Source organism: Micromonospora sp. RB23 (assembly GCF_053585025.1).
Genome location: NZ_CM132111.1, coordinates 3,982,899 through 4,098,241, shown reverse-complemented (window position 1 = coordinate 4,098,241; position 115,343 = coordinate 3,982,899). Strand labels below are relative to the sequence as shown.

The 115,343-nt window shown below is 71.4% G+C and carries 91 protein-coding genes and 1 pseudogene (1 of these 92 only partly in view); 53 read left to right on the top strand and 39 right to left on the bottom strand.

Translation table 11 applies throughout. The features are described from left to right. Positions 1-96 precede the first annotated feature (96 nt). The 3 genes from ACTFTM_RS18925 to ACTFTM_RS18915 all read right to left on the bottom strand — a co-directional run bounded on the left by ACTFTM_RS18925 (position 97) and on the right by ACTFTM_RS18915 (position 1,957). Entirely contained in the window at positions 97-600 is a 504-nt protein-coding gene (locus ACTFTM_RS18925) for a hypothetical protein (protein ID WP_425852184.1), read from the bottom strand. Positions 601-873: 273 nt separating this feature from the next. After that, entirely contained in the window at positions 874-1,077 is a 204-nt protein-coding gene (locus ACTFTM_RS18920) for a DUF397 domain-containing protein (protein ID WP_449561799.1), read from the bottom strand. Beyond that, complete coding sequence (locus tag ACTFTM_RS18915) at positions 1,070-1,957, bottom strand: helix-turn-helix domain-containing protein (protein WP_449561798.1); 888 nt, start codon at positions 1,955-1,957, stop codon at positions 1,070-1,072. Before ACTFTM_RS18915 ends, ACTFTM_RS18920 begins: the two co-directional genes overlap by 8 nt. A gap of 179 nt (positions 1,958-2,136) precedes the next feature. Here ACTFTM_RS18915 and ACTFTM_RS18910 point away from each other — a divergent pair, with 179 nt between their 5' ends. Both ACTFTM_RS18910 and ACTFTM_RS18905 read left to right on the top strand, forming a co-directional pair. Beyond that, positions 2,137-2,418 (top strand): DivIVA domain-containing protein, encoded by a 282-nt coding sequence (locus tag ACTFTM_RS18910; RefSeq protein ID WP_449561797.1) that lies wholly within the window; start codon positions 2,137-2,139, stop codon positions 2,416-2,418. Next, positions 2,415-2,666 (top strand): hypothetical protein, encoded by a 252-nt coding sequence (locus tag ACTFTM_RS18905; RefSeq protein ID WP_449561796.1) that lies wholly within the window; start codon positions 2,415-2,417, stop codon positions 2,664-2,666. The genes ACTFTM_RS18910 and ACTFTM_RS18905 overlap by 4 nt, the downstream gene beginning before the upstream one ends. Positions 2,667-2,707: 41 nt before the next feature. Here the strand turns inward: ACTFTM_RS18905 and ACTFTM_RS18900 are convergent, their stop codons facing one another. The 5 genes from ACTFTM_RS18900 to ACTFTM_RS18880 all read right to left on the bottom strand — a co-directional run bounded on the left by ACTFTM_RS18900 (position 2,708) and on the right by ACTFTM_RS18880 (position 5,253). Next, positions 2,708-2,965, bottom strand: a complete 258-nt coding sequence (locus tag ACTFTM_RS18900; RefSeq protein ID WP_433534054.1) for a hypothetical protein — start codon at positions 2,963-2,965, stop codon at positions 2,708-2,710. A gap of 226 nt (positions 2,966-3,191) precedes the next feature. Continuing rightward, on the bottom strand, positions 3,192-3,389 hold the full coding sequence (locus ACTFTM_RS18895; RefSeq protein WP_449561795.1) for a DUF4926 domain-containing protein: 198 nt from the start codon (positions 3,387-3,389) through the stop codon (positions 3,192-3,194). Between the two features lies 1 nt (position 3,390). Beyond that, positions 3,391-4,551, bottom strand: a complete 1,161-nt coding sequence (locus ACTFTM_RS18890; RefSeq protein WP_449561794.1) for a WXG100 family type VII secretion target — start codon at positions 4,549-4,551, stop codon at positions 3,391-3,393. Further along, positions 4,548-4,868, bottom strand: a complete 321-nt coding sequence (locus ACTFTM_RS18885; RefSeq protein ID WP_449561793.1) for a type VII secretion target — start codon at positions 4,866-4,868, stop codon at positions 4,548-4,550. The genes ACTFTM_RS18890 and ACTFTM_RS18885 overlap by 4 nt, the downstream gene beginning before the upstream one ends. Next, entirely contained in the window at positions 4,855-5,253 is a 399-nt protein-coding gene (locus ACTFTM_RS18880; RefSeq protein WP_449561792.1) for a YbaB/EbfC family DNA-binding protein, read from the bottom strand. Before ACTFTM_RS18880 ends, ACTFTM_RS18885 begins: the two co-directional genes overlap by 14 nt. Positions 5,254-5,420: 167 nt before the next feature. Between ACTFTM_RS18880 and nhaA the strand changes: the two genes are divergently transcribed. The 4 genes from nhaA (at position 5,421) to ACTFTM_RS18860 (ending at position 12,177) form a co-directional block, all read left to right on the top strand. Then, positions 5,421-7,355: a Na+/H+ antiporter NhaA gene (gene nhaA, locus ACTFTM_RS18875; protein WP_449561791.1), complete on the top strand. Its 1,935-nt coding sequence runs from the start codon at positions 5,421-5,423 to the stop codon at positions 7,353-7,355. Between the two features lie 63 nt (positions 7,356-7,418). Beyond that, positions 7,419-8,405, top strand: coding sequence for a LuxR C-terminal-related transcriptional regulator (locus ACTFTM_RS18870; protein WP_449561790.1), 987 nt, complete (start codon positions 7,419-7,421; stop codon positions 8,403-8,405). Between the two features lie 112 nt (positions 8,406-8,517). Next, positions 8,518-10,302: an alpha/beta hydrolase gene (locus ACTFTM_RS18865; protein WP_449561789.1), complete on the top strand. Its 1,785-nt coding sequence runs from the start codon at positions 8,518-8,520 to the stop codon at positions 10,300-10,302. 84 nt (positions 10,303-10,386) lie between these two features. Then, on the top strand, positions 10,387-12,177 hold the full coding sequence (locus ACTFTM_RS18860; RefSeq protein ID WP_449561788.1) for a gamma-glutamyltransferase family protein: 1,791 nt from the start codon (positions 10,387-10,389) through the stop codon (positions 12,175-12,177). A 12-nt stretch (positions 12,178-12,189) separates the two neighbouring features. Here the strand turns inward: ACTFTM_RS18860 and ACTFTM_RS18855 are convergent, their stop codons facing one another. From ACTFTM_RS18855 to ACTFTM_RS18840, 4 genes are read right to left on the bottom strand one after another with little or no spacing between them, the layout of a single operon-like run. Beyond that, on the bottom strand, positions 12,190-12,816 hold the full coding sequence (locus tag ACTFTM_RS18855; protein ID WP_449561787.1) for a response regulator transcription factor: 627 nt from the start codon (positions 12,814-12,816) through the stop codon (positions 12,190-12,192). Beyond that, positions 12,813-14,057: a sensor histidine kinase gene (locus ACTFTM_RS18850; protein WP_449561786.1), complete on the bottom strand. Its 1,245-nt coding sequence runs from the start codon at positions 14,055-14,057 to the stop codon at positions 12,813-12,815. The genes ACTFTM_RS18855 and ACTFTM_RS18850 overlap by 4 nt, the downstream gene beginning before the upstream one ends. A gap of 5 nt (positions 14,058-14,062) precedes the next feature. Continuing rightward, the gene (locus ACTFTM_RS18845; protein ID WP_449561785.1) at positions 14,063-14,515 is read right to left on the bottom strand and encodes an ABA4-like family protein; all 453 of its coding nucleotides are present in this window, start codon (positions 14,513-14,515) and stop codon (positions 14,063-14,065) included. Continuing rightward, positions 14,512-15,435: a hypothetical protein gene (locus ACTFTM_RS18840; protein ID WP_449561784.1), complete on the bottom strand. Its 924-nt coding sequence runs from the start codon at positions 15,433-15,435 to the stop codon at positions 14,512-14,514. Before ACTFTM_RS18840 ends, ACTFTM_RS18845 begins: the two co-directional genes overlap by 4 nt. A gap of 163 nt (positions 15,436-15,598) precedes the next feature. On the opposite strand from ACTFTM_RS18840, the gene ACTFTM_RS18835 reads away from it, so the two are divergent. Continuing rightward, positions 15,599-16,348: a glyoxalase gene (locus ACTFTM_RS18835; RefSeq protein WP_449561783.1), complete on the top strand. Its 750-nt coding sequence runs from the start codon at positions 15,599-15,601 to the stop codon at positions 16,346-16,348. A 30-nt stretch (positions 16,349-16,378) separates the two neighbouring features. Here the strand turns inward: ACTFTM_RS18835 and ACTFTM_RS18830 are convergent, their stop codons facing one another. Continuing rightward, positions 16,379-17,626 carry an MFS transporter gene (locus ACTFTM_RS18830; protein ID WP_449561782.1) on the bottom strand — a complete coding sequence of 416 codons (1,248 nt, stop codon included), beginning with the start codon at positions 17,624-17,626 and terminating at the stop codon, positions 16,379-16,381. 82 nt (positions 17,627-17,708) lie between these two features. Here ACTFTM_RS18830 and ACTFTM_RS18825 point away from each other — a divergent pair, with 82 nt between their 5' ends. Next, positions 17,709-18,593 (top strand): LysR family transcriptional regulator, encoded by an 885-nt coding sequence (locus ACTFTM_RS18825; protein WP_449561781.1) that lies wholly within the window; start codon positions 17,709-17,711, stop codon positions 18,591-18,593. A 21-nt stretch (positions 18,594-18,614) separates the two neighbouring features. Here the strand turns inward: ACTFTM_RS18825 and ACTFTM_RS18820 are convergent, their stop codons facing one another. Then, a complete protein-coding gene (locus ACTFTM_RS18820; RefSeq protein WP_449561780.1) occupies positions 18,615-19,046 on the bottom strand; it encodes an NUDIX hydrolase in 432 nt (143 codons plus the stop codon). A gap of 69 nt (positions 19,047-19,115) precedes the next feature. Beyond that, positions 19,116-19,844, bottom strand: a complete 729-nt coding sequence (locus tag ACTFTM_RS18815) for a hypothetical protein (RefSeq protein ID WP_449561779.1) — start codon at positions 19,842-19,844, stop codon at positions 19,116-19,118. 158 nt (positions 19,845-20,002) lie between these two features. On the opposite strand from ACTFTM_RS18815, the gene ACTFTM_RS18810 reads away from it, so the two are divergent. The 4 genes from ACTFTM_RS18810 (at position 20,003) to nrfD (ending at position 26,333) form a co-directional block, all read left to right on the top strand. Then, positions 20,003-20,794 carry a PrsW family intramembrane metalloprotease gene (locus ACTFTM_RS18810; protein WP_449561778.1) on the top strand — a complete coding sequence of 264 codons (792 nt, stop codon included), beginning with the start codon at positions 20,003-20,005 and terminating at the stop codon, positions 20,792-20,794. 146 nt (positions 20,795-20,940) lie between these two features. Beyond that, positions 20,941-24,216 carry a formate dehydrogenase gene (fdh, locus tag ACTFTM_RS18805; RefSeq protein ID WP_449561777.1) on the top strand — a complete coding sequence of 1,092 codons (3,276 nt, stop codon included), beginning with the start codon at positions 20,941-20,943 and terminating at the stop codon, positions 24,214-24,216. 3 nt (positions 24,217-24,219) lie between these two features. Beyond that, complete coding sequence (locus tag ACTFTM_RS18800; protein ID WP_449561776.1) at positions 24,220-25,263, top strand: 4Fe-4S dicluster domain-containing protein; 1,044 nt, start codon at positions 24,220-24,222, stop codon at positions 25,261-25,263. Beyond that, positions 25,260-26,333 (top strand): NrfD/PsrC family molybdoenzyme membrane anchor subunit, encoded by a 1,074-nt coding sequence (gene nrfD / locus ACTFTM_RS18795; protein ID WP_449561775.1) that lies wholly within the window; start codon positions 25,260-25,262, stop codon positions 26,331-26,333. Before ACTFTM_RS18800 ends, nrfD begins: the two co-directional genes overlap by 4 nt. Positions 26,334-26,345: 12 nt before the next feature. Here the strand turns inward: nrfD and ACTFTM_RS18790 are convergent, their stop codons facing one another. Both ACTFTM_RS18790 and ACTFTM_RS18785 read right to left on the bottom strand, forming a co-directional pair. Further along, positions 26,346-27,902 (bottom strand): OFA family MFS transporter, encoded by a 1,557-nt coding sequence (locus tag ACTFTM_RS18790; RefSeq protein ID WP_449561774.1) that lies wholly within the window; start codon positions 27,900-27,902, stop codon positions 26,346-26,348. A 178-nt stretch (positions 27,903-28,080) separates the two neighbouring features. After that, positions 28,081-28,629, bottom strand: coding sequence for a winged helix-turn-helix domain-containing protein (locus ACTFTM_RS18785; RefSeq protein WP_449561773.1), 549 nt, complete (start codon positions 28,627-28,629; stop codon positions 28,081-28,083). A 289-nt stretch (positions 28,630-28,918) separates the two neighbouring features. Between ACTFTM_RS18785 and ACTFTM_RS18780 the strand changes: the two genes are divergently transcribed. After that, positions 28,919-33,325, top strand: a complete 4,407-nt coding sequence (locus ACTFTM_RS18780) for a S8 family serine peptidase (protein WP_449561772.1) — start codon at positions 28,919-28,921, stop codon at positions 33,323-33,325. An 81-nt stretch (positions 33,326-33,406) separates the two neighbouring features. Here ACTFTM_RS18780 and ACTFTM_RS18775 read toward each other — a convergent pair whose 3' ends face one another. Then, a complete protein-coding gene (locus ACTFTM_RS18775) occupies positions 33,407-33,910 on the bottom strand; it encodes a winged helix-turn-helix domain-containing protein (protein WP_449561771.1) in 504 nt (167 codons plus the stop codon). 287 nt (positions 33,911-34,197) lie between these two features. Between ACTFTM_RS18775 and ACTFTM_RS18770 the strand changes: the two genes are divergently transcribed. From ACTFTM_RS18770 to ACTFTM_RS18755, 4 genes are read left to right on the top strand one after another with little or no spacing between them, the layout of a single operon-like run. Beyond that, on the top strand, positions 34,198-35,199 hold the full coding sequence (locus tag ACTFTM_RS18770) for a phosphatase PAP2 family protein (RefSeq protein ID WP_449561770.1): 1,002 nt from the start codon (positions 34,198-34,200) through the stop codon (positions 35,197-35,199). A gap of 16 nt (positions 35,200-35,215) precedes the next feature. Continuing rightward, on the top strand, positions 35,216-35,911 hold the full coding sequence (locus ACTFTM_RS18765; protein WP_449561769.1) for a response regulator: 696 nt from the start codon (positions 35,216-35,218) through the stop codon (positions 35,909-35,911). Further along, complete coding sequence (locus tag ACTFTM_RS18760) at positions 35,908-37,374, top strand: ATP-binding protein (protein ID WP_449561768.1); 1,467 nt, start codon at positions 35,908-35,910, stop codon at positions 37,372-37,374. The genes ACTFTM_RS18765 and ACTFTM_RS18760 overlap by 4 nt, the downstream gene beginning before the upstream one ends. A 50-nt stretch (positions 37,375-37,424) precedes the next feature. Then, on the top strand, positions 37,425-37,916 hold the full coding sequence (locus ACTFTM_RS18755) for a hypothetical protein (protein ID WP_449561767.1): 492 nt from the start codon (positions 37,425-37,427) through the stop codon (positions 37,914-37,916). Between the two features lie 16 nt (positions 37,917-37,932). On the opposite strand, the gene ACTFTM_RS18750 is transcribed toward ACTFTM_RS18755, so the two are convergent. From ACTFTM_RS18750 to ACTFTM_RS18735, 4 genes are all read right to left on the bottom strand, one after another. After that, positions 37,933-38,952 carry a D-alanine--D-alanine ligase family protein gene (locus tag ACTFTM_RS18750; RefSeq protein WP_449561766.1) on the bottom strand — a complete coding sequence of 340 codons (1,020 nt, stop codon included), beginning with the start codon at positions 38,950-38,952 and terminating at the stop codon, positions 37,933-37,935. Then, positions 38,946-40,088, bottom strand: a complete 1,143-nt coding sequence (gene alr, locus ACTFTM_RS18745; RefSeq protein WP_449561765.1) for an alanine racemase — start codon at positions 40,086-40,088, stop codon at positions 38,946-38,948. The genes ACTFTM_RS18750 and alr overlap by 7 nt, the downstream gene beginning before the upstream one ends. Then, complete coding sequence (locus ACTFTM_RS18740; protein WP_449561764.1) at positions 40,085-41,233, bottom strand: acyltransferase family protein; 1,149 nt, start codon at positions 41,231-41,233, stop codon at positions 40,085-40,087. The genes alr and ACTFTM_RS18740 overlap by 4 nt, the downstream gene beginning before the upstream one ends. Positions 41,234-41,351: 118 nt before the next feature. After that, complete coding sequence (locus ACTFTM_RS18735; RefSeq protein ID WP_449561763.1) at positions 41,352-43,613, bottom strand: catalase; 2,262 nt, start codon at positions 43,611-43,613, stop codon at positions 41,352-41,354. Between the two features lie 171 nt (positions 43,614-43,784). Here ACTFTM_RS18735 and ACTFTM_RS18730 point away from each other — a divergent pair, with 171 nt between their 5' ends. The 12 genes from ACTFTM_RS18730 (at position 43,785) to ACTFTM_RS18675 (ending at position 56,551) form a co-directional block, all read left to right on the top strand. Continuing rightward, the gene (locus ACTFTM_RS18730; RefSeq protein WP_449561762.1) at positions 43,785-44,684 is read left to right on the top strand and encodes an alpha/beta hydrolase family protein; all 900 of its coding nucleotides are present in this window, start codon (positions 43,785-43,787) and stop codon (positions 44,682-44,684) included. Between the two features lie 135 nt (positions 44,685-44,819). Beyond that, on the top strand, positions 44,820-45,602 hold the full coding sequence (locus tag ACTFTM_RS18725) for an ABC transporter ATP-binding protein (protein WP_449561761.1): 783 nt from the start codon (positions 44,820-44,822) through the stop codon (positions 45,600-45,602). Between the two features lie 58 nt (positions 45,603-45,660). Next, entirely contained in the window at positions 45,661-46,392 is a 732-nt protein-coding gene (locus ACTFTM_RS18720; protein WP_449561760.1) for an ABC transporter ATP-binding protein, read from the top strand. A 32-nt stretch (positions 46,393-46,424) separates the two neighbouring features. After that, positions 46,425-47,303, top strand: a complete 879-nt coding sequence (locus ACTFTM_RS18715; RefSeq protein ID WP_449561759.1) for a branched-chain amino acid ABC transporter permease — start codon at positions 46,425-46,427, stop codon at positions 47,301-47,303. Next, positions 47,300-48,412, top strand: a complete 1,113-nt coding sequence (locus tag ACTFTM_RS18710) for a branched-chain amino acid ABC transporter permease (RefSeq protein WP_449561758.1) — start codon at positions 47,300-47,302, stop codon at positions 48,410-48,412. Before ACTFTM_RS18715 ends, ACTFTM_RS18710 begins: the two co-directional genes overlap by 4 nt. An 80-nt stretch (positions 48,413-48,492) precedes the next feature. Next, positions 48,493-49,779: an ABC transporter substrate-binding protein gene (locus ACTFTM_RS18705; protein WP_449561757.1), complete on the top strand. Its 1,287-nt coding sequence runs from the start codon at positions 48,493-48,495 to the stop codon at positions 49,777-49,779. A 220-nt stretch (positions 49,780-49,999) separates the two neighbouring features. Beyond that, positions 50,000-50,611, top strand: coding sequence for a TetR/AcrR family transcriptional regulator (locus ACTFTM_RS18700; protein WP_449561756.1), 612 nt, complete (start codon positions 50,000-50,002; stop codon positions 50,609-50,611). A gap of 69 nt (positions 50,612-50,680) precedes the next feature. Continuing rightward, entirely contained in the window at positions 50,681-53,449 is a 2,769-nt protein-coding gene (locus tag ACTFTM_RS18695) for an AAA family ATPase (RefSeq protein WP_449561755.1), read from the top strand. Between the two features lie 95 nt (positions 53,450-53,544). Continuing rightward, entirely contained in the window at positions 53,545-54,009 is a 465-nt protein-coding gene (locus tag ACTFTM_RS18690) for a MaoC family dehydratase (protein WP_449561754.1), read from the top strand. Between the two features lie 296 nt (positions 54,010-54,305). Continuing rightward, the gene (locus ACTFTM_RS18685; protein WP_449561753.1) at positions 54,306-55,481 is read left to right on the top strand and encodes a helix-turn-helix domain-containing protein; all 1,176 of its coding nucleotides are present in this window, start codon (positions 54,306-54,308) and stop codon (positions 55,479-55,481) included. A gap of 390 nt (positions 55,482-55,871) precedes the next feature. Next, positions 55,872-56,138 (top strand): hypothetical protein, encoded by a 267-nt coding sequence (locus tag ACTFTM_RS18680; RefSeq protein WP_449561752.1) that lies wholly within the window; start codon positions 55,872-55,874, stop codon positions 56,136-56,138. Positions 56,139-56,362: 224 nt separating this feature from the next. Then, positions 56,363-56,551 (top strand): DUF397 domain-containing protein, encoded by a 189-nt coding sequence (locus tag ACTFTM_RS18675; protein WP_449561751.1) that lies wholly within the window; start codon positions 56,363-56,365, stop codon positions 56,549-56,551. 494 nt (positions 56,552-57,045) lie between these two features. Here the strand turns inward: ACTFTM_RS18675 and ACTFTM_RS18670 are convergent, their stop codons facing one another. From ACTFTM_RS18670 to ACTFTM_RS18655, 4 genes are all read right to left on the bottom strand, one after another. Beyond that, a complete protein-coding gene (locus ACTFTM_RS18670) occupies positions 57,046-58,083 on the bottom strand; it encodes a RelA/SpoT domain-containing protein (protein ID WP_449561750.1) in 1,038 nt (345 codons plus the stop codon). Positions 58,084-58,568: 485 nt separating this feature from the next. After that, on the bottom strand, positions 58,569-59,771 hold the full coding sequence (locus ACTFTM_RS18665) for a cellulose binding domain-containing protein (protein ID WP_449561749.1): 1,203 nt from the start codon (positions 59,769-59,771) through the stop codon (positions 58,569-58,571). A gap of 131 nt (positions 59,772-59,902) precedes the next feature. Further along, entirely contained in the window at positions 59,903-60,892 is a 990-nt protein-coding gene (locus ACTFTM_RS18660; protein WP_449561748.1) for an acetylxylan esterase, read from the bottom strand. Between the two features lie 15 nt (positions 60,893-60,907). Next, a complete protein-coding gene (locus ACTFTM_RS18655) occupies positions 60,908-61,948 on the bottom strand; it encodes a LacI family DNA-binding transcriptional regulator (RefSeq protein ID WP_449561747.1) in 1,041 nt (346 codons plus the stop codon). Between the two features lie 248 nt (positions 61,949-62,196). On the opposite strand from ACTFTM_RS18655, the gene ACTFTM_RS18650 reads away from it, so the two are divergent. From ACTFTM_RS18650 to ACTFTM_RS18625, 6 genes are all read left to right on the top strand, one after another. Then, positions 62,197-64,578 (top strand): beta-xylosidase/alpha-l-arabinosidase, encoded by a 2,382-nt coding sequence (locus ACTFTM_RS18650; RefSeq protein ID WP_449561746.1) that lies wholly within the window; start codon positions 62,197-62,199, stop codon positions 64,576-64,578. A gap of 9 nt (positions 64,579-64,587) precedes the next feature. Further along, on the top strand, positions 64,588-65,580 hold the full coding sequence (locus ACTFTM_RS18645) for an ABC transporter permease (RefSeq protein ID WP_449561745.1): 993 nt from the start codon (positions 64,588-64,590) through the stop codon (positions 65,578-65,580). After that, positions 65,577-66,515, top strand: a complete 939-nt coding sequence (locus tag ACTFTM_RS18640) for a carbohydrate ABC transporter permease (RefSeq protein WP_449561744.1) — start codon at positions 65,577-65,579, stop codon at positions 66,513-66,515. The genes ACTFTM_RS18645 and ACTFTM_RS18640 overlap by 4 nt, the downstream gene beginning before the upstream one ends. Before the next feature lie 44 nt (positions 66,516-66,559). Further along, positions 66,560-68,200: an ABC transporter substrate-binding protein gene (locus ACTFTM_RS18635; RefSeq protein WP_449561743.1), complete on the top strand. Its 1,641-nt coding sequence runs from the start codon at positions 66,560-66,562 to the stop codon at positions 68,198-68,200. A 99-nt stretch (positions 68,201-68,299) separates the two neighbouring features. Beyond that, positions 68,300-68,989: a hypothetical protein gene (locus ACTFTM_RS18630; protein WP_449561742.1), complete on the top strand. Its 690-nt coding sequence runs from the start codon at positions 68,300-68,302 to the stop codon at positions 68,987-68,989. 43 nt (positions 68,990-69,032) lie between these two features. Further along, positions 69,033-71,153 (top strand): alpha-glucuronidase, encoded by a 2,121-nt coding sequence (locus ACTFTM_RS18625; protein WP_449561741.1) that lies wholly within the window; start codon positions 69,033-69,035, stop codon positions 71,151-71,153. Positions 71,154-71,162: 9 nt separating this feature from the next. Here the strand turns inward: ACTFTM_RS18625 and manD are convergent, their stop codons facing one another. Beyond that, positions 71,163-72,371, bottom strand: coding sequence for a D-mannonate dehydratase ManD (gene manD / locus ACTFTM_RS18620; protein WP_449561740.1), 1,209 nt, complete (start codon positions 72,369-72,371; stop codon positions 71,163-71,165). A 308-nt stretch (positions 72,372-72,679) separates the two neighbouring features. Here manD and ACTFTM_RS18615 point away from each other — a divergent pair, with 308 nt between their 5' ends. Continuing rightward, positions 72,680-74,050, top strand: coding sequence for an extracellular catalytic domain type 1 short-chain-length polyhydroxyalkanoate depolymerase (locus ACTFTM_RS18615; protein ID WP_449561739.1), 1,371 nt, complete (start codon positions 72,680-72,682; stop codon positions 74,048-74,050). A 35-nt stretch (positions 74,051-74,085) separates the two neighbouring features. Further along, positions 74,086-75,495 (top strand): endo-1,4-beta-xylanase, encoded by a 1,410-nt coding sequence (locus tag ACTFTM_RS18610; RefSeq protein ID WP_449561738.1) that lies wholly within the window; start codon positions 74,086-74,088, stop codon positions 75,493-75,495. A 130-nt stretch (positions 75,496-75,625) separates the two neighbouring features. Here the strand turns inward: ACTFTM_RS18610 and sthA are convergent, their stop codons facing one another. From sthA to ACTFTM_RS18590, 4 genes are all read right to left on the bottom strand, one after another. Next, on the bottom strand, positions 75,626-77,029 hold the full coding sequence (sthA, locus tag ACTFTM_RS18605; protein ID WP_449561737.1) for a Si-specific NAD(P)(+) transhydrogenase: 1,404 nt from the start codon (positions 77,027-77,029) through the stop codon (positions 75,626-75,628). Positions 77,030-77,082: 53 nt separating this feature from the next. Then, positions 77,083-78,105 carry a fibronectin type III domain-containing protein gene (locus ACTFTM_RS18600; protein WP_449561736.1) on the bottom strand — a complete coding sequence of 341 codons (1,023 nt, stop codon included), beginning with the start codon at positions 78,103-78,105 and terminating at the stop codon, positions 77,083-77,085. Positions 78,106-78,672: 567 nt separating this feature from the next. Next, a complete protein-coding gene (locus tag ACTFTM_RS18595; RefSeq protein ID WP_449561735.1) occupies positions 78,673-79,311 on the bottom strand; it encodes a response regulator in 639 nt (212 codons plus the stop codon). Next, positions 79,308-80,507 (bottom strand): sensor histidine kinase, encoded by a 1,200-nt coding sequence (locus ACTFTM_RS18590; protein ID WP_449561734.1) that lies wholly within the window; start codon positions 80,505-80,507, stop codon positions 79,308-79,310. Before ACTFTM_RS18590 ends, ACTFTM_RS18595 begins: the two co-directional genes overlap by 4 nt. A 148-nt stretch (positions 80,508-80,655) precedes the next feature. Here ACTFTM_RS18590 and ACTFTM_RS18585 point away from each other — a divergent pair, with 148 nt between their 5' ends. Continuing rightward, entirely contained in the window at positions 80,656-81,414 is a 759-nt protein-coding gene (locus ACTFTM_RS18585; RefSeq protein WP_449561733.1) for an ABC transporter ATP-binding protein, read from the top strand. After that, on the top strand, positions 81,411-83,951 hold the full coding sequence (locus ACTFTM_RS18580) for an FtsX-like permease family protein (protein ID WP_449561732.1): 2,541 nt from the start codon (positions 81,411-81,413) through the stop codon (positions 83,949-83,951). Before ACTFTM_RS18585 ends, ACTFTM_RS18580 begins: the two co-directional genes overlap by 4 nt. Positions 83,952-83,999: 48 nt before the next feature. Here ACTFTM_RS18580 and ACTFTM_RS18575 read toward each other — a convergent pair whose 3' ends face one another. After that, a complete protein-coding gene (locus ACTFTM_RS18575; protein WP_449561731.1) occupies positions 84,000-84,836 on the bottom strand; it encodes a helix-turn-helix transcriptional regulator in 837 nt (278 codons plus the stop codon). A gap of 321 nt (positions 84,837-85,157) precedes the next feature. On the opposite strand from ACTFTM_RS18575, the gene ACTFTM_RS18570 reads away from it, so the two are divergent. Continuing rightward, a complete protein-coding gene (locus tag ACTFTM_RS18570) occupies positions 85,158-86,741 on the top strand; it encodes a DHA2 family efflux MFS transporter permease subunit (protein WP_449561730.1) in 1,584 nt (527 codons plus the stop codon). 57 nt (positions 86,742-86,798) lie between these two features. On the opposite strand, the gene ACTFTM_RS18565 is transcribed toward ACTFTM_RS18570, so the two are convergent. The 3 genes from ACTFTM_RS18565 to ACTFTM_RS18555 form a co-directional block, all read right to left on the bottom strand. Then, a complete protein-coding gene (locus ACTFTM_RS18565; RefSeq protein WP_449561729.1) occupies positions 86,799-87,251 on the bottom strand; it encodes a DUF5709 domain-containing protein in 453 nt (150 codons plus the stop codon). A gap of 111 nt (positions 87,252-87,362) precedes the next feature. After that, a complete protein-coding gene (locus ACTFTM_RS18560) occupies positions 87,363-88,247 on the bottom strand; it encodes an alpha/beta fold hydrolase (RefSeq protein WP_449561728.1) in 885 nt (294 codons plus the stop codon). A 113-nt stretch (positions 88,248-88,360) separates the two neighbouring features. After that, the gene (locus ACTFTM_RS18555) at positions 88,361-89,329 is read right to left on the bottom strand and encodes an RNA polymerase sigma factor (protein WP_449561727.1); all 969 of its coding nucleotides are present in this window, start codon (positions 89,327-89,329) and stop codon (positions 88,361-88,363) included. Between the two features lie 139 nt (positions 89,330-89,468). Between ACTFTM_RS18555 and ACTFTM_RS18550 the strand changes: the two are divergent. Further along, a pseudogene (locus ACTFTM_RS18550) lies at positions 89,469-90,216 on the top strand (YqjF family protein). A gap of 18 nt (positions 90,217-90,234) precedes the next feature. On the opposite strand, the gene ACTFTM_RS18545 reads toward ACTFTM_RS18550, so the two are convergent. Further along, complete coding sequence (locus ACTFTM_RS18545; protein ID WP_449561726.1) at positions 90,235-91,212, bottom strand: aldo/keto reductase; 978 nt, start codon at positions 91,210-91,212, stop codon at positions 90,235-90,237. Positions 91,213-91,428: 216 nt separating this feature from the next. Here ACTFTM_RS18545 and ACTFTM_RS18540 point away from each other — a divergent pair, with 216 nt between their 5' ends. The 8 genes from ACTFTM_RS18540 (at position 91,429) to ACTFTM_RS18505 (ending at position 102,798) form a co-directional block, all read left to right on the top strand. After that, positions 91,429-92,292 carry a hypothetical protein gene (locus ACTFTM_RS18540; RefSeq protein WP_449561725.1) on the top strand — a complete coding sequence of 288 codons (864 nt, stop codon included), beginning with the start codon at positions 91,429-91,431 and terminating at the stop codon, positions 92,290-92,292. A 101-nt stretch (positions 92,293-92,393) separates the two neighbouring features. Next, positions 92,394-93,785, top strand: coding sequence for a cellulase family glycosylhydrolase (locus ACTFTM_RS18535; protein ID WP_449561724.1), 1,392 nt, complete (start codon positions 92,394-92,396; stop codon positions 93,783-93,785). A gap of 164 nt (positions 93,786-93,949) precedes the next feature. After that, entirely contained in the window at positions 93,950-94,939 is a 990-nt protein-coding gene (locus tag ACTFTM_RS18530; protein ID WP_449561723.1) for a phosphotransferase, read from the top strand. 254 nt (positions 94,940-95,193) lie between these two features. Further along, positions 95,194-97,863: a glutamate--cysteine ligase gene (locus ACTFTM_RS18525; RefSeq protein WP_449566672.1), complete on the top strand. Its 2,670-nt coding sequence runs from the start codon at positions 95,194-95,196 to the stop codon at positions 97,861-97,863. A gap of 96 nt (positions 97,864-97,959) precedes the next feature. Beyond that, entirely contained in the window at positions 97,960-99,738 is a 1,779-nt protein-coding gene (locus ACTFTM_RS18520) for an N-acetylglutaminylglutamine amidotransferase (protein WP_449561722.1), read from the top strand. Next, positions 99,739-101,574, top strand: coding sequence for a S9 family peptidase (locus ACTFTM_RS18515; RefSeq protein WP_449561721.1), 1,836 nt, complete (start codon positions 99,739-99,741; stop codon positions 101,572-101,574). Between the two features lie 17 nt (positions 101,575-101,591). Further along, positions 101,592-102,170, top strand: coding sequence for a hypothetical protein (locus tag ACTFTM_RS18510; protein ID WP_449561720.1), 579 nt, complete (start codon positions 101,592-101,594; stop codon positions 102,168-102,170). Between the two features lie 73 nt (positions 102,171-102,243). Then, complete coding sequence (locus tag ACTFTM_RS18505) at positions 102,244-102,798, top strand: dihydrofolate reductase family protein (protein ID WP_449561719.1); 555 nt, start codon at positions 102,244-102,246, stop codon at positions 102,796-102,798. A gap of 9 nt (positions 102,799-102,807) precedes the next feature. On the opposite strand, the gene ACTFTM_RS18500 is transcribed toward ACTFTM_RS18505, so the two are convergent. Beyond that, positions 102,808-105,852, bottom strand: a complete 3,045-nt coding sequence (locus ACTFTM_RS18500) for a BTAD domain-containing putative transcriptional regulator (RefSeq protein WP_449561718.1) — start codon at positions 105,850-105,852, stop codon at positions 102,808-102,810. Between the two features lie 110 nt (positions 105,853-105,962). On the opposite strand from ACTFTM_RS18500, the gene ACTFTM_RS18495 reads away from it, so the two are divergent. From ACTFTM_RS18495 to ACTFTM_RS18480, 4 genes are all read left to right on the top strand, one after another. After that, on the top strand, positions 105,963-106,766 hold the full coding sequence (locus tag ACTFTM_RS18495; protein WP_449561717.1) for an alpha/beta fold hydrolase: 804 nt from the start codon (positions 105,963-105,965) through the stop codon (positions 106,764-106,766). A gap of 74 nt (positions 106,767-106,840) precedes the next feature. Further along, positions 106,841-107,509, top strand: coding sequence for a maleylpyruvate isomerase N-terminal domain-containing protein (locus ACTFTM_RS18490; protein ID WP_449561716.1), 669 nt, complete (start codon positions 106,841-106,843; stop codon positions 107,507-107,509). A 229-nt stretch (positions 107,510-107,738) separates the two neighbouring features. Next, the gene (locus ACTFTM_RS18485; protein ID WP_449561715.1) at positions 107,739-109,592 is read left to right on the top strand and encodes an adenylyl cyclase; all 1,854 of its coding nucleotides are present in this window, start codon (positions 107,739-107,741) and stop codon (positions 109,590-109,592) included. A 184-nt stretch (positions 109,593-109,776) separates the two neighbouring features. Further along, entirely contained in the window at positions 109,777-112,155 is a 2,379-nt protein-coding gene (locus ACTFTM_RS18480; RefSeq protein ID WP_449561714.1) for a galactose-binding domain-containing protein, read from the top strand. A gap of 377 nt (positions 112,156-112,532) precedes the next feature. Here ACTFTM_RS18480 and ACTFTM_RS18475 read toward each other — a convergent pair whose 3' ends face one another. Next, a complete protein-coding gene (locus tag ACTFTM_RS18475) occupies positions 112,533-113,906 on the bottom strand; it encodes a hypothetical protein (RefSeq protein ID WP_449561713.1) in 1,374 nt (457 codons plus the stop codon). 318 nt (positions 113,907-114,224) lie between these two features. Next, positions 114,225-115,343, bottom strand: partial view of a hypothetical protein gene (locus ACTFTM_RS18470; protein WP_449561712.1) — the 3' portion only. 513 nt of this gene lie beyond the right edge of the window; the window shows 1,119 of its 1,632 coding nt (coding positions 514-1,632); the start codon falls outside the window, past its right edge; it ends in the stop codon at positions 114,225-114,227.

Below are 115,343 nucleotides of genomic sequence, written 5' to 3'. Positions count from 1 at the left end.
GAGTGCCAATGCCATACGAATGCGTCAGCTTGCTGCGCGGACACCCGAATGCTAAATGAGAGCGGCGTACGGGACGAATGGCGGTGCGGCCGCTGGTCACAATGAGACGACGACCGGTTGGACCTGGACGTTCTTGGTCAGCTGCTGCGGCGAGGGGACGGGCGTGCTGATGTTGACAGACAGGTTGTAGCCGTAGATGGCGACTCCGTCGAGGTGGTTCGCGCCCGGCCAGTTCGACTCCAGGCGGACCGCCATCTGGGTGGGGAAGTTGGTCACCTTCTCGGCGCACGAGCGGATCAGGACAACGCTCGGGGTTGCGGTCAGGTGGGTGGCCAGCATCCGGGCCAGCTTCTTGTAGGTCCAACCCCAGTCCTTGGCACCTGCCTCGGCGTCACCGATCTCCTCGTCGTTGCCGTGCGCGCGGATGCAAAGTGGCTCGCCTGCCTGCACCCCGGCCAGGTAGGTGGCCAACTGCCGGTCCGCCTCCGCCTGGGTGAGTCCGGCGTCGATGGGCAGGAGAGCACCCCATGCGGCCGCGCCCGATTCGGCTCCCTCGGATTGACGGCGGGTATTCGGATCCTGGGTCGCCACGATGAACATGCCATGCTCCTTGTGCTCGCTGCCTCATGTGGACGGACGAGAGCAGATTAGCCCGGTGGGCGAAGGAGTAGGCTGTCGTCTATCCGGCCCGAATTGCCGTGGTCGCATGTTGGACAACTATTCGCCCACTTTCTCGGACACGGCCGACTAATCCCGTTCCTCGATCCGCAATCCCCGCGGAAGTAATTGGCGTGGAACCCGGCGCCGATGGCGGCATTCAGCAGCTCTGGCCCACGACGGCGGCCATCAGCGTCCGCGCGTCCGCATTCGACCTCAGCGGGTCAGCGTGTCGGTCCGGGTGCCATCCACGAAGGCGGACCAAGCGGTTGGGCGGAAGGTGAGAGCCGGTCCGGTCTGATCCTTGGAGTCGCGTACGGCGACGACGCCGGGGAGATTGGCGGCGACCTCGACGCAGTTGCCGCCGTTGTCGCCGCTGCGGGTGCTCTTACGCCAGGCGGCGCCGGTCAGGTCAGTCATGCCGCATCTCCCCGATGATCTGCTTGATCATGTCCCTCGAGTCTGCCTGATCGAGTGCGAGTGCATCTAGTCCCTTCCAGACGTCTTCATAGGCCCGCAGCTCGTCCGGCTTATCGAGGTAGAGCGCCCCGGTCAGCGACTCGCTGTAGACAACTGACGGTTCCGGAACGGCCCGGCCGCCCTTCGTGGCCGGGAAGTCCAGGAGCACAAAGGAGCCGGCGACCGCCCCGGGATGTGGCCCTGCCGCGAGCGGCGCGACGCGAATCGAGACGTTCGACAGCTCCGATGCTTCCAGCAGGCGAGAAAGCTGCTCGGTCATCACGGTGGGGCCGCCCACGACACGGCGTAGCACCGCTTCGGATAGGATGCTGTCGAGGCGTGGCGGCTGTGGAAGCCGACGAGTGAGCAGACTCTGACGCATCATCCGCACCTCCACCGCCTGTTCGCGTTCCTCGATGCTCAGCCGGCTCGTGGGTCGAAAGAGACCGAGCGCATAGGCGCGAGTCTGGAGTAGTCCAGGGATGAGAGTTTCGCCGTACTCGCGTAGATGAGCGGCGGCGGATTCCAGGCCGACGTACAGCTCGAACCAGTTCGGTACCGCATCGCCGTACGCGTGCCACCAGCCCTTCGACTTCGTCTCGGCGGCCAGTCCGCGCATCGCCTCGGTCATCTCGGGCGACACCCTGTACAGCTCGCACATCGCCTTGACGTCGAGCACCCGGACCGAGCCCTGGCCGCACTCGAGACGCCAGATCTTCTGCCGGCTGTATTCGAGGGCTTCGGCGGCGGCGTCGAGTGTCACGCCGGCCTCGTTGCGGAACTGGCGCAGCAGCCGACCGAGTTGCCGGCGCGGCACGGTCGATCCAATGTCGTCGGGCATCCGCACACTCCCTGGTTCCATGGCGCAACGCTGTGTGACCTGCTCCTGCAACTCCTACGGGTTTCCGCAAAGAAAGTCAATGCATAACGGCGAAATCATGGCCTGGAACGTTGCGTTCTGACTGCGGAACGTCGCAGGCTGAACACAGTGCGGCGGTCCCGTCAGGAAGGCAGGCAGACATGAACGCCAAGGACGAGCGACCGAGGGCGGCGAGCGATGGTGGTGCCGATCGCTCCGGCGCGTACACCAGTTTGTTGCCGTGGCAGGTGCGTGAGCGCCGCTTCGCGCCGGCCGGGTTCGGACGTCGCGGTCTTGACCCCGACGACGTGTACGCCTTCCTCGACCGGGTCGCCGTCGACATGGCCGCCGTCTACGCGGCCCTCGCCGAGAGCCGTCGCGAGACCGCCCGGATCACGGGCGAGCTGAATCGGCGGCAGGCGGAGCAGGGGCGGCCGCGATGAGCCAGCGCTACGTCATCCACCTGCCCGTCGTCGCCGCCGACCTGCCTGCCGCGCAACGTCTGGCTCGGGTCATCGGCCGCTGGATGCTGGTGCTGCCGATGGCGGACCCGGGGGAGACCACCGTCTCCGAGGAGGACCAGCAGTACCTGCGCCACCGGGTCTTCTGCGACCTGCGACTGCCCGGCGGCCGGCGCTGCCTGCTGCGCGACGGCCACGACGGCGAGTGCTCCCGCCGGTTGCGCCGATGAGGCCGCCGCCGGCCGGGCGGGACCGGCGGCGGAACGACGCCTTAGTACGTGAAGCTCCAGAGGAAGTAGAACCCGGGTGCGTTGGGACCGTACTGGCGGTACTCGCAGTAGTACCAGCTCCACTGGCCGGTCTGGACACCCTCGCTGCCGTAGCTGTTGCAGAACTGCCCGTCGTAGTAGACGCCGCGCAGTGTCCCGCCCTGCGGGTCGGCTGCCGCCGGGGCAGCGCCGGTCCCGACCAGCCCACCGAGTGCGAGCGTCGCCGCCACCGCCAGCGTCGCCCATCTGCGTCCGCGCATGGAGTCTCCTTCCGCCACCGTCCACAGTGCACGTACTCCGCGCCGAGCCGAGACCGGGACATCGAAGTTGGTGAACGTAAGGCTATCCGTCGGCGCGGCCCCCGTAGTACGGGCCGAACGGGTGGGACGCAGCCAGTGCTCGAATCCGGACCGGGCGCGGCCAGGGTGGGTAGGATCGTCCCGGCGACGCGCGACAATCCGCATCGGGGACCGTCCGCCCGAACAGCTACTCGCCTCGATGAAATATTTGGTCGGCCCGGAGCGTGACCATGGCGACGGTACGGCCATCGGTATCGACGAACTCGACTTCGTAGGCAGTCGGGGGACCGCTGAAAATATGAACGATCGTTCCCACTGTCCCGGCGGGCAGTTCTTCCCCCGGAATGGCTTCTCGAAGCTCAACCACGTCGTACAGCTCCACCATGTCATCCTTCCTTCGGCGGGAACGAGATGGTCACCATCCGTGGCGTGGACGCCCCGTTCTCCAGTATCCAGGCCGTGCGGACGGTGATCGTGCCATCCGGCCCGGTCAGAGGAAGGTCCACCGACCACCGCTGGCCGAAATCGTCCGCCTTGCCGAGCAAAGGGTTGCCGGCGAGTACGCCTTCGCGGATCTGCTGCAGGATCACGTCGGCGTCGTCCGGACCCAGGCCCGTGGCCGAGTTGATGACGCGATACTTGTTCTTGCCGACCGGGTGCTCCGGGTTCATGACGTAGGCGGTGATTTTCCGTGAGTCGATCTCGGCCTTACTGAAGTCAGGTCGGCTGGGGTCGCCTGGAATTCTGGTTGTCTCGGGATTGTCGGGCCTCTGCGAGCCGGGCGACTGCTTCTGGAGTCGTCCGAGCGCCTGCTTGGGTTTGTCGATGAGATCGCCGAGCCGGCGTACCTCGGGGATCAGCCGTCGCAGGCTGGCCAGCAGTGCGCGCAGCAACCGTGCGATCCGCGCCCCCCACGACGCGACAAGCGTCGTGACCTGCTCCACGACCAGCGGTGTGGCCAGTCCGCCGGTGATGACGAGTTCGCCCGCGTACGTGATGAGGCGGGACACGCAGGTGGCGATGGCGTCGCGGACCAGGAGCCGGACGGCGGCCACCAGGCCGGCGGCGCCTTCGGTGATGGCGGCCATGGTGTCGGCGCCCTGGGCGAGGCCGGTGATGGCCTGGTGTTGTTCGGCGGCCCAGGCGCGGTAGGCGGGCCCGGCGCTGCCGCCCCAGCCGGCGATGTCGTCGCGGACGGCGCGGGTCAGCTCGGCCGCGTCCTCGCGGAGTGAGACGGCGACGTTGCGCCAGGTCTGGGCGTGTGCGGTGATCTGCGCGGGGTCGCCGGCGAGCCAGTCGAGCGCCTCGCTGAGCGGCTTGACATGTTCGATGAGCCAGGCGATCCCGTATTGCAGGAGGGCGCCGACCGGGTCGGAGACGAAGGCGAGGGCGTCGAGGCCGGCACTCACGACACCGAGGCTGCCGTCGATCCAACTGCCGCTACGGACGCCCTGCGCGATGAGTTCGATGTCCTCGCAGATCCACACGCCCGCCCAGGCGCTGGGCGGGGTGTCCGCTGCGGCGGCGACGAGCGGGTTGGACGTCACGGTCGCTGCCGCACCCCGTCGAGTAGGTGCTTGGCATGGGCGTCGGAGTGCCGGTAGCGGTCGGCGGTGGTCCGCAGCCTTCCGGCGGTGTCCCGCACCGACGCGGCGGCGGCGCCAACGCCGTCGACCAGGGTCCGCTGGAGGCCGTCGAGCAGTGTCGGCATCAGCGCGCAGAGCTGACCGTATGCCTCGGTGCCCAACCGGACGTGCTGGCCCGCCTGTTGGGCGGTGTCGAGGCTGCCGGCGCAGCGATCGAGGCGTGCGGCGTGGGCGGTCAGGTCGTCGGGGTCGACCTGGATGCCGTCACCGGCGGGCATCGTTCGGCCCCTGCTCGTGGCCCAGGCGATCGCGGTAGGAGTCGATGATGGCCCGGGCGCTCGCGTCGTCGCCGAGGGATTCCGCGGTCACCTCGGCGACCTGCCGCAGCAGGTCGCTGCGCGCGGCCCTGGTGGTGTCGACGATCTGCCGGGCGCTACGTGCCGCGGGTTGCTGCCGGGTGCGCTCGTCGAGCCACAGGTCGACCAGCAGGCCAGCCGAGTCGACGGTGACCAGGACCGTCCGATCGGGGTTGTGGGCGGTGCCGGTCAGCTCCTGTACCCGCGTCGACAGCGCCTTCGCCCGTTCCGCCCGTTCGGCGAGTGACGACTCCCACTCGTCGAGCCGGCGCCCCGCCGCGTCGAGCGCGGCGTCGTCCGCCCACATGCTGACCCTCCCCAGGGGACCACCGCCGCCACCGCCAGCGAGATCACCAGTACGCTACCAACCGGTGGCGTTCCGTGCATGCCCCGATGCTGAGCCGGCCGGAAGAGACGTTCGCCTCGTGCCCGAATCCGCGCCGGGAGACGATCAGGTCGAGGAAGATTGCCTCCGTGACGAGCAACAATCCGCTCCGGGGGTGGTCCGCCCGTACGGCGTGGCAGGGGCGGATCAACACCCCGCTGCGCGCGTTCCTGCGTACCGAGACGGGCGGCGCGCGGGTGGTGCTGCTCGCCGCCGTGGTGGCCCTGCTCTGGGCCAACCTGCACCCGTCGTCGTACGAGTCGGTGTGGCGTACCACCCTGTCGGTCCGGCTCGGCGACTGGCCCGTCTTGCACGACCTGCGTACCTGGGTCAACAGCGGCCTCATGACGTTCTTCTTCCTGGTCGCCGGCCTGGAGTTGCGCCGCGAGTTCGACATCGGTGAGCTGCGCGAGCGGCGGCGGCTGACGTTGCCGATGCTGGCCGGGTTCGGCGGCATGCTGCTGCCGATCGGGATCTACCTGGCGATCAACGCCGGGCGGTCCACGGCGGTGGGCTGGGGCGCGGTGATGGCCACGGACACGGCCCTCGCGCTCGGGGCGCTGGCCGTCTTCGGGCCGCGTTTCTCGGACCGGCTGCGGGCCTTCCTGCTGACGGTCGCGGTCGTCGACGACCTGGTGGCGATCGCGGTGCTGGCGATCGCCTACCCGGCGCACTTCTCGCCGACCGCGCTGCTCGTCGCGGTCCTGATCTTCGCCGTCGTGGTGCTCGTGCGGACGTGGGGGCTACGGCACGGCTGGTTCTACGCGCTGCTCGGCGTGGCGGCCTGGATCGCGGTGTCGGAGTCCGGCGTCGACCCGGTCGTGGTGGGCCTGGTGATGGGGCTGCTGACCTACGCGTACGACCCGGGCCGCAAGGACCTCCAGTGGGCGAGCGACCAGTTCCGCCTCTTCCGGGAGCAACCGACGCCCAGGCTCGCGCGGATGGCCCAGGCGGGGCTGACCGCCGCGCTGTCGCCGAACGATCGACTGCAGAGCCTCTACCACCCGTGGGCGAGCTACGTGATCGTGCCGCTGTTCGCGCTGGCGAACGCCGGGATCGTCATCGACGGCGAGCTGCTGGGTCGGGCCGTGACGTCTCCGGTCACGCTCGGCGTGGTGGCGGCGTACGTGGTCGGCAAGCCGGCCGGCATCGTGGTCACCTCGTGGTTGGTGACCCGGCTCAGCGGCGAGCGGTTCCGGCCGCCTGTCGGCTGGATCGCCGTCGTCGGGGTCGGCACGGTCTCCGGTATCGGGTTCACCGTCGCGCTCCTGATCGCCAACCACGCCCTGCACGGCCCCGCGCTGGACGAGGCGAAGCTCGGCATCCTCGTCGCGACGGTGGGCGCGTCCGTCCTCACCTGGCTGCTGTTCCGGATCGTCGCCCGGCTCTCGCCGACCCGCCGCGCGCGTGCGCTGCTCGGCATGGTCATGGGCATCGTCGATTTGAAACTCCCGGTCGACCCGGAGCGCGACCACATGCGCGGGTCGCTCGACGCGCCGGTGACGGTGGTGGAGTACGGCGACTTCGAGTGCCCCTACTGCGGGCAGGCCGAGCCGGTGGTCCGGGAACTGCTGGCCGACTTCGCGAACATCCGGTACGTCTGGCGGCACCTGCCGCTCACCGACGTGCACCCGCACGCGCAGCTCGCCGCCGAGGCCGCCGAGGCGGCGGGCGAACAGGGCGCGTTCTGGGAGATGCACGACCTGCTGCTCGCGCACCAGGACGCGCTCAACCCGGCCGACGTGCTGCGTTACGCCGAGCAGCTCGGCCTGGAGACCGACGCGTTCCGGGAGCACATGGCCACGCGCATGGGCGTCGACCGGATCGCCGAGGACGTCGAGTCGGCCGACCTCAGCGGCGTCACCGGCACGCCGACCTTCTTCATCAACGGCCAGCGCCACCACGGGGCGTACGACATCGCCGCGCTCAAGGCGGCGGTGAAGTCGGCGTTCACGAGCGCGCGGCTGCAACCCGAGTACCACCGTCGGGAGCCCGGCCCGGACGGCGGCGCGACCCCGGACTGATCGCGATAAATGCGCTCCGACCTGCGTGAACCGTCGTCGTCGACGCGTTCTACGATCGCCAACATGCGGATCGGTCCCCCCGCCGTGGCGCCCGCCCTCGACGTGGAATCGCTCCCGCTCACGGCGGACGCCGTGGACGTCTATGAGGATCTCCTGCGGGTGGGGCCGGTGGCCCACCGGACGTTCCTGACCACCGCGTCGCCACGGGCCACGCGCGCGCTCGCCGGCCTGCTGAGCAGCGGCGCCGTACACCGCGACGCCGCCGGCGTGCTGCACGTCCGGCCACCGCGTACCGCCCTGGAGAGCTGGGCCGCGCAGCGGGAGATGGAGGCCACCCGGGCGCGCGCCGCCGCCGAGAAGCTCTCCGGGCTCTACACCGCCGTGCACGGCGCCGGCGCCGCGTTCGTCGAGGTCATCGAGGGCAAGGACGCCGTCCGCGAGCTGTTCCGCCAGTTGCAGGCCGGCGCCCGCGCCGAGGTCCGCGGTCTGGAACGCGGGCCGTACCTGCGTGATACCACCCGGGTGCCGGAGGAGGTGCAGTACGACGCGCTGCGCCGCGGGCGGCGCTACCGCTGCGTGTACGAGGGCGAGCTGTTGCACGACGAGGTGATGCTGGCGGCCGTGCGCGCCACGGTCGCCGCCGGTGAGCAGGCGCGTGTCTTCCCGGAGCTGCCCCTGAAGATGATGCTCGCCGACGCCGACCGTGGCCTGGTCGTCCTTCCCCGGGACAGCGGCGACGAGGCCGACGCGGTGCTGGTGCACCGTTCCCGGCTGTTGGAGGGGCTGTCCGAGCTGTTCGAGGTGTTCTGGCGGCTGGGCGCGCCGATCCACGCCACCGCCGACACCGCCGAACCGGACGCCGAGCCGACGGTGGCCACCCAGCGGCTGCTCGCGCTGCTCACCGCGGGCCTGACCGACGAGGCGATCGCCCGTGACCTGGGCGTCAGCAACCGTACGGTGCACCGGCGGGTCAGCCGCCTCCAGGAGTTGCTGGGCGCGCGCAGCCGCTTCCAACTCGGCGTGCAGGCCACCCGGCGCGGCTGGTTGTAACTGGCCGGAACCCGCCATGGCGGGTCTTCGTCACGGCGGGACGGCCGCGGCGAAACACTCCTGGGCCAGGGTGAAGGCCGTTCGATCAAACGCTGTACGAGAGGACGGGACGATGCCCCATCCCACGACCGGGTCGCGCCACCCACGCCGCGTGCGCCGGCCGGCCGCCCTGCTCGCCGTGACCCTGGTCGCGGCGGCCCTGACCAGCGGCGCGGCCGGCACCCCGGCCAGCGCGGCCACGGCCACCGAGCCGGACACCGCCGCCCTGGCCGCGTCCCTCGCCACCCAGCAGCTCACCTGGGAGCCGTGCGGGCTGGCCGAGGTCAGCCCCGAGGACGAGGCGCAGCTCGGTCTGTCCTGCGCGACGGTCACCGTGCCCCGTGACTGGCACAACCCCCGTGACGGCAAGACGATCCAGGTCCGGATCAGTCGCACCGCCTCGTCCGGCAGCGACCGCGCGGGCGTCCTGCTGGTCAACCCGGGTGGCCCCGGCGGCAGCGGCCTGTCGCTGGCGCCGTACGTGGCGCGGTCCGCGCCCGCCCTCGCCGAACGGTACGACGTGATCGGCTTCGACCCGCGCGGGGTGGGACAGAGCACCCCGCTGCTGTGCACGGTCACCTACCGCGACACCGACAACACCAACGACCTGATCACCCAGGCCAACGTGCGCGGGTGCCGCAGCACCGAGCTGACGAAGTACATCACCACCGAGCAGACCACGTACGACATGGACTTCATCAGGGTGCTGCTGGGCGAGCGCAAGCTCAACTACCTCGGCTACTCGTACGGCACGTGGCTGGGCACCTGGTACGCGGCGACGTTCGGCAGCCGCACGGGTCGGATGGTGCTCGACTCGGTGGCGGCGGTCGGCTCGCCGACGCTTCAGGAGACCTGGGACCTGCAACCGTTCACGCGGGACCGGGCGTTCCAGGAGCAGTTGTTGCCGTACATGGCCCGCCACGACGACCTGTACGGCCGGGGCAGCGACCCGATGAAGATCCGGGAGATGTTCGAGCGCGCCGGCGGCACCCGCGTCGGCATGGGACCGTTCATGTTCGGCTGGTTCATCCTCGGCGCGCTCTACGACACGCAGAACTACCCGACGGCCGCGGCGGCGGTGAACACGGTCATCCAGTACTACGAGGAGTGGAACGGCTGGACGCCCGAGCAGGTCCTCAGCGCCGCGACCGCGAAGCTGCTCGCCGCGCCGGGCATCACGGCCGGCGACCGGGCGTACATCGAGCAGTCCCGCGTCGCCGCCCAGGCGGCGCTGAAGACCCAGCGTGACCGGTCCCTGCTGGCCCAGGGCACGGACGAGTACACGTACGACATCGACTACGTCTTCGAGGTGATCCGCTGCCAGGACGGGCAGTGGAACGACAGCATCGCGCACTGGAACGCGTTCAGTCGACGCCTCACCCGGGACGCGCCGCTGGTCGCCCCGTACCTGCAGAACCCGCCGGCCTGCGCGTACTGGCCGACCAGCAACCGGATGCCGAAGTTCGACCGCAGGACCTTCCCGAAGATCTTGATGCTTCAGGACGAACTCGACGTGGCGACCGCGTACGAGGGTGCGCTGGCGGCGTCGAAGAAGCTGCCGGGCGCGTCGATGATCAGCGTCGACAACGAGGGCAGCCACGGCGTCTTCCCGTACTACACGCCGTGCGTGGACGACCCGGTGTACGCCTACCTGCTGGACGGTCGGCTGCCCGCCGAGACGTACACGGGTTGCCAGGCGGTGCCGTTGCCGGGCGAGAGCGCGGTGTTCGAGGTGGGCGGCAAGCTGACCGGCAAGGGAACGGTGCGGACCCGCCTGATCACCGACGACATGCGGGCGGCGAACCGGATGCTCAAGCGGATGCTGCGCACCGAGCCGGGACCGTCGTACCCGGAATGATCGACAGGCCCTAGCATTGCGCGCTGGGAGGCGGCCGCCCACGGCGGCCTCCCAGCGCCACCCGGGCCCCAGTGAGGTGTTGCCATGTCGTTCACCACCCGACCGACCCTGCAGGGCACCTTCGGCATGGTGTCGTCGACGCACTGGCTCGCCAGCCAGTCGGCGATGGGGGTGCTCGAACGCGGCGGCAACGCCTTCGACGCCGCGGTCACCGCCGGGTTCGTCCTGCACGTCGTCGAACCCCACCTCAACGGTCCGGGCGGGGAGGTGCCGGCGATCGTGGCGACCGCCCGGGACCCGCGCCCGACGGTGCTGTGCGGGCAGGGTCCCGCGCCGGCCGGCGCGACGACCGCCCATTTCCGGTCCCTCGGCCTGGACCTCGTGCCGGGCGCCGGCCCGCTCGCGGCGGCCGTGCCCGGCGCGGTGGACGCGTGGCTCCTGCTGCTGCGCGACCACGGCACGCTCTCCCTCGCCGAGGTGCTGGAACCGGCGATCGGCTACGCCGCCGCCGGCCATCCCCTGGTGGGCGCGGTCGGTGCGACGGTGGCGGCCGTGCGGTCGCTGTTCGAGGAGCACTGGCCCACGTCCGCCCAGCTCTGGCTGCGCGGCGGCCGGCCGCCGGTCGCGGGGGAGCGGTTCGCCAACCCGGGGTACGCGCGCACCCTGCGCCGACTCGTCGAGGAGGGGGAGGCGGCCGGCCCCGACCGGGAGGCCCAGATCGAGGCGGCCCGACGAGCCTGGGGTACGGGCTTCGTGGCCGAGGCGATCGACGCGTTCAGCCGGCGTCCGTTCCGCGACTCCAGCGGACGCGCACACGCCGGGCTGGTCACCGGGAACGACCTGGCCGCGTTCAAGGCGACCTGGGAAGCGCCGGTCACTCTCGACTGGCAGGGCCACACGGTGGCCAAGACCGGGTTCTGGGGTCAGGGTCCGGTGCTGCTCCAGACGCTGGCGATTCTCGACGCGCTCGACGACGACGGCGCGTACGACACGGCGAGCGCCGCCGGCATCCACGCCCAGGCCGAGGCGCTGACGCTCGCGTTCGCCGACCGCGAGGCGTGGTACGGCGACAGCGCCGACGTGCCCGCCACCGCGCTGCTGGACCCGGCGTACGCGCGGGACCGGGCGGCCCTGATCGGTGACCGCGCGTCGGGCGAGCTGCGGCCCGGGAGCCCCGGTGGCGCGCAGCCGCGTCTGCCGGTGCACCTCCGGTCGGGCGTCACCCACCGGGCCGACGTACCGGACCCCACCACGGGCGAGCCGACCGTACGGTCCGACGGGGTGACCCGGGGCGACACCTGCCACGTGGACGTCGTCGACAGGTGGGGCAACATGATCTCCGCGACGCCGAGTGGTGGCTGGCTGCAGAGTTCGCCCACGATCCCCGAACTCGGGTTCCCGCTGGGCAGCCGGTTGCAGATGTGCTGGTTGCAGGAGGGACTGCCCGCGTCGCTCGTCCCGGGCCGCCGGCCACGGACCACGCTCAGCCCGACCATGGTGCTGCGGGACGGGCAACCCGTCCTGGCGTGCGGCACGCCCGGCGGCGACCAGCAGGACCAGTGGCAGCTCCCCTTCCTGCTGCGCCACCTCGTCGGCGGTCAGCATCTCCAGCAGGCCATCGACGCGCCCGCCTGGCACAGCCTCGGCGTGCCGTCGTCGTTCTATCCCCGCGAGTCCGAGCCCGGCGTGCTGCTGGTGGAGGACCGGCTCGACGCCGCCGTGGTGGCGGGCCTGCGGGCGTACGGGCACGAGGTGCGGCTCGCCGACGCGTGGAGCCTCGGTCGGCTCTGCGCCGTGTCCCGGGACCCGGCCACCGGCGTGCTGGCCGCCGGGGCGAACCCGAGGGGTATGCAGGGCTACGCCTGCGGCCGGTAGCGGACGCCGGTCTCAGGCGCCACGCGCGAACAGCGCGAGGCGTACCCGGTTGGGGCTGTCGGTCTTGGTCATGAGGCTCGTGATGTGGGTCTTGACGGTGGTCACGCCGATGTGGAGCCGCTCGGCGATCTCGGTGTTCGACAGGCCCTCGGCGACCAGTGTGAGCACGTCCTGCTCGCGGGCGGTCAGCCCGTCGAGCTGCCGGGGCGGCGTGACGCGGGCGCGCACCGCGCGCCGCACGAGGCGGTGCAGCACCTCCGGGCTGAACGGGCTGTCGCCCGCGGCGGCCCGCCGGATGCCGTCCAGCAGCTCGGCCGGGGGCGCGTCCTTGAGCAGGAAGCCGCACGCGCCGGCGCTCAGGGCGGGGTAGAGGTGGTCGTCGTCACCGAACGTGGTCAGCACCAGCACCCGGGTGGCGGGGCGTTCGGCGAGGATACGGCCGGTCGCGGTGATGCCGTCCACCCCCGGCATGCGCAGGTCCATCACGACGACGTCCGGGACGAGCCGCGCCGCGAGGGTGACCGCCTCGCGGCCGTTGTCGGCCTCGCCGACGACCTCGATGTCGGTCTGCGCGTCGCACAGCATGCGCAGGCCCGCGCGGATGAGGTGCTGGTCGTCGACCAGCAGGACACGGATCACGCCGGCCTCCGGGTGGGTGTTCCGGCGGGGGCCGCGCGGGCCCGGGGCGGCGAATCGGCGGGCAGGGTGTTCGGCAGGACGGTACGCACACGCCAACCCGTTCCGGTCGGACCCGCCTCCAGGCGCCCGCCGAGGACCTCGACGCGTTCGGTCATCCCGGTGACGCCGTGACCGCCGCCGGCCGGCACCGCCGTCGACGCGCGGTCACCATCGGGGCCACCCCCGTCGTCGGTGACCTCCCAGTGCACGGCCCCGTCGCGGACGGCCACCACCAGGCGCGCCCGCGCGGACGTCCCCGCGTGGCGTGCCACGTTGGTCAGCGCCTCCTGGGTCAGCCGCAGCACCGCCAGGCCCCGTACCGCGTCGAGTGAGCCGATCGCCGCGTCGACGTCGGCCTCCACGACGATGCCGGCCTGGCGGGCCCGGTCGACGGCGGCGCCGAGCGCCGAGGGGAGCGCCGAGGGCTCGATCGCGGTCAGCGCGGCGTCACCGCGTACCCCGTCGGGGTCGCGCAGCACCGCGACCAGCCGGCGCAGTTCCGACAGGGCCGCGGTGCCCGTGCCGTGCACGTCGTCGAACACCTCGCCCACCCGGGGGTCGAGGTCGGTCAGGACGTGCCGGGCCACACCGACCCGCAGCACCATCGACGCCACGTGGTGGGCGACGACGTCGTGCAGCTCACGGGCGATGGTCGCGCGCTCGTCGGCGCGCGCCGCGCGGCCCTCCGACTCGCGGCGTCGCTGCTCGGCCAGCGCCCGCTCCAACGCCTGGCGGCCCAACTCCCGGTTGCCCCGGATGACCAGGCCGAGCAGCACCGGGACGCCGACCTCCAGGCCCAGACCGACGACGCCGGAGGCGACCTGGCGCAGCGGGTCACCGATCGAGTCGGTCAGGTCGACCACGGTCAGCAGCCCGGCCGCCAGCCAGATCGTGCGGGCGCGACCCGCGAGCATGGTGACCTCGAGCAGGGCCCAGCTCGCGCCGACCTGGTTGATGGTGATGTCGTCGACGAGGCAGATCGCGACCGCCAGCAACGCCGTCTGCGCCACCAGGTTGACCACCGGCCGGCGGTACGCCACGACCGCCACGGCGAACGCGGCCACCGCGAGGGTCCACTGTGCCGGCGAGGGCACGGACGCGGAGTGGGGCACGAAGAGCAGGTAACCCAACCCGCTGAGGTCGAGCAGCGCCATCCGCACGCGCGCGTCCCGCGCGTCGAACAGCCGCCCCCACCACCCCACGATCGTCAGCCTAGGTGCTCGGTGTCGACGGTTACGACCGCCGGCCGTGGCCACCTGACCCGTACGGCCAGGTAGGCGGCCAGGCCGAGCGGCCCGAGCAGGATGGTCAGCAGCAGCACCGGTGCCATGACCAGCGCCGGCACCGCCCGTTCCCGGCTGTCCAACCAGGCCCAGCGGCCCACGAACAGGTCGAACGCGATCATGTGCGCCCAGCCGGCCGCCGCGCCGTCGGGCGTGCCGAGCAGCTCGCGTACCCCGTCGAGCGTCGGCGACGCGACGGCGGGCAGCACCGTGCCGAACGCCGGCACCACCAGCAGCGCGTAGATCACCACGACCGGCAGCACGATCAGCGGCGAGCCGACGACGCGGGCCGTCCAGGACCAGCGCGGCAGCAGGATCATCAGCGCCCAGAACGGCGCGGCCAACGCGAACGTCAGTGCGAACAGCGCCCCGGTCATGCCACGAGCGCCAGTTCCGGGCGGCGGCGCGCGAGCACCAGGCCGGTGGCGGTCGCGGTCGCGACCGCCAGAGCCGCGACGACGGCCAGGGTGAGGGCGTCCGGGCGTAGCAGCGGCTGCCCGCGCAGGGCCTGCCAGGTCAGCACCATCGTGAGTACGCCGTACGCGGTGCCCGCGACGACCAGCAGCCGGACGCGGGTACGCGCGTCGAGCCGGGACGCGTACCGGGTCAGCAGGATCGCCAGCAGCGGTAGGGCCTGGAGGGCGTGCAGCCCCACGAAGTGTCCGATCCGCAGGTCGCCGCCGGTGGTGCTCCAACCGACCACGGGCAGCCCCGGCCCACCGTCGGCCACGCCCACGCTGTGCGCCCCGGAGACGCCCTCGATCGCCGGGTCCGGCGTCTGACGCACCATCGGCACGGCCGCGAGCATACCGAGCAGGGACAGGCCGAGCCCCCACCCGACGGCGGTCGCGGCGACCCGGTCCGGGATCCGCCGGATCAGCAGCACGACCCCGAGGACGAGGTGCGCGACGAACAGCACCATGATCGCGGCGCCCATCACCGCGAAGAGGGCCGCGTTCAGCGGTGTGGTGTCGTTGAAGTGACTCGTCGTCCCCCGGATCACCTGCGCGACGATCACCACCATCTCCACCAGCGACAGCGCGACGATTGTCGCCGCCGCCCACTCCGCGACCCGGCTGCGACGTGGCAGCAGCGACAGCATCCACGCGAGCGTCGCTCCGTACAGGACGAAGGAGACCGCGAACTTGAACGGCTTGAGCCAGATCGGCGCCCCGGTGAGGACGCGCGGGTCGACGAGGATGCCGGCTGCGGCCGCGATGGCGAGCACCGCCATCGCGGCGACGAGGAAGGTCAGTGGGCGGTTCCAACGCGCCGCCCGGCGCAGAACGGTAGTCATGCCTGTAGATGCTCGTGGCCGCCTGTGCCGTACGCGTCCGACCTCGGGCCCCGGTCGCGGCCCCGGGTCGGAGCCCACCTCCTCCCTGGGTAGGAGGTGACATCGGGCGCGGTCCGCCGTCGATGCTGGCACAATGGCCGGCCTGCCGACCGGGGGAGTGACCATGACAACCAGCGAGGACCGGGTCCAGCCGAACGAGACCACCGTGCCGCTGCTGCCCTGCCCGGCGCCCGAGGAGACGCTGGCGTTCTGGCGTGCCCTCGGCTTCGAGGTGACCTACGAGCAGTTGCGGCCGTACGTGTATCTGGTCGTCCAGTGGAGCGGGTTCGCCCTGCACTACGGGCCTGCGCCGAAGGACCTCGACCCGGCGAAGGAGCAGTCCGGCGGATGCCTCGTGATGGTCGACGCGGTCGCGCCGTATCACGCCGCGTTCGCCGATGCGATGCGCCGAACGCACGGCAAGGTGCTGGCAAAGGGGGTGCCCCGATTGACCCGCTACCGTGCCGGGACATCACGGTTCAGCGTCGTCGACCCGTCGGGCAACACCATCGTCTTCATCCAGCGCGACGAGCCGCAGGATCTGGAATACGGCGGATCGAAGGAGCTTGAGGGTTTGGCCCGGGTGCTGGACAACGCGCGGATCCTGCGCGAGTTCAAGACCGACGACCGGGCCGCCTACCGGGCGCTCGACTCGGGGATGCGCCGCCGTGCCGAGGACGCCCCCGTGGTCGAGCAGGCGATGGCGCTCGCCGCCCTCGTCGAGTTGTCGGTGGCGCTGGGCAAGACCGACCGGGTGCCCGAGTGGGGCGCCCGGCTGCGCGCGCTGACGTTGACGGAGTCGGAGCGTACGCAGGTCGCGGCCTATGTCGCGGACCCGGCCCTGCTGGAACCCTTCTGGCCCGACCCAGCGTGACCGCGCTGACCGGGGCCGGTCCGGCCCCGGTCAGCGGTTGGCGGAGCTGCGGCGGAACAGCGCCGTCACGCCGGCGAGCAGAACGAGCAGCAGGCCGGTGAACCAGTTCATCGCGGTGGTCGTGCTGACGGCGCGGGTGGCGATACCGATGCCGAGGGCCGGCAGGCTCATCCCCAGGTAGGCGATGAGGAACAGCCCGGCCAGTGCCTCGCCCCGCCGGGCGGGCACGGCCATCGCCGCGACCGTGCCGACAGCGGCCTTGAACAGCACACCGGCGCCGACGCCGGCCACCACGCCGCCGAGCAGGAACGCGGTCAGGCTGGCGGTGTGCATCCCCACCAGCACGACGGGCACGCCGACAGCCTGCGCCAGCAACCCGAGCCGTACCTTCGCCGGGGCGGGAAGTCGGGAAGTGAGGCTCTGCGCCACGGCGGCGCCGCCGAACACGGCGAACACGACCGCGCCGGCCAGCGCCCGCGAGGGCAGGTGCAGCGTGCCGGCGACGAACCCGGGCGCGACGGAGGTGAACAGGCCGAACACGGCGAACGACGCGAAGCCGGCGGCGGTCGCGGCCACGTAGCCGACGGGGTCGCCGTGGTCGGCGCTGATCCGCTGCGGTCGGTAGGCGGGCCGGACCAGCCGCTCCCGTACGGTCTCCGGAGTCACCGCGACCGCCACGATGCTGGCGACCAGCAGCACGGCGAACACCAGGTACGGGGTGCGCAGCGGCGCATGCACGTACTGGGCGAGGACGCCCGCGACCAACGCGCCCAACCCCAGACCGCCGATGTTGGCGGCGGTGGAGACCACCTCGAAGCGCTGCCGGGACGCGTCCGGGCGGTGTGCCGCGTGCAACTCCTGGAGGTACGCGGTGGCGGTCGCGGTGATCATGCCGATGCCCAGCCCGCTCACCAGTCGGGCGAGCAGCAGGACCGGCAGCGACGTGTCGCCCAGGAACAGCGCGGCGGCCACCAGCTCCAACGCCAGCGCCGGAATGAGGATCTTCTTGCGGCCGACCCAGTCCGACACGTGCCCGGCGAGCACCAGGCTGATCACCACGCCCAGCGCGTACGCCGCGAACACGATCGTGACCGTGAACGTGGAGAAGCCGTCCCGCGCCTGGTAGAGCGGGTAGAGCGGGGACGGCACGGTGCAGAACGCCATCGCGGTGAGGAACGCCAGGGCGATCGCCCAGAAGCCACGGCCGTGGCGGGGCGATCCTTCGGTGCGGCCGGCCATGGCGAGAGGCTGGCCGGCGGGCATGGTCGTTGACGACATGACCCCACTTTCACCCCATTCGATCATCACGTCCAACGAAAGTTGACGCTAGCTGTCATCGCGATGCGTGATACTTGGCGGCGTGGAGCTGCGCCAACTCGAGTACTTCGTCGCGGTGGCCGAGGAGCAGAACTTCACCCGCGCCGCCGCCCGCCTGCACGTCGTCCAGTCCGCCGTCTCGGCAGCCGTGAAGACGCTCGAACGCGAGCTGGGCGCACCGCTGCTGGACCGCAACTCCAAACGCGTACTCCTGACCGACGCCGGCGCGGCGCTGCTGCCCCGCGCCCGCATCGCCCTGGACGCTGCCCGCGACGCGCGCGACGCCGTCGCCGAGGTACACGGCGGCCTCCGGGGCACCCTGCGCATCGGCACGATGACCTCGTTCCGGCTCCTGCGCCTACCGGCACTGCTCGGCGAGTTCCACCGCCGACACCCGGGGGTGCTGCTGCACACCGGCGTCGCGCCGTCCGGCTCCCAGGGGCTCATCGACGCGCTCATCGACCGCCGGCTCGACCTCGCGTTCGTCGCGCCACCCGGCGCGCCACCGGCGGGAATCCACCTCACCGAGGTGGCCCGCTCGGTCATCGACCTCGTCGTGCCGGACGATCATGCGCTCGCCGCGAGCGGGGCGGTGGCGCTGCGCGACCTGGCCGGCCTCGACTTCATCGACTCCCCGATCGGGTACGGCAACCGTGCCGTCACCGACCGGGCGTTCGCCACCGCCGGCCTGTCCCGGCGCGTCACCATCGAGATCCCCGACATCGCCACCGGCGTCGACTACGTCCGGCACGGTCTCGGCATCGCGCTGCTGCCCCGCTTCGTCGTCGCCGACGCCCCCGGCGTCCGCACCCTGACCGTCACCGACGTCGACCTGGACTGGATCGCCTCGCTGGCCACGCCGGTGGACCGCCCGCTCGGCGTCGCCGCCCGCGCCCTCATCGCCCTGACCGGCGAGTTCCTGCCGTAATCCACGCCGCGGGGTAGGCGGCTACCGCATCGCGGGCCCGTTCACCGTGCTGCCCAGGTGCGTCGACAACACCGCCGCGGTCGAGACCGCCAGCTCACGATCGAGCACCTCGGCGCGCGGAACGAAGACCATGGCCTGCCCCTCGCCGAGCACGATGTCCTCCTGTCGCGCCGTGGTGGTGCCACGGAAGACGTGCACCGTCACGGTGTGGGGGAAACCCGCCTCGTACGGACGCGGACCGCTCCACAACGGATGCAGGTCACCGGCTGTCAGGCCGGTCTCTTCGAGCAGTTCACGGCGAGCCGCCTGCTCGGGCGACTCGCCGGGCTCCACGTGGCCGCCGGGAAGGCTCCACTGGTTCGGCGAGACGGGCGCGTGCTCGTCACGATGCTGCATGAGCACGGCCCCGGACGGGTCGACGAGCAGCACGAGGGCGACGTCGTAGGTAGCCACCACGAGACCATCCCACCCTGCCCGGCTCCTGTCACGCGGGCGATCCGCGCCACCACTCCAAGGTCAGGATCAGTCGTCCCACCGGTTCTCGAAGGGCAGGGCCAGCCGTCGTACGTCGTCCTGTAGCTCGGCGGACGCGCCGTGCTCACGCAGTACGGGCGGCGCGGTCCGCAGCACCCACAGCGACAGGGTGGCGCACCAGTCGGCCGCGTCGTGCCGGCTCTGCCAGGGGAGCATGTCACCCGGCAGATCGTAGTTCCAGTCCTCGACGGCGGCCACGAACCGCGTCGCCGCGGTCTGGTCACCCAGCAGGCTGGCCCAGGTGGTCAGCCACGGCGTGAGCCGTGCGGAGATCTCGGCCAGGAACTCCAGCGCCTCGTGCGCGGGCACGGTGGTGTCGGGATCGACAAGGATGTGCCTCCACCACGCGTCCAGGAACGCCTGCACGGCGTCGCGCTGCGCGTTAGGCCAATCCCGCCAGCGGCCACGGATGAAGAGTTTTACCAATCCGCCGATCAGCACCACTTCGCCGCTCACCAGCCCCTGGGCCACCTGCGGCAGGATCCGGCGCAGCAGCGGGCCCGGATAGGTCCAGTCAGCCAGCCAGTAGGTGCGCCGCAGCAGGTCGTCGTCGAGGGGAACGTCGGGCGTCTTGAGCAGGGCCAACTCCTGCGCGCTGCCCCAGTGGCACTCGCAGTTGGACTCCAACGGGTGCGCGGTCATGCCGCGGAACGTGGCGGCCACACCCGCTACTGCGGCTGCCAGCCTGTCGTGCACGTCGGTGAGATCAGGGGTCACGGGGACGCCTTCGAGGACTCCGCGCGGTACGCCGCCGAAGAGAGTGAGTCTAGACCACCGCCAGAACCAACGCGGGCGCCTGGAATCCGCCCTGCGGCGTGCGGTCGTTCCAACACCCAGGCTGGTCTTCGTAACCTGGATCCGCCAGACTCCCCGTTATGCGTGATCGTTCTCGCCGGTGGGCGTGGGTCGGTGTGCTCGTTGTCGGGCTGATCCTCTATGTAGCGGTGCTGCGGACGCTGGTCCGTACCCAGAACCCGAACTTCGTGCCAGCGCTGATCCTGCTCGGCGCGACCCTGGCGCCCCTGACGTTCCTGACGTTCGCCCAGGCCCGTACCGGACGGTGGCAGGTGCCGGCGTCGGTGCTGGTGACGTCGGCGTTCTTCGGTGGGGTCATCGGCACGGTGGTCGCCGGCACGCTGGAGTACGACACGCTGCGCGGCCTCGGCACCCTGCCCATGGTGTTCGTGGCGCTGATCGAGGAGTCGGCCAAGCTGATCGTCCCGGTGGTGCTGCTGTTCACGGTCCTGGCACAGCACCGCCGCCGGGTGCCGTCCGACGGTCTGGTCATCGGCGTGGCCGCCGGCATGGGCTTCGCCGCGTTGGAGACGATGGGGTACGCCTTCACCGCGCTGCTCAGCTCGAAGGGCAACATCGGCGCGGTGGAGCAGACCCTGTTCATCCGTGGTCTGACCGCCCCCGCCGGGCACACCGCCTGGACCGGGTTGACCGCCGGCGCGCTGTGGGCGCTGCTGGCCACCCCGAGCGTCCGCCGGCTGTTCGGGTTCCTCGGCACCTTCGTGGGAGTCGTCGCCCTGCACACGCTCTGGGACACCTTCACCGGCTCGTTCGTCTTCGTGGTCGTGGCGCTCGTCAGCATCGGCTGGCTGTTCTGGGAGCTGCGCCGCTACCGGACGTTCGGTGACCACCTGGCCGTCGGGCATCGGTAGCCGACGACCCGCTCACCATGCCTCCCTCGGCCGCCGCGATCCGGCCGGGGGAGGCATTGCTCTGTTGATCCCGCTGCGGCCGGCCCGACCGGTCATCTACTGTCGGAGTATTCATATTTTGTGACTTTCGTCGGGAAGGTGCAGCGATGGGGGTGCGCCGCTGGATCACGAGCTGGCCGCTCTATCGCCAGCTCGCGGGCACCGACCCGCTCGGTCGCGGCGCCGCCGCCAAGTCCGCGGGCTCGGCCGCTCTGACCGCCCGTACCGAGACCGCCGACTCGGTGGCCCGTTCGGTGTGTCCCTACTGCGCCGTGGGGTGTGGTCAACGGGTCTTCGTGGCCGACGGTCGGGTCACGCAGATCGAGGGTGACCCGGACAGCCCGATCTCGCGGGGCCGGCTGTGTCCCAAGGGCGCGGCGAGCAAGAGCCTGGTGACGAGTCCACTGCGCCAGACCACGGTCCGCTACCGCCGGCCGTACGGCACCGAGTGGGAGGACCTGGACCTCGACACGGCAATGAACATGATCGCGGACCGGGTCCTGGCCGCGCGGGACGAGACCTGGGAGGACCGGGACGACGAGGGTCGGCCGCTGAACCGGACGTTGGGGATCTCCAGTCTGGGTGGGGCGACGCTGGACAACGAGGAGAACTACCTCATCAAGAAGTTGTTCACGGCGATGGGGGCGTTGCAGATCGAGAACCAGGCGCGTATTTGACACTCCTCCACCGTCCCCGGTCTGGGGACCAGCTTCGGTCGCGGTGGCGCCACCCAGTACCAGCAGGACCTGTCGAACTCCGACGTGATCGTCATCCAGGGTTCGAACATGGCCGAGGCGCACCCGGTGGGCTTCCAGTGGGTTATGGAGGCCAAGCGTCGGGGCGCGAAGGTGTTCCACGTCGATCCGCGGTTCACGCGCACGAGCGCGCTGGCGGACGCGTACCTGCCGATCCGGGCGGGGACGGATATCGCGCTGCTCGGTGGGGTGATCCGGTACATCCTCGACAACGAGCTGGACTTCCGTGAGTACGTCCTCGCCTACACCAACGCCGCCACCATTGTCGGCGAGGACTTCCGGGACTGCGAGGACCTGCACGGGCTCTTCTCCGGCTTCGTCGAGGAGAACGCCAGCTACGACCAGAGCAGTTGGCAGTACGAGGGCGCCCCGGAGAACATCTCCACCCGCGACACCGAGACGCAGCGGGAGACGGCGGCCGGGCTGGAGCACGAGTCGCACGGCGCGCCGGTGGGTGGGCAGACGCAGCGGGACGAGACGTTGCGGCATCCGCGCTGCGTCTACCAGATCCTCAAGCGCCACTACGCCCGCTACACCCCGGAGATGGTGGAACGGGTCTGCGGGATTCCGCAGGAGAAGTTCCTGGAGCTGGCGCGGGCCTGGACGGAGAACTCGGGCCGGGAGCGCACCGGCATGCTGGTCTACTCGGTGGGGTGGACGCAGCACAGCGTGGGCGTGCAGTACATCCGCGCCGGCGCGATCATTCAACTGCTCCTGGGCAACGTGGGCCGCCCGGGTGGCGGGGTGATGGCGCTGCGGGGGCACGCGAGCATCCAGGGCTCGACGGATATCCCTACGCTGTTCAACCTGCTGCCCGGCTACCTGCCCATGCCCCACCACGCCGACCACCCGACCCTCGACGAGTGGATCGGCAGCATCGCGCATCCCGACCAGAAGGGCTTCTGGGGCAACGCGCGCGCCTACGGGGTGAACCTGCTCAAGGCGTACTGGGGTGACGCGGCCACCGCCGACAACGACTTCTGCTACGGCTACGTGCCGCGGATGACCGGCGACCACGGCACGTACCAGCAGGTCCTCAACATGATCGACGGGAAGATCAAGGGGTACTTCCTGCTCGGGCAGAACCCGGCCGTCGGTTCCGCGCACGGCCGGGCGCAGCGCCTGGGCATGGCGAACCTGGACTGGCTGGTCGTGCGGGATCTGTTCATGATCGAGAGCGCGACCTTCTGGAAGAACGGTCCGGAGATCGAGACGGGCGAGATCGTGCCCGAGGAGTGCCGGACGGAGGTGTTCTTCCTCCCGGCGGCGTCGCACGTGGAGAAGGAGGGCACGTTCACGCAGACGCAGCGGCTGTTGCAGTGGCGGGAGAAGGCCGTCGAACCGCCGGGTGACGCCCGCTCCGAGCTGTGGTTCTTCTACCACCTCGGCCGCATCGTCCGGGAACGGCTGGCGCGCTCGACCCGACCGCGCGACCGCGCGCTGCTCGACCTCACCTGGGACTACCCCACGCACGGTCCGCACGCGGAGCCCAGCGCCGAGTCGGTCCTGCGCGAGATCAACGGGTACGACGTGACGACCGGCCGACCACTGGCGAGCTACACGGAGATGAAGGACGACGGCTCCACGGCGGGTGGCTGCTGGATCTACACCGGTGTCTACGCCGACGGCGTCAACCAGGCCGCCCGCCGAAAGCCCGGCGCGGAACAGTCCCTGGTGGCGCCCGAATGGGGTTGGGCGTGGCCGTCCAACCGGCGGATCCTCTACAACCGTGCCTCGGCCGACCCGGACGGCAACCCGTGGAGCGAGCGCAAGAAGTACGTCTGGTGGGACGCGGAGAAATCCGAGTGGACCGGCTACGACGTGCCGGACTTCGAGAAGACAAAGGCGCCCTCGTACCGGCCCCCGCCGAACACCTCGGGCGTCGCGGGTATCGCGGGCGACGACCCGTTCATCCTCCAGGGCGATGGCAAGGGCTGGCTGTACGCGCCCAGTGGTGTCCTGGACGGGCCGATGCCCACCCACTACGAGCCGGTCGAGTCGCCGGTGCGCAACCCGCTGTACCGCCAGCAGGCCAACCCGGCCCGCAAGGTCTACACCGACCCGATCAACAACCTCAACCCGAGCCCGCCGCAGGAACACAGCGACGTCTTCCCGTACGTGTTCACGGTCAGCCGGCTCACCGAGCACCACACCGCCGGTGGCATGAGCCGGACCGTGCCGCACCTCGCCGAGTTGCAGCCGGAGATGTTCGTCGAGGTGTCACCCGAATTGGCGGTGCACCGGGGGCTGAGTCACCTGGGGTGGGCGCACCTGGTCACCACCCGTGCCGCCATCGAGGCCCGGGTCCTGGTGACCGACCGTGTGACGCCCCTGCGGGTGGACGGTCGGATCCTGCACCAGGTGTGGTTGCCGTACCACTTCGGCTTCGAGGGTCTGGTGACCGGTGACTCGGCGAACGACCTGTTCGGCATCACCCTCGACCCCAACGTCCTGATCCAGGAGAGCAAGGTCGGCACGTGCGACGTACGGCCCGGCCGGCGTCCGAGGGGCCAGGACCTGCTGGATCTCGTCATGGACTACCGGCGGCGATCGGGGAACCTGAGCCACCGCTACCCACCGCTGGTCACGACGGACGTCGCCGACAGCAGCAGCGACCAGGAGGACTGAGCGATGCCGCATGCCAACGCCCTGTACGGGCCGCTCGATCCGGCGCCGGACGCGGGGTATGTGGACGCGCCGGAGCGGATGGGGTTCTTCACCGACACGAGTGTGTGTATCGGGTGCAAGGCGTGTGAGGTGGCGTGCAAGGAGTGGAACGGCGTCCCGGAGAGTGGTTTGGATCTGTTGGGGATGTCGTACGACAACACGGGGGCGTTGACGGCGAACTCGTGGCGGCACGTGGCGTTCGTCGAGCAGCCCCGCGGCACCGGCTGGGCGACGCCGGCGTTCGCCGGTTACCCGGACGGGCCGGCGGTCAGCCCGGCGACGGCGGCCGTCGGGGCGCGGACCGAGGCCGACACCGGCACGGATCCGGGTCTGCCACCGGGCTCGCCCGGCGCGGCGACCCGCATGTCGGGCGGCCCGGAGTTCCTGGGTATGCCGGGGGCGCAGCCGCCGGGGCGTGGTTCCGGTGTGGAGGGTCGGTCTGATTTTCGGTGGTTGATGATGTCGGATGTGTGTAAGCACTGCACGCATGCGGCTTGTTTGGATGTGTGTCCGACGGGGTCGTTGTTCCGGACGGAGTTCGGGACGGTGGTGGTGCAGGAGGACATCTGTAATGGGTGTGGGTACTGCATTTCGGCGTGTCCGTACGGGGTGATTGATCAGCGTAAGGGTGATGGTCGGGCGTGGAAGTGCACGCTGTGTTATGACCGTCTGGGTGTGGGGATGACGCCGGCGTGTGCGCAGGCGTGTCCGACGGAGTCGATCCAGTACGGGCCTCTGGAGGAGTTGCGGGAGCGGGCGGCGGCGCGGGTGGCGACGTTGCACGAGCGGGGTGTTCCGGAGGCCCGGTTGTACGGGCATGACCCGGGTGATGGTGTGGGTGGTGACGGGGCGTTCTTCCTGCTGCTGGACGAGCCGGAGGTGTACGGGTTGCCGCCGGATCCGGTGGTGACCACCCGGGACCTGCCGGCGATGTGGAAACACGCCGGCATCGCCGCCCTGACGATGGCCGCCGCCACGGCGGTGGCATTCCTCGGCAGGCGGCCATGACCGACGCGACCCCACCGAACGGGAGCGTCGGGGCCCGGTTCCGCGCGTACCAGGCCCGCCTCGACCAGCCGGGCGGGCGGCGCGGGCGCGGACACGGCGGCGAGCAGATGACCGTCCCTCCGGCCGACTTCAGCTCCTACTACGGTCGGCCGATCCTCAAGGCGCCGGTGTGGAAGCGGGACATCGGCGGATACCTGTTCACCGGTGGCCTCGCCGCCGGAGGCGCACTGATCGGCGCGGGCGCCCAACTGACCGGACGTCCCGCCCTGCGCCGGGTGGGCCGCTGGACCGCTCTCGGCGGCACCCTCGCCAGCGCGTACCTGCTGGTGCACGACCTCGGTCGGCCGGAACGGTTCCACCACATGCTCCGGGTCGCCAAGCCGACCTCTCCCATGTCGATGGGCACCTGGATCCTCACCGCGTTCGGCCCGGCCGCCGGGGTGGCCGCGGTCGCCGAACTCGCGCCACGGCTGCCGCAGCACGGCGTGCTGGGCCTCGCCCGTCGGCTGGCGCCCGGTGTCGGTGACGTCGCCGGTCTCGCCGCGGCGGCCACCGCACCGGCGCTGGCCACCTACACCGGGGTCCTGCTCGCCGACACCGCCGTTCCGGCCTGGCACGACGCGTACCCCTTCCTTCCGTTCGTCTTCGGCGGCAGCGCGCTCGCCGCGGCCGCCGGGGTCGGCCTCATCGCGGCGCCCACCGACCAGACCGGTCCGCTGCGACGGCTCGCCGTCGCCGGCGCGGCCATCAAGCTGGTCGGCGGTCACCGGATGGAGCGGCTCTGGATCACGGGCGAGCCCTACCGGAGCGGTCACAGCGGACGCCTGGTCCGGGCCGGCAACGCGTTGATCAGCGTCGGGGCGGTCGCCGCGCTGCTCTCCCGACGCAGCCGGCTCCTGTCGGTGGTCTCCGGCGCGGCCCTGGTGGCCTCGTCGGTGGCCACCCGGTTCGGGATCTTCGAGGCCGGGTCGGTGTCGGCGCGCGATCCGAAGTACACGGTCGTACCCCAGCGGGAACGCCTCGCCGACGGCGGCCCGGCGGCGGACGGCGCTGACCGTCCCGCGCGGTGAGCGCCGGCCGCCTCAGCTCGTGAACAGCTTCGCGGCCGTGCTGAGCGTCTCCACGATGCCGTAGCCGAGCAGCACCGCGACGAGCAGCCACGACAGCCACAGCCGGCCGGTCTGGTCGCCGACGTGCTCGGGCACCGGTGGCCTGCTCTGCGGGCCCAGGGCGACCGGCTCGGTGACGCTGGCCCGCGCCACGGGCGACGCCGACCCCCGGTCCGGCTCGTGGAACCGGTCGGGAACGGCACGGACCAGCAGGTTGGCGACGAACCCGATGGCGAGCACGCCGACCATCGTGAACAGGGCGGGCCGGTACGCCGACGCGGTGAGCGTCCCGGGCTTGCCCTGGGTGTCGAGGATCCGGTTGACGATCAGTGGCCCGGCGACGCCCGCCGCCGACCAGGCGGTCAGCAACCGGCCGTGGATGGCGCCGACCTGGAAGGTCCCGAAGAGGTCCCGCAGGTACGCGGGCATGGTGGCGAAGCCGCCGCCGTAGAAGGAGATGATCAGGGCGGCGATCAGCACGAAGAGCGCCGTCGCCGCGTGCCCGGCCACCGCGAGCAGCGCGTAGAGCACCATGCCGACACCGAGGTAGACCAGGTAGATCGGTTTGCGGCCGATCACGTCCGACGTCGTCGACCAGACGAACCGGCCGGCCATGTTGAACAGCGACAGCACTCCCACGAAGCCCGCCGCCGCCGACACCGACACGGCGGTGGACCCGTTGTCCCGGAAGAAGTCCTGGATCATCGGGCTGGCCTGCTCCAGGATGCCGATGCCCGCCGTGACGTTGCAGAACAGCACGATCCACAGCAGCCAGAACGAGCGGGTCCGTACGGCGTTGGACGCGGACACGCTCGCCCTGGTCACGAGCGGCCGGGTGGCGACGCGATCGGGGTCGAAGCCGGCGGGCCGCCAGTCCGGCGGGGGCACCCGCACGTTGAACGGCCCGAACATCATGATCACGAAGTAGCCGATGCCGAACGTGACGAACAGCCCCACCAGGGCGGATCCCGATGCCACCGCCGCCGGGTTGGCCGGGTTGTAGTCGGGGTCGTAGAGCGACAGCAGTTGCCGGGCGAGCGGACCGGCGATCAGGGCGCCACCGCCGAACCCCATGATCGCCAGGCCGGTGGCGAGGCCCGGCCGGTCCGGGAACCACTTGATCAGCGTGGAGACGGGCGAGATGTAGCCGATGCCCAGACCGATGCCGCCGATGACGCCGTAGCCGAGGTAGAGCAGCCAGAGCTGCTGGGTCGCGATGCCGAGCGCACCTACCAGGAACCCGGTGGCCCAGAAGCAGGCGGAGACGAACATCGCCCGACGCGGGCCGTTGCGCTCCACCCATCGGCCACCCACCGCCGCCGACGAGCCCAGCATGACGATGGCGATGCTGAAGATGGCCCCGATCGCCGTCTGGCTGGTGTCGAAGTGCGCGATGAGCGAGTTCTTGTAGACGCTCGTCGCGTAGACCTGACCGATGCACACGTGGACGGCCAACGCCGCGGTCGGGATGAGCCAGCGGCTGTATCCCGGGGGAGCGACGGTGTGCCGGGGATCGAAGACCGACAGCATGGGCTCCGCACCTCCTGCGGGTGAGCGGGCAGGCGGCGGGCGCGTCCGGCGTTCGCCGTTGATCGGCTGTCGTTCACGTTACGTGCTCGCCGGGCGCGGCTCTCGGATACGGGAAAACGCGCCGCCCCGGGCCGCGGCGGCCGACTCGTGCTGAGAAACTGCCTACGTCAGGCAGCAGTCAGGCACGCCCGATCCGCGGGTCCTGTCGGTCCGTGAGCCGCAACCCGACGCCACGGACCACCTCGATCGTGGCGCCGGTGCCGAGGGCCACCAGCTTGCGTCGCAGCCGCTTCACCAGCGACTGGACGTCCGCCCTGCGCGCGCGCCCCTCGTCGTGCCAGACCGACCGGTGCAGCTCGGCGTAGCTCCACACCCGGAGCGGCTCGGTGGTGAGGCAGATCAGCAGGTCGTGTTCCAACCGGGTCAGGTCGACCTCGCGCGCCTCGTACCGGGCGGTGGAGCGGGCCGAGTCGACGACGAGGGCGGGGCCGGGTTCGGCGGTCGGCGTACGGCCCGACGGCTCGCCCGGTGGCCCGGGCCGCTGCTGCGGCGCCCCGATCAGCCGGCGCAGCTCGTCGAGGTCGGCCACCAGCAGCAGCGGCGCGACGCCGTCGAGGCGCTCCGCGAGCCGGATGCGCTCGCGCGCTGACGGCGTCACCGCGATCAGCAGTGGGAACTCCTGGTCAGCCGGGTCGCCCCCGTCCAACACCGCGTCGGTCTCGGCCACCGCACCGCCTGCGAATCGATGGGCATCCCTGCCCACCTATCGTCATGGTCCTGACAGTGTTTGGCAAGCGCGTCACCAGCAGGGCAACCGGTAGCGACAAGATGCTCACAGCAAGTTCTTGATCGTCCTTTCCACCCGATCATAGTGTCCATTCGGGCAACCGGCGTGACCCGCGCGGTGCATGGGGGAGGCATAAGGGGTCCGTTCGCTCGGTTCCGTCGAGTGGATCTCACGCACTTCCCACCATGGCCCACTACACCCCTGGGTCGTTCTGAGGAAGGCGGCACCGATGTTCAGACGTCCACAATGGAGACGCGCGGCCAGATCGGCGGTGAGCGCCGGCGCGGCGCTGGTCCTCACCGTCACGTGCCTGGCCAGCTTCGGCTCCGGGGCGCAGGCCGCGCCCGGCTCGACGGGCACCGCCGTCGGGGACAAGATCCGGCCGGAACTCGCCAAGCAGTTCCAGGCCAAGAGCGCAGGGGACTTCTGGATTCGGTTCAAGGACCGGGCGGACCTGAGCAAGGCCAGCGCCATCAAGGACTGGACCAAGCGGGGTTCGGCCGTGGCGCAGGCGCTGCGGGAGAGCGCCGCCGCGAGCCAGGGCAAGATCCGCGCCGAACTCGACAGCTCGGGTACGAAATACCAGAGCTTCTGGGCCACCAACGCCATCAAGGTGAACAGTGGCTCCCTGGCGATGGCCCAGCAGTTCGCCGCCCACAGCGAGGTCGAGGGCCTCTACGCCCCGGTCGCCTACGAGCTGCCGAAGCTGACCAAGGGGACCGACGAGAAGACCGTCAACGCCGTCGAGTGGGGCGTTGCCAACATCAACGCCGACGACGTCTGGTCCCAGTACGGCGTCACCGGCGAGGGCGTCACCATCGCGAGCATCGACAGTGGCGTGCAGTACGACCACCCGGCGCTGGTGAACTCCTACCGCGGCAACAACGGCGACGGCACGTTCGACCACGACTACAACTGGTTCGACGCCGCCGGGACGTGCGACGGCGCGCCCTGCGACGACGACGGCCACGGTACGCACACCATGGGCACCATGGCCGGCTCCGCCGGCGCGAACCAGATCGGTGTCGCGCCCGGCGTCAAGTGGATCGCGGCGAACGGCTGCTGCCCCACCGACGAGGCGCTGATCGAATCCGGTCAGTGGATGCTCGAGCCGACCGACTCGAACGGCCAGAACCCGGACGCCAGCAAGCGCCCCAACATCATCAACAACTCCTGGGGCACGCGGCTACCGTCGAACGAGCCGTTCATGGAGGACGTGACCCTGGCCTGGGCCGCCTCGGGCATCTTCGGGGTGTTCTCCAACGGCAACAGCGGACCGGCGTGCCAGACCAGCGGCTCGCCGGGAAGCCTGGCGAGCAACTACTCGGCGGGCGCGTACGACGTCAACAACACGATCGCCAGCTTCTCGGCCCGTGGTGTCGGGCAGAACGGCGAGATCAAGCCGAACATCTCCGCGCCCGGCGTGAACGTCCGGTCGAGCGTTCCCGGCAACGGGTACGGCACCGCGAGCGGCACGTCGATGGCCGCCCCACACCTGGTGGGCGCGATCGCCCTGCTCTACTCGGCGGCCCCGTCGCTGGTGGGTGACGTCGACGCGACCCGTGCGCTGCTCAACGGCACCGCGATCGACAAGGCCGACGACCAGTGCGGTGGCACCGCCGCCGACAACAACGTCTGGGGTGAGGGCCGGCTGGACGCCCTCGCGCTGCTCAACGCCGCCCCCACCGGCGACGTCGGCACCCTGGCCGGCACGGTCACCGACGCGGCCACCGGCGCCCCGATCGCCGGGGCGACCCTGACACTCACCGGTCCGACCTCGCGCGAGATCACCACCGGCGCCGACGGCACCTACTCGACCCTCCTCCCGACCGGTGACTACCAGGTCGTCGTGTCCGCGTTCGGATACGGCAGCACGACGAAGTCGGCGACGGTCACCAACCGCACGACCACGACGCTCGACGTCGCCCTGACGGCGGTGCCGCGCGTCAACGTCACCGGCTCGGTCACCGACGGCTCGGGCCACGGCTGGCCGCTGTACGCCAAGGTGACCGTGAGCGGCCCGGCGGGCGTGTACGACTACACCACTCCGTCGAACGGCCGCTACAGCATCACGCTGCCGGCCGGTCAGACGTACACCCTGACGTACGAGGTGCAGTACCCGGGCTACCAGAAGGTCACCAAGGAGGTCGTGGTCGGCACCCGCAACGTGACGGCCAACGTCGCGGTGCCGGTGGACACCACCAGGTGCACGACGGCCCCGGGCTACACGTTCGGCTCCGACGGCGAGTACGAGACCTTCGACGCGACGACCACTCCGGCCGGCTGGTCGGTGGTGGACAACGTCGGCGCAGGCCAGGTATGGAAGTTCACCGACGACGGTGACCGGGGGAACCTGACCGGCGGCACCGGCAACTTCGCGATGATCGACAGTGACGACTACGGCGCGGGCAAGAGCCAGGACAGCTCCCTGGTCAGCCCGGTCGTCGACCTGACCGCCGTCACCGCCCCGGTGATCCGGTTCAACCAGGACTTCAACCAGCTCAACGACGACACCGCCGATGTCGACCTGAGCATCGACGGGGGCGCGACCTGGACGAACGTCCTCCGGCAGGAGACCGACGTCCGGGGACCGAAGCTCACCGAGATCCCGATCCCGCAGGCGGCCGGCAAGTCGCAGGTCCAGGTGCGGTTCCACTACTACGACGCCACGTTCGACTGGTGGTGGGAGGTCGACAACGTCCTGATCGGCAGCCAGGTCACCTGCGTGCCGGTCGACGGCGGCCTGGTCGTGGGCAACGTCCGCGACAAGAACGACAACAGCTACATCAACGGCGCCACCGTCACCAGCAACGATCGGCCCGCCGAGAAGGCGGTCACCGTGGCGACCCCGGACGACCCGGGGCTGCCCGACGGGTTCTACTGGATCTACTCGACGCTGACCGGCACCCACAAGTTCACCGCCACGGCCAGCAGCTACGTCAGCCAGAGCAAGCAGGTCGACGTCGAGCCCGACTGGGCGACGACCGCGAACTTCGTCCTCGCGGCCGGCCGCCTGTCGGTGACGCCCACCGAGTTGAACGCGACGCTCCAGATGCCCAGCGGCAAGGCGACCAGGACGTTCACCGTGACCAACACCGGCGGCGCGCCGGTCGAGGTCGCCTTCGGTGAGCGGGACGACGGCTTCGAGTTGCTGCGGGCCGACGGCTCCCGGCTGACCCGGCAGCAGGCGCTCGGTGCGGCCGGCGCGCCCGAGCAACGGCTGACGGTCCCGACGTCGGTCGCGGCCAGGGCGTCCGGCAAGGCGTCGACGGCGACGCCCGCGGCGGCCGGTCCGCAGGCCGCGCCGTGGACGGACATCACTGACTACCCGGGCAACATCATGGACAACCGGGTGGTCACCCTGGACGGCAAGGTGTACTCGATCGGTGGCGGCGACGGAAGCGCCTCCACCGCGAAGACCTACGCCTACGACCCGGTCGCGCAGACCTGGACGGCCGCCGCCGACCTTCCCGGCGCCCGCAACGCGCTGACCGTCGGCGTGGTCGGCGGGAAGATCATCGCCACGGGCGGCTGGGGCGAGTCAGGCCCGGACGCCGCCACCTGGTCGTACGACCCGGCGGCCAACACCTGGACCGAGCTGGCCGACAACCCCGCGCCGCGATCGGCGGCCGGGCAGGCGGTCGTCGACGGCAAGCTCTACGCCGTGGGCGGCTGCACGACCGCGGCCTGCGTGCCGATGTCGAACACCGTGGTCCGCTACACCCCCGGCACCGACACCTGGGAGACGGTGGCCAACTACCCGAAGTCGGTGGCCTTCGCCTCCTGCGGCGGGATCGACGGCGTCCTCTACTGCACCGGTGGCAACGACGGCACCGCGGCGCAGAAGGCCAGCTACGCCTACGACCCGGGCACCAACACCTGGACCGCGATCGCGGACGCGCCGACCGACAACTGGGCCAGCTCGTACGCGGTGGCCAGCGGCAAGCTCCTGGTCGTGGGTGGTTCGCAGGGCGGCGCCATCACCAACGCCGGTTTCGCCTTCGACCCGGCCACCAGCTCGTGGTCGAACCTGCCGAACGCCAACACCGCCCGCTACCGGGGTGGCGCGGCGTGTGGCTTCTACAAGATCGGTGGCTCGTCCGGCAGCTTCGACGCGGCGCCGGACAGCGAGGCGCTCCCCGGCTTCGAGGGGTGCGCCGAGGCGGCGACCGACGTCAGCTGGATGACGATCGACAAGACCACGGCCACCCTCGCGCCGGGGGAGAAGGTCACGGTCACCGTCGGGATGACCGCGAACGTGGACCAGCCGGGCACCTACTCGGCGGCGGTCACGATCCGGGAGAACACGCCGTACTCGGTGCCGCCAGTGGCGGTGACCATGACCGTGACGCCCCCGAAGACCTGGGGCAAGCTGATGGGTACGGTGACCGGGACGAGCTGCGCGGGCGCGACCGCGCCGATCGCCGGGGCGGTGGTCCAGGTCGACTCGTGGGCGATGTCGTTCACCTTCGCGACCGATGCCGCCGGTAACTACGCCTACTGGATGGACCGCCGCAACAACCCGCTCACGATGATCGTCGCCAAGGACGGCTGGAAGCCCCAGACCCGTCAGACGAAGGTCAACGTGACCACTCCCACGGTGGAGAACTTCGGGTTGTCGCCGATCCGGTGCTGACATCCGAGCGGTAGCACGATGATCCGGCCCGCCTGGTCCCCGACCAGGCGGGCCGGCCGTTGTCGGGGCCGGTCGGCGGGCTCAGATCGGCGCGAGCCGGAAGCCGACCCCGCGGACCGCGTGGATCGTGGCGGCGGCGTCGAGCCGGGCGAGCTTGCGGCGTACCCGACGGACGACCGAGTGCATGTCGGACCCACGGCCGAGGTGCCGGTTGCCCCAGACCTCGAGGTGCAGCCGCTCGTACGTCCAGACCTGCCCGGGGGCGTCGACGAGGCAGAGCAGCACGTCGTGTTCCAGCCGGGTCAGGTCGATCTCCTGATCGCGCCAGCGCAGCACCCGGCGGTCGGAGTCGACGCTCAGGTCGGGTGGCGGCTGCGGGCGCTGCGCCACCTCCACGCGTACGGGCGGGGTCGGGGGAGGTGCGACGGGGGGTAGCTCGCCCACCCCGAGGAACTCCCGTGCCTGCTCGACGTTCGAGACGATCAGGAAGGCGTCGCTTCCGCCGAGCAGGCGTGCCAGCTGCCGGCGCTCGGCCGGCGAGGAGGCGATGCCGATGACGAGTGAAGCGACCGAAACCCCGTGCATCGCCCAACCCCTTCCGGTTTCCCCACGAACACTCCGGATGGTTTTCGCGCCGCCGAGAAGATCGATCGGCGTCTTGACCTTAGTGATGGCTCGTCTCGGCCGGGTAAAACATAGTTGCATGTAAGCATGTGAATAAGAGTTCACGTCCGGACAGCTTGGCGACAGGACGCGTCGGCGGCCGTTCGAGGGGGAGGATCGTCCGGTTTTCCCGGTACGAGCGTCGGTTGTGACAGAACGAAGACATTCCACGGACAGCGTCCGGATCTCGTGGGCCGAGCATGGTCGCCATGTCCCATGGATCGTCGTACCCCGTCGGTCGCCCATCGGCCGCGACGCGAACGCTGCCGCATGCGCCGGCCCGCGGCCGGGCCGCCGTGCCGCCGGCGCTCCGACTGCTCGCGGCGGGCGTCTGTAGCCTGCTCGCGCTGGGTCTGGTCGGCGTTGTCTTCGTGTGGACCCAGCCCGGGCAGTGGATCGACGGGCTGCTCCTGCCGCGCGCCGAGCGGGGCGGGGGTTACGCGCAGCCCGGCGGCCTGTTCGGGCCGGCCACCGTGGTTCTGCGGCACTTCGGTCAGCCGGCGCTGCTGGCCGTCCTGCTCACCGCCGTGCTGGTGGTGGGCCTGCTCGGCCGTCGGCTGCTGCCCGGGGTGGTGGGCGTCGGCATGGTGCTCGCCGCCGTGCTGGCGGCCGGCGCGGCGAAGTCGGCGCTGCCCCGCCCGGAGCTCGCGGTCGCGGACTCGACCACCCACAACAGTTTTCCCAGTGGTCACGTCGCGGTCGCGACGGCCCTGGCGCTGGCCTTTCTGCTGGTGGTGCCCGGCGCAGCCCGACGGTTTCTGGTGGTACCCGCCGCGGCGGGTGTCTCGGTGATCGGCGCGGCCACCATGATCGCGGGATGGCACCGGTTCAGCGACGTACTCGGGGGCGTTCTGCTGAGCCTGGCGCTGTTCTGCCTGGCGGCGGCCGCGTTGATGGTCCGGTCCGGCGGCAGCGCGCTCCGCGCGTCCGGCGGGCCGACCTGCGGTCGGGTCCGGCGCGCCCTCGTCGAGGGTGTGGTGTGGTTGGCCGTGCTGGTTTGGGCGGTTCGCGTGCTCGTTCCCGGTCTGGCCGCCGAACTGCGGTGGGGGCCGCTCCTGGCCGTCCTGGTGGCGGCCGCGTTGACGATGCTGGCGGTGGGTGTGGCGGTGTTCCTGATCCGGTCGGTGGAGTTCGTCGGCCCGGTCACGACCGGGATTCCGACCGATCGGCGGCGCGGGCAAGACATTGACAAATACGAAACATATTCGTGATGGGATACTTGACGGCATGCCCCAGGTCCTGCTGATCGAAGATCACCAGACGGTCCGCGACGGACTGCAGTTGGCGCTCACCCGGCAGGGCCACGACGTGGTGGCCGTGGCCACCGGTGAACAGGGTCTGGAGCGGCTCCGCACGAGCGCGTCCGACGTGGTGGTCCTCGACATCATGCTGCCCGGTATGGACGGGTTCGAGGTCTGCCGTCGTATCCGGCAGCAGGGCGACCTGCCCATCATCATGCTCACCGCGCGCAACGACGACATGGACGTGGTGGCGGGTCTGGAGGCGGGCGCAGACGACTACGTGGTCAAGCCGGTCCAGGCCCGGGTGCTCGAGGCGCGCATCCGCGCGGTGCTGCGTCGTACCGGAGGCGACGCGCGGCGCCCCGGCGCCGAGCGGCCCGGGCTGCACCGGCACGGCGACCTGACCATCGACCGCGCCGCGCTGGTGGTCAGCAAGAACGGCGTGCCGGTCGGCCTGGCCCCCACCGAGCTGCGTCTGCTGCTCGAACTCTCGCACACGCCCGGTCAGGTGCTCAGTCGTCAGCAGCTGCTGGAGGCCGTCTGGGAGCACGGCTACCTCGGCGACTCGCGGTTGGTGGACGCCTGCGTCCAGCGACTGCGCGCCAAGATCGAAGACGAGCCGTCGACGCCGGTCTACATCCAGACGGTGCGCGGCTTCGGCTACCGGTTCGGGCCGCTGTGACCCCCTGGCACCGGGCCCGCGCCATGGCGTTGGGCCTGCGCACCCGGCTGCTCCTGGCGTTCGCCCTGCTCGGGGTGACCACCACCGCGGTGGTGGCCAGCGGCAGCTACTTCCAGGCCCGGACCGTCATCCTCCAGCAGGCGCAGGACGCGGCGGTGGCCTCGCTGACCGACCAGCTCTCCAAGGTGTACCCGGTGCTCCGCCTGCCGCCCACCCAGGAGGAGCTGGAGCTGTTGGCCCAGCAGCTCTCCGACCGCGAGGGCAACACCGTCGTCTTCTACCACGACCGCCGATCGGAGGGTGTCGAGGCGGCCGAACCCCTCACCGCCGCGCTGCGGCACGAGGTGGCGAACGGTCACATCGCGTGGCAGCGCGTCGAGCGCTACGGGCAACCCCAGCTGATCATCGGCACGCAGCTCCGTCTCGACCGACCCGACGGCACGTCCGTGGCGTCCGGAGTGGAGGTCTACTCGGTGCGCAGCCTCGCCTCCGAGCAGCAGAGCATCGACCGGCTCGCCACGCTGGCCTGGGTGACCGGCGGCCTCTCCCTCATCCTCGCGGTCCTGCTGGCCCTGCTGGCCGCGCAGGGGGTGCTGCGGCCGGTACGCGAGCTGGGTCGCGCGGCACGCCGGCTCGGCGAGGGAGACCTGTCCACCCGGCTGACCGTCCGGGGCGTCGACGAGCTGGCCGACGTCACGCGCACGTTCAACGACACCGCCGCGACCATCGAGCGTCAGGTCGGTGAGCTGCGGCGGATGGAGGCCGACGCGCGGCGCTTCGTGGCCGACGTGTCCCACGAACTCCGTACGCCGCTGGCCGCCATGACGGCCGTCACCGACGTGCTGGACGAGGAGGCGGACCGGCTGCCGGGCGACGCCGGCCGGGCCGCCCGGCTGGTCAGCCAGGAGACGCAGAGCCTCACCCAGCTCGTCAACGACCTCATCGAGGTCAGCAGGTTCGACTCCGGCACCGCCCGGCTCGCCCTCGACGACGTGGACGTCGCCGCGGCGGTCACCGCGACGCTGCGGCTGCGGGGGTGGGTCGATCGGGTACGGGCGGACCTGCCGTCCGGCGTTGTCGCCCGGCTCGACCCCCGGCGGCTCGACGTCATCGTCGCCAACCTCGTCGGCAACGCCTTCCGGCACGGCGCCGAGCCGGTGTCCGTCCGTCTGGCCGCCGAACCCGACTGGTTCACGATCGAGGTCACCGACCAGGGGCCGGGGCTGGACCCGGAGGTGCTGCCGCACGTCTTCGACCGCTTCTACAAGGCGGACACCGCCCGCACCCGCTCCGAGGGCAGCGGCCTCGGACTCGCCATCGCCTGGGAGAACGCGCGCCTGCACCGGCACGCCGGGCAGTCCGGAAGCCTGGTGGCGAGCAACGATCCGCGGGGCGGGGCCGTGTTCACGCTCCGGCTGCCCCGGGCGGCGTCGGAGACCGCGAGCGCCGGAGGCGCACGGTGAGCCGCGAGCGCCGGAGGCGCGCGGTGAGCCGCGAGCGCCGGAGGCGCACGGTGAGCCGCCGTCGCGGGGCGCGGGCACTGCTCGCGGTCGGGCTCCTGGTCGCGCTGCTCACGGCCGGCTGCGGAGTCCGGCCCACCGACGTCATCACCGGTCGTTCCGCGGTGAGCGGCCCGTCCGCCGAGGGGGGCGTCTACCTGATCGCGGACGGTGAACTGGCGCTCGTCGTCCGGCCGACGAAGAACGTGCCCCCGTCACCGCTCGAGACACTCGCGCTGCTCGCGGCCGGTCCCACCGAGGCCGAGCGGACCGCGGGGTTCACCAGCGAGGTGCCGTCCGACATCGCGCCGGTGAGCATGACGCCGAGCGCCGACGAGCCCGGCGTCACGGTGCGGATGAAGGGCGCCGTGCTGCCGCTGTCCACCCTCGCGGCCAACCAGATCATCTGCACCGCGGCGCTCACCAGCCAGCAGTTCAATTACGCCCCGGTCACCCTCGCCGGCGCGGACGGCGCCCGGCCACCCTGGTCCTGTCCCATCGAGTGACCGGGGCGACGGCCGCTCATACCAGGTCGACCGACCGTTCCGGCCGGGGTAGCCCCGCAGCGAGGACCCGACGCCGGTCGGCGAGCGTGCCGGAGATCAGGATGTCGAGCAGGGCGGGAAACTCAATGCCCGCCCGCTGCCAGATCTGCGGGAACTGCGACGCGGCGGTGAAGCCGGGGAAGGTGTTGACCTCGTTCACGATGGGCTCGGCGCCCTCGTGGGGCAGGAAGAAGTCGACCCGCAGCAGTCCCCGGCAGTCGAGGGCGTCGAAGGCGCGGACGGCCCGGTCCTGGAGCACCTCGGTGGTGGCCTGGTCGAGCTGCGCCGGGATCTGGAAGACGGCGCCACCGTCGTACTTCGCGTCGTAGTCGAAGAAGCCCGCGCCGCTGACCCGGATCTCCAGCGGTGGCCCGGCCTGCACCCGGCCGTCGGGGTGTTGCAGGACGGCGACGTCGATCTCCCGACCCTGCGCCCCCTGTTCGACGAGCACCTTCGGATCGACCTCCCGGGCCTGCGCGAGCGCGGCGGGCAGCGCCGACCACTCCGCCACCCGGACCACGCCCAGGCTGGACCCGGCCCGCGCCGGCTTGACGAAGACCGGCAGCTTCAGCCGCTGCTGGTCGGCGGGCGACAGGGTCTCCCCGGGCCGCAGGGTCACACCGGGACTGACCCGCAGGCCCTCCGCGGCGAGGAGCCGTTTGGTGACGCCCTTGTCCATGCCCGCCGCGCTGGCGAACACCCCGTTGCCGACGTACGGCACGCCGAGCCACTCCAGCAGCGACGCGACCGTGCCGTCCTCACCGTACGGGCCGTGCAGGGCCGGGAACACCACGTCCTGGGCGCGCAACACCCGCAACGCCTGCGGCAGGCCCATGGGACGACCGTCCACGTGCCAGTCGCCGTCGGTGTCGATGAGCACCTCGGTGACCTGGTACCGCTTCCGGTCCAGGCCGGCGAGAATGGCGGCCCCCGAGCGCCGCGAGACCTCGTGTTCCCCGCTCCGCCCGCCGTACAGCACTGCCAGTCGCGTCAACATGCGACGTCCGCCCTTTCGTGGAGATGGACGCGGCCCACCCGCGCCCCGATTCCGGTCAAGATCTCGTGTGGGTTGGTGCCGGCCCAGCGCGCCCACTCGGTGACGGTCGGCGCGTCGTCGTCGTCGCCCGTGCCGAGCACGACGACCGGATCGCCGATCCGCACCGCCAGGTCGCCCACGTCGACCACGCACTGGTCCATGGCGATGCGCCCGACGACCGGGCAGCGCCGGCCGCCGAGCCACACCTGCGCCCGACCCTCGGTGGCGCGGGGCAGCCCGTCGGCGTAGCCGAGCGGCAGCAGCGCCAGCGTCGTCGGGGCGGCGGTCACGTGCTCCGGCCCGTACGAGACGCCCGTGCCGGCCGGTACCCGCTTCACGTTGACCACCGTCGTGCGCAGCGTCAGGGCGGCGTGCAGCCCGAACGCGCCGGGACCGACCGCGCCGAACGGGTCGACGCCGTAGAGGGCCAACCCGATCCGGCACAGGTCGAAGCGGGTCCGGGGCGCCGACAGCGCCGCCGCCGAGTTGGCCAGGTGGACGAGGTCGGGGGCGAGGCCGGCGACCCGCGCGATGCGTACCGCCTCGGAGAACGCCCGCACCTGACCGTCCAGCGCGGGCGCGCCCGGTACGTCCGCGTCGGCCAGGTGGGACCACACGCCGCGTACCCGGACCGTGCCCTCGACCTCGTACTTGCGGGCCCAGGTGACCAGGTCGGGCCAGTCGTCGCGGCCGGCGCCGTTGCGGGTGAGGCCGGTGTCGGCCTTGAGCTGCGCGGTCGCGGGCACGCCGACCCGCAGGGCCGCGTCGGCGAGCGCGTGCAGGTGGGTGATCGTCGAGACGCCCACGTCGACGCCCGCGAGGACCAACTCGGTGAAGTCGTCGTCCGGGCGGTGCAGCCAGCTCAAGGTGGGCGCGGTGATGCCGGCGGCGCGCAGGGCCAGCGCCTCGGCCGCCGAGGTAACGCCCAACCAGGTGGCGCCGGCACGCAGGGCGGCCCGGGCGACCGGCGCCGCGCCGTGGCCGAACCCGTCGGCCTTCACCACCGCCATCAGCTCGGTGCCGGTGACCGCGGCGACCGTCCGTACGTTGTCGGCCACCGCCCCGAGGTCGACCACCGCCTCGGCCAACGCGCTCATCCGGCGACCGCCCCGCGACGCGTCCCGGGGAGCGCGAACAGCCAGCGGGCGTGCGCCGCCAGCAGCGCACGGTGCACGGCCAGGCTCAGACCGATGACGAGCGCGGTCAGCACGATCGGGTAGCCCAGCACGATCAGGCCCTGAGCGCCCGCGTCCAGCCCGGAGACCGGGGCGTCCAGCAGGCGGTGCAGCAGCGCCACCAGCGGCATGTGGATGACGTAGATGGGCAGCGTGACGCGCCCGAGCGCGGCCAGTCGGTCGCCGAGGGCGGGCCGCCGGACCAACCGGGCGGCGGCGGTGACGCCGAAGGCCACCGCGACGACCGAGACCGCCGGCCAGACGCCGAACCACCGCTGGGCGCCGGCCGCCGCCATCACGGCGAGCGCGCAGGCGTACGCCCCGCCGGTCAGCGCCAGCCGACGCCGGGTGGCGGTGGCGGCCCACCGTTGGATGTGCGGACGCAGGTACAGGCCGCCCAGGAAGAAGACCAGGTTCGCATAGAGGCCGGCCCGGTTGCCCGGCGTGGCCAGCAGGCCGGCGGCGGTGACGGCGGACAGCACCGCGGCGGGTACGACGACCAGCGACCGGGGCAGCCGGCGGGTCGCCCTGGCGAGCGTGAAGTAGAGCGCCAGGGCGTACAGGTACCAGAGGTTGGAGGGCGTGACCGTGAGCTGTGCCAGCAGACCGAGGGCGGACGTGGCCCGGTCCGTCGGGAAGTCCGGCGTCACGGCGAGGACCGCGGTGTGGATCAGCAGCCAGAGGGCGTACAGGTAGAGGAACCCCGCGATGCGACCTCGGGCGACGCTACGCCAGGGCCGCTGGACGGCGTTGGCCGCGAAGAGACCGCTGATGGTGAAGAAGAGCGGCATGCGCAGCGGCAGGAACTGCTCGCCCAGCGTGCCCCACAGACCCGGCACGGGTACGCCGACGTGCCAGTCGATCCGCAGGTAGTCCTTGACGACGACGTGCCATCCGACGACGAGGACGATGCAGACGCCCTTCGCGGCGTCGGCCCACCGCACGCGGTGCGCCGGCTGGCCCGTGGCGGCGTCGGCCTCGGTCGGCCGCCGGTGGCGGAACCGGACGCGCGCGTCCGGGTCGTACCCGTCCGGTCGTGGCTCGGTGCGAGACAGCTCTTGGATCACCCAGCAGAAGGTGCCAGCGGGATATCCGCGCCTGATCCTCGAATTGTCATGATCCGGTAATGGACTGACGAGGGCCGCCCACCGCCGAAGCGGGGGACGGCCCTCGTTCGCTGTCGGGTCAGCCGACCGAGGCGGGGAACCTCTCCCACACCCGGTGCGCGGCCATCAAGCGCTGCACGCCGGTCAGCGCCTCGGCGCCGGAGCCGGCGGCCACGATGCCGGGGGTGCCGGCCACTCCGGCCTGCTCCAGCACGGTGACACCGGCGCCCCACGCGCCGATCGCCTTGGCGTGCCGCCAGCACTCCTCGACGAGGAGCAGCACGCGGGGGTCGACGGTCGCCGCGTCCGGCCGACCGGCCTTGGCGTCGCGGGCGGGCAGCGCGTCGGGCGCGGGCACCGGCGCCCCGGCCAGCAGGAGCGCGTCGAACTCGACCGACCGGCCGGTGGCGAAGGTCCGCTGGACCGTCAGGTCGCCCACCATGCCACCGTGTGGGGCGATCACCAGCGGCACCATGCCGGCCTCGAAGACGGCCCGGCGGACCTGGTCGACGTCGTCCAGGTCACCGTCGGGGTCGACGACGATCCCGACGGTGCGGCCGTCGGCCGGCCACTCCCCGCCGAGCTGCGACAGGGCTGGGCTCGGCGCGACGTCGACGGGCGTCACCGTGGGCTGCGGCACGGGCAGCCCCAGGCCGGTGGCCACCTGCTCGCACAGCACCGGGTCGATGTTGGCGAGGCACTGCAACTGGCGTTCCTTGATCGCCTGGTGGTAGCACTTGCCCAGCTCGAAGGTGTACGCCCGGATGATGTGCTCCCGCTCCACCGGCGACATGCTTAGCCAGAACAGTCGTACCTGGCTGTAGTGGTCGTCGAACGACGCGGGGTTCGCGCGGACCTTGGGCGCCTGCGCCACCGTCACCGGCACGTCGACGAAGGCGTGCTCGGCGTCGCCGGCCGGGAACGGGTTGCCGCCGTCGAGGGAGTTCGGCCGGTACGGCGCCACTCCGGCGTGCACGGCGTGCTGGTGGAAGCCGTCGCGCAGCATGTCGTTGACCGCCGCGTGCGGACGGTTGATCGGGATCTGCGTGAAGTTCGGTCCGCCGAGCCGAGTGAGCTGCGTGTCGACGTACGAGAAGAGCCGCCCCTGCAGCAGCGGGTCGTTCGTGACGTCGATGCCCGGCGGCAGGTGGCCGAGGTGGAAGGCGACCTGCTCGGTCTCGGCGAAGAAGTTCGTCGGCGTCCGGTTGAGGACCAACCGGCCGACCGGTTGGACCCCCGCCAACTCCTCCGGGACGATCTTCGTGGCGTCCAGCAGGTCGATGCCGGCGAAGGTCTCCTCGGGTGTGTCGGGGAAGACCTGGATGCCGAGTTCCCACTCGGGGAACGCGCCCGCCTCGATGGCGTCGTAGAGGTCCCGGCGGTGGAAGTCGGGGTCGATGCCGCCGAGCATCTGCGCCTCCTCCCAGGTCAGGGAGTGCACCCCGAGCTTCGGCTTCCAGTGGAACTTGACCAGCACCGTCTCCCCGGCCTCGTTGACCAGGCGGAAGGTGTGCACACCGAAGCCCTCCATGGTCCGGTACGAGCGCGGGATGCCCCGGTCGGACATGTTCCAGATGGTGTGGTGCTGCGCCTCGGTGTGCAGGGAGACGAAGTCCCAAAACGTGTCGTGCGCGCTCTGCGCCTGGGGGATCTCCCGGTCCGGGTGCGGCTTCGCGGCGTGGATGATGTCGGGGAACTTGATGGCGTCCTGGATGAAGAAGACCGGCATGTTGTTGCCGACCAGGTCGAAGGTGCCCTCGTCGGTGTAGAACTTGGTCGCGAAGCCCCGGGTGTCCCGGACGGTGTCGGCCGAGCCGCGCGATCCGAGGACGGTGGAGAACCGGACGAAGACCTCCGTCTCCCGACCCTTCTTCAGGAAGCCGGCCCGGGTGACCGCCTCGGCGGTGCCGTAGGCGGTGAACACCCCGTGCGCGCCCGCGCCCCGCGCGTGCACCACGCGCTCCGGGATGCGCTCGTGATCGAAGTGCGTGATCTTCTCGCGCAGGTGGTGGTCCTGGAGCAGGACCGGACCCCGGGGGCCGGCCTTGAGCGAGTGGTCGGTGTCACGCAGCCGCGCCCCGTTCGCCGTCGTCAGGTACGCGCCCTGCTGGCCGTTCGCGGTCGTCGGCGCGCCGGTCTCGGCGCCGGTGGGCGTACGGGTCTGCGGCGCGCCCTGTTCCGTCTTGGGCGGCAGCGGGTCGTGGGGCGAGGTCGGCTCCTCGACGGTGGGCGGCGCGCTGCCGGGTGCGCCCGGCACGTCCGGCGTGAGGGCGTCGGCGATCTTCTCGGAGGCGGTCTTCACGACGTTCTTGACCGCCTCGGCGGGCTTGCTGGAATCCACTGGGCGAACCTCTCCCTGGAGCGTTTGAGCAGGCCCCTGCACCCCTACCCCTGCCTTGAGGGTCGAAACGCACGATAAATCCGGGACTGGTGATTTCACCGATGCGCCGGTCGACCCGGGCAAAGAACACTGACGAACGTCGATACCGCTCGACTCTAGGGAGTGCCCGACGTGTCGTCACCAACCACCACCCGTCCCCGTTCCCTGCCCGCCCGAGCCGCCCGGCTCGCGCTGGCTGCCACCCTGCTCGTCACCGGCGTCCTCGTCGGACCGACGGGCGCCGCCCAGGCGGCCGGCCCGTACGAGCGTGGCCCGGCCCCGACCACCGCGATCCTGGAAGCCAGTCGCGGTCCCTTCGCCACCGCCTCGCAGAGCGTGTCGTCGCTGAGCGTCACCGGCTTCGGCGGCGGGGTCATCTACTACCCGACCAGCACCAGCGAGGGCACCTTCGGCGCCGTCGCCATCTCGCCCGGCTACACCGCCGCCTGGTCCAGCATCAGCTGGCTCGGCCCACGGATCGCCTCGCACGGCTTCGTGGTGATCGGCATCGAGACCAACACCCGACTGGACCAGCCGGACAGCCGTGGCCGGCAGTTGCTCGCCGCGCTGGACTACCTCACCCAGCGCAGCTCGGTGCGGAGCCGGATCGACAGCAGCCGGCTCGCGGTGGCCGGCCACTCCATGGGCGGCGGAGGCAGCCTGGAGGCGGCCTCGTCCCGACCGTCGTTGCAGGCCGCGGTGCCTCTCGCGCCCTGGAACACGGACAAGAGCTGGTCCGAGCTGCGCGTGCCGACGCTGATCATCGGCGGCGAGAGCGACACCGTCGCGCCGGTCGCCACGCACTCCATCCCGTTCTACAACAGCATCCCGTCCTCGGCCGAGAAGGCCTACCTGGAGCTGAACGGGGCGAGCCACTTCTTCCCGCAGACGGTCAACACCCCGACGGCGCGGCAGATGGTGGCCTGGCTGAAGCGGTTCGTCGACGACGACACCCGCTACGAGCAGTTCCTCTGCCCGGGCCCCAGCGGGTCGCAGATCCAGGAGTACCGCAATACGTGCCCGAGCGCCTGAGCGCGCACGTGCAGGGACGGTCGCCCCACGGCGGCCGTCCCGGCCGTTCGGGCACATCGAAGGGTCTTGACGCGATCACCGAGAAACGTACACTGCGAGTGTAAATAACACCCGCCACGGCAGAGGGATGGGTGCATGGAGCGCGGCCTCGAACTGCACGACATCGGCGTCCGTTTCGGCGGCCTCACCGCCCTCGACCACGTCTCGCTGCGGGTGCCACCCAACCGGGTGGTCGGCGTGATCGGGCCCAACGGCGCCGGCAAGACCACCCTGTTCAACGTGGTCTGCGGCTTCGTCACGCCGCAGACGGGTTCGCTCACCCTCGACGGTCGGCCGCTGCGCCCCCAACCCCACCGGCTGACCCGGCTCGGCATCGCCCGGACCCTCCAGGGGACCGGGCTCTTCGCCGGGCTCAGCGTGGTGGAGAACGTGATGGCCGGCGCGTCCCACACCGCCCGTGCAGGTTTCGGCGCCGCGCTGTTCGGGTTGCCCCGCAGCGACCGCGACGAGCGCCGGCTGCGCCGGCACGCCATGGACGTCCTCGACGGTCTGGGCATCGCCGAGCACGCCGAGGCCGCGCCGGGCACGCTGCCCTTCGCCGTACGCCAGCGGGTCGCCCTGGCCCGCGCGCTCGCCGCGCGACCCCGGCTGCTGCTGCTCGACGAACCCGCCGGCGGCCTCGGCGCCGACGACATCGCCGAGCTGGCGGACCTGATCCGACAGCTGCCCCGGCGCGACGTCGACCCGTGCGCGGTGCTGCTCGTCGAGCACCACATGGACCTGGTGATGGACGTCTGCGACGAGATCGTGGTCCTCGACTTCGGCCGGGTGATCGCCTCCGGAACGCCCGACGAGGTCCGCGATGACACGGCGGTCACCGACGCGTACCTGGGCGCCCTGGTCGAGGAGACAGCGTGAGCGCGAGGAGTGAGCCGGGTTTGCGAGCCCCGCAGTTGCGAACGGAAGAAGGCTCAGCGTGAGCGCGAGGAGTGAGCCGGACCTGCTCGTGGTCCGGGGGCTGGTGGCCGGTTACGGCGCCGCGCCGGTGTTGCGGGCCGTCGACCTCACCGTGCCGGCCGGCACCATCGCCGCCGTCGTCGGCGCCAACGGCGCCGGCAAGACGACGCTGCTGCGGGCGCTCTCCGGCATGATCCGGCCGGCCGCCGGCCAGGTCGTCCTCGCCGGGGAGGACCTGCGGGGTACGCCCGTGGAGCAGCTGGTGCGGCGCGGCATGGCGCACGTCCCGGAGGGCCGGGGCGTGATCGGCGAGCTGACGGTCGACGAGAACCTGCGGCTCGGTGGGCTGTGGCGGCGGGACCGGGCCGACGCCGGCCGCGCCCTGGACGAGGTCTACGAGCTGTTCGAGCCCCTCGCGCGGCGTCGCCGCCACCTCGGCCACCAGCTCTCCGGTGGCGAGCGGCAGATGCTCGCGCTCGGCCGGGCCCTGGTCGGCCGGCCGCGCCTGCTGCTGCTGGACGAGCCGTCGCTGGGCTTGGCGCCCCGGGTCGTCGCCCGGATCATGGCCCTGCTGCGCCAGTTGCGGGACCGGACCGGCCTGACCGTGCTGCTGGTCGAGCAGAACGTGCGCAGCGCCCTCGCCGTCGCCGACCAGGGCGTCGTGATGTCCCTCGGCCAGGTGGTGATCGCCGCCCCGGCGGCGACGCTGCGCGACGACGTCGACCTGCGCCACGCGTACCTCGGTTTCTGACCAGCATCGATGTCCCCATGGAGGGAGGACACGTGGACCGCTTCGTCTTCCTCACTGTCGACGGCCTGTCCCGTGGCGCGGTGTACGCCGCGTTCGCGCTCGCGCTGGTGCTCATCTGGCGGGCGGCCCGGGTCGTCAACTTCGCCCAGGGGGCGATGGCCGTCGCCGCCTCGTACGTCGCGTACTCGGTGTCCGCCGCGACCGGCTCGTACTGGCTGGGCTTCGTCGTCGCGATCGTCGCCGGCCTGCTGCTCGGCGCGCTGGTGGACCGGGTCGTGATGCGGCACGTCGACCACGCGTCGCCGCTCAATCCGGTCATCGTCGCGCTCGGCCTGGTGCTGCTGATCCAGGCCGTGCTGGGCATGGTGTACGGCAACGAGTTCCGCCCCGCCGACGTCCCGTTCAGCCGGTCCGCCCTCACCGTCGGCGGGGTCGCCGTGCTGTCGCCGTACGACCTGTTCGTCTTCGCCGCGATCGCCGTGGTGGTGTGCGGGCTGGGCTGGATGTTCGCCCGTACCTCGATCGGGTTGCGGATGCGCGCGGCGGCGTTCGCGCCGGAGGTCTCCCGCCTGCTCGGGGTGAACGTCGGCGGCATGTTGACGCTCGGCTGGGCGCTCGCGTCGGGTGTGGGCGCGCTCGCCGCGATGCTGGTCATCCCCACCGAGCTGGGCCTGCACCCGCACGCCATGGACCTGGTGTTCGTCTCGGCGTTCACCGCGGCGGTGGTGGGTGGTCTGGACAGTCCACCAGGGGCGGTCGTCGGCGGCCTCGCGGTGGGGCTGTTGCTCTCCTACGTCAGCGGGTACGCCGGCAGCGACCTCACCCCCCTCGCGGTGCTCGTCCTGCTGCTGGCGGTGCTGCTGGTGCGTCCCGGCGGACTGTTCGCCCCGGTCACGGCGAGGCGGGTGTGAGCGCGACCCGGGCGGTCCTGCCGCCGAAGCAGCGGCCGGCCGACACCGACGAACGCCCGTCCGAGCCCCGACGGGGCTCCACGCTCCTGCGGCACCTGGCCGTGGCGCTCGCCGTCGGGGCGCTGCTCGTGGCGGTCAGCTACGCCGTCGAGCCGTTCCGCAACTTCCAGCTCGCCACGATCGCGGCGTACCTCTGCGCCACCGCCGGGTTGACCGTCCTCACCGGACTCAACGGGCAGCTCTCGCTGGGGCACGGGGCGTTGATGGCGACCGGGGCGTACACGGTGGCGCTGTGTCAGAACGCGTTCCTCGACCGGGGGTGGACCGGCGGCTGGCTGGTGGCGCTGTCGCTGTTCGCGGCGGTGCTGGGCACGGTCGCGGTCGGCGCGGTGGTCGGTGTGGCGGCGGCCCGGCTGCGCGGCCCCTACCTGGCCGGGGTGACGCTCGCCGTGGCGGTCGTCGTGCCGGCGCTGGCCGTCACCTTCGACGGCGTCCTGGGTGGCGAGCAGGGGTTGTCGGTGCCGGTGGAGCCGCCGCCGCTGGCGCTCGGCCCCTACTTCCCGTACGAGCGGTGGCAGCTCTGGATCTCGGGCGCTGCCACGCTGCTGGCGTTGCTGCTGCTGGCGAACCTGGTCCGTAGCCGGTACGGGCGGACGTTCCGGGCCGTCCGCGACGACGAGGTGGCGGCCCGCCTCGCGGGCATCCACGTGGCCCGTACGCAGGTCCTCGCGTTCGTGGTCAGCGCCGCGACCGCGGGGCTCGGCGGCGGCCTGCTCGCGGTGCTGGCGCAGAGCGTGTCGCCCGGGGCGTTCTCGCTGACCCTGTCACTCTTCCTGCTGATGGCCGTGGTGATCGGCGGTCTCGGCCGCCTCGCCGGCGCGCTCTGGGGGGCCGTGCTGCTGGTCGCCCTGCCCGACCTCACCCACTCCGTGACCGAGCTGCTCACCCTCTCGCCGGCGGTGGCGCAGCGGCTCGAGGGCAACCTCCCGCTGGCGATCTTCGGCGTCACGTTGATCGTCGTGATGATCGCCGCGCCCGGCGGCGTGCAGGGCCTGTTGGCCCGCCTCGGCCGGGTGCTGCTGGCCCGCTGGCCGGCGCGACGTTCCTGAGCTGTCCCCGGCCCGGCCCTCGCCGGGCGCCCCACCACACCGCTCCCACCCAACCGGACCGAGAAAGGTCGGTGTCTCCCATGCACCCTACGGCGCGACGCGGTCTCGCGATCGCCAGCACCATCGCCCTGCTCATCGCCGCTGCCGGCTGTGGCGGCGACGACGGTCCCGCCTCCGGCGGGAGGTCGGTGCCGGGGGTGACCGACACCGAGATCGTCGTCGGCACCCACATGCCGCTCACCGGGCCGGCCTCGGCCGGCTACTCCAAGATCGCCCCTGCGACGAAGGCGTACTTCGACTACGTCAACGCCAACGGCGGCGTGCACGGCCGGAAGATCACCTACAAGGTCATGGACGACGGCTACAACCCGGCGAACACGCAGCAGGTGGTACGCCAGCTCGTGTTGCAGGACAAGGTCTTCGCCATCCTCAACGGCCTCGGCACGCCGACGCACAGCGGGGTGCTCGACTTCCTCAAGAGCAACCGGGTGCCGGACCTCTTCGTCGCCTCCGGCAGTCGTAGCTGGGACCAGCCCGACACCTATCCCGGCACGTTCGGCTTCAACCCGGACTACACGGTCGAGGGGAAGATCCTCGCCAACTACGCGAAGTCGAGCCTGGCCGGCCAGAAGGTCTGCTTCCTGGGCCAGGACGACGACTTCGGCCGCGACAGCCTGGCCGGCGTGGAGAAGGTCCTCGGCGCTCAGGCGGTGGCGGTCAAGCAGACGTACGTCACCAGCAACACCAACGTCGCGCCGCAGATCGGCGCGTTCAAGGCGGCCGGCTGTCAGGTCGTCATGCTGGCAACCGTGCCCGGCTTCACCGCGCTGTCCATCGGCACTGCCGCGCGGCTGGGCTTCAAGCCGCAGTGGCTGGTGTCCAACGTCGGCGCCGACCAGCCGACCCTGGCCAAGCAGCTCGGCGCCGCCGCGCCGCTGCTGGAGGGCATGGTCGGCACCAACTACCTGCCGATGCAGAACGACACGGCGAACCCGTGGATCCAGCTCTTCATGAAGATCAACAAGTCGCACAACGGGGACGCGCCGTTCGACGGCAACACCGTGTACGGCATGTCGGTCGGCTACCTGTTCGTGCAGGTGCTGCTCGCCGCCGGCAAGGACGTCACCCGCGAGAAGGTCGTCGACGCCGTCGAGAAGGGCGGTTTCCAGGGCCCGGGCCTCGCGCCGCTGCGCTTCGCCGCCGACGACCACTCCGGCTACGGCGGGCAGCGGCTGAGCCGGGTGAGCGGGGGAGTGCAGAGCTACTTCGGGCCGACGTACGAGACCGACGAGCGGGACGGACCGGTCCGGGAGTACACCGCCGCGCCGGTCGCGCCTCCCGCGAACGGGGTGCCGACCGTCTCCTGAGCGAGCGCCGACATCGTCGTACGGCCCGGCGATCACCCCGTCCGGGCCGTACGACGACGCGTTGACCAACACCTTCCAGCTCTCATACTATTTGCACCGTGAATGCAATCCGGCCGGCCCGGATGACGCCGCCCACGCGTACGGGACGTGTCCCGATCATCGCCTGTCTAGACTCGTCGCAGAGCCGGACGACACCGTGGCGGTGAAGGGGCGGGGGCGGATGAACAGGGTCGAGACGCCGGCGCGGGTCGACGGACGGACGGCCCGCGCCGAGCGCACCCGGGCGGCCATCGTCGAGGCGCACCTGGCGCTCATCGCCGAGGGCGACCTGCGACCCACCGGCGAGCGCATCGCCGAACGGGCCGGCATCTCGCTGCGGACGCTCTGGACCAACTTCAAGGACATGGAGACGCTCTTCGAGGCCAGTGGCGCGGAGGTGCTGCGCCAGCAGGATGCCGCCTACCGGCCGATCTCCACCACGTTGCCGCTGGCCAAGCGGGTCGACGCGTACTGCCGGCAGCGGGCGCGGCTGCTCCAGCTCATCGCGCCGTCGGCGCGGGCCGCGCAGATGCGCGAGCCGGTCTCCGAGCAGCTGCGCCGCAACCGCGTCAAGCACGTCGACCGGGTCCGCGACGAGGTCGAGCAGCTCTTCGCCGCCGAGTTGGCGCGCGCCGGGCGCGAGCGTGGCCAACTGCTCAACGCGGTGGTGGCGGCGAGCATGTGGCCGGCCTGGTCGATGCTGCGCTACGGGCTCGGTCTGGGCGTGGACGCCGCCCGCGCGGTGATGACCCGGACGGTGGGCGCGCTGTTGGCCGAGGTCGCGGCCGACTGATCCCAGCCTGTCCTCTTTCCATCCGCTTATGGATGAGTGACACTGTGACGCATGGTTACTGCATCACGAGTGCAAATAACTGTGCTGCGCGGCCGGGACGGCCAGTGCGCGGCCGTCCGGAGCCTGCTGGACGGCGTCACCGACGGTGGTGGCGCTCTGCTGCTGCACGGCGAGCCGGGGTCGGGCCGGACCGCGTTGATCTCGTACGCCCACCGGTACGCGAAGGACTGCACCGTCCTGGCCGCGGCCGGGCTGCCCGAGGAGGCGATGCTTCCGTACGCCGGCCTGCAACGCCTGCTCGACCCGGTGCGCGACCGCGCGACCACTCTGCCCGAGGAGCGCCGCCGCCTGCTGTACCGGGTCATGGACGGGGAGGGCTGTCCGCCCGAGCGCCGGCTGGCCCTGTCGGTGGCCGTTCTCGGGCTGCTCGCCGCGACCGCCCGGGAGCGTCCGCTGCTCGCCACGATGGACGACGTGGACCGGGGTGACCCGCAGACCACGCAGGTGCTCGCCGTCGTTGCCCGCCGGCTGCGGCAGTTGCCGGTCGTCGTCCTGCTCACCGCGGACGCGACCGCCACCGTCGACGGGCTCGCGACCCACCGGCTGGCCCCGCTGAGCGAGCGGGACAGCATCGCCGTCCTGACCGACCGACTGTCCGAGCGGCCCGCCGTTCCGGTCGCCGCCACGCTCGCCGCGGTCGGCGGCGGTAACCCGCAGGCGCTCGTGGACATCGCCGGCGTACTCACCCTGGCGCAGGGGCGCGGTGAGGAGCCGCTTCCGGCCGCGCCGCCGGCCGACGGCGCGTTGGGACGCTCCTACCGGGCCCGCCTCGACCGGCTGCCGCCGGACACGCGCCGGATGCTGCTGCTCGCCGCGCTCGACGAGTCGGACGACCCGGCGACGCTGGTCCGCGCGGCCGAAGCCGCCGGCATGGCCATCGAGGCGCTGGCGCCGGCCGAGGCCGCCGGGCTGGTCCGCGTCGAGTCGGGCGGCGTCACCTTCGCGCAGCCCCTGGCCCGCGCGATGGTCGCGGCCGCCGCTCCGCTCGCGCAGCGGCGGGCCGCACACCGGCTGCTCGCGGGCGTACTCGATCCGCTCGGCCAGCGGTTACGCCGGGCGATGCATCTCGCCGACGCGACCTCGGGCGCCGACCCGGTCCTCGCCGCCGAGTTGGAGCGGGCGGCGTCCGGTGGACGCAACGGCTGGGCCGTGGCGTCGGCGGCGCTGTGCCGGGCCGCCGCGCTCAGCGACCACCCCGACGACGCCGCCGCCCGCCTGCTCGTCGCCGCCCGCTACGCCTGGGCCGGCGGGCAACCCGGCCAGGCCCGCCTTCTGCTCGACCGCCTCCGCGCGACCTGCGCCGATCCGGTCGTCGAGGGCGCGGCCGGGCTGCTGCGCGGCGAGATCGACCTTCGCTGCGAGGACGCCACCGGCGCGGCGGCCACCCTGCTGTCCGCCGCGCGGACGGTCGCCGCCGTCGACCGCGCCCGGGCCATCCAGGGGCTGGCACGTGCCGGTGAGGCCGTCTGCTTCGCCGGCGACCAGTACCGGTACGCCGAGGTCGGCCGACAGGCCGCCGCGCTCCGGCAGCGGGACGACCCGCCGGCCGTGGAGCTGACCGGATGCCTCGTCACCGGGGTGGCGGCCACGCTGCGGGGCGACCACGAGCGGGCCGGCCCCGCGCTGCGCCGGGCCGTCGTGCTCGGTGGCCGCCTCACCGGGCCGGAGTTGACCCCGACCGCGCTCGCCTGCGCGGCGGCGGCCGGGCTGGTGGTGGCCGTGGACGGCGCCGCGCACCGCCTCGCCGAGCGTGCCGTCGGGTTGGCGCGCGAGCGCGGCGAGCTGTCCATGCTGTCCCGCGCGCTGGAGTTGCGGGCGGTCGCCGAGTACTGGCTGGGCCGGCACGAGGCGGCGGCCGAGACCTCCCGCGAGGGGCTACGGGTGGCGCGGGCCACCGGGCAGGTCAACTGCGCCAACGTCCACCTGGGAATGCTCGCCGTGCTGGCCGCCGTACGCGCCGACCGGGAGAGCAGCCTGCGACGGATCCGGGAGATCGGTACGACGCCGGTGCCGGGCAGCCGACCGCACGCGCTCGCCGGATGGGCGCTGGCCGTGCTGGACCTCGTCGACGGTCGGCACGCCGAGGCGGCGACCCGACTCGCGTCGCTGGCCCGGCTCGGCACCGGTCGGGGGCAGGTGCTCGTCCAGGTGATGGCCACGCCGTACCTGGTGGAGGCCGCCGCGCACCTGCCGCACCGCCCGGCGGCGACCGCCGCGCTGGCGGCCTTCGACAGGTGGGCGAGCAGCACCGCGAGCCCGCTGCGCCGGGCGCTGTCGGCCCGGTGCCACGCGCTGCTGGCGACGCGGGGCGGCGTCGAGGCCGAGCGGGAGTTCCGGACGGCCCTGCGGTTGCACCCGACGGAGGCCGGCGCGTTCGAACGGGCCCGCACCGAGCTGCTCTTCGGTCAGGAGCTGCGGCGTAGCCGACGACCACGGGACGCCCGGGAGCACCTGCACCGTGCCCGGGAGGCGTTCACCCTGCTCGGGGCCGGTCGCTGGGCCGAGGTGGCCACGGCCGAGCTGCGCGCCGCCGGGGAGTCGGTCGGACCGCCGGATCTGCCGGCGGCACGGCTGCTGACCGGTCAGCAGCTCCGGATCGCCCGACTGGTCGCCGAGGGCGCGACCAACAAGGAGATCGCCGCCCGGATGTTCCTGTCCACGCGGACGGTCGACCATCACCTCCGCAACGTGTTCCACCGGCTCGGGATCCGCTCGCGTACCGAGCTGGCCCGCGCGTTCGCCACTGAACAGCACGCCGGACTCGCCGTCGAACGGTGAGCGCCGTCCCGCTCTGGACGGCGTTAACTATCACCGCTAGTTTGTGCGTCAGGCGAGCGCCCGCTGCCACCCGCCAGAGCACTAAGGACACCCGCATGCGCGTCTTCACCTCCGTCGACGAGCTGACCGCCGCGGTCGGCGAGACCCTCGGCCCCGGCCCCTGGCAGCGGATCGAGCAGGACCGCGTGAACCTGTTCGCCGACGCGACCGACGACCACCAGTGGATCCACGTCGACCCGGAACGCGCGGCGGCCGGTCCCTTCGGCGCCCCGATCGCGCACGGCTTCCTCACCCTGTCGCTGGTGCCGGCCCTGGCCGGCCAGCTCTACCGCGTCGAGGGCGTCGCGATGGGCGTCAACTACGGGCTGAACCGGGTGCGCTTCCCCGCACCGCTGCGGGTCGGCGCCGCCGTACGCGCCAGCGCGGTCATCGCCGAGGTGTCGCCCGTCAGCGGTGGGGTGCAGCTGGTCACGGCGGTGACGGTGCACAGCGACGGCGGCGACAAGCCCGTCTGCGTCGCGGAGACGGTGAGCCGCCTCTACCGCGCGGCGAGCCGCTGAGCGGTCGTCCGACAGCGTGGCTGTCCGCCCTTGCTGGGGCGGTGATCCCAGCCTGCGACGGGAAGTGACCCTCGGTCACCTCTGTGGGGGGCGGACGCGGTGGTAGGCGATATACCTCAGAGTCATATTCATACCTCTGGGGTATACCGCTCAACAGCACATCGACACAGCGGGCAGCCGAACTCGCGCGCCGAAGCCAGCCCGGCCAGGCACACCGGCGGTACCTTCGAGATGGCGGCCCGCCAATGTAGAGGCCGGCGGGGCCGCCATTCCCGTCCTCTACTGGGAGCGCCGCCATGACGGCCCACGTCGACCCACGCTTCGGCGCCACACTCCGGCAACTTCGTGAACAGGCCGGACTGTCCCTGCGGGCGCTCGCGCAGCTCACTCACCGCGGCAAGAGCCATCTCCACGAACTGGAGAATGGCAGCAAGGCGGCCACCTTCGAGACCGCCCGCCACCTCGACCAGGCACTCAACGCAGGCGGCAAGCTCGCCCGCCTGGTCGCCGCTCCCGTCGACCACGAAGCCGAAGCGGACGACCTGCTTCAACGGGTGTCGGGCGGCGACGTCAGCGCGGAAACTCTCAACCGCATCGAGCAGGGTGTCGACGAACTCGCCATCCGGTACCCGACCACCGCCCCGGTCGACCTGCTGCCGATGGTGCGCCGGCATCTGGCCTACGTCACCCGCCTGCTCGACGGGCGGGTCACCCTCGCCCAGCAGCGGCGTCTGGTCGTCGCCGGTGGATGGCTGGCCGTTCTGCGGGCCACCGTGCACATCGATCTGCAACAGCCGAGCGCCGCATCCGCCCACCTCGCCGCCGCGTCCGTACTGGCCGGGCACGCCGAGCACCGGGAGATTCAGGGGTGGTGCCTGGAAACCCGCGCCTGGGAGGTACTGACGCTCGGCGACTACCGGACCGCTCTCGCCCTGTCCCAGCAGGCGCAGCAGGTGGCGCCCGTCGGCAGTTCCGCCCACATCCAGGCGACAGCGCAGGAGGCGCGAGCATGGGCCCGGATGGGTGCCGTCCGGGAGACGCGCCGGGCGCTGGACCGGGTGGAGCGGTTGACGGCGAACCTGCCTGTCCCGGACCGGGCCGAGCACCACTACCGATACGACCCGGCGAAAGCTGAGGCGTACACGGCTACGACGCTGGCGTGGGCCGGTGACCCCGGCGCGGAGCAGGTCGCCCGGCAGGTGCTGGCCAACTTGGATCCACGCGGAGACGGCGGGGAACGACCTCGACGGTCGGCGTCGGCCCGCCTCGACCTTGGCCTCGCACTGGCTACCAAGGGCCGCCCCGATGAGGCGTCAGCGTTCGCCACCGCGGCGGTCACCTCTGGACGAGTGGTGCCCTCCAATTGGTGGCGGGCGCGGGAGGTGTTGCGCCGCGTCGAGCAGACGGGCGCGCCCGAGGCCGCCGATCTACGGGACGTGATGAAGGAGTTCGGCCCAGCCCGGACCGAGTAGCGGACAGGTTCGGCGGACAGCGGACGCTCGGCGAGTTCAGAGCGCCGTTGACGGCCCGTAACGTCCCGGCTACGGGACGACGGTAGCGAACATCCGACACGACGTGATGATCAACCAACTGCCGCAGTTCCGCTAGGAAGGGCGAAGGCGGTCGCGCTCCACGGAGCTGGCCGCCTTCGCTCCCGAGGCGAGGGGCGTGCAGATGATCCGCAGACTCGTATCCGCAGTAACGGGCCGGGCGGCCGCTCGTGGTGGTCCGCCCGTCCCGCCCGGCACCGGCGCGCGTATCCAGGCCGTCGAACAGGAGAGGGCCAAGCGGCTGCTCCTGGCCCAAGCCCGGGTCATCACGCAGGCGCACCACCGTGCCAGCGGCCACGACAGGCTGGCCCCGTGAGCGACCGGGCGGTGCCCGAGCCCGGCGCGCGGGTGTCGGTGCGGCCGGGCGAGTGGCAGCCCAGCCCCGGCATCGAGGGCCAGACCTGCCACGACATCGTCATCGTCAAGGTCCACCAGTCGCACGACCCCCGGTTCGCCTGGGTGTACGGCCACGGCCCGGAGTGCAGTTGGTCCACCGCGGACTGCACTGCCCCGTTCTGCTGGGAGGTGCTGGTCAGCGTCGACGTCCTGGCTGCCACCGCCTCCGGGCAACGACCGTGAGCACCACGCTCTCGCCGTCCGCTGAGTCCGTGCGCCGCTGGTGGCAGACCATCACCACGCACCGGCCCGTCGGTGGTCGCTGTCCCCACTGCGGCACCCGGGGTCGGTGCTGGTCATGGGCGGACGCGTTCGGTCAGCTGGTCGCCCACGACCTGTGGCACCTCGGACCACCCCCACCGATGATCGGCCGTACCCGACGGCCGCCTGCGGAGAGGAGCAACACCTTGAAGCAACTGACGTTCGTGCGCCCGAACCGATGCGACAACTCCGGTCCGAACTGTGTTGAGGTCGCCATCGACGCCGACCTCAACCGGATCGTGCGGAACTCGCAGCGGCCGGACGAGCAGGTGATGTTCGACGAGGACGAGTGGTCGGCATTCATCGACTCCGTGCGGGCCGGCCAGACCTTCTGACCGGTTAAGGGGCAGACCGACGCTGCGACCGGTCGGCCTCTCGCCCAAGGCTCGTCACCGTGGATGGGCTGCATGCTCCGGATCCTCGAAGGCTCCCGGCACGATTGCGGCGGTGACCGCAGGGCTGGTGGTGTAACTGCTCCCGGACAGAGTGCTGGTGTCGGCCCACGGTTTCGGTGCAGAACCAGGTAGGCGAATGTGCAGTGGCCTGGGCGAGTGGCGCTGGGGATCCTGCTCGCCCCGGCGACGCACGTCCGTTGCTCACGATGAGGGTCCGGTGGACGTAGGCTGCCGCTCGAATCGCGGCACATCAGGACATCTTGCAGGCTCAACTTTGACCGGCGGCGCGCGGTCGTGTAGATGCCGTCGAGGCCGTCGTGTTCGCCGGGGCAGGACCTGCACGCCGGGTCTGTTGCGCATCGCCTGGCGGACCCGAGGCGCGGTGCAACCGCCGCACGTTGGCCCTGGGCAGAGCCCACTCCGACTCAGGCACTTTAAGGCAAACGGCCATCCAGTTGCGTTCGCACGAACTCAGTGAATCGGGCCGTGTCCGCAAAGTAGTTCGGGTACGCGTCGCGCAGTTGGCTGATGCGCGCGATGTTGATGAGCACCACGTCCAGGTTCTCGTCGTCTAGAGTCTCTAACGCGGTTAGCCGTGCCTCCGCGTCGGCCAGCGTTTCGTGGACCGTCACGGTAAGCCGACCCTCGCGCCGAAAGAGCTCAAGGGTCAGGGTGTTCCGACGGTCCGTCGTCGCGTGCTCGCCGACAATCGCCGCGTAACCGCGGAGCCGTCCCAGGATGCCCACGGTCACCTCCAGCCGCGCCAGCTCGTCCGCCAACTCATCGGGCGTTCCTTCGGTACCTGGCGCCGGAGCGGTGCCCTCCTCGTGCGCCATGAGGGACGCGACCAAGACGAAGAACCGGAGCGCGTCTGCCTCGCCCTTTCCGTACTTCAGCTCGCTGCCGGAGAAGAGGTCCATCGTCTCGACTGCGGTCGCCCAGGCATGCTGCAACTGCGTGCGCACCTGCAGTTCGATCCGCAGGCCGTGGTACTCCTTCTTGGAGGCCCCGTACTCGTAGACCAAGTGGACGCCTCTGTAGCCAGAGTTCCGGGGCCCCGGGTCGTCGCGCAGATAGTCGTAGACCTTCTTCACGCGGTTCCTGCTCCTTGGCAGGTCCGCCAAGATGCCAACCAACTCGTCCACTTCGGCGACCGACTCGAAGACCACCCGGCAGCCCCCGAGATCCTGCATGGTAGTCACGCTCATCGTGGGATGACGCTTGAGCTTGTCGATGATCGTGGGGAGGCGTTTCCGGCGCTCGGCCACGACGGCGTTGGGGTTCACGTCGAGCGCACGCTGGCGCACGGTCACGGTGACGGCGTTCAAGGGAAACGCGTGGGCGAGGCGGTAATTGCTGAGGACTTCCCGAGCTGCCCAAATCTCCTCAGACGTTCCAGTCCCTCTGCCGATCACCCGGCTCGCCCGCTGGACGGCCTTGTTGGAGTGCTCAGGCACCACCCACTTCTTCATAGCCTCGACCGTATCTAACCCGCTCCGACGACTCCACCGAGTTGCCCCTGCGTCCCGGGCGCTCCCGCGAACTCCGAGTCGCGTCGGTTAGGCGCTACGGACACACGTACAGCGGCTAGATGAAATGCGTCGTGGTCGACCACGGTGAGGGTGCGACGCGAGCCCCGACGATGTGCCGGCCGTCACCGCACGATGCACGCTCGGAACCACCAACCTGCAACCCCCTAGCGGCTCGAACACGGCCCGGCATTGGGTCACGGGCGATGTGGAAGCTCGTCAAGGATAAGCGGATCCACCGCGTCCGGGTCGGTAGTCGCCGGCTCGTCCCGGCAGCGGCGATCCGCAACTTCGTCGCCTGCCTCCCGCATGCATGCTGGGGTGGTGTCCGAGGGTTCCCCGACTCCAGCCGCAGCCCGAGCCACCCGTACCGCCGGGGCGGCGAGAAGACTCCTCGCCGCCCCTGCGTTCGCCGCTCGGCGCCTGTGTCAGGCGACCGTGCAGGCCGTCCCGTTGAGCGTGAAGGCGGTCGGCTTGCCGGCGTTGCCGGTGTGGGTGGCCTGGAAGCCGATGTCGACCGACGTGTTCGGGGCGATGGTGCCGTTGTAGGAGACGTTGCGGGCGGTCACCGCGCCGCTCGTCGGCGAGTAGTCCGCGTTCCAGCCGCCGGTGATGGTCTGGCCGCCCGGCAGTGTGAACGCCAGGGCCCAGCCGTTTATCGCGCTGCTGCTCGTGTTGGTCACCGAGACGGCCGCGGTGAGCCCGTTGTTCCAGGCGTTGACCGTGTACGTGACCCGGCAGCCCGCCGACGGCGGCGGCGTGGTGGGCGGAGGAGTGGTCGGCGGGGGCGTGGTGGGCGGCGGGGTCGTCGGCGGAGGCGTGGTCGGGGGCGTGGTGGTCGGTGGGGGAGTGGTGGTCGGCGGCGTGTCCCCGCCGATGCTGCCGGGAACGGCGCGCAGGGCGTCGTACCAGGCGACGGCCATCTTGCGGTAGCCCGTGGCGTTGGGGTGCACGCCGTCGGCCAGGTCGCTGAGCGTCAGCGCGCGGTACATGTCGACCAGGTGGACGCGCTTGCCGGCCGCGGCCCGGGTCTGCACGATTCCCGGGATCGCCGCGTTGTAGCCCCGCACCACGTTGTCCGCGCCGGACTTGGGGATGATCGTCGCCACGAAGACGTCCGCGTTCGGTGCGGTGTTGGTGATGCGGTCCACCAGGGTGGCCAGCCGGCCCGGTGCTCCGGAGGTGTCGCCGTACATGTCGTTCGTGCCGATGTGCAGCAGCACGGTGCGCGGGTTGGTGGCGCGCAGCCAGTTCACGATGTTCGCGTCGATCTGCGCGATGGTCCAACCGGAGTGACCCTCGTGGTCGTGGTCACCGAGGCTGGACGGGCCGTTGAACATCGAGCCGACGAAGTCGATCCGGTAGCCGCCGGACGCGAACCGCTGCCAGAGTTCGATCCGGTAGCCACCCGCGACGTTGAAGCCGTCGGTGATCGAGTCGCCGAGGGGCATGACGCGTACCCCGCCGTTGGACTCGGCGCTCGCGGGCGCGGTCGCCACCGGTACGGCGGCGGTCATGGCCGCGACGGCGGCCAGCGCCGCCCACCACAACCGGGCCCGGCGGGGCCTCGGCGTCGTCGCGGGCCTGGCGGGTGTCGGTGGTACGGGTTTACCAAGGGTCACAGGGCTCATGGGGCTTCCTCGGGTGGTGGTTCGACAACCAGGAACCCGGACGTCGGGATGTGCCCTTCACCCCGCCCGGACGCACCATAGCTTGTTATCGCTAACACCGGCAATGCATCGATCGCCGGCCATGGGTGGGCTCAGCTCGCGAGCGTCTCGGCGAGCCAGCGCAGTTGCCGCCGGACGTGCAGGGCCTCGCCGCTCTCGTGACCGTTGAACGGGTACACGTGCATCTCCCGCCGTGGCGCGTCGGGGCGGCCGGTCGCGGCGCCGTACTGGTTGTAGGCGGCGAAGCCGGTGCTCGGTGGGCAGACGGTGTCGCGCAGGCCGATGCCGAAGTGTGCCGGCGCGGTGGCCCGCCGGGCGAAGGTCACCCCGTCGACGTAGGACAGCGTCCGCCGTACCGCCGCCTCGGCCTCCCGGTTCACCGCCAGGTACCGGGCGATCTCGCCGTACGGCGAGGCGTCGCTGAGCGCGATGGCCTGCTGGACGTCGCAGAGGAAGGGCGCGGTGATCAGCGCCGCCGCGAGATCGTCGACCAGGCCGGCGACGGCCAGGGCCACGCCCCCGCCCTGGCTGTTGCCGAGCAGGGAGACCCGTCCCGCGTCGACGCCGGGCAGGGCGCGCACCGCCTCGACGGCCCGGACGGCGTCCGTGATCAGACGGCGGTAGTGGTAGTCGTGCGGGTCGAGGATTCCCCAGGTCGCCGGCCAGGGCCCGCCGGGCGCGCCGTGCCGGTCGGCGGTGTCCCCGGCGGCGTACAGCCCGGACTGGCCCCGGTTGTCCATCAACAGGTGCGCGTACCCGGCCGCCGGCCAGACCAGCCGCTCATGGGGGAGGCCACGGCCACGCCCGTAGCCGGCGTACTCCACCACGGTGGGCAGCGGTTCGGGTATGCCCGCCGGGCGGGTGAACCAGGCCCGTACCTCGTCACCGTCGAAGCCCGCGAACGTGACGTCCCAGGTGTCGAACACGCGCAGGTCGGTGGGCTCGGGACGGACGTCGACGAGCACCGGACGGGCGGCGGCCGCGGCGAGCGTGTCGCCCCAGAACCGGTCGAAGTCCTCCGGTTCGGCGACGGTGGGCGAGTATCGCTCGAGCTCGTCGAGGCGGACAGCGGGGTCGGACACGGTTCCTCGCAGGGGTCAGCGCGGCGGGGCGGGGGGCGCGGTGCTCTCCCGGACGACCAGCTCGGTCACCAGGTCGATCCGGCTGGTCGCCGGGACGGTGCCGGCGGACAGGTCGAGCAGCATCTGGGTGGCGATGCCGGCCATGTCGCGCAACGGCTGGTTGATCGTCGTCAGGGCCGGGTCCGTCCAGGTGGCGAGCGGCAGGTTGTCGTACCCGATCACCGAGAGGTCCTCGGGGACGCGCAGGCCGCACCGACGTGCGGCCCGGAGCACCCCCATCGCCTGGATGTCCGAACCGGCGAAGATCGCCGTGGGTCGGTCCGGTCGTTGCAGGAGCTGGAGCCCGTGGGTGTGCCCGGCCCCGGCGGAGAAGCTGCCGTAGCGGACCAGCTCGGGGTCGAGGGTCAGGCCGGCCTCTTCGTGCGCGGACTGGAATCCGGCGGCCCGGGCCCGGCTGCACAGCATGTCCGGTGGTCCGGAGATGACGGCGATCCGCTGGTGGCCCAGCTCGATCAGGTGTCGGGCGGCGAGCAGGCCGCCGTTGAAGTTGTTCGAGCCGACCGTGGGCACGGAGGCCGAGGTCGCGCTGTCCGTGTCGATCACGACGAACGGTACGCCCTGACGCCGCAGGAGCTGTTGTTGCGCGTCGCTGAGATGGCAGAGGACGAACAGCACGCCCAGCGGACGCTGACCGAGCAGGGTGTCGAGCCAGCGCGCCGCCGGACGGTGCGCGCCGCCGAGCTGGGACACGGCGAGACCGACACCGACGATGCTCGTCACCGCCTCGACCCCGCGCAGGACCTCCATCGCCCAACCGGTGTCGAACTCGTGGAAGACGAGGTCGATCCGACGTGTGGCGGACGAGGAGCGCCGACTGCGGCGCTGGTACTGGTGGCGGTCGAGGCTCTCCTCGACCCGGGCTCTGGTGCCGGGAGAGACGTCCTCGCGCCCATTGAGGACCTTGGAGACCGTCGCGACCGACACGCCGACGTCGTGGGCGATCGTGGCGATGGTGGTGGTGGAGCCGGGTGGGCCGAGCGGGTGGTGCTCTGTCATCGCAGCCTCGTACAGCGTCCGAAAGTTTCGGACGACACTAACACGATCAGCCGGTGATTCACGTCGATGCAGCTAGGCGGCCTGGAAGGCATCCCAGGACGCATCGAAACTCTTGACACGCTCAGGCGGCGGACTTAGGTTGCCGAAAAGGTTGCTCTGGTTTCCGGAAAGTTTCGGATTGTGGAACCGCGCGCCACGAACCGGTCCCACGACGGCGCGGTTCGTGGCCGGAGCTAAGGGGTCTCGGCATGAGAAGTCAACAGGCCGCCGACGGCGAACCGGCGTCCCACGACGCCGCACCGTGGCGTGACACTCGGCTGTCGCCGGCCGAGCGGGCCGAGGCGCTGCTCGCGCTGATGTCCGTCGAGGAGAAGATCGCCCAGCTCGTCGGGGTCTGGGTCGGCGCCGAGGCGTCCGGCGAGGGCGTCGCGCCGCACCAGTCCGACATGGTCGCCAACACCCCGTCGTGGGACACGATCATCCGGTACGGGCTGGGTCAACTCACCCGCCCGTTCGGCACCGCGCCGGTCGACCCGGTGCTCGGGGCGCGCTCGTTGGCCGCCTCTCAGGAGCAGATCGTGGCGGCCAGCCGGTTCGGCATCCCGGCCCAGGTGCACGAGGAGTGCCTGACCGGGTTCGCGGCCTGGAAGGCCACCGTCTACCCGACCCCGCTGGGCTGGGGCGCCTCGTTCCACCCCGAGCTGGTCGAGGAGATGGCCGGCCGGATCGGCGCGTCGATGCGCGCCGCCGGTGTGCACCAGGGCCTCGCGCCCGTCCTCGACGTCACCCGCGACTACCGCTGGGGCCGTACCGAGGAGACGATCGGCGAGGACCCGTACCTGGTGGGCACGACCGGCGCGGCGTACGTGCGGGGCCTGGAGAACGCCGGCATCGTGGCCACCCTCAAGCACTTCGCCGGCTACTCCGCCTCCCGGGGCGGACGCAACCTCGCCCCGGTGTCCATGGGGCCCCGCGAACTGGCCGACCACATCCTGCCGCCGTTCGAGATGGCGCTGCGGCTCGGCGGCGCGCGGTCGGTGATGAACTCCTACGCCGAGATCGACGGCATGCCCGCCGCCGCCGACGAACACCTGCTGACCGGGCTGCTGCGCGACGAGTGGGGCTTCACCGGCATCGTGGTCGCCGACTACTTCGCCGTACGGTTCCTCGAGACCCTGCACGGTGTCGCCGGGGACGCCGTCGACGCCGCCCGGCTCGCCCTGCGCGCCGGGATCGACGTGGAACTGCCCACCGTGGACGCCTTCGGCGACGCGCTGGTGCGGGCGGTGCACGCCGGCGAGGTCGACGTGGCGCTGATCGACCGGGCGGCGCGTCGGGTGCTGATCCAGAAGATCGAAATCGGCCTGCTCGACGAGGGCTGGCGTGCCCTGCCCGACGACGTCGCGGCCCTGCGCCTCGACGACGAGGCCGGCCGGGACGTCGCCGTACGCCTGGCCCGGGAGTCGGTTGTGCTGCTGCGCAACACCGGCGTGCTGCCGCTGCCCGTCGCGAGCCGGGTCGCCCTGGTGGGCCCGCTCGCCGACGATCCGATGGCCATGCTCGGCTGCTACACCTTCCCCAACCACGTCGGCGTCAACCACCCCGAGCACGGCCTCGGCGTGGAGATCCCCACGCTGCGCGACGAGCTGACCCGCCGTGTCCCGCTCCTGGTCCACGAGCCGGGCTGCGCCGTCACCGGCGAGGACGCGTCCGGCATCCCGGCCGCGGTCGCCGCGGCGGCCAACGCGGACGTGTGCGTGCTCGCCGTCGGCGACCGGGCGGGGATGTTCGGCCGGGGCACCTCCGGCGAGGGCTGTGACGCCGCCGACCTGCGGCTGCCCGGCGTGCAGGCCGACCTGGTCCGGGCCGTCCTCGCCACCGGCACCCCGGTGGTGCTGGCGCTGCTGACCGGCCGCCCGTACGCGCTCGGCCCGGAGTTCGACGCGGCGGCGGGCGTGGTGCAGGCGTTCTTCCCCGGCCAACTCGGCGGGCAGGCGCTCGCGGAGGTGCTCACCGGCGCGGTGAACCCGTCCGGGCGGCTGCCGGTCAGCGTGCCCCGCCACGCCGGCGGACTGCCGGGCACCTACCTGGCGCCGCCGCTCGGGCGACGCAACAAGGTGTCCTCGATCGACCCGACCCCGGCGTACCCGTTCGGCCACGGCCTGAGCTACACCACCTTCGAGTGGTCCGACGCGACCGTCGTGGGTGGAGTTCAAGACGACACGACCTCCTGGCCGGTGGACGGCGAGATCCAGGTGCGGATCACCGTCCGGAACACCGGTGACCGGGCCGGCGTCGAGGTGGTGCAGCTCTACCTGCACGACCCGGTGGCGCAGACCACCCGCCCGGTGCACCGGCTGGTCGGCTTCGCGCGGGTGCCGCTGGAGCCCGGAGCGCGGGCGCACGTCACCTTCGGCGTGCCGGCCGACGTCACGTCGTTCACCGGGCGGTCCGGCCGGCGTGTCGTCGAGCCCGGCGTGGTCGAGCTGCGGTTCGGGCGTTCCAGCGGCGAGATCGCGGACGCCTTGACGCTGCGGCTCACCGGGGCCGAGCGCGAGGTCGGCCACCAGCGGGACCTACTCACGTCGGTGCGGATCGAGCCGCTCGTGGCCGTTCCGCACTCCGCATAGGAGGCGAGGATGACATCCGAGACGTTGCGGCCCCCGCCACCGGCGCCACCCGACGCCGTGGTGGAGGCCACCGCTCCCGTCCCACGCGCGCCCCGTCGGCGTCGCACCTGGCGACAGGCGCTGCGCCGGGACTGGCAGCTCTACTCCCTGGCCGTCCTTCCGCTGCTGTTCTTCCTGGTCTTCCGGTACCTCCCGATGATCGGCAATGTCATCGCGTTCCGCCGGTTCAAGCCGGGCGGGAGCATCTTCGGTGAGTACTGGGTCGGGCTGCGGTACTTCCGGATGTTCCTCACCGACCCGACGTTCTGGGACGTCTTCACCAACACGCTGGTGCTCGGGGCGCTGACCCTGCTGTTCTGCTTCCCGCTGCCGATCATCCTCGCGCTGCTGCTCAACGAGGTACGCGCCCGGCGGCTGCGGCGGTTCGTGCAGTCCGTGTCCTACCTGCCGCACTTCCTGTCGATCGTGATCGTCGCGGCCATGGTCATGCAGTTGACCTCCGTCGACGGGACCGTCAACCAGATCGTGCAGGCCACCGGCGGCGAGGCGGTGCCGTTCCTGCAACGCGCCGAGTGGTTCCGGACGATCTACGTGTCGTCCGAGGTCTGGCAGACGGTGGGCTGGGGAACGATCCTCTACCTCGCCGCGCTCACCACCGTCGACGACGACCTGTACGAGGCCGCCCGGATCGACGGGGCCAACCGTTGGCGGCAGACCTGGCACGTCACGCTCCCGGGCATCCGACCCACCATGGTCACGTTGCTGATCCTCAACATCGGCACGTTCATGGCGGTCGGGTTCGAGAAGATCCTGCTGCTGTACAACCCGCTGACCTACCCGACCGCCGACGTGCTCTCGACGTACCTGTTCCGGATGGGCTTCGGGTCCAGCAACTTCAGCTACGCCGCCGCCATCGGACTGTTCGAGGCGGTCATCGGGCTCACGCTGGTCCTGACGGCGAACCTGATCGCCCGGCGTACGGTGGGGACGAGCCTGTGGTGACCGTCGACGCCACCGACCCGGCCCGCGCCAGCGACCTGCCCGCCCGCGGCCGGCCCCGCGGAATCCGCCCCACCCGGGGCTACCGCGTGTTCCAGGCCTGCAACGCGGTCGTGCTCACCATCGTGGTGGTGGTGACCCTGTTCCCGTTCATCAACGTCCTGGCGCGCTCCCTCAGCGACGAGGGGTACATCATCGCCGGCCAGGTCAACCTCGTGCCGCGCGGATTCAACCTGGACACCTACCGGCTCGTGCTGCACGACTCGCTGTTCTGGACGAACTACCGCAACACCATCTTCTACACGTTCGTCGCCACGACCATCTCGATCGTGCTGACCACGTGCTACGCCTACGTGCTGTCCAAGAAGCACCTGCGGGGGCGTACGGCGCTGATCGGCATCGCGGTCTTCACCATGTTCTTCACCGGCGGTCTGATCCCCAACTACGTGCTCGTCACCAGTCTGGGCATGAAGAACACCGTCTGGGCCATCGCGGTGCCCAACGCGATCAACGTGTTCAACCTGCTGGTGATGAAGGCGTTCTTCGAGTCGCTACCCACCGACCTGGAGGAGGCCGCCGCCGTCGACGGGCTCAACACGTACGGCATCCTGCTGCGCATCGTGCTGCCCCTGTCCAAGGCGATCGTCGCCACGATGGTGCTGTTCTACGCCGTGGCCTTCTGGAACTCCTGGTTCGCCGCCTTCCTCTACATGGATCAGCAGGAGCTGTGGCCGGTGACCGTCTATCTGCGCAACCTGATCGCCGGAGCCACCGGCGCGGAGAACGTCGGCGCGATCGCCGAGGCCGACGAGGTGCAGGCCGAGGCGACGCTCAAGTCCGTGACGATCGTGCTCACGACCCTGCCGATCCTCCTGGTCTACCCGTTCGTCCAGCGGTACTTCGTCCGCGGCGTGATGCTCGGCGCCGTGAAGGGCTAGCCCGCACGTCCACCCTTTCCTCCACCGAACCCGAAAGGACCGCCATGCTCCACCGATCGTGGCGCCGCGTCGCGACAGCGGTAGCCGTGCTGCTCACGGCGACCAGCATCGCCGCCTGCAGTGATGATCCGTCCGACGCCAAGGACCTGTCGGAGAACAAGGCCGGTGCGATGGCCGACTACGGTCTCGGCAAGCAGTTCAAGGCGAGCGAGCCGGTCTCCTTCTCCATTCTGTACAACAATCACCCGAACTACCCGCTGCGCGAGGACTGGCTCTTCTGGTCGGAGCTGAAGTCGCGGGCCAACGTCACCCTCACCCCGGTCGCCGTGCCGCTGAGCGACTACGAGCAGAAGCGCAGCCTGCTGATCGGCGCCGGTGACGCTCCGATGATCATCCCGAAGACGTACCCGGCGCAGGAGGACGCGTACGTGTCGTCGGGTGCGATCCTGCCGGTCAGCGACTACCTGGATCTCATGCCGAACCTCCAGGACAAGATCTCGAAGTGGAACCTCAAGCCCGAGATCGACACCCGGCGTCAGGAGGACGGCAAGTTCTACCTGCTGCCCGGTCTGCACGAGAAGCCCTGGCACGACTATTCGCTGGCCATCCGCACCGACATCCTCGACGAGCTGAAGCTGAGCCCCCCGAAGACCTGGGACGAGCTGTACACGGTGCTCAAGGCGATGAAGGCCAGGTATCCGGACGTCTACCCGTTCTCGGACCGGTGGAGCAAGCCCAACCCGGCCGGCAACCTGCTCAACCTCCTGGCCGTGTCGTACGGACTCCAGGGCGCGGGCTGGAACTTCCAGCACACCAGCTGGGACGCCGACACCAAGAAGTTCGTCTACACCGGTGCGAGCGACAAGTACAAGCAGATGCTCCAGTACCTCAACAAGCTGGTGAAGGAGAAGCTGCTCGACCCGGAGAGCTTCACCCAGACCGACGACCAGGCCCGGCAGAAGCTCGCCAACAGCAAGTCCTTCGTGATCAGCGCCAACGCGCAGGCCGTGGTGAACGACTACCGGCCGGACCTGGCCAAGACCAACCCCAAGGCAAAGATCACCAAGATTCCGCTGCCGATCGGGCCGGCCGGTGAGATCAACCCGGCCAGCCGGCTGGAGAACGGCGTGATGATCTCCTCGAAGGCCCGCGACAGCAAGAACTTCGTGGCGATGATGCAGTTCATCGACTGGCTCTGGTACTCCGACGCCGGCCAGGAGTTCGCCAAGTGGGGCGTCGAGGGCACGACCTTCGTCCGGGACAGCGCCGGCAAGCCCAAGCTGGCGCCCGACGTCAACGTCATCGGGCTCAACCCCACGGCCCCCAAGCACCTGCAGAAGGACTTCGGCTTCTACAACGGTGTCTTCGCGTACGGCGGCAAGCCGGAACTGGTGCAGGGCTTCTTCGCCCCGGAGGAGCAGGAGTTCCAGAAGGTCATGAACGCCCGTACGCCGGTCGCGGTGCCCCCGCCGCACCCGTTGACCGACGAGGAGCGCGAGCAGGCGTCCCTGTGGGAGACGCCGTTGAAGGACGCCGTCTACCAGGCGACCCTGCAGTTCGCGCTGGGCCAGCGGGACTTCGCCCAGTGGGACGCCTACCTGGCGGAGCTGAAGGGCAAGAACATGGACGCCTACCTCACCATGGTCAACAAGGCGTACGACCGTTACCAGAAGGACCACCGCTGAGGTGTCGGCCGGTCCGGTGACGCGTCCCGGACCGGCCGACCACGGCGGCTCGCGCGACCGGCGCGGGCCGCCGCCGGCCCGATCCGGGAGGAGGACGAGGTGAACGACGCGGCGCACGTCGGGCGGCAGATCGGCGACGGACCCCTGTCCCGGTTCGCGTCCCGCGTCTACATCCTGCTCGTGGTCGAGGCGCTGCTCCTCGTCACCACAGTGCCGGCCCTGCTTCCGCTGCTGCTGCTCGACCGCGACCCCAGCAACCTGCCGCTGGTCGCGCTGCTGCTGACGCCCGTCGGACCGGCGGCCTCCGCCGCCCTGTACGCCCTGCGCCACCAGCGTCCCGACCTGACGGACCTGCGACCCGCCGCGCTGTTCTGGCGGGGCTACCGCGGCAACGCCGGCGGCGCGCTGCGGGTCTGGGCGCCGACGCTGCTGTGGTTGACGGTGCTCGCGCTGAACCTCGCCTACCGCGAAACGGTCGGCCTGCCGAGCTGGTGGGTGGTCCCGCTGGTCCTGGTCGCGGTCGGGGTGACCCTGTGCGCGCTCAACGCGCTGGTGATCACCTCGCTGTTCGAGTTCCGCACCCGTGACGTCCTGCGCCTGGCCGTGCACTTCCTGGTGCGTACCCCCGGTGTCACCGCCGGCAACGCCCTGCTGCTCGCGGCGGCGGCCGGGATCACCGCGGTCTTCTCCGAGGCGGTGCTGGCGCTGCTCGCCTCGGTCGTGGCCCTGGGGGTCCTCCTCGTCGCCGACCCGATGGTCCACCTGATCCGGAAGGAGTTCACCGCATGAGTCGCTCCACGACCGCCGAGGTGATCGTCACGCGGGGGGCCGCGTGAACGCGGATCTGGAGGAGCCGGTGTTCGTGGCGGAGCCGCACGACGTCGAGGACCCACGCGTCCACCCCGCCTGGCTGCCACCGGAGGCGTTCCGGGCTCTCGGCGCGCGGCGCGTCCTCGTGCACGGCGACGGGCTGCTCGTCGACACCGTCCTCGACGAGGTGACGCGCGCCTGCACGCGCTACGGCGGGCGGGTCTGGCACTCCCCGTCCTGGGACGTCGACGTCGACCTGATGCTCACCCTGCGCGGAGCGCGCGAACTGCCCAGCTCCGCGGTCGAGGCGGCCCGCGCGGCGGGGGAGACGGCGCTCGCCGACATCGGCGAGCCGCTCGGCGACGAGGGGTTCCTGCTGGCCCGCGACGGCGAGACGACGGTGGTGCTGGCCGACGCGCCGGCCGGCCTCCTGTACGGGCTGTTCCACGTCGTACGGCTCTGCGCGGCGGCCTTCGACCCGGCCCGCCCACCCGAGCTGCACCGGCCCGCGATGCGCCGACGCATGCTCGACCACTGGGACAACGTGGCGGTGCACCCGGTGATGGGCCAGGTCGAACGGGGGTACGCGGGCGGCTCGATCTTCTGGGCCGGTGGCCGTCCGCGCGGGGACCTGGCCCGGATCCGGGAGTACGGGCGGCTGCTGGCGGCCAGCGGGATCAACGCCATCTCGGTCAACAACGTCAACGTGGGTCGGGCCGAGGCGCTCCTGCTCACCGACCGGCTCGGTGACGTGGCCCAGATCGCGGACGCGCTGCGTCCGTACGGCATCCGGGTGCACCTGTCGGTGACCTTCGCCGCGCCGATGGTCCTCGGCGCGCTGCCTACCGCCGACCCGTTCGACGAGGAGGTTCGCGCCTGGTGGGCGGCCACCACGCGGCGCGTGTACGAGCGCATCGACGACTTCGGCGGCTACGTGGTGAAGGCCGACTCCGAGGGCCAGCCCGGCCCGTTCAGCTACGGACGCGACCACGCCGACGGGGCGAACCTGCTCGCCGAGGCCCTCGCCCCGTACGGGGGAGTGGTGCACTGGCGGGCGTTCGTCTACAACCACCACCAGGACTGGCGGGACCGGTCCACGGACCGCGCACGGGCCGCGTACGACCACTTCACCCCGCTCGACGGACGGTTCCGTACCAACGTCGTCCTCCAGGTGAAGTTCGGTCCGGTGGACTTCCAGACGCGCGAGCCGGTCTCGCCGGTGCTCGCCGCCATGCCGGCCACCCGCGTCGCGGTGGAGTTGCAGGTCACCCAGGAGTACACGGGCCAGCAGCGGCACGTCTGCCACCTCGGTCCGTGCTGGGGCGAGGTGCTGAGCTTCGCGCCGTGGGGCCCCGACGGGCGCACCATCGCCGACGTGGTCACCGGCGAGGCCGGCAAGGGCGGTGGCCTGGTCGCCGTCGCCAACACCGGCGACGATCCCTTCTGGACCGGGCATCCGCTGGCGCAGGCCAACCTGTACACGGTCGGTCGGCTCGCCTGGGACCCGTGGCTCGACCCCTCGACGATCCTCGACGAGTGGATGACGTTGACCTTCCCGCCGTCGGCGACCGCCGACCCGGAGCTGGTCCGGCGGACGCTGCACGAGATCATGGACGACTCGTGGCGCACCTACGAGCGGTACACCGCCCCACTGGGCGTCGGCTTCATGGTCCATCCCGGCGACCACTACGGCCCCGACGTCGACGGGTACGAGTACTCGCGGTGGGGCACCTACCACTTCGCGGACCGCGACGGCGTGGGCGTGGACCGCAGTCGCGCCTCGGGCACCGGCTTCGCCGGCCAGTACCCGCCGTACTGGGCCGACGTGTACGAGTCGCCGCAGACCTGCCCGGACGAGCTGCTGCTCTTCTTCCACCACGTGCCGTACACCCATGTCCTGCACAGTGGATCGACGGTCATCCAGCACATCTACGACACCCACTTCGCGGGTGTCGAGGAGGTGGCCGTGATGCGACGCCGATGGCAGACCCTGAACGGCATGATCGACCCGGCCGTGTACGAGCGGGTGGCCGAGCGCCTCGACGAGCAACTGCGCAGCGCCACCGAGTGGCGGGATCAGATCAACACGTACTTCTTCCGCAAGTCCGGCGTGCCCGACGCGCGGGGGCGGCGCATCTACTGAACGGGCGGCTCACCAGGGGTGCACGGTCCCGTCCTCCAGCCGGTTGACCGGCAGGTACGCGGGCGCGTACGGGTAGCGGGCCGCCGCCTCCTCGTCGATGTCGACGCCTAACCCCGGCGTCTCGGCGGGGTGCAGGTAGCCGTCGGCGAAGTGGTAGCCGTGCGGGAACACCTCGTCGGTCTGTTCGGTGTGCCGCATGTACTCCTGTAGGCCGAAGTTGGGGATCGAGATGTCGAGCTGCAGCGCGGCGGCCATGCAGACGGGCGACAGGTCGGTGGCGCCGTGCGAGCCGCTGCGGACGTGGTGCAGCGCCGCGAGGTCGAAGATGCGCCGCAGGTGGGTAATCCCGCCGGCGTGCACCACGGTGGCCCGGATGTAGTCGATGAGCTGCTCGCGGATGAGCTGGGCCGCGTCGATGACGCTGTTGAACACCTCGCCCACGGCGATCGGCGTGGTGGTGTGCTGCCGGATCAGCCGGAAACCCTCCTGGAGGTCGGCGGGGACCGGATCCTCCATCCAGGTCAGCGCGTACGGCTCCAGGCTGCGGCCGAGCCGGGCCGCCTCGATCGGGGTGAGTCGGTGGTGCACGTCGTGCAGCAGCCGCAGGGTGGGGCCGAACTCGTCGCGCACCCGCGCGAACACGCCGGGCACGTGGGACAGGTAACGCTGCGTCGACCAGGTGGCCTCGCTGGGCAGCGCCGCGTCGGCCGGCTCGTAGAAGAGCTTGTCGGCGCTGACCCCGTACGTCTTCGGCAGGCCCGGCACACCGCACTGCACCCGTACGGCCCGGTAGCCGAGGTCGACGTAGCGGGCGACCTCGACCAGCACCTCCTCGACGGTCTCGCCGTTGGCGTGGCCGTACACGGTGACACCCTCGCGGGACCGGCCGCCGAGCAGTTGGTAGACCGGCAGGCCCGCCACCTTGCCCTTGATGTCCCACAGGGCGGTGTCGACCGCGGCGATCGCGCTCATGGTGACCGGACCGCGCCGCCAGTACGCCCCCTGGTACAGGTACTGCCAGGTGTCCTCGATCCGTGCCGGGTCCCGGCCGATCAGCAGCGGCGCCACGTGATCGCGTAGGTACGACGCGACGGCCAGCTCCCTGCCGTTGAGGGTGGCGTCCCCGACGCCGGTGACGCCCTCGTCGGTGACGATCTTGAGGGTGACGAAGTTGCGGCCCGGACAGGTCACGATGACCCGGGCGTCGACGATCTTCACTCGATCTCCTTGGGGCCCGCGGGAGTCGGGTGGGGACGCCCGCAGGAGGTGGGCGCGAGGGCGGTCTGCTTATCGGGAACGTGCCGATAATATCCCGCCATCGGCAGGTGTCGAACGCTCCCGCCGGCCAGAATGGGCGTGCAGGTGACCGCGCAATCCCTTGCGCCGAAAGGTTTCCGGAAGCCTTGACAATCGAGTGGCCTCGATTGAAGCTGACATCGGTCACGCGAGCCGCGGTCACGGTCGGGCGAAGGGCAGTCCTCGACTAACCCCCTTCCATGCGCCATTCTCCCGAGGAATCGCGAACCATGACACTGAAGACAAGGCTGCTCGGCGTCCTCACCGCGGTCGCGACGGTCGCCGCCGCCGCGCTGGCGTTCGCCACGCCCGCGTCGGCCGCGACGCTCACGCAGGTGACCGGCTTCGGCAACAACCCCACAAACCTCCAGATGCACCTGTACGTCCCGGACCGGGTGGCGTCCCGACCGGGAATCCTGCTCGCCCTGCACTACTGCACCGGGACCGGCCCCGCCTTCTACTCCGGCACGCAGTACGCCTCACTCGCCGACCGGTACGGCTTCATCGTCATCTACCCGTCGGCGACCCGCAGCAGCAAGTGCTGGGACGTGGCCTCGCCGCAGGCGTTGCGCCGAGGCGGGGGCAGCGACCCGGTCGGGCTCATCTCGATGATCGACTACGTCAAGCAGCGGTACTCCGCCGACCCGGACCGCGTCTTCGCCACCGGCACCTCGTCGGGCGCGATGATGACCAACGTCATGCTCGGCGACTACCCGGACGTGTTCGCGGCCGGCGCCTCCTTCGCCGGTGTGCCGTTCGCCTGTTTCGCCACCGGGGGCACCTCGGAATGGAACAGCCAGTGCGCGAACGGGCAGTCCATCAAGACCGCCCAGCAGTGGGGGGACCTGGTCCGCGGGGCGTACCCCGGCTACAGCGGCCGGCGACCGCGGATGCAGATCTGGCACGGCACGAGCGACGACACCCTGCGCTACCCGAACTTCGGTGAGCAGGTCAAGCAGTGGACCAACGTGCACGGTCTGAGCCAGACCCCGACGTACACCGACTCCCCGCAGTCGGGTTACACCCGCACCCGGTACGGCAGCAGCGGCCCGATGGCCCCGGTCGAGGCGATCAGCATGCAGGGCGTCACGCACAACATTCCGGTCGACGCGGCCCAGGTGATCCGCTTCTTCGGCCTTGACGGCACCGCCCCGCCGACGACGCCTCCGCCGACGACGCCTCCGCCGACCACGCCGCCCCCGACGACCCCTCCGCCCACGACGCCGCCGCCCACCACGCCGCCCCCGACGACGCCGCCGCCCACCACGCCGCCGCCCAGCGCGGGCGCCTGTGGGGTCACCTACACGGTCAACGCGTGGAACAACGGGCTCACCGCGAGCGTACGGATCACCAACACCGGCGCCACGGCGGTGAACGGGTGGGCGCTGACCTTCACGCTGCCGGGCGGCCAGACCATCACCGGCGGCTGGAACGCCAGCTACTCGCCGACCAGCGGCGCGGTGACCGCCCGCAACGTCGCGTACAACGGCACCATCGCCCCGAACACGTCGGTCGAGATCGGCTTCCAGGCCACCCACACCGGCGACGCCGGTAAGCCCACGGCCTTCGCCCTCAACGGGGCCACCTGCTCGGTCTCCTGACCCCCTCCGCACCCCCACCAAGAGGAGTCGCACGAATGCGAAACGCGAGATGGAGGGCGGCGTCCAGAGCCGCCGTCGCGCTGGCCGGGGCGGGCGCGCTCGCCGCCGGCATGGCGCTGGTCCTGACGGCGCCCGCCGCCGCCGGGACCACGCTCGGCGCGTCCGCCGCAGAGAAGGGCCGCTACTTCGGTACGGCCGTGGCCGGATTCAAACTCTCGGACAGCGCGTACACCACGATCCTGAACCGTGAGTTCAACATGGTGACGGCCGAGAACGAGATGAAGATCGACGCCACCGAACCGCAGCAGAACCGTTTCAGCTACGGCTCGGCCGAGCAGATCGTCAACCACGCCCGCAGCCGGGGCATGCAGGTACGCGGTCACACGTTGGCCTGGCACGCCCAGCAGCCGAGTTGGATGCAGGGCATGAGCGGCAACGCCCTGCGGCAGGCGATCCTGAACCACGTGACGCAGGTGGCCACGCACTTCCGGGGGCAGATCTACTCCTGGGACGTGGTGAACGAGGCGTTCGCCGACGGCAACTCCGGCGGCCGGCGCGACTCGAACCTCCAGCGCACCGGCAACGACTGGATCGAGGCGGCGTTCCGCGCCGCGCGAGCCGCGGACCCGGGCGCGAAGCTCTGCTACAACGACTACAACATCGACAACTGGACGTGGGCCAAGACGCAGGGCGTCTACAACATGGTCCGCGACTTCAAGTCCCGTGGCGTGCCGATCGACTGCGTCGGCTTCCAGTCGCACTTCAACAGCGACTCCCCGTACGTCAGCAACTACCGCACCACGCTGTCGAGCTTCGCGGCGCTGGGCGTGGACGTGCAGATCACCGAGCTGGACATCGAGGGCGCCCCGGCGAACACGTACCGCAGCGTGGTCGAGGACTGCCTCGCCGTGGCCCGCTGCAACGGCATCACGGTGTGGGGCATCCGGGACAGCGACTCGTGGCGGTCGTACCAGTCGCCGCTGCTGTTCAACAACAGCGGGCAGAAGAAGCCCGCGTACGACGCCGTGCTCGCCGCGCTGAACAGCGGCACCAACCCGACAACCCCGCCGCCCACCACCCCGCCGCCGACGACGCCTCCGCCGACGACGCCTCCGCCCACCACCCCGCCGCCCACGACGCCGCCACCGGGGCAGGGCGACTGCTCCGCCTCCGTGTCGGTGAACCAGTGGAACGGCGGCTTCGTGGCGAACGTCCGGGTGACCGCCGGCGCCTCGGCCCTCAACGGGTGGACCGTGACGATCGACCTGCCGTCCGGGGCGACCGTCACCAACGCCTGGAGCGCCACCAACAGCGGTAACAGCGGCACGACGAACTGGAGGAACGTGTCCTACAACGGCCAGGTCGGCGCCGGACAGTCCACGGAGTTCGGCTTCCAGGGCACCGGCGCCGCCGGCACCCTAACCCCCACCTGCGCCCCCGCCTAAACCCCCACCCCACCCCCGCTCCACCCCTGCACCTTCGTGATCAAGAGGTTCGCGTCACCCGCCCCGGCGTGTCGTGACGCGAACCTCTTGATCACCGGGGGCGGGGGATGGGCGGGGCGGGGTGGGTGGGTCAGCCGTCTATTCGGGTTATGTTGCGGATCTTGTTGGAGGCGTCGAGGGCGGCGACCTTGTAGGCCTCGGCCAGGGTCGGATAGTTGAACACCGCGTCGATGAGGTAGTCGATGGTGCCGCCGCAGCCCATCACCGCCTGCCCGATGTGGACGATCTCGGTGGCGGCGGTGCCGAACACGTGCACGCCGAGCAGTCGGCCGTCCTCGGGGGAGACGAGCAGCTTCAACATCCCGTACGAGTCGCCGACGATCTGGCCGCGGGCCAACTCGCGGTAACGGGCGACACCCACCTCGAACGGCGTCGACGCGTCGGTCAGCTCGGCTTCGGTCTGACCGACGAAACTGATCTCGGGGATGGTGTAGATGCCGATGGGTTGCAGGCCGTGCATCTCCCGGATCGGCTCACCGCAGGCGTGCTGGGCGGCCAGCCGGCCCTGCTCCATCGAGGTGGAGGCCAGCGCCGGGAAGCCGATCACGTCACCCACCGCGTAGATGTGCTCGGCCGACGTGCGGTAGTTGGCATCGACGGCGATCCGGCCACGCCGGTCCGCTGTCAGCCCGGCCGCCTCCAACGCCAGGTCGTCGGTCTGGCCCTGCCGGCCCGCCGAGTACATGACGGTGTCCGCGACGATCTTCTTGCCGCTCTTGAGGATGCACAGCGCCGCCGTCTGGTGCTTCTCCACCGCGGCGACCTCCTCGCCGAAGCGGAACGCCACCGACAGGTCCCGCAGGTGGTACTTCAGCGACTCGACGATCTCCTCGTCGCAGAAATCGAGCATCCGCTCGCGACGCTCGACGACGGTCACCTTCGTGCCGAGGGCGGCGAACATCGACGCGTACTCCATGCCGATCACGCCGGCGCCGACCACCACCATGCTGCGGGGTACGGCCTGGAGGTTGATGACGCCGTCGGAGTCCACGATGGTCCGGTCGTCGAAGTCGACGCTGTCCGGGCGGGCGGGGCGGGTGCCGGCCGCGATGATGGCCTTGTCGAACGTCACCTTCGACTCGCGCCCGGAGCCCGCGTCGACCCAGATGGAGTGCGCGTCCGCGAAGCGGCCGGTCCCCGTGATCATCGCGACCCGGTTGCGGGCGAGCTGGTTGCGGATGACGTCCGTCTGCCGGGTGATGACGTGCTGGGTCCGGGCGGCCAGGTCGCTGACCGTGATCTCCTCCTTGACCCGGTAGCTGCTGCCGTACAGGTCGCGCTGGCTTAGGCCGGTCAGGTAGAGCACGGCCTCGCGCAGTGTCTTGGACGGGACGGTGCCGGTGTTGATGCACACCCCACCGATCATGTCGCGGCGGTCCACGATGCCGACCCGCCTGCCGAGCTTGGCGGCCGCGATCGCGGCCTTCTGACCGCTGGGTCCGGAGCCCAGCACCAACAGGTCGTAGTCATACACGAGCGTTAGCGTCGCAAGATGTCGCCGTCGACACCAGACCCCGGACGTGAGCGTTACTCGTCTGCCACCACGCAGACTCCGCCGTTCAGCGTGACCTCCTCCGGCAGTTGCGTGCCGCTGGCGACGATGCCCAGCGACACCGTGCCGCCGGGCCTGATCACCGCGTTGTGGCTGGTGTTGCGTACCCGCAGGTAGCTGTTGTTCAGTCGGTCGACGACCTGCGCGCCCCAGAGGGCCCGCACTTCCTGGCTGGCCCAGAACCGCCAGGTCATCGTCCATCCGTTCACCGCCGTCGTGCCAGTGTTCTCGACCGCGAGGTACGCCACGAAGCCGTCCGGCCACTGCCGGACGACCGTGCGGACCGCGCAGCTCGGCGGCGGCGGCAGGGTGGTCACGCTGACCGGCGACGACAGCGCCGACCAGTTGCCCGCCTCGTCGCGGGCGCGGACCACGAAGGTGTACGTCGTGCTCGGTGTCAACCCGCTGACCTGGGTGCTGGTACGCCCCGGCGGGTGTTGGTAGACCTCGCTGACCCGGGTCAGTGTGCCGCCCGCGTCGACCCGGTACACCTCGTACCGGTCGAGCACGACGTTGTCGGTCGACGGGGTCCAGCGCAGCCACACCAGGGTCGCGGCGACGTCGTACGCGACCGGCTGGCCGGGAGCGGTCGGCGGCTGGCTGTCGCCCGGTGGCATGGTCAACCGCAGCGTCGGGTTCGACACCGAGCGGTTGCCCGCCGCGTCCAGCCCCGCGACGCTGAGGGTGTACGTGCGGGACGGGCGCAGGTCGGTGATGCGGATGGAGTTGGTGCCGGTCGAGTACGCCTGGCCGGTGTCCTCGATCAGCGCCGAGACCGCGTAACCGACCACGCCCACGTTGTCGGTCGAGGCGGCCCAGGTCAGCTCGACCCAGGTGGTGTCGATGGCGGTGACCGTGATCGGGCCAGGGGCGGTGGGGCGCTCGGTGTCGTCCGCGGCGTACGCCGGGCTCGCGCCCAGGACGGCCGTCGCGGTCACGAGCGCGGCGACGGCCAGGCTGACGGCCCGCGAGCGGGGCCATGGTCGGATTGGGTGCACGATGAATCCCTCGCCTCCGGTTGTCCGCAGCGGGCCGGCGATTCACTGAAGTCGATTTTATGGCAGCCGGAGATCTGAGGATGCCCCGTCGCCGGGCTCGCCCCGGCGGCCGCCTTCGGCCCGCAGGTGCCGGCGGAGTTGGGCAGGCAGGGTGTCGCTCGGATCCTTTGGAGCTGAATCGTCTACGACATCGCCGGCGGCCCGCCGGCCCGGCGGCCCGGCGGCCCGGCGGCCCGGCGGCTTGGCGGTGCGACGGCCTGGCGGTTTGGCGGCTTGGCGGCCCGGCGGTGCGACGGCCTGGCGGTGCGAGGGCCCGGCGGTGCGGCGGCCTGGCGGTGCGGCGGCTTGGCGGTGCGACGGCCCGGCGGTCCGGCGGCCGAGCGGCCCCGCGACTGATCGGCCGGGTCCGATTCGTTTGCGACATCAGCTCCAAAGGCTTCCCGCAAGGCACCCGCCTCCCGTGAGGTTGGCGCCATCCGCCGCCGGGCGCCGGGGTCGCTGGTCGGCGGCCGGCAGTGTCATCGGTGTGTGGCGCGATCAACCGGGGGCAGCCGCTCGAGACGGCCGCTAGCTGACCAGGCGGCGTTCCCAGGCCCAGGCGGCGATCTCGACGCGGTTGCGGGCCGGTAGCTTCGCCTGCACGCTGGCCAGGTGCGTCTTGACCGTGCCGACGGCGATGAAGAGCTGGCCGGCGATCTCGGCGTTGGTCAGGCCCCGGGCGACGAGCTTCACGACATCGAGTTCCCGTGGGGACAGGCCCGCGTCGTCCCTCGGCGCGATGGGCGAGCTGAGGTGCTCGAGCAGCCGTACGGTGATGGACGGGCTGATCAGCGCGTCGCCGGAGACGGCGGCGCGGACCGCCTCCACGAGCAGCGCCGGGCCGGAGTCCTTGAGCAGGAAGCCGCAGGCGCCGTTGGACAGCGCGGTGTGCACGTACTCGTCGAGGTCGAAGGTCGTCACCACGACCACCCGCAGCGGGTCGGCGACGCCCGGCCCGGCGAGCAGCCGGAGCGCCTCCAGCCCGTCGAGGCGGGGCATCCGGATGTCCAGCAGCACCACGTCGGGGCGTAGCCGGCGGGCCATTTCGACGGCCGCGATCCCGTCGGCGGCCTCACCGACCACCGCCATGTCCGGCTGCGCCCCGATGATCATGCCGAAACCCGTGCGGACCATCGCCTGGTCGTCGGCGATCAGCACCCGGATCATCGGGTCACCGTGCGCAGGGGAAACGCGGCGTCGAGCACCCAGCCGCCGGAGACGCCCGGTCCGGCGGTGACCGTGCCGCCGAGGGCGCGTACCCGCTCGGTGAGGCCGACCAGGCCGAAGCCGTGCCCCCGGGCGGGCGTCGTGCGCGGGCCCGCGCCGTCGTCGGCGACCCGGACCAGGAGCCAGTCCGGCGTACGACGCACGGACACCGCCACCGACCGGGCGTCCGGCGCGTGTTGGCGGGCGTTGGTCAGTCCCTCCATCACCACCCGGTACGCCGAGGTGGAGACCTCCACCGGCAGGCCGTCGAGCGGACCGTCGACGTGCAGCCGGGCCGGCGCGTCGGTCGTGCCGTTGTGGCCCTCCAGCAGCGGCGCGAGATCGGCCACACCGGCCAGCGGGGCCAGCGGCGCGTCCGGCGGGGCGTCCGGATTGCGCAGCACGCCGACCATCCGCCGCATCGAGGCCATCGTCTCGGCGCCGGCCCGCTCGATCTGCTCCAGCGCGACGATCACCCGTTGCGGATCCTGTTCGGCGACGAACCGGGCACCCTGCGCCTGCACCACGATGCCGGTCACGTGATGGGCGATGAAGTCGTGCAGGTCGCGGGCGAACTCGGCGCGCTGCTCGGCGCGTACCAGCGCGATGGCCCGTTCCCGGCCGCTGGCGACGACGCGCAGGTAGATCCCGGCGGCGGCAGCGCCGACCGCGCCGAGCGCCTGGAGCAGCCCGAAGATCACGTAGACGAGGTCGGCGCCGGCACGCAGCGGCAGCGCGGCGGCGGCGAGCGCGGCGACCACCGCCGCCCAGGGGGCGAAACGGGCCGCGCCCCACCGGGTCACCACGAACACCACCGCGATCATCCCGGCGGACTCGGCCAGCCCCCAGGTGCCGCCCAGCAGATAGGTCCCGCTCGTGCCGAGCAGCAGGAAGCCAGCGGTGACGGTGAGTGAGACGGTGCCGAGCGCAAGCGCCGCGAGCGGCAGCGCCCGCGAGCCCTGTCGGTGCACGGGCAGCCAGACCACCGCCGTCGCCGCCGCCAACCCCACCTGGAGCAGGACCCGCACCGCTTCGACCATCCCCATCCCGCTGGCGAGGCCGTACCGGAAGTCGAAGGCACAGAGCAGGGCCAGCGCCGTCAGACCGGCGAGCTGACCCAGGCGTACCCACCAGGTCGAGAAGATCGGCGTGTTCATCGTGACCCAGCGTAGCCACGCGGAGGGCCGGCTCAGATCGGCCGAAAGACAGACCCGTCGGCCGCGTTCCCCGACCGCGGACCGATGCGGTCCCCGCCCGGCACCGGCGAGTCTTCCGGTGGTCACATCGCAGCCACTGGAGGAACCCATGACAAGCCACGCCCCACCGCAGACCGGGCAGGCGGCCGTCGCGGCCGTCGACCTCGTGAAGGTGTACGGCAGCGGCGACGCCGCCGTCCGTGCCCTGGCCGGGGTCTCGGTCGCCTTCGGTCGGGCCGAGTTCACCGCGATCATGGGCTCGTCCGGCTCCGGCAAGTCGACGCTGATGCACTGCCTGGCCGGGCTGGACACCCCCACGTCCGGACGGGTCCTGCTCGGCGGTACGGAGCTGACCGGCCAGTCCGACCGCACGCTGACGCGGGCGCGCCGCGACCGGATCGGCTTCGTGTTCCAGTCGTTCAACCTGCTGCCGCAGCTCACCGCCGCGCAGAACATCACTCTGCCGCTGGACCTCGCCGGCCGGGACGCCGACCGTGACCTGTTCGCGCACCTCGTGGACGTGCTGGGCCTCGCCCAGCGGCTCGGGCACCGGCCGAGCGAGCTCTCGGGCGGCCAGCAGCAGCGGGTGGCGCTGGCCCGGGCTCTGGTGTCGCGGCCCGAGGTCGTCTTCGCCGACGAGCCGACGGGCAACCTCGACTCCCGCTCCGGCGCGGAGGTGCTGGCCATCCTGCGCGACTCGGTACGCGACCTGGGTCAGACGGTCGTCATGGTCACCCACGATCCGATCGCCGCCGCGTACGCCGACCGGGTGGTGCTGCTCGCCGACGGTCGGATCGCCGGCGAGATCCACGAGCCGGACCAGGGCTCGGTCACCGACGCGCTGCGCGAGCTGGCGGTCGCGGCATGAGGGCGACCGTGCTGCGTACCCAGGTGATTGCCGCGGCCCGACGGCCGGGCCGGCTGATCCTCACGGGCCTGGCGATCCTCGTCGCGTCGTTCGTCGTCTTCGGCGTCGTGCTGGCGCAGGACATCACCGAACGGACCGCCCGGGACACCCTCAGCGGCACACCGGTGGGCACCGACCTGGTGATCGGTGACCCCGAGCAGGCGCCACCCGCCCTCGCGGAGCTGCGGGACGTCCGCGCCGTGCCCGGCGTCGTCGAGGCGGTGGGTCGGGTGACTATTGGTGTCTCGGTCGGTGGCGGATACGTCAACCTCCAGGCGGATCCGGGCGTGGGCCCGCTGGCCACGGTCCGCCTGGTGCAGGGCAGCTATCCCGATCAGCCGGGCGAGATCGCGGTGAGCCCGCGGACCGTCGAACGGCTGGGGCTGACGGTCGGGACCGTGACCACCGGGACGGGCGGAGACCCCGGCGCTGACTCGCCGCTCACCGTCACGGGAGTTGTCGACACCCCCGTCGATGACGGCGCCAACGCGTACGCGCCGGACGACGTCGTGGCCGCGTGGGGTCACCTCAGCACGGTGGAGCGGATCGACCTGCGGACCGCCACGGGCGCGACGCAGGCGGTCCGTCAGCGCCTGGCCGCGGCGGTCCCCGCCGAGCAGTCGATCCGCTCGGGCGCCGAGGTACGCGACGCCGAGGCCGACGCGGCGGCCGAGCAGGTCGGGAGGCTGTTCGCGCTGGTCGGCATGTTCGTCGGGATCGCGGTGGCCGCCGCGGCCCTGGTGGTCACCTCCACGTTCCGCATCGTCTTCGCCCAGCGGATGCAGCACCTCGCGCTGCTACGGGCGGTCGGCGCGGGCCGGGGCGCCCTGGTGGGCGCGCTCACCGCCGAGGGTGCCCTGACCGGGCTGGTCGCCGGTGTCGTCGGGGTGGCCGCCGCCCTGGCCGTCGGGCAGGCGCTTCCCCCGGTCCTGCGCGCCTTCGGCACGGTGGTGTCGTCGCCGGGCCTGCCGCTGACGGCGGCGCTGGCGGTGGTGGTCGGGGCGGTCGTCCTCACCGTGGTGGCGGTTCTCGCCCCGGCGTTCTCCGCCGCCCGGGTCTCGCCACTGGAGGCGTTGCGGGCGGCGAGCGTCACCGCCGGGCGGCGTGGCATCGGATCGGTGCGCCTGCTGTCCGGGGCCCTGCTGGTCCTCGGTGCGCTGCTGGCCGGCGTCGCGGCGGTGCGCCGCATGCCGACGCCGGGCGCGGAGTCCTACGACCCGACGGCCGGTCTGCTCCTGCTGGTCGTCTCGGGCGCGTTGGCGTTCTTCGCCCTGGTGGCCCTCGGGCCGCTGCTGGTGCGTCCGGTGCTGGCCGTGGCGGGCTGGCCACTGCGCCAGCTCGGGACGCTCGGACGGCTGGCGGTCGGCGGGATCGGTGGAACGCCGCGCCGTGCCGCGGCCGTCTCCGTGGTGGTGGCGCTGGGCGTGACGCTGATCTCCGGCGTGGTCATCGGTGGCGCGTCCATGCGGGTGGTCGCCGATCGGGACATGGCCCTCTCCGCGCCGGCCGACTTCGAGGTGGCCTCCAGTGAGGGGACGGCCCTGCCGGTCGCCGTCCTGGCGCGGGCGCGGGCGGCCAGCGCCGCGCTGACCCGGGTCGTGCCGTACCGGATGGTCCACGACGTCGCGCTGTCGCGGGGCGGCGAGCGCCTCGGCGACGCCGAGGGCGGATACTCGACGACCGACCTGGACCTGTCGGCGTTGCCGACCCTCGCCGACCTGCCCGTGGCGCAGGGCAGCCTCGCCGACCGGGGACCCGGCCGGATCGTGCTCGGCGACTGGGTCGCCCGCGTCACCGGGCTGCGGGCCGGCGACACGGTCACTCTCGGCCGGGCGGCGTCGACGGTCGACGTGCGGGTGGCGGCGGTCCTGCCCGACCGTGGTCCCCTGTACGCGGGCATCCTCGCCGACCGAGCCGACCTGGACCGGATCGGCGGGCCCACGGCGTACACCGGTCTGCTGGCCGACGCGGCCCGGACGGGCGAGGACGGCCGCACCGCCGGGGTGCGGGCGCTGCGGCAGGCGGTCGGGAACACCGCCGGGCTGCACATCAGCGTGCTCGCCGATGACCGGGACCGCAACGACGCGGTGCTGAGCGCCCTGGTCTGGATCACCGCCGGCCTGGTGAGTCTCACCGTGCTGATCGCCGTGGTCGGTGTGGGGTCGACGACCGCGCTGTCGGTCGTGGAGCGGGTACGCGAGTCCGGGCTGCTGCGTGCCGTCGGACTGTCCCGGGCCGGCCTGCGCACGATGCTGACCGTCGAGTCCGGCCTCTACGGGGTGATCGGGGCGACCTTCGGGCTGCTGCTCGGCGTCCCGTACGCCTGGTTGGCGGTGCGGGCGTTGGGGCTCAACGCGCCGCTGACGCTGACGCTGCCGGTGCTGCCGCTGGTGGGGCTCTTCGCGGCGCTTGTCGCGCTGACCGCGCTGGCCGGGGTGCTGCCGGCGCGGCGGGCCTCGCAGGTCAGCCCGGTGACGGCGCTGGGCATCGAGGGCTAGGGCCGGGGCGAGGGGCGGGCCGGCGGCGGCCCGCCCCTGCCGGCGTCGTCACTGCCCCGAGGGCACCGTCTCCGCGGAGAGCCGCCGCAACCTGTCGTCGCTCGCGGAGCCGGCGGCGGCGGTGAAGACCAGCAGGGTCTGCGACTGGTCCGGATCGACGAGCGTCTGGCAGTGCAGCTCCAACGGCCCGACCTGCGGGTGCAGGAAGTGCTTCGGTGGGCAGTGGCCGCCCGGCACCGGGTGTTCGCGCCACAGGTGGGCGAACTCCGGGCTCGCGGCCAGCAGGTCGTCGACGAGCGTCGCGGCCCGCGAGCCGCGACCATCACGGGTGTACGCCGCGTGCAGGTGCGCCACCAGCAGACGACTGTGCTGCTGGTGGTCCTGCGCCCGATACCGCTGGCGGGCGTGGGGGTCCGTGAACCAGCGGTGGTGCGCGCTGCGCGCCAGTCCGGTGTGCCGGGTCTCGTCCCCGAGCAGGGCGATGGCCGGCGGGGTCTGCGCCAGCGTCTCGCCGAGGTGGTTCACCACCTGGGCCGGGGTGTCGTGCAGCCGGTCGAGGATGCGCATCATCCCGGGGTTGACGTGGTCGGCGCGTACCGCGCGGTGGGGGACGGCGTGCCCGGCGAGTTGGAACAGGTGATCACGTTCGGCCAGGGACAGGCGTAGGCCGCGGGCCAGGGCGGCGAGTATCTGCTCGGAGGGGTGCGGCCCGCGCTGCTGCTCCAACCGCGTGTAGTAGTCGGTGGACATGCCGCTCAACGCGGCGACTTCCTCGCGTCGCAGCCCACCGGTACGTCGGCGCGGGCCGCGCGGCAGTCCCACGTCCTCGGGGCGCAGCGCCGCGCGTCGGGTGCGCAGGAAGCTGGCGAGGTGGGCGCGGTTCACGGTGCCTCCGATCGGCGTGGGCGGCGGTGGGCGGACCGCCCGGTCGGTGCAACTAACGAGCGGGGGCGGGATGTTCCGCGCCGCGCGTGGCCCGTCGACGGCGCCCGAGGCTGCCGGCCACTCCGCCGACCGGCTCCAATCCGACGGCTGATCGGTTTTCGCCACGCGGCCGTCACGAAATCCGGCGGCAGAGCGTCACACTCCCCGGTTAGTCTGCCTCCGCGCGTCGTCGCCCCGGCACGTCGCGTCCCGCGCCTGGTCGGCGCGGCGTTCGCCGCCACCGCCCACCGTCCGCCGGACCAACCGACCTCAGGAGAGTTAGTGACACAGCAATCCGTCGCGACATCGGACAAGCTCGACGCCGCGGTGCTCAAGGTGGCGGGTGTCGTCGTCCTTGGCGCGATCATGTCGATCCTCGACGTGACGGTGGTCAGCGTCGCGCTGCCCACGTTCCAGACCGAGTTCGACGCCTCCTACGCCCGCGTGGCCTGGACGATGACGGGCTACACGCTGGCCCTGGCCACGGTGATTCCGCTCAGCGGGTGGGCAGCCGACCGGTTCGGCACCAAGCGTCTCTACATGGTGGCGCTCGCCCTGTTCACGATCGGGTCGGGGCTCTGCGCCACCGCCGACTCGATCGGCCAGCTGATCGGCTTCCGCGTCCTGCAGGGCCTCGGCGGCGGCATGCTCATGCCGCTCGGCATGACGATCATGACGCGGGCGGCCGGGCCGCACCGGATCGGCCGGCTGATGGCCGTCCTCGGCATCCCGATGCTCCTCGGCCCGATCGGTGGCCCGATCCTCGGTGGCTGGCTGATCGACACGGCGAGCTGGCACTGGATCTTCCTGATCAACCTGCCGATCGGTGTCATCGCCCTGATCTACGCGCAGTTCGCCCTTCCGAAGGACGCCCCGGAGCCGTCGGAGTCCTTCGACTTCCTCGGCATGCTGATGCTCTCCCCGGGTCTCGCGCTGTTCCTCTACGGCGTCTCGTCGCTACCGGAGGCGGGCACCTTCAGCGCGACCAAGGTGTGGGCCCCGATGCTGGTCGGCGGCGCGCTGGTGGTGGCGTTCGTGCTGTACTCCTTCAAGCCCCGGCACCCGCTGCTCGACCTGCGGCTGTTCCGCAACCGCAACCTGACCATCGCCGCGGCGACGCTGTTCGTGTTCATCATCGCGTTCATGGGCGCCGGCCTGCTCTTCCCGAGCTACTTCCTACAGGTGCGCGGTGAGTCCACGCTGGCCGCCGGCCTGCTGATGGCCCCGCAGGGCATCGGCGCGATGATCACCATGCCGATCGCCGGAACGCTCGCCGACCGGGTGCCCATCGGTCGTACCGTCCCGTTCGCGCTGGCCCTGATCGTCGTCGGGTTCTTCGGCTTCACCCAGGTCGACCCGCAGACGTCGTACTGGCTGCTCGGTGGGTCGCTGTTCGTGATGGGCCTGGGCATGGGCGGCACGATGATGCCCATCATGACGTCGGCGCTGCGGACCTTGCAGGCGCAGGAGGTCGCGCGCGGCTCGACGCTCGTCAACATCCTCCAGCAGATCGGCGGCTCGGTCGGCGCCGCCGTGATGTCGGTGATCCTCACCAACGAGCTGAACGGCTCCCGGCCGATCCCCGGCCTGGTCGACGAGAGCGGCAAGCCGGTCACCGAGGCCGGGCTGGCCATCGCCTCCCAGCAACGACCGGAACTGCTCGCGCAGATGCCGGTGGACCCCTCGATCATCGAGCGCGGTCTCGACTTCGCCGCGAGGTCGTTCGCCCACACGTTCTGGGTGGGATTCGCGCTCGTGCTGGCCACCTTCATCCCGGCCGCCCTGCTGCCGCGCCGGCGTACGCCCGCGCAGCCGCTCGGCGACGAGCAGACCGACCTGCCGAAGACGCCAGTCGTCATCCACTGACCGACGCGCCCGCCGCGCCCGACACCAGCGGTGTCGGGCGCGGCGGTGTGTACGGGGTCAGCGCAGGGGACCGTCGCCGGGCCCGTCCGGGTCCTCGATCACGTGGACCGCTGCCTCCTCGGCGCTGGCCCCACCGGCGTCGATTCCGGCGTCCCACGCCACCGAGTCGGCCTCGTCGTCCTCGCGGACACCCTCGTCGTAGTCGACGAGACGACCCGCGCGCGGCTCGGTCTCGTACCCCCGGCGGGTCAGCTCGTCCTCGTCGTCGCCACCCTCGGCGTACGGGTCGACGTCCGGTTCCTCCTGGGCGAGGTACTGGTCCAACGACTCGCCCGCCCGCTCCTCGGCGGGGGTGGTGCCGAACCGGTTCGCCGCCGTCCAATGGTCCGCGGCGACGATGCCGGTGTCGAGGGGGTCGCCGACCAGGTCGTCGTCGAGGGTGTCGGAGGCGTCCAGCACCCCGTCGTCCTCGGCCACGTTCCACTCGTCGACGGAATCCGTCTGGCTCACGGCGGTCTCTCCTTCGTCACGGCGCAGCGAAGTGCCAAGCCTAAGACCGTGCAACACCGGCGGCCTCCGGGGCCTGCCCGCTGTGACGAACGGGCCTCGGGGCGGCGGGCGTCACCGGCTCAGCAGCTCCACCACGGCCTCGGTGAACTTGCGCGGCTGCTCGATGTGCCCGAAATGACCGCTTTGCTCCAGCAGCACCAGTCGCGAGTCCTTCAGGCCGGCGTGCAGCTCGGTGGCGTAGCGCGGGCCGCAGATGAAGTCGTGCGCCCCGACGATCACCACGGCCGGCGCGGTGATCTCCGCCAGCCGGTCGCGTACGTCGAAGGGAACCGGGTCCTGCGCGCCGGCCGGCGCCGCCCAGGCCCGCAGACCGGCCTGCAACGGGGCAAACTCGGCCTGCCGGGCCCAGAAGTCCGCGAAGTACACCGGCAGCGCGCCGCTCAGGCCGGCGCTCAGCGTCTCGTCGTCGCTGGCGGAGAGGGCCCGTTGGAGAGCGGCCGGGATCTCCGCCGCCTCCGGCCGGTCCGGGTGCCGCTGCGGGTAGGCGGCGAGGTTGGCCATCGCGTCGGCCCAGAACTCGGCGCCGGTGAACGGTGAGGTGTCGTACAGGACGAGACCGGCGACCCGGTCCGGGTGCTCCAGGGCGTACCGCTGGACGACGAACCCGCCGTACGAGTGCCCGAGCAGGTACACCCGGGGTTCCCCGAGGTGCGCGACGACCGCGTCCAGGAAACGGACATAGGTGTCCATCCGGTAGTCGTCGGCGCTGTCGAGTCGTCCCGACGCGCCGGTGCCGACCGGCTCGACGTACACCATCGTGAAGTGCTCTTCGAGGCCCGGCGTCCGCAGGTAGGCCCATTCGATGCCGGGGCCTCCCGAGTGCGCCACACACACCGGGCCGGTGCCGGCGACGTGGTAGACCTGCCGCACCCCGTCGACGGTGAACGAGTGGGCGCCCGGCGCGAGCGCGCCGACGTCGTGGTGGGTGGAACCCATGAACTGTCTCCCGATCTCCTGGCCCGTGCGACGTGTGCCGCGACGGTGAACAGTGGCTGTCGCGGACCAGATGCGCGGGTCGGCGGGAAAGTTCGCTCGGCGGGGAGATTTTCTCAGCGTCGCGCCGGAACGGGGTGGAACAGGGTGAGTTGACGTACCCGCCCCTCGCGCAGCACCTGCAACCACAGGGCCGCGGGCGGGCAGTGCTCCGGGTCGTCCGGCGGGCTGATCAGGTCGGTCTCCCAGATCAGCACGTCGCCGCTGGCCACGACGGTGCGCAGCCGCTGTCGTACCCCGGCGTGCAGATCGGTGGTCATGCCGCGAACCGCCAGGTCACGGCCACCGCGTGGCCCACCCGGAACGATCATCTGGGCGTCCGGCCACCAGGTGTCGTGCACCACCCGGTCGAAGTCGCCCCGCATCGCCGTCGCGATCATGTCGGCGCCCTCGCGCCACCGCGCGTCACCGGCCGCGCGGACGTCCGCGTGCGCGGCACTCGCCGCCGTCCGCAGGCCGCCGGCCAGGGCCCGCCGGGCGTGGCTGAGCCGGCTGCGGACGGTGCCGACCGGCACGCCACACACGGCCGAGATCTGCTCGTACGAGGAGGCGTCGCTGAAGTAGCGCAGCATGGTGACCAGGCGGTCGGGCTCGGACAGCTCCCCGATGGCGTGCCACACCCAGTCGCGCAGCGCGCCGGAGTTCAGGGCCTCCTCCGGGGTGGGTTCGGTGGCGGGGTGGGAGAACCACTCCGGGTCGGCGACCGGCGTGGAGCGCGGCGCGCGGACCGTCATCCGGGCGTTGTTGCGGACGATCGCGCGCAGCCACGGCCCGACGGCGGCGGGGTCGCGGACCTCGCCGACGCGCCGCAGCGCCGTCACCATCGCGTCCTGCACGGCGTCCTCGGCGTCCGGTCCGTAGCCGAGCAGGCTCACCGCTACCGCCCGCATGCCCGCCTCGTGGTTGGTCAGCAGCACGCCGAGCGCTCCCGCGTCGCCCGTCTGCGCGAGCGCCACCAGATCGGCGTCACCCACCGTCATGCCCAGTTCCTCCCCGAAACGCCCGTTCTGAACATGTCTGCTCACCAAGCGTACGGCGAACCGGCAGGTCGCTACCGCGGGCGTTGCGGGGCGTAGCGCCGGCGGCCCGGGCCGGTCTGCCGCAGTTACCCGGTCGGTCGGTGGACCGTCGGGTCGGTCGCGCGACTGCGTCAGGATGAGAGGCGTGGACATCGAACCGGTCGACCACGCACCCCGGCAGGCGTTCCGCTGGGCGCTCCTGCGTCAGCGCTGGGAGGACCTCACCTTCCTGCACTGGGCCGTCGCGCCGGAGCTCGTCGCGCCCCTGCTGCCCGCGGGCACCCCGGCCGGACACCGTCGGCGGGGTCAGCTACGTCGGGCTGATTGGCTTCCGGATGGTCGGGTTGGGGTTCGGTCGCGGGCCGGGGGTGCCGTATTTCGGCACCTTCGCCGAGACGAACGTCCGGCTCTACTCGGTCGACCACACCGGACGGCGGGCCGTCGTGTTCCGGTCGCTCGACGCGTCCCGACTGGTGCCGGTGCTCGTCGCGCGGGCGACGTTGCGCCTGCCGTACCTCTGGTCGTCGATGCTGCTGGACCGCGACGGTGACCGACTCACCTACCGGTGCCGGCGACGCTGGCCCGGTCCGGCGGGTACGACGAGCCGGATGGAGGTGCGGGTGGGGGAGCGGATCGTCGACCCCACGCCCGTCGAACACTTCCTCACCGCCCGCTGGGGGCTGCACACCCGGGCGTACGGTCGCACGCTGCACCTGCCGAACTGGCATCCCCGCTGGCCGTTGCACCGGGCGGAACTGCTGCGCCTGGACGACGAACTGGTCGCCGCCGCCGGACTGCCGGCGCCGGTGGGACCGCCGGTCAGCGTGCTCTACTCGCCCGGCGTCGGGGTGCGGTTCGGTCCGCCGGTGGCGCTCCGGCGGCCCGGCGGATGACGCCGGGCCGCCGGTCGCTCAGTAGCGACCGCCCTCCGGAGCGGGCAGGGCGTCGAGGTCGGCGAGTTCCTCCGCGCCGAGCCGCACGTCGCCGGCCGCGCAGTTGTCCACCAGGTATTTCGGCGTCTTGGTGCCGGGGATCGGGATCACCCGGTCGCCCTGGGCGACCACCCACGCGAGCGCGACCTGCGCGGGGCTGACCCCGGCCCGGTCGGCGATCTCCCGGACCCGGCCGACGATGGCGAGGTTGGCGCGCAGCGCGTCCTGCTGGAAGCGCGGCAGGCCACGGCGGAAGTCGTCGGCCGGCAGGTCGTCGAACGACGCGAACCGTCCGGTGAGGAAGCCCCGGCCCAGCGGCGAGAACGGCAGGAACGCGATGCCCTGCGCGACGCAGTACGGCAGCACCTCGGTCAGCGGGTCCCGGGTCCACAGCGACAACTCGGACTGCACCGACGCCACCGGATGCACCGCCTGGGCCCGCACGATCTGGGCCACCGTCACCTCGGACAGGCCGATCTGTCGCGCCTTGCCCGCCGCGACGACCTCCGCCATCGCGCCCCAGGACTCCTCGATGGGCACGTCGGGGTCGACGCGGTGCAGTTGGTAGAGGTCGACGTGGTCGGTGCCGAGGCGGCGCAGGCTGTCGTCGATCGCCGCGCGGATGTGCTCCGGCCGGCCGTCGTTGCCGAGCTTCGGTGAGTTGCCAGGGCCGCCTGTCGCGGACGCCGCGACCAGCCCGACCTTCGTCGCCAGCACGGCCCGCTCCCGGTGGCCGCCGGCCAGCGCCCGCCCGACCAGCTCCTCGTTGGTGTACGGCCCGTACACATCGGACGTGTCGATCAGCGTGGCACCCAGGTCCAGCGCCTGCCGGATCACCGCGATCGAGGTGTCGTCGTCGCGCGGGCCGGTGATGTCGTATCCGTGGCTCATGCCCATGCACCCGAGACCGATGACGCCGACCTCGGGCCCCGCACTGCCCAGCGTGGTGGTTCGCATGCCCCCACGCTATGCCCGCCGCCCGCCGCCCGCCGCCCGCCGCCCGCCGCCCGCCGCCCGCCGCCCGCCGGGCGGGCGCCGCCTCCGGTGAACCCGCGTGCCGCCCGCACCGCCGGAGTGGGCGCGGGTGGTGATCGTCCGCTCGACTTAGAATCGACATTGCTCACTGCTTTTGTCGGTGTGGGCTGGGGGCTGGCGCGAAGGGTGGTGGGCGGCATGGGACCGGACGAGCGGCGACGGTTGTTCGAGCTGGCGCGGGAGCGCTCGACGCGACAGCGGACGTGGGCGGAGGCCGACCAGCTGTGGGTCCGGGTGATCGAGGCGTACCGGGAGACCGTGCGGGAGCCGGGTCGGGCGGCGCGGGAGGACCAGCAGCAGTTGGCCCGGGCCCTGTGGCGGCACAGCATGCTGATGTCCGCGCGGGGCTTGGCCGCCGACGCGATGGCGCCGGGCGGTGAGGCGGTCGTCGTCTTCGAGCGGGTGTACGACGCCGTGGCGGCCGACTTCGCGAGCGTGCTCGCCACGCCCCGGGATGAGGCTCTGGCCGAACTGATCACCGCGCTGGTGGATCTGGCCGAGGTCTCGTTCGCCGCCGGTCAGCCCGCCACCCGCAGGGATCTGTTGGAGCGTGCCGTGACGGTGGGCCTGACCTCCGCCGGGTCGCCCTCGTCCGCCGGGCCGCGGACCCGGGAGGCGATGGGGACGGCCTACCACAACCAGGCGGTGGCGCTGCTGCACCGGCACCTCACCCGGCCGTCGCCGACCGAGGGCGCCAAGGAGGCGGCGCTGGCGGCGTCGCGGGCCTGTGAGCTGCGGCAGGGGCTGCTGAACATGGCGCGTCCGCTGTCGTTCTGGGAGTTGGCCAACACCTACGGGGTGTACGCCCAGTGCCTGGTCCTGATCGGTGACCTGGACCGGGCGGCCATCGTGCTGTCGATGGGCAACCGGTTCGTCGAGACGCTCGGCCCGGCCGCCGCGGAGCCGGCCCAGAAGTTGCGGGTGGCGGCCGAGATGCTGGCCCGGGAGAAGGGCGGGTCGCGGGGCGAGACCGGTTCGCGTCGCTGGGGCTGGCGGCGCTGAGCCGTCCGCCCCGGCTTGCATGGCATCGTCAACGATCGATACTGTGCGCGAAGGCGCCGCCCCGCCGCAGACCACCACCGTCGATCCGAAGCGGGTTCCGCATGCGCACACTGAGACTTGTCACGTCGCTGGCCGTCGCCGGCCTGCTCGCCGCAGCGGTGGCGACGATCGCCACGCCGGCCAGCGCGGCGACAGCCGCGTTCTCCGTGACCAACAGCTGGGGCAGTGGCTATCAGGGCCAGGTCACGGTCACCAACGACACCTCCACGCCGATCAGCGGCTGGCGGGTCGAGTTCGACCTCCCGGCCGGGACGAGCATCAGCCAGTCGTGGAACGCCCAGCAGGTGACCGCCGGCAGCCACTACACCTTCAGCAACGTGTCGTGGAACGGCACCCTCGCGGCCGGCGCGTCGACGTCGTTCGGCTTCCTCGTCAACGGCTCCGGCACGCCGGTGAACTGCACCGTCAACGGCGCCGGCGTGTCCTGCTCCGGCGGCACGCCCCCGCCGCCCACCACGCCGCCACCGACCACCCCGCCACCCACGACGCCGCCACCCACCACTGCGCCGCCCACGACCCCACCGCCGACCACCGGCACACCGGTCGAGCGGTACGGGCAGCTGCGGGTCTGCGGCACGACGATGTGCGACAGGTCCGGCGCACGCGTGCAACTGCGCGGCGTCAGCAGCATGTGGCTCAACTGGGAGACCGCGCCCTACGCCGAGAACCTGTCGGCGCTGCGGTGGATGCGGGACAACTGGAACCTCCAGGTGATCCGCGCCGCGATGGGCGTCGAGCCGGCCGGGGCGTACCTGAGCGATCCGGGCAGGGCGCGGGCCCAGGTGGAGACCATCATCAACAACGCCGTCAGCGCCGGCGTGTACGTGATCGTCGACTGGCACGCCCACGAGGCGCAGAACAACCAGTCCCAGGCGGTGGCGTTCTTCGGTGACCTGGCACGCCGCTACGGCCACCTGCCCAACGTCATCTGGGAGACGTGGAACGAGCCGTTGCAGTTCAGCTGGACCGGCGTCATCAAGCCGTACCACCAGGCGGTCGTCTCCGCGATCCGCGCCGCCGACCCGGACAACATCGTGGTGCTCGGCACGCCGACGTGGTCGCAGGACGTGGACGCCGCCGCGGCCAGCCCGCTCTCCGGCACCAACCTCATGTACACGCTGCACTTCTACTCCTGCACCCACGGCGCGTCGTTGCGCGCCAAGGGCGACGCGGCGATCCGGGCCGGCCTGGCGCTGTTCGTCACCGAGTGGGGCGCCAGCAACGCCGACGGTGGCCTCGACGGCCGCGCCTGCCTGCCGGAGGCGCAGTCCTGGATCGACTGGATGAGGGCGAACGGCATCTCCTGGACCGCCTGGAAGCTCGACGTCGGCACCGACACCACCAACCTGCTCAGCCCGGGCGCGCCCGTGACCGGTGGATGGAACAACTACCTGCACGGCCACGCGCCGTTCGTGGTGGCGAACATGCGCTGACCCCGCCGCGCGCTTGATCAACTCCAGATCGCCGATGTCGGGGTATCCGAGCCAGTGGGATGCCCCGACATCAACGATCACGTGTCGATCACCCACGCGCGGCACCGTTCCTTCGCCGGTGCCGAGCGAGCGGCATCCGCCGGACCTGCCACCGGATACGACACATGATCGAATCGCAGGCGCCGATGTTGGAGATGCTGTGGGAGCCGCACGACCCTCGCCACGCGCTCGACGAACGGTTCGGCTTCGGTGATGCAGAGTCGGCCGGCCGCTGGGTCGCCGCGATGCTGAAGGAGCACTGGGGCATTCGCATCGACTCCTGCGAGCGAATAGTCATGAGCGGGGGCAACGCGATAGCGTGGACCGGCGTGCCGTCCGGCCGACTGCTCGCGAAATGGTCGGTAGTGCGCGAGCGATTTCCGCGTCTGATGGAGACGGCGCGTCTCACCGGCTGGCTCCACCGTCGAGGGCTGCCGGTTTCGGCACCGGTTCCCGCACGAGAAGGCCGCCTCCAGGTCGAGGTCGACGGTGTCTCGATGAGCCTGCAGCGCGAGGTCGTGGGCGACCTACTCGACACCACGGATCTCAACCAGGCGCGCGCGGCCGGAGTCATACTCGCCCAGTTGCAGGACGCGCTGGCCGCATACCCGGACGCTGATCAGGTTCTCGCCTCCGCCGTTCCGTTCAAGCCGTTGACGGCCCGGGTCACCGACTGGCTGGACTCTCGCGCGGACCATCTGCCGATGGCCGCTCGTGACACGCTGCGCGGGCTGGTCATCAGCGCGCCGCCCGACCGGCTTCCCCGCCAACTCGTCCATTTCGACTTCCGCTCCGCCAACATCCTGTGGGCCCACGGCGAGGTCGCTGCGATCCTCGACTTCGAGGAGGCCCAGCATGATCACCGAATCGTCGAGCTTGCCCGCGCGGCGGTCCTGCTCGGCACCCGCTACCACAACTGGGGGCCGGTGTCGGCCGAGGTTCGCGCGGAATTCCTTACCAGCTACCAGTCCGAGCATCCGCTGACCCCGGACGAGGCGGGCTGGTTGAACATCCTTCTGCTCTGGCAGGCGCTGGCAATGGTGCCGTCGGGCGACGACCCGACCGGGTGGGGACCGTCCGTCTTGAGCCACCTGAGCCAGGAAACCGCAGAGTAGTCCGCAGCTCATCGCCGCCGGCGGTGCGCCGAGCGATCTCGTCGACGACGGCGACCGTGTCACGGCGGGCGCGCTCGCGACCCGCACCTGGGGCTCGCGGCTCGTTGTCCGAAGTGGATCAGCGGCCACTCGGATAGTCGACCCTCTGCCGGTAGAACGGCGCGTCACCTTAACGCGCCGGAAACACCCTCGGTACCAAGCCTGGGAACGCTCGTCGGACAGTCGAGACCACCGACACGCGAACCGGGGTGACCATGGTCGACAACACCACGAACGCGACGACGTTCGACGGGCCGGTGGGCCGGTCCGGCAACGGCCGGGCCGTGCCCGCGTCCCGTCCCGCTCCGGCCCCGCCGGTGTACGACGACGACCCGGCGGACCTCGCGACCCTCGGTGTCGAGGAGGAGTTCCACGTCGTCGACCTGCAGACCCGGGAGTTGGTGCCCCGGGCCGGGGAACTGCTCGACCGGCTGCCGGCCACGTCGTTCACCGCCGAACTGCACCGCAGCGTGGTGGAGACCAACACACCCGTGTGTCGCACCCTGGACGAGATCCGCGTCGAGCTGACCCGGCTGCGGCAGTCGGCGGTCCAGGTCGCCGACCGGGCCGGGCTGGGCATCGTGGCGGCCGGCACGGTGCCGCTGCGCGCCGACGGCGACCCGAGCGTCACGCCCACGTCCCGTTACCGACGGATGGTCGACGAGTACCAGCTGCTCGCCCGCGAGCAGTTGATCTGCGGCGCGCAGGTGCACGTGGGCGTCTCCGACCGGGACCTGGCGGTGGCCGTCACCCGCCGTGTCCAACCGTGGCTCCCGGTGCTGCTCGCCCTCTCCACCAGCTCGCCGTACTGGATGGGTCAGGACAGCGGCTACGCCAGCGTCCGCTCGCTGGTCTGGCAGCGCTGGCCCACGGCCGGCGACCCGGGCGAGGTGACCAGCGCGGCCGACCACGAGGCCCTGGTGGCCGAGCTGATCTCGTCCGAGACCATCACCGACCCCGCCATGATCTACTTCGACGTGCGGCCGTCGGCGCACGTGCCCACCGTCGAGCTGCGCATCACCGACGCCAACGCCGACGTCGAGACGATCGTCCTGCTCACCGGGCTGTTCCGGGCGCTCGTGCGGCGGGAGGTCGCGGCCCTGCGTGCCGGGGTCGAACGCACCGCGGTCCGGCCGCCGGTGCTGCGCGCCGCCGTGTGGCGGGCCGCCCGCTCCGGGCTGGAAGGCGACCTGCTGGACCTGCCCCGCTCGGCCCGGCCGGTGCCGGCCGCCGAGGCGGTCCGCCGCCTCGTGGCCGACCTGCGCCCCCAGTTGGAGGCGACCGGCGACGTCGAGCAGATCCGCGAGCTGACCCGGTACGCCCTCGACCGCGGCAGCTCCGCCGCCCGGCAGCGGCGCGCGTTCGAGCGGCGGGGCCGGCTGGCCGACGTGGTCGACCTGCTGCTCGACGAGACCCGGGGCCGGGCGCGTACGCCCCTGCCCGGTGCGCCGCCCCCGCCCGCGCTGCCCACGTACGCCGACGCCGGCGACGAGGTCTTCGGTCCGGCCGGGCCGGCGCCCGCGTACCGTCCGCTGCTCGCCTCCCTGCGCGCCCTCGGGGCCGTCGGCCTGCGCCACCGCGAGCACGACCGGGACGAGGAGCAGCGCGCCCGGGGCGTGACCTTCAGCGTGGCCGGCGAGGCCAGCACCCGCCTCTTCCCGGTGGACCTGGTGCCCCGGGTCGTACCCGCCGACGACTGGCGGACGCTGCGTGCCGGCCTGGTGCAGCGCGCCCGCGCGCTCGACGCGTTCCTGCGCGACGTGTACGCGGACCGGGTCGTGGTGGCCGACGGGGTCGTACCGGCCTGGGTGGTGGAGTCGTCGCCGGGGCTGCGCCCGACCGGCGCGCTCATGGGTCGGCACGGCACGCGCGCCCAGGTGTCCGGAACCGATCTCGTGCGCGACCCCGACGGCGGCTGGTACGTGCTGGAGGACAACCTGCGGGTGCCCTCGGGCATCGGTTACGCCGTGCAGAACCGCCGGCTCACCCAGGCGGTGCTGCCCGAGCTGCCGGTGCCCGACGACCTGCTGTCCGCCGACGAGACGCCGGCGATGCTGCGCCGGGCGCTGGTCGCCGCCGCGCCGGCCGCCGCCGACGATCCCGCCGTGGTGGTGCTCAGCAGCGGCCCGGGTGACCCGGCCTGGTTCGAGCACCGGCTGCTCGCCGACGAGATGGGTGTGCCGCTGACCGAGAGCGGTGACCTGCTGGTCCAGGACGGCCGCGTGCACGTGGTCCGGGAGGGGCATCGCAGCCCGGTGGACGTGATCTACCTGCGGATGGACGAGGAGGCCCTGCTGCACGCGCCGGGCGCGGACGGTGTGCCGTTGGGTTGGCCGCTGCTCGCGGCCGTGCACGCCGGGCGGCTCACGCTGGCCAACGCGCTCGGCAACGGCGTCGGGGACGACAAGGCGCTGTACGCGTACGTGCCCCGGCTCATCGAGTACTACCTCGGGGAGAAGGCGCTGCTCGGCGACGTGCCAACGTACCTGTGCGGGCTGCCCGAGCAGCGCGCCGAGGTGCTGGGTCGGCTCGACGAGCTGGTGCTCAAGCCGGTCGACGGGTACGGCGGCGACCGGGTGGTGATCGGCCCGCGCGCCGAGGCGGAGGAGCTGGACGCCGTCCGGGAGCAGATCCTCGCCGCCCCGCACCGGTGGATCGCCCAGGAGATGGTCACGCTCACCACCCACCCGGTCTTCGACGGCACGGCTCTCGCGCCTCGCCACGTTGACCTGCGGGCCTTCGTGTTCCTCGGCGAGACTGCGGAGGTGGCGCCGGTGGCCCTGACCCGGGTCGCGCCGGCCGGCAGCATGATCGTCAACTCGTCGCGGGGAGGTGGGTCGAAGGACACCTGGCTGCTCGGCGGAGCCGGAGAACCCTCGGTGTAACCCACGCTTGATGCGGATGTCATCGGGACGCAACCGGGTCCACCAAGCCTGGACCGGTCAGCGGCCCGCGCGGACCGAGCCGATGAGAGGTGTGCCATGTGCGGTATCGGAGGCGAGTTCCGCCTCGACGGGGCGTCACCGGACCTGGCGGCCCTGGAGCGGATGCTTCCCGTCCTGTCCTACCGTGGCCCGGACGGTGAGGGGCGGTGGCAGCACGGTCCGGCGGCGCTGGTGCACCGCCGGCTGCGCATCATCGACCTGTCCGACAGCGGCGCCCAGCCGATGGTCGACCCGGAGCTGGGCCTCGCCCTGGTGTTCAACGGCTGCATCTACAACTACCGGGAGCTGCGCGACGAGCTGACCGCCGCCGGTTACTCGTTCCGGTCCACCTCGGACACCGAGGTGATCCTCAAGGCGTACCACCGGTGGGGGACGGCGTGCGTCGAGCGGCTGTTCGGGATGTTCGCGTTCGCTCTGGTCGAGCTGGCCACGAACACCCTCGTGCTGGCACGGGACCGGCTCGGCATCAAACCCCTCTACCTGGCCGAGACGCCGGGCCGCATCCGCTTCGCGTCGACGCTGCCGGCGCTGCTCGCCGCCGGTGACGTGGACACCGACCTGGACCCGGTGGCGCTGCACCACTACATGACCTTCCACTCGGTGGTGCCGCCGCCGCGCACCATCCTGGCCGGCGTCCGCAAACTCCCGCCCGCCACCGTGCGGGTGATCACCGCCGACGGCCGCAGCACCGACACCGTGTACTGGCGTCCCGAGTTCACCCGCGCCGCCGCGCCGGCCATGTCCGCCGAGGAGTGGCAGGAACGGATCATGGAGGCGCTGCGTACCGCCGTACGACGTCGCATGGTCGCCGACGTGCCGGTCGGCGTGCTGCTCTCCGGGGGCCTCGACTCCAGCCTGATCGTCGCCCTGCTCGCCGAACAGGGCCAGACCGGGCTGGCCACCTTCAGCATCGGCTTCGAGGCGGCGGCGGGGGAGACCGGCGACGAGTTCCACTACTCCGACCTGATCGCCCGCCACTTCGCCACCGACCACCAGCAGATCCGCATCGACGCCGCCCGCTTCGTACCGGCCGTGCACGACGCCGTCGCCGCGATGAGCGAGCCGATGGTCAGCCACGACTGCGTGGCGTTCCACCTGCTCTCCGAGGAGGTGTCGCGGCGGATCACCGTGGTCCAGTCGGGCCAGGGCGCGGACGAGATCTTCGCCGGCTACGACTGGTACCCGCCGATGGCCAACGTCGCCCGGGGCGACGCCGTCGAGGCGTACGCCCGGGTGTTCTTCGATCGTCGCCACGACGCGCTGGCCGGCCACCTGGCGCCCGAGTGGATGCTCGACCACGACGCGAGCCTGGAGTTCGTCACCGCCCACTTCGGCGCGCCGGGCGCGGACACCGCGCTCGACGCGGCGCTGCGCCAGGACAGCCTGGTGATGCTCGTCGACGACCCGGTCAAACGGGTCGACAACATGACGATGGCGTGGGGGTTGGAGGCCCGCGTGCCGTTCCTCGACCACGAGGTCGTCGAACTGGCCGCCGCCTGCCCGCCGGCGCTCAAACTGGCCCACGGCGGCAAGGGCGTGCTGAAGGCCGCGAGCCGGGGCATCGTGCCCGACGAGGTCATCGACCGGCCCAAGGGTTACTTCCCGGTGCCCGCCATCCGGCACCTCTCCGGCCCGCTGCTGGACGACGTCCGGGACGCGCTGACCGCGCGGCCGGCGCGCGAGCGTGGCCTGTTCCGCAAGGACTACCTGGAGGAGTTGCTGGACACGCCGAACACCCAGCGGACCACGCTGGGCTCCAACGCGCTCTGGCAGCTCGGGCTGCTGGAGCTCTGGTTGCAGCGGATCGGGGTTTAGATGAGCGTACGGACCGAGGTGCCGCGCCGGACCCGCCCCGCGCGGCACCGGCCGGCGGTGAGCCCGCCTCCCGGCCAGGACTTCGCCCCCGCGCCGTCGCCGGACGGCCGGCGGGTGGCGTACGTGTCGGACCGGGCCGGCGCCCCGGCCGTCTGGGTCCGCGACGTGGACGCCGTCGAGGCCGTCGTGGTGCCCGGGGGCGACGAGCCGGTCCTCTCGGTGAGCTGGTCACCGGACGGGCAGTGGCTGGCCTGCGTCGTCGCGCCCGGTGGCGCGCCCCGCACCGAGCTGTGGGTGCTGCGCCCGGACGGTACGGGACGCCGCCAGGTCGCCGGCTTCGACGGCCGCAGCGCGAGCCTGTCCCGATGGTTGCCCGGCGGCGCGCTGATGGCGGTCACCGAGAGCGCCGAGCGGGCCGCGGCCGTGCTTGTCGACGCCGACACCGGGCACCGGCGGGTGCTCGCCGAGGACGACCTGCTCACCCTCCTGGACGTCACCGACGACTGCGGGTCCGCCCTGCTGCGTCGCGGCCCGCGCAACGCCCGCTGGCTGGAACTGCTCGACGTGACCACCGGCGAGCGGGTACGCCTGCTGCCGGACACCGGCCGGGGCAGCACCGACCAGGGCTGGTTCGGTCCCGACGGGACGAGCGTGCTGGCGCGTACCGACGCGTTCTCGGAGCTGGCGGCGCTGGTGCGCGTCGACCTCGCGCGACCGACGTCGGCCCCGGCGCGGGTCGCGGCGCGGCCGGACGCGGAGCTGGAGCACGTCGCGCTCGACGCCCGGCGGGAGCGGGCCGCGCTGCTGTGGAACACCTACGGCGGGCGCAGCGAGCTGAGCCTGTGCGATCTCGCCAGCGGCGTCCAACGGGCCGTGACCGCCCCCGGCGAGGTGCTCGACGACGCCGTCTTCGCCGCCGACGATGACCTGCTCTGCGTCACCGCGCAGGGACCGGTGCAGCCCAGGGAGGTCTGGCTGGTCGACCCGGCGACCGTCACCCCGCGTCCGCTGCGGCCGGACACCGACGCCGAACGTACGGGTGGCGCGGGTGTCGCGCCGCAGTTGGTCGACCTGCGTGCCCACGACGGATTGCCGCTGTCCGGTTGGCTCTACCGCCCGGCCGGTCCGGGCCCCTGGCCGACGGCGATCAGCCTGCACGGTGGTCCCGAGGCGCAGGAACGGCCCGGCTACAACCCGCTGTTCCAGGCCCTCGTGGCGCAGGGCGTCGCGGTGTTCGCGCCGAACGTGCGCGGCTCGTCCGGCTTCGGCCGCTCCTTCGTCACCGCCGACAACCTCGCCGGCCGGTACGGGGCCATCGCCGACGTGGCGGCCTGCGCCGAGCACCTGATCGACAGCGGCGTCGCGATCCCGGGGCACCTGGGCTGTCTGGGCCGCTCCTACGGCGGCTACCTGGTGCTCGCGGTGCTGGTGAATTTCCCCGGCCTGTTCGCCGCCGGGGTCGCCGAGTGCGGCATCTCCGACTTCCGCACCTTCTACGCCGGCACCGAGCCGTGGATCGCCGCCGCCGCCGTCAGCAAGTACGGCGATCCGGTGCGCGACGCCGAGTTGCTGCGCGACCTGTCGCCGATGACCCGCATCGACCAGCTCGACGTGCCGGTGCTGCTCATCCACGGCGCGAACGACACCAACGTGCCGGCCGGGGAGTCGGCGCAGGTGGCGCGGGCCCTCGCCGCCCGGGACGTGCCGCACGGGCACCTCGTGCTCGCCGGTGAGGGGCACGATTTCCTGGCCCGCGACAACGCCGAGGCGGCGCGTACGGCCACCACCTCCTGGCTGACCCGGCACCTCGCCACGACGGTGATCACCCTCGGCTGAGGCGTTATCCTGCGCCGGTGGACGTTCCGGCGCAGGCTCAGCGGCTGGCCGCCGACCTGGGCCGGTCCCTCGCCGACCTGACCTTCGTCGACCTGGACACCGACGAGGTCACGGCGCGGGTGATCGACGCGGTGGTGCGGTGGGCCAGGGCGCAGGGTTGGCGGGTGTACCGGAGGGCGCCCAGCGTCCTGCCGTTGCCGCCGCCGATGCAGCAGCGGCACTCGGTCCTCGACGTGGCGTGCGCCCGTCCGGACGGGCCGCCGGTGGTTCTTGAGGTCGACCACACCGACCGGGCCCGTACGGTGCAGAAGCTGACCGCCGAGGCGGACGCGGGGCGGATCCCCATCTGGGTGCGCTGGGGCGTCGGCCGGTTCACCGTCCCGCCGCCCCCGGTGGCGATGGTGACCGTCGAGGTCACCCGGCGTTCCGGACCGGCGGGGCGTGGACGTCTGCACAGCCGCGTCGGCGACCGGCCCGCGCCGGAGCACTCGGCCGGCGGCGGCACGGCCGCCACGCAGGCGCTGCCGATCCCGCTCGCGGACCCGCCCCCGGACCCGCTTTCGGACCCGCTTTCGGACCCCGGCCAGGGCACCTGAAGCGAATCGTAAGCGGAGCCCGGCAGTGTCCTGGGTGTCACCGGAGAACACGACCGACACCCAGGAGATACCGATGCGCAAGCTCGTCAACTCGACCTACATCACCCTCGACGGCGTCATCGAGAACCCGATGTGGACCGCGCCGTACTTCGACGAGGAGGCCATCGGCCTCGCCGGCGAGCTGACCGAGGCCGCCGACGCGATGCTGATGGGCCGGGCCACCTACGACGGCATGTCCGTCGCCTGGCCGCAGCAGGACGAGAGCGACCCGACCACCGGCGCGGCCTACTTCAACAACGTCAAGAAGTACGTCGCCTCGACCACCCTCACCGATCCCACCTGGAACAACACGGAGGTGCTCCAGGGCGACCTGGTCGAGGCGGTCCGCAGGCTCAAGGCCCAGGACGGCAGGAACATCATCCAGTACGGCTTCGGTTCGGTCACCGCCCAGCTCGTCGACGCGGGCCTGGTGGACGAGGTCCGCTTCTGGATCCACCCGGTGTTGCAGGGCGCGCCCAGCGTGACGACGCCGCTGAACGACTTCACGGCGTCGTTCGACCTCATCGACACCCGGGTGCACAAGAGCGGCGTGATCGTCGCGACGTACCGGCCGAAGACCGCCGCCTGACCGTCTGCCTCAGAGCTGGGCCCGGGCCTCGCCCGGGCTCAGCTTCGTGCCCTCGGCGACGAGCGCGTCGAAGCGGTCCGGCCCGAGGGCGGCCCGGACCCGCGCGCTCACCCGCTCCACCTCGTCGCGTTCGGCCGGCGCGCACGGTGCCTGGGCGGCCAGCCGGGCGGCGGCCGCCGCGCCGAGCAGCCGGGCCGCGACCTCCGGCACGCGCACCGCCGAGGCCATCCCCTCCAGCGCGAAGATCGCGTCCCGGGGCGCGGCCATCGCCTCGGCGGCCCCGAACGCCTCGACGTGCAGGGCCAGCGCCGCGTCCGGGTCGCCACCCTGCTCGATCGCGTGCCCCAGCTCGACCAGGACCGGCGGCAGGTACAGCGCCGGCTGTGCCTCGGCGCGACCCCGCTCCGCGAGGTTGCCGAGGTGGGCGACGGCCAGGTCGAGCTTGCCGTCGCGACGGGCGGCCAGTCCGAGGCTCAGCTCGGCGAAGACGAGTGCGCCCGGGGCGTCCTGCTGCACCGCCAGGTGGTACGCGCGTTCGGCCAGCTCCCGGGCCTGCGGATAGTCCCGGGTCTGCACCGCGAGCCAGGCCAGCCAGGACAGTTCGGTGCACACCTGCGGCCACAGCCGCAGCTCCTCGGCCCAGCGCAGCCCCTCGGCGTGCAGCGCGGCGGCGCGTTCGTGGTCACCGCGCATCTCGGCGAGTCCGCCCACCCACTCGGTGGCCTGGAGCCGGCCCCACCGGTCGCCAGTTTCGGCGAAGAGCGCGGCGCTGCGGGTCGCCGTCCGCTCCAGGGCCGCCTGGTCACCCCCGACGTGCGCCATCTTGGCGCGGGAGGCGAGCGTCGCCGCCTCGGTCCACGTGTCGGCGGCCGCGCTGGGCAGCAGCTCCGCCGCCAGGGCCAGGTCACTGGTGTCGATCAGCGCGTTCGCCGCGAACCACGCGCCCCGGCCGTCCGGGTCACCGGCGACCGCCGCGCGGACGTCGGCCGGCGCCACCTCCGTACCCCGCAGCAGCGCGAAGCCGACCCGCCAGGGGGCCGCCTTCCGGTCCTGCTCCGGGTCGCCGGTGGCGGCGAGGGCCTGGTGCGCCTCGGTGAGCCGACCCCGCAGGTACCAGTACCAACTCAGCGCGACCGCCAGCCGCAACCCGCCCCCGTGGGCCAGCGCCGCGCGCAGGTTCGCCGCCTCGGCGTCCAGCACCGCCAACCATCGCCGCTGGTCGGGCCCGCGCAACTGCGGATCGGCGCGTTCGGCCAGCTCGGTGTAGTAGCCGGTGTGCCGCGTCCGGACCTCGTCGGCGTCGTCCAGCCGGTCCAGGCAGAACGCGGCGACCGATTCGAGCAGCCGGTAGCGCGGACCGTCGGGGGAGTCGTCCAACACCACCAGCGACCGGTCCACCAGCCGGGCCAGGGCGTCCAGATCGGTGCGGCAGACCAGCTCGGCGGCCTCCGGCGTGCAGCCGTCGCGGAACACCGCGAGGCGGGCCAGCACCTGCCGGTCGGCCTCGTCGAGCAGGTCCCAGCTCCAGCCGATCACCGCGGTCAGCGTCCGCTGGCGCGGTGGCACGTCGCGCTGCTGCGTGCTGAGCAGCCGGAACCGGTCGTCGAGTCGTTCCACCACGCCCTGCACGCCCAGCGCGCGGACCCGGGTGGCGGCCAGCTCCAACGCCAGCGGCAGGCCGTCCAGGCGACGGCAGAGCTGGGCCACGGCCGGCGCGGTGCGCTCGTCGAGACGGAATCCGCGCTGCTGGGCGGCGGCGCGGGCGGCGAACAACCGGGCCGCCGCCGAGCGCCGGACCGCGTCCGGATCACCGTCCGACGGCGGCACCGACAACGGGGGTACGTCCCAGAGCAGTTCCCCGGTCAGGCCCAGGGGTTCCCGGCTGGTGGCGAGCACGTGCACCCCGGGCGCGTCGCGCAGCAGCCGGGCTACCAGCGCGGCGACCGGCTCGACGACGTGTTCGCAGTTGTCCAGCACCAGCAGCAGGTGCCGTTGCCGCAGCGCCGTGACGAGCCGGTCGGCGGGGGACAGGCTGGAGCCGGCGGCCTCACGAACGTCCAGCGCGCCGAGCACCTGCTCGGCGACTCCCGGGTCGCCGGCCGGCAGCGGTGCCAGCTCGACCAGCAGGACGCCGTCCGGTGGAGACTGGGTGCGGGCGGCCTCGGTGGCCAGCCGGGTCTTGCCGACACCACCCGGCCCGACCAGCGTCACCAGGCGCTGCCCGGGCAGCAGGGCACGCAGCTCGGTCAACGCCTCGGCCCGGCCGACCAGCTCGTCGAGCTGCGCCGGCAGGCTGTTGCGGATGATCGCGGCCTTCGGCGGCGCGCTCAGGCCGGCGTCCTGTTCGAGGATCCGGCGGTGCAGGGCGACCAGTTCGGGGCCCGGGTCGAGGCCCAACTCGTCGGCGAGCCGGTCCCGCAGGTCGGTGTAGCTGTCCAACGCCTCGGACTGGCGACCGGCCGCGTACAGCGCCCGGAGCTGCACCGCCCGCAGCCCCTCGTGCAGGGGATTGCGGGCCACCAGCTCGGCCAGGTCGGCGGCGGCCAGGTCGTGCTCACCCCGGGCCACCCGCGCCTCGGCCAGCCGCTCGTGCACGGCGAGACGCTGCTCGGCGAGGCGGGTCGCCTCGGCGCGGACGAACTCGGCGTCCGCCACGTCGGCGTACGCCTCGCCCCGCCACAGTCCGAGGGCCTCGGTCAGCCGGCCGACGTCGGTGTGCCGGGCCAGTTCGGCGAACCGGTCCGCGTCGACCGACCCGGCCCGCAGCAGGTAGCCGGGAGCACGGGACTCGACCAGGTCACGGGCGCCCGGCTCGGCGTCGTTGAGGGCCTTGCGGAGCTGCGACACCCGTACCTGGAGGGCCCCGGTGGGATTGGCGGGGGAGTCGTCACCCCACAGGTCGTCGATGAGCCGGTCGGCGGAGACGACCTGATTGCGGTTGGTCAGCAGGTCGGCCAGCAGGGCGCGGACCTTGGCGCCGGGCACCACCACCGGCTCGCCGGCATCCGTGGTGACGGCGAGCGGCCCGAGCACCCCGAACTGCACGGCGGTCATCCTATGGCCTGTATCGACGTCCCCTGCCGGACCGACGGGTTCGGCACAGTTCCGAACGCCGGTAAGCCGACCTGAAGCGGACCGTAAGCGGGCGGGCGCACCGTGTGGGCATGGACATCTACCACGAGATTCACGGCAACGGCGAGGGCCGACCGCTGCTGCTCATCCACGGCGCGCTCTCCGGCATCGGCACCTCGTTCGGCACGATCCTGCCGCTGCTCGCCCGGTCCCGGCGGGTGATCGCCGTCGAGTTGCAGGCGCACGGCCACACCCCGGACGCCGACCGTCCGCTGACCGTCGAGCACTTCGCCGCCGACGTGGTCGAACTTCTCGACCGCCTCGGTGTCGCCCGGGCGGACGTGTACGGGTGGAGCATGGGCGCGGCGGTGGCGCTGCGCCTGGGCACCGACCACGCCGACCGGGTGGGACGCCTGGTGCTCGCCTCGGTGAGCTTCGACGAAGCGGGCCTGCACCCCGGTCTGCTCGACGGCATCCAGGACCTGCAACCGGAACACCTGCACGGATCGGAGTTCCACGACGAGTACCTGCGGACCGCCCCGGACCCGACGGGCTGGGCCAACCTGGTCACCAAGATGAAGGTCCTGGACGCGAACCTGCCCCGGTGGACACCCGAGCAGATCGCGGCCCTGGCCGTACCCACCATGATCGTGCTGGCCGACTCGGACATCGTCCAGCCCGAGCACGCGGTACGGATGTTCCGGCTGCTCGGCGGCGCGGTGCCCGGCGACCTGACCGGCCTGCCCGCCTGCCGCCTGGCCATCCTGCCCGGCACCACCCACACCACGATCCCGCAGCGCGCCGACTGGCTGACCCCGATGATCGACGAGTTCCTCGACGACCCCACCCCGGCCGCCTCTTCTCCCCGCGATCTTGCACTTTCTGTCGCGGCATAAGGCGTGAATGCCGCACAACCTCGACACCAAGTGCAAGATCGCGGGGAGGTTCGGGGGCGGGGCAGGATGGGGTCATGGCTGATGATGTTCTGTCCGTGCTGGGTGGCGAGATCGACGCGTTTGTCGGTGCCCTCGCTCGGGTGTCAGCGGCGGGGTGGGAGCGGGCTACGCGTTGCGATCCGTGGCGGGTACGCGACGTGGTGGGGCACGTCGTCGTCGTACTCTCGCGGGTGCCGGACATGGTGGCCGCGCCCGCTCCCGAGCGGGCCGAGACCACCGCGGCGGGCTACTACCGCGCGGACGGGCGGTTCAGCGACGACACGAACGACGAGCGGGTACGGACGGCACAACGCCGCGCGGCCGACCCGGACGCGGCGACACTCGTGCGGGATCTCGCGGACACCGGGCGGACCGTCGTCGAGGTGTGCCGCGACCAGCCCGCCGGCCGGGTGGTCCGGACCCGACACGGCGACGCCATGTTGCTGTCGGACTTCCTGACGACCCGCCTCGTCGAGGTGGCCCTGCACGGGCTCGACGTCGCCGACGCGCTACCCCGCGAGCCGTGGCTCACCCCGGACGCCACCGAACACCTGCTGCGCCTGCTCTTCGGCCCGCAGTGGCAGCCCGCGGTCGACGCCACCGGGGACCCGATCACCCTCCTGCGCGCGGCGACCGGCCGCGCCCCCGCCGACGACCGCCATGCCCTGGACCACCTCGGCCTGCGCCCCCTGACCCTGGGCTGACGCCTCCGGGCCTCCAAGCAGCAACTTCGGGGATGTTGGTGCCTCCGATGCGCCGGAAGCAGCAACATCCCCGAAGTTGTGACGATCTCGGGCGCGGCAGTCGCCTCCACCGTGGACATCGTCGACCGGGGCGATGGCGTACGGGGCGTCGAGCGGGTAGAAACGGTGTCAGAGAGCGCTCTCACCGTCGAGTGCGCCCATGGTCCGCCCAGTCGATAGGACGAACCACATGACGAGCCCGTCCCGACGTACCTTCACCCTTGCCCTGCTGGTGACCGCCGCCGTCACCGTGAGCGGCACCGCGGCCAGCGCCGGCCGCCCGACGCACAGCGCACCCGATTTCGGGCCGAACGTGACCATCTTCGACCCGTCCATGCCGGTCGCCCAGATCCAGCAGACCCTCGACGCCGCGCACGCCCACCAGGTCGACAACGAGATGGGCACCGAGCGGCACGCGTACCTCTTCACGCCGGGCAGCTACGGCACGGCCGAGCAGCCGTTGCAGGCGAAGGTCGGCTACTACACCGAGGTCGCCGGCCTCGGCGCGTCGCCCACCGACGTCGCCGTCAACGGCAAGATCGAGGTCTACAACCGCTGCCTCGCTGACGGCGGCACCGGCAACTGCCTCGCGCTTGTCAACTTCTGGCGCACCCTGTCGAACCTGTCGCTCACCGTCAACGCCGCCGGTCAGGACGGCTGCCGCTCGACGGCGAACTTCTGGGCGGTGTCCCAGGCGGTCTCGATGCGCCGGCTCAACATCACCGGCGGCGGGTTGTCCCTGATGGACTACTGCACGGCCGGCCCGCAGTACGCCAGCGGCGGCTTCATCGCCGACTCGCGGCTGCCGGCCACCACCAACGGCTCGCAGCAGCAGTGGCTGACCCGCAACAGCGAGGTCGCCGGGTGGTCCAACGCGGTGTGGAACCAGGTGTTCGCGGGCGTCGAGGGCGCACCCGATGACGCGACCTTCCCGGACCCGCCGTACACCACGCTCGACACGACCCCGGTGAGCCGGGAGAAGCCGTACCTGTTCGTGGACGCCAAGGGCCACTACAACGTGCGGGTGCCGGCGGCGCAGCGCGACAGCCGGGGCGTCTCGTGGGCGAACGGCATGACCCCCGGTCGGACCATCAACATCGACGATTTCTTCATCGCGAAGCCGTCCGACCCGGTCCGCGTGATCAACGCGCAGCTCGCGCGCGGCAAGCACCTGCTGCTCACCCCCGGCGTCTACGACATCGCCCGGAGCGTCGAGGTCCGGCGGGCCAACACGGTGGTGCTCGGCATCGGCCACGCCACCCTCACGGCCGTGAACGGCGCCGTCCCGCTGGACGTCGCGAACGTCCCCGGTGTCATCGTTGCGGGCGTCACGATCGACGCCGGTACGGTCGAGTCGCCGGTGCTGCTGCGGGTGGGCCGGCAGCACGGCCACGACGCCAGCAGCGCGGCCAACCCGACCACGCTGTCCGACGTGTACTTCCGGGTCGGCGGCCCGCACATCGGCCGGACGAACACCGCGCTGGAGGTCAACAGCGACAACGTGCTCATCGACCACACCTGGGTGTGGCGCGGCGACCACGGCGTCGAGGGCTTCACCGAGGGCGTCAACGGTGACACCGACCGGTGGCGCACCAACACCGGTCGGTACGGCGCGGTCATCAACGGCGACCACGTGACCGCCACCGGCCTGTTCGTCGAGCACTTCCAGCGCTACAACACCGTCTGGAACGGCGAGCACGGCACCACGGTCCTCTACCAGAACGAGCTGCCGTACGACCCGCCGACGCAGGCCGACTGGATGAACGGCCCGGTCGAGGGGTACGCCGGCTACAAGGTCGGCGATCGGGTACGCCACCACGACCTCTACGGCGGCGGGGTGTACGTGTTCAACCGGAACAACCCGTCGATCCACACCGAGAACGGCTTCGAGGTGCCCAACCGGCCGGGTGTGCGGCTGCACCACATCATGACCGTCAACCTGAGCGCCGGCACGATCGACCACGTCGTCAACGGTGTCGGCGACGCAGCCGACATGACGAAGGTCGGTGTGCCGGTCTACCTCGCGCAGTACCCGGCTTCGTAACGCTTCGGGGCGTACCAAACGAAGGGCCGGCGCCGACGTGCGGCGCCGGCCCTCTGCGCACCGGCGCTCGGTTCCTTCCGACAGGCTGGCGAACATTTTCATCGATCAGTCGCACTCTTGCGGGACGGCATCGACTGCTGCCACGATGGCCGTCAATGCCTTCCGTCCCGAAGGAGTGGTCCCCATGGCGGTCTCCCGCCGCAGGTTCGTCACGTCCGTGTTGGCGGGTTCCGCCCTCGCCGCCGCCTCCACCACGAAGCTCCTCGCCAGCCCTGCCCAGGCCGCCAGCCCAGTAGGCGACGTGGTCGGCAAGGTGACCGTCGGCTACCAGGGCTGGTTCAGCGCCCCCGGCGACTCCGCGCCGATCGGCGGCTGGTGGCACTGGAGCCGCGACCGGTTCCAGCCGCCCTCGCCCAGCAACACCACGATCGTGTCCTGGCCGGACATGCGCGAGTACACGCGCAGCTATCCCACCGCGTACCCGAACCTCGGCAACGGGTCGCCGGCCACCCTCTTCTCCTCCTACGACCAGCAGACCGTGGACACCCACTTTCGCTGGATGCAGGAGTACGGCTGCGACACCGCCGCCCTGCAACGCTTCAACCCGACGGGCGACGAGGGGCCGACCCGCGACGCGATGACGCTCAAGGTCCGCGCGGCGGCCGAGCGCTACAACCGCAAGTTCTACATCATGTACGACGTCACCGACTGGCTGACGATGCAGTCGGACATCAAGACCGACTGGCTGACGAAGATGTCGACGCACACCGCGTCCAGCGCGTACGCCCGCCAGAACGGCAAGCCGGTCGTCTGCATCTGGGGCTTCGGCTTCAGCGAACCGAGCCGGCCCTTCACCCCCGGGCCCTGCCTGGAGGTCATCAACTGGTTCAAGGCGCAGGGCTGCTACGTCATCGGCGGCGTGCCCACCTGGTGGCGGCAGGGCATCGAGGACTCGCGTGCCGGCTTCCTCGACGTCTACCACGCGTTCCACGCGATCTCGCCGTGGATGGTCTACCGGGCCAGGACGGTGGAGGAACTCGACTCGTACTACAACAACGTCAACGTCGGCGACATGGCCGACTGCGCGGCGCGCGGCATCGACTACCTGCCCTGCGTGATGCCCGGTGACCTGGCCGGCGGGCACCGAAAGCACGGCGACTTCTACTGGCGGCACATCTACAACATGGTCCGGCTCGGCTCCCAGGGCCTCTACGTGTCCATGTTCGACGAGTACAACGAGGGCAACCAGATCGCCAAGACCTCCGAGACGCAGGCGACCACCCCGGCCGGCGCGAACATCCGCGCCCTGGACGAGGACGGCGTCGCCTGCTCCGCCGACTACTACCTGCGCATCACCGCCGACGGTGGCCGGATGCTCAAGGGACAGCTCGCCCTCACCGCGACACGCCCCACCCCGCCCACGGTCGGCACCCCGCCCCCGACCAGCGGCGACCTCGCAGCCGGCCGATCCGCCTCCGCCAGCAGCCAGAACGGACCATTCACGGCCTCGAACGCGGTGGACTCCGACGCCGGCAGCTACTGGGAGAGCGGCAGCGGCGCGTTCCCACAGTGGTGGCAGGTCGACCTCGGCGCCAGCCAGCAGGTCAGCCGACTCGTGGTGCGGCTCCCCGCCGGCTGGGAAGCGCGTACCCAGACCATCACCGTGCAGGGCAGCGTCGACGGCAGCTCCTTCTCGACCATCGCCGGGGCCTCGGCGTTCGCCTTCGACCCGGCGACCGGCAACACCGTCAGCCGCACGCTCACGACCACCACGGCCCGCCACCTCCGGCTGAGCATCGCCGGCAACACCGGCTGGCCGGCGGGCCAGCTCGCCAAGGTCGAGGTGTACGGCTCCAGCGCCACCACGGACAACCCGCCGACCGCCCCGAGCAATCTTGCGGTGACCGCCAAGACGTCGAGCAGCGTCTCCCTGGCCTGGACGGCGTCTACCGACGACAAGGGCGTCACCGGCTACCAGGTACGCCAGGGCGGCACGGTCGTCGCCACCGTCACGGGCACCACCGCCACCGTGAGCGGGCTCAACGCGTCCACCTCGTACACCTTCACCGTCGTCGCCCGCGACGCCGCCGGCAACACCTCGACCGCGTCGAACGCCGTCACCGTGACCACCGACGCCGCCGCCAACTCCGACCTCGCCCGCGGCCGGACCACCAGCGAGAGCAGCCACGTCCAGAGCTACGGCTCGGGCAACGTGGTCGACGGCGACGCCAACAGCTACTGGGAGAGCGCCAACAACGCGTTCCCTCAGTGGGTGCAGGTCGACCTGGGCGCTGCGCGTACCGTCGGCCGGGTGGTGCTCAAGCTGCCGCCGTCATCGGCGTGGGGTGCTCGGACGCAGACGGTCGCCGTCAGCGGCAGCACGGACGGTTCGAGCTTCGGGACGCTGGTTGGGGCGGCGGGGCGGACGTTCGACCCGTCTACGGGCAACTCGGTGACGCTGACGTTCAGTGCCGCGCAGGCTCGTTACGTGCGGATCACCGTTACCGGCAACACCGGCTGGCCGGCCGGGCAGCTCGCGGCACTTGAGGTGTACGCGAGCTGACCGGACGTGGGGCGGCCGCCGGACGCCGACCGGCGGCCGCCCCTCCCGTCAAGCCCCTGGCGATGAGACCGCCAGCCAGGCTCCTCGGCCGGGCACTCTCATCCGAGAAACCCGGCCAGATCAAGGCCTAGCCGCTACGCAATCGCCTTCCTCTCGACCGACCAAGAAGCTCGGGCAGGGGCGAGCCTGCCCGACCATGAGACCGCTCAACGCAGCCGGCGCAGCATTCGTCGGCACACCATCGGGTGTGCCGGTCACTCTGCGCCCGCGCCATTCGTTAGTCGGCGCATTGGGGACGCTCGGTTCGGGCCTAGCCTGGGGTAGTTGGTTGCGGGCGGAAAGGGTCGGCGCAAAGCTCAGACTAGGGTATCGCCGCGTCACCAGCTACTGCGGCTAGCGCCCTGAATTAAAACCCTCTGAGCAATCCAGCGCACGAAGTCGATGTCATGGCGCAACATCTTCGCTTCGGCGCTATAAGGCAGAAGAATTTCTACCCCGCGTGGACCTCCATCTTCCTTGGCATGCACGATTCGACAACGGATCTGATAAATCCGCGCCGCAACTTGATTCACCAATGGAGGAACGTTGCCGTGTTCGGTGAAAACGAGATGACTCACGCCCTTAAGTGCGTTCTTCTTCGCTAGGAAGTCTCTGCAACCTTCGAACTGGTCGAAAAAGCGGCGGATACTGTCGTCATCTATACATGCATCTAAAGTGGCCTTTAGCTGCTCTTCCTCATACTGCAATGCACGTGCTTCGGAATTCAAGAATGAGACAAGGGTGGCGATCTGGCTTTCGTTGTTTGGATCGAAAACGGGGTCCTTCAATCGACGTTGGAAACGCCGCACGGTCTCACTGCGGGAGTAAATAGGAAAGAAGTACTCCAGCACCTGGTAAAAGGCGAGGTACTGAAGCAGGGGCATGTCGTTGGCCGATCGCCCGTATGTGTATAAGGACGTCGCCTCGGCCGGATAGGAGTTTTTCGGCGATGTCGGCATCCGAAGGTTGTCGGGTATCCTATGCCGCATGGTGGATCGAAGTCGCTGGGCCTTACTCTCCCTGAGAGACAGAGGTGCGTCGTAAAGCATGTCGAGCTCGAAGAACAGCGCGGCAGAGAAACGCTCAAGCAGGGATACGGCCGCTTCGTATGTCACGGGTGCGTTGAGCGCCAACTTCAGTGACATGCTAGAACTTGATCCTTCCGCCGCTCCTAGGCCGGGGCTCACGGGGGACAGTTCAGCGTCTACAACCAGGGCATTGCCGTTGCAGGAGATTTTCATCGTATTTTCTGATGGCACTGCTTGCAGGAAATCGGTCATCGATTTGCGTGTTGCTTGACGATGCAAGCTATGAATGATGTTGCTGAGTGAGAGTCGAGGTGCGCGAACTAGAGCCTCGATGAAATTTTTAGAGCGGTCGAAAACTGCGCCGTAATCTTTCAAGAAGATCCAATTATCAAAGTTACTTGCAAGCCACTCTTCGGCGCTTCTTGCCGAGACGGAGAATCTCCGCTGGTCTTTGCCGCCGCTCGGCAGCGAGACAATCAGAACCCACTCGACGTCCTTTGCTACGCCGCTAAGAGCGTCGCGCGTCCAGTCATAAGACCGCCATTCGACAGAGATCGAGGCAGCTGCGGCGCGTTGCTCGATTTGCAGCAAAGATGCCGGTTTTGCGGCCGTGCCGTCTTGGTTGGATTCAACCTCCTCGCTGTCCAGTAACTCTACTTCGAAGCCGCTCTCGTCATCATCCACAGGGAAGAGTGTATTGAAGGCGCCCACCGGTTCAAGCCCGGAGCTCGTGGCAATCGCTGGCCGGCGGGAGTACATGGACCGCGATCTCTCTCAGACGTGCCGACCGCGTGGTAGAGCAGTGAGTAGCCAGGCGAGTCGCCAAGGCGACGGGCTCCATCGGACGGTTGCGGACACCATAGGAAACACTGCTTGCGACCTCCGGCAGGCATCTGCCGGGCCGACCGGCCACGCGCGGAAGTCACAGGATTAGAAGACCTCGGGGCTCCACCCGAACCCCGGCCCTCCTCAAATATCTACTCCATCGGGGACTTCCTCGGCCTACTCGGCGGTAGCAGGAAAGCCTAGAAGAACTCGTTTATATCGCTCCCTAGCGTCCGTGAGACCTAGTAGCCCAGGGACGTCGTAGGCGGCCCGCATTGCCTTGAGCGCGATGCCCAGAGCTAAATCGCGGTGCCGATAGGCCGTGTGAATGTCGGGTTCGCTGCCTCCATGAACTAGCCGGCTCCGAATTTCGTATAGCTTCTTCAACTGCTTGAACAGTTCCTCTCGCTTTACTAAGTCGTGCTGCTCAAGTAGTACCGCTAGCGCTCCACACACCTTGAAGGTTGTTTCTTGAGCCTCGCCAAACAGGTTTTCCCAGCACATAACTGCGTCAATAAATCCGTCTAGCGGATCGATTCGCAGCGTGGCGGCGGAAATAATTCGTCGCATGCCGACGTCAAGGGAGTTGGGGTGGGATTCAGCTACTCGTCGCGCCCAGGATTGTACGAGCGTTGCTGTCTCCTCCGAGATTACCGCGGGGTGAGACGGAGTAGGGGAGGGTTGCGCGAAATAAGCCACACCACCTCGCTCGAATGGATTAATCCGTGTAGTTACCCTCGGTGCGGCGGCGATCATCTCATCATCCTGCGATGAGAGTAGGAGCGAATAGCGGATACCGTTGACGAGAGCATCAACCTCCTTCTGCGCTTTCTCTGCGGCGATTCGATGCTTCTCCCAATCGTTGGCGGCGCTTTCCGAGATGGTGGTGCCAGGTTGACGAAACTCCAGGATCTGCTGCTTTGCTTTCGTGATGAGCACGGTGGTGACTTCTCGTGTATCTGGCGATACGCCAAGGTAGGCGCGTGCGGAATCTGTAGGTCGTCGTAGCTGCCCAAAAGGCGTCTCTATTGACTCGACACCCTGAGAAATCCTGATGTTCGAAAGTCCTACCAAAAGAGGCAGGTCTACGGGCTCGCCCCGAGCAAGCGTTCTAGAGGCTGACAAGGCCTGCCGTGCATAATTCGCACACGCCTCGTGAGTTGACTCTCCGTGCACCCCGGCCATCAGTAGAGCAAAGGAAACAAGGGCGTCGGGCATGAGAGCTAGTTGCACTCCTGTTAATCGCCCGTCACCAAAGAACAAGTCGAAGCTGTGCGCGTCAAAGCGATCGACGTT

Coding starts and splice junctions, on each gene's coding strand:
- ACTFTM_RS18685 (WP_449561753.1), top strand. CDS start 54,306: ATGACGGCCCACGTCGACCCACGCTTCGGCGCCACACTCCGGCAACTT.
- ACTFTM_RS18560 (WP_449561728.1), bottom strand. CDS start 88,247: ATGGGTTCCACCCACCACGACGTCGGCGCGCTCGCGCCGGGCGCCCAC.
- ACTFTM_RS18840 (WP_449561784.1), bottom strand. CDS start 15,435: ATGACTACCGTTCTGCGCCGGGCGGCGCGTTGGAACCGCCCACTGACC.
- ACTFTM_RS18750 (WP_449561766.1), bottom strand. CDS start 38,952: ATGTTGACGCGACTGGCAGTGCTGTACGGCGGGCGGAGCGGGGAACAC.
- ACTFTM_RS18810 (WP_449561778.1), top strand. CDS start 20,003: ATGCGTGATCGTTCTCGCCGGTGGGCGTGGGTCGGTGTGCTCGTTGTC.
- ACTFTM_RS18500 (WP_449561718.1), bottom strand. CDS start 105,852: ATGACCGCCGTGCAGTTCGGGGTGCTCGGGCCGCTCGCCGTCACCACG.
- ACTFTM_RS18515 (WP_449561721.1), top strand. CDS start 99,739: ATGAGCGTACGGACCGAGGTGCCGCGCCGGACCCGCCCCGCGCGGCAC.
- ACTFTM_RS18800 (WP_449561776.1), top strand. CDS start 24,220: ATGCCGCATGCCAACGCCCTGTACGGGCCGCTCGATCCGGCGCCGGAC.
- ACTFTM_RS18860 (WP_449561788.1), top strand. CDS start 10,387: ATGTCGTTCACCACCCGACCGACCCTGCAGGGCACCTTCGGCATGGTG.
- ACTFTM_RS18525 (WP_449566672.1), top strand. CDS start 95,194: ATGGTCGACAACACCACGAACGCGACGACGTTCGACGGGCCGGTGGGC.
- nrfD (WP_449561775.1), top strand. CDS start 25,260: ATGACCGACGCGACCCCACCGAACGGGAGCGTCGGGGCCCGGTTCCGC.
- ACTFTM_RS18700 (WP_449561756.1), top strand. CDS start 50,000: ATGAACAGGGTCGAGACGCCGGCGCGGGTCGACGGACGGACGGCCCGC.
- ACTFTM_RS18900 (WP_433534054.1), bottom strand. CDS start 2,965: ATGCGCGGACGCAGATGGGCGACGCTGGCGGTGGCGGCGACGCTCGCA.
- ACTFTM_RS18915 (WP_449561798.1), bottom strand. CDS start 1,957: ATGCCCGACGACATTGGATCGACCGTGCCGCGCCGGCAACTCGGTCGG.
- ACTFTM_RS18490 (WP_449561716.1), top strand. CDS start 106,841: ATGGCTGATGATGTTCTGTCCGTGCTGGGTGGCGAGATCGACGCGTTT.
- ACTFTM_RS18925 (WP_425852184.1), bottom strand. CDS start 600: ATGTTCATCGTGGCGACCCAGGATCCGAATACCCGCCGTCAATCCGAG.
- alr (WP_449561765.1), bottom strand. CDS start 40,088: ATGAGCGCGTTGGCCGAGGCGGTGGTCGACCTCGGGGCGGTGGCCGAC.
- ACTFTM_RS18520 (WP_449561722.1), top strand. CDS start 97,960: ATGTGCGGTATCGGAGGCGAGTTCCGCCTCGACGGGGCGTCACCGGAC.
- ACTFTM_RS18610 (WP_449561738.1), top strand. CDS start 74,086: ATGCGAAACGCGAGATGGAGGGCGGCGTCCAGAGCCGCCGTCGCGCTG.
- ACTFTM_RS18580 (WP_449561732.1), top strand. CDS start 81,411: ATGAGGGCGACCGTGCTGCGTACCCAGGTGATTGCCGCGGCCCGACGG.
- ACTFTM_RS18655 (WP_449561747.1), bottom strand. CDS start 61,948: ATGACAGAGCACCACCCGCTCGGCCCACCCGGCTCCACCACCACCATC.
- ACTFTM_RS18615 (WP_449561739.1), top strand. CDS start 72,680: ATGACACTGAAGACAAGGCTGCTCGGCGTCCTCACCGCGGTCGCGACG.
- ACTFTM_RS18905 (WP_449561796.1), top strand. CDS start 2,415: ATGAGCCAGCGCTACGTCATCCACCTGCCCGTCGTCGCCGCCGACCTG.
- ACTFTM_RS18830 (WP_449561782.1), bottom strand. CDS start 17,626: ATGTCGTCAACGACCATGCCCGCCGGCCAGCCTCTCGCCATGGCCGGC.
- ACTFTM_RS18650 (WP_449561746.1), top strand. CDS start 62,197: ATGAGAAGTCAACAGGCCGCCGACGGCGAACCGGCGTCCCACGACGCC.
- ACTFTM_RS18665 (WP_449561749.1), bottom strand. CDS start 59,771: ATGAGCCCTGTGACCCTTGGTAAACCCGTACCACCGACACCCGCCAGG.
- ACTFTM_RS18920 (WP_449561799.1), bottom strand. CDS start 1,077: ATGACTGACCTGACCGGCGCCGCCTGGCGTAAGAGCACCCGCAGCGGC.
- ACTFTM_RS18790 (WP_449561774.1), bottom strand. CDS start 27,902: ATGCTGTCGGTCTTCGATCCCCGGCACACCGTCGCTCCCCCGGGATAC.
- ACTFTM_RS18670 (WP_449561750.1), bottom strand. CDS start 58,083: ATGAAGAAGTGGGTGGTGCCTGAGCACTCCAACAAGGCCGTCCAGCGG.
- ACTFTM_RS18540 (WP_449561725.1), top strand. CDS start 91,429: ATGGGACCGGACGAGCGGCGACGGTTGTTCGAGCTGGCGCGGGAGCGC.
- ACTFTM_RS18895 (WP_449561795.1), bottom strand. CDS start 3,389: ATGGTGGAGCTGTACGACGTGGTTGAGCTTCGAGAAGCCATTCCGGGG.
- ACTFTM_RS18595 (WP_449561735.1), bottom strand. CDS start 79,311: ATGATCCGGGTGCTGATCGCCGACGACCAGGCGATGGTCCGCACGGGT.
- ACTFTM_RS18870 (WP_449561790.1), top strand. CDS start 7,419: ATGCGGATCGGTCCCCCCGCCGTGGCGCCCGCCCTCGACGTGGAATCG.
- ACTFTM_RS18535 (WP_449561724.1), top strand. CDS start 92,394: ATGCGCACACTGAGACTTGTCACGTCGCTGGCCGTCGCCGGCCTGCTC.
- ACTFTM_RS18845 (WP_449561785.1), bottom strand. CDS start 14,515: ATGACCGGGGCGCTGTTCGCACTGACGTTCGCGTTGGCCGCGCCGTTC.
- ACTFTM_RS18835 (WP_449561783.1), top strand. CDS start 15,599: ATGACAACCAGCGAGGACCGGGTCCAGCCGAACGAGACCACCGTGCCG.
- ACTFTM_RS18865 (WP_449561789.1), top strand. CDS start 8,518: ATGCCCCATCCCACGACCGGGTCGCGCCACCCACGCCGCGTGCGCCGG.
- ACTFTM_RS18690 (WP_449561754.1), top strand. CDS start 53,545: ATGCGCGTCTTCACCTCCGTCGACGAGCTGACCGCCGCGGTCGGCGAG.
- ACTFTM_RS18765 (WP_449561769.1), top strand. CDS start 35,216: ATGCCCCAGGTCCTGCTGATCGAAGATCACCAGACGGTCCGCGACGGA.
- ACTFTM_RS18705 (WP_449561757.1), top strand. CDS start 48,493: ATGCACCCTACGGCGCGACGCGGTCTCGCGATCGCCAGCACCATCGCC.
- ACTFTM_RS18545 (WP_449561726.1), bottom strand. CDS start 91,212: ATGCGAACCACCACGCTGGGCAGTGCGGGGCCCGAGGTCGGCGTCATC.
- ACTFTM_RS18485 (WP_449561715.1), top strand. CDS start 107,739: ATGACGAGCCCGTCCCGACGTACCTTCACCCTTGCCCTGCTGGTGACC.
- ACTFTM_RS18725 (WP_449561761.1), top strand. CDS start 44,820: ATGGAGCGCGGCCTCGAACTGCACGACATCGGCGTCCGTTTCGGCGGC.
- ACTFTM_RS18495 (WP_449561717.1), top strand. CDS start 105,963: ATGGACATCTACCACGAGATTCACGGCAACGGCGAGGGCCGACCGCTG.
- ACTFTM_RS18645 (WP_449561745.1), top strand. CDS start 64,588: ATGACATCCGAGACGTTGCGGCCCCCGCCACCGGCGCCACCCGACGCC.
- ACTFTM_RS18775 (WP_449561771.1), bottom strand. CDS start 33,910: ATGCACGGGGTTTCGGTCGCTTCACTCGTCATCGGCATCGCCTCCTCG.
- ACTFTM_RS18505 (WP_449561719.1), top strand. CDS start 102,244: ATGCGCAAGCTCGTCAACTCGACCTACATCACCCTCGACGGCGTCATC.
- ACTFTM_RS18880 (WP_449561792.1), bottom strand. CDS start 5,253: ATGTGGGCGGACGACGCCGCGCTCGACGCGGCGGGGCGCCGGCTCGAC.
- ACTFTM_RS18585 (WP_449561733.1), top strand. CDS start 80,656: ATGACAAGCCACGCCCCACCGCAGACCGGGCAGGCGGCCGTCGCGGCC.
- ACTFTM_RS18590 (WP_449561734.1), bottom strand. CDS start 80,507: ATGAACACGCCGATCTTCTCGACCTGGTGGGTACGCCTGGGTCAGCTC.
- ACTFTM_RS18480 (WP_449561714.1), top strand. CDS start 109,777: ATGGCGGTCTCCCGCCGCAGGTTCGTCACGTCCGTGTTGGCGGGTTCC.
- ACTFTM_RS18780 (WP_449561772.1), top strand. CDS start 28,919: ATGTTCAGACGTCCACAATGGAGACGCGCGGCCAGATCGGCGGTGAGC.
- ACTFTM_RS18770 (WP_449561770.1), top strand. CDS start 34,198: ATGTCCCATGGATCGTCGTACCCCGTCGGTCGCCCATCGGCCGCGACG.
- ACTFTM_RS18635 (WP_449561743.1), top strand. CDS start 66,560: ATGCTCCACCGATCGTGGCGCCGCGTCGCGACAGCGGTAGCCGTGCTG.
- ACTFTM_RS18910 (WP_449561797.1), top strand. CDS start 2,137: ATGAACGCCAAGGACGAGCGACCGAGGGCGGCGAGCGATGGTGGTGCC.
- ACTFTM_RS18885 (WP_449561793.1), bottom strand. CDS start 4,868: ATGCCCGCCGGTGACGGCATCCAGGTCGACCCCGACGACCTGACCGCC.
- ACTFTM_RS18530 (WP_449561723.1), top strand. CDS start 93,950: ATGATCGAATCGCAGGCGCCGATGTTGGAGATGCTGTGGGAGCCGCAC.